Genomic DNA, 114490 nt, shown 5'->3' with positions numbered 1-114490 from the left:
AGGGGGGGGCCCCGGGGGGGGGGGGGGGGCGCTCCGCGGGGGGGTGCCCCCCGGGGGGGCCCCGCCCCCCCCCCCCCCCCCGCCCCCGCCCCCCCCCCCCCCGGGGGGGGGGGGGGGGGGGGGCCCCCCCCCCCCCCCCCCCACGGGCCTGTCGGACGTTACGGCTCAGGAGGCCGGGAGCCGTACGGCGGCCAGGACCGGCAGGTGGTCGGTGGCCGCGCGCAGGTCCGCCGGGTCGAGGCCGTCGAGGTCCTGGGGGACGCCGCAGCCGAGGAACTCGACGCCCTGCGTCGCCAGGATCGCGTCGATGCGCTGATGCGGCTCGTCGGGCGTCGAGGTGTACTCGCCGCCCCAGGGACTGACCGCCCAGCCGTCCTGGAGCTCCTTGGCGAGCCGGGTGAAACTCCGGCCGCCGGGGCGCTCGTTGAGGTCTCCGGCCACGATCGTGTGCGGGGTGTCCATGCCGGCCACCCGGTCGAGGACCATCCCTGCCTGGGCGTACCGCTCCTCGCCCCGCAGGCTGAGGTGGCAGCTGATCAGGCCGACGCGGGCGCCCGCGAACCGTACGACGGCGGTGGCGAGGCCACGCCGGTGGAGGCCGGGGGTGAGCGGCAGGAGCACGTCCTCGGCGCGTTCGACGGTGGCCCGCAGCGAACACATCAGGAGCGGTCCCGCGGCCGTCGCGCCGCCGCTGAGCAGGACGAGTTCGCTCTTCGCGGCGAGCCGGGCCGCGTGTTTGCGCCAGCGGAAGAACCGCGGCGCCTCCTGGACGAAGACGAGATCGGGCGCGCAGGCCCGGATGACGCGGGCGAGGGCGTCCTCGTCGTCCCGCATCGAACGGATGTTGTAGCTCAGGACCCGGACGACGGCCGAACCGTCCGCCTCGGTGCGGGAGTTGGGCAGCGGGGTGATCGCCATACCCGGCAACATACGACACCCGCCCGCCGCTTCCCCCAGGGACGCGACGGGCGGGTGGGCATGCCGTGGAAAGGCGCTAGCCCTGGCGGGCCAGGTCGGCCGCGCCGACGAGACCGGCCTTGCCGCCGAGCTGGGCGGCGAGGACCTGGGCGTGCGGACGCCACTGGCCACCGATCAGCCAGCGGCGGAAGGACTTCCGGATCGGGTCGAGGACCAGCTCGCCCTCGTCGGAGACCCCGCCGCCGACGATGAAGGCGGACGGGTCGAAGAGGGACGCCAGGTCGGCGAGGCCGGCGCCCGCCCAGCGGGCCAGCTCCCGGAAGGAGTCGACGGCCACCGGGTCACCGGCGCGGGCCGCCTGGCTGATGTGCTTGCCCTCGATGGACTCGGGCGTGCCGTCGCCGAGGCCGAGGAGGATCTCCGCGCGCTCGGGCGTGGCGTTGGCGCGCTGCTTGGCGTAGCGGACGAGGGCGCGGCCGGAGGCGTACTGCTCCCAGCAGCCCTGGCTGCCGCAGCCGCACAGCAGGCCGTCCGGGACGACCCGGATGTGCCCGAACTCGGCCGCGACGCCGAAGCGGCCGCGGCGCAGCTTGTTGCCGATGATGATGCCGCCGCCGAGGCCGGTGCCGAGGGTGATGCAGATGACGTCCTCGTGGCCCTTGCCCGCGCCGAACTTGTACTCGCCCCAGGCCGCCGCGTTCGCGTCGTTCTCGACGACGACCGGGAGGCCGACCCGCTGCTCGACCTTGTCCTTCAGCGGCTCGTGCCGCCAGTCGATGTTCGGCGCGAAGAGGACGGTGGCGCGCTTGTCGTCGACGTAGCCCGCGGCACCGATGCCGACAGCCTCGATCTGATGGCCCTTGCCGGCCTCGGAGACAGCGGCGCAGATCGCGTCGACGATGCCTTCGGGGGTCGGCGGGGTGGGCACCTTGTGCGTGTCGAGGATGTTGCCCTCCTCGTCGACCACGCCGGCCGCGATCTTCGTGCCGCCGATGTCGACGCCGATGGTGAGTCCCATGTGTCCCTCAGTATTCGGTCGAGCCCCGCTAGGGCCAACCGTACCCGAGGGGGCCGACCGTACTGATCAGTCCAGGTCGATGGGGCGCCCGGGTCCGGGCCCCTCGCCCTCGGTCCCGGGGTCCTTCGGGGTGTCCGGCGCGCTCCGTTCGCCGCGCGGGTCGTCGGGCTCGTCGCGGGTCCAGCGGGTCTCGTGGCCCTCGACCGCGGAGCGGTAGGCGGCGAGCAGCTCGTTCCCGGCGGCCGCGAGGTGGTCGAAGACCTGCGGGTTGCGCTCGATGATCGGCTCGACGGCGGCCTTCGCCTGGTTGACGAACTGCTGCACGGTGCCCTGGGCGGCCATGCCCGCGAGCGGACCGCGCAGGGTGGAGAACTTGTCGGCGACGGCGTCGAAGAGCTTGCGGAACTCCTCGGCGGCCGAGCCGGGCTCCGCGCCGCCGGCGGCGCGGCGGCGGGCCTTCTCGGCCTCCAGGTCCTCGGCGCACGCCTTGGCCCAGGCGTCAGAATCGCTCATGGCGTACTCCTTACGGCTTATACCGTCGACGGTACACGTCCTCAGGGGGCCTTCGGCCAGAGACCGGCGTCCGGGGCGAACCTGACCCTGAGGTCGCCGTCGACGAGCCCCGCCCCGGCGACCGTGCAGCGGCGCAGGGCGGCCGGGAGCGGCACGCTGCGGCGGAACGGGCCGACGGCGAGGAGGAGTTCGTCGCCGCGCCGGACGAGGGAGAGCTCCTCCTTGACGGCGCCGGGCAGCGGGACGTGCCAGACGAGGATGCCGTCCTCGGCCCGGCGGTCCTCGACCGTCCAGGCGGGCGCGGGCGCGGGTTTCGTGTCGACGGCGAGCAGGGTGAGGTCCTCGGCGCCGCGGGGGTCCCGGCCCAGGTGCGGGAGGGCGTGCACGGCTCCGTCGTGTCCGGTGCGGAGCCGGTCCAGGTGCTCGTGCTGCTGGGCGGTGAGGGCGGCGAACCAGGGGTCCTGGGACTCCGCGGGGAGCAGCTTGTTGGCGACGACCGTGTCGAGGGCGAGGCCGTGCAGGGCGAGGCCGAGGCGGGCGGTGCGCAGGGTCTCGGTCGCGGCGGGTCCCGGCTCGACGACGAGGCGTACGGCGGTGGTGGGGGCGTCGACGACGGCCTGGACGGCGGCGAGCTCGGCCTCCCAGCGGGCGGTCGTCTCGTAGAGCCACTGCGCGGGCATCGGGACGCCGGCGAGCTGGGCCAGCATGGGGCGCAGGGCGCGGGCGGCCTGCCGTTCGGGCGGCAGGAGGCGGCGCAGGTAGCGGCGCAGCTGCTCGGGCAGGGCGAGCAGGGCGAGGGCGTCGAGCAGCGGCGGCAGGTCGACCACGACGAGGTCGACGTCCGGCCGGGCGGCGGCGTCGCGCAGGGCGCGGAGCAGGGCGAAGGGGGCGCTGCCGGGGAGTTCGGTGAGTTCGGCGTCCTCGAAGGGGGCGGCGCCGAGCAGGTCGAGGGCGGTGGCGGAGCGTTCCTGCAGGGCGAGGAACTCCCGGCGGAAGTCGGCTCCGGGGGTGGGGCGCAGGACGTCCACCCCGAGGCCGTGCTCGGCGTCCGCCGAGACGAGCAGGACGCGTCGCCCGGCTCGGGCGTCGGCGAGCGCGGTCGCGGCGGCCACGGTCGTCCGCCCGGCTCCGCCGGCCCCGGTGACTAGCAGGATCCCCATACGGCGGAACGTTACCGGTAGGGCCGGGAGGGGACGGACGGTCGCCGTCCCCGGGCGCCGGTCTACTCGCCCGATTCCACGCGCTTCTTCAGGCCGGCGAGGGCGCGGTCGATGATGACCTTCTCCGCCTTGCGCTTGATCATGCCGAGCATCGGGATCTTGACGTCGACGGTGAGCTGGTACGTCACCTCGGTGCGCGTGCCGTCGCCCGCCGGGGCGAGCTGGTAGGAGCCGTCGAGGGCGCGGAGCATCTGGGACTTGACCAGCGTCCAGGAGACCTCGTTGTCGCCGGTCCAGGTGTAGGCCAGCGTGTGGTCGTCCTTGATCGCGCCCGCGTCGAGCAGCAGGCGGACCTTCTCCGCGCGGCCGGCCTCGTCCTTCTCCAGGACCTCGGCCTCCTTCACCTCGCCCGTCCACTCGGGGTAGCGCGCGAAGTCGGCGATGACGCTCATGACGTCGGCCGGCGCTGCCTCGATGGTGATGCTCGAGCTGGTGTGTTCGGCCATCGTGGTGGCTCCTCCACTGTGCGGTCCGGCGGAAGTCAGGACGGCACGAACGTGCCGACTCGAAGGCTATCGCGCCCTCACCGGCGCCCCGTCACCACTCCAGCGTCCACGGCCGGCCCGTCGCCGCGAAGTGGCCGACGTTCACGCACTCGGTGCCCGCGACCCGCATGCGCCGGGCCAGCGGCTGGTGGACGTGGCCGAAGAGGGCGTACCGGGGCCGGGTCCGCCGGATCGCGTCGAGCAGGGCCCGGCTGCCGCGCTCGAAGCGGCGGGCGACGGTGTCGTACGTGAGTTCCGGGACGTCCGGCGGGATGTGGCTGCACAGCACGTCGACCTCGCCGAGCGCCTCGACCTTCGCCGCGTACTCCTCGTCGGAGATCTCGTAGGGCGTGCGCATCGGGGTGCGCAGTCCGCCGCCCACGAAGCCGAAGACCAGGCCGCCTATCTCGACCCGCTCGCCGTCCAGGACGGTGGTCCCCGGGCGGGCGTACTCGGGCCAGAGCCCGGGAATGTCGACATTGCCGTAGGTCGCGTACGTCGGGGTGGGGAAGGCGGCGAAGAGCTCTTCGTACTGGCGGCGTACCGCGCCCTCGATCGCGGTGTCGCGGTCGACGGCGAGCTCGGACCACAGGCGCCGCCCCAGGTCGCGGGCCTCGTCGAAGCGGCGGGCGGTGCGCAGTTCGACGATGAGGTCCGCGTTCGCCACGCCGAAGAGGTCGGGGAAGATGCCCCGGCTGTGGTCGGCGTAGTCGAGGAAGAGCACCAGGTCACCCAGGCAGACCAGGGCGTCCGCGCCCTGCCCCGCCTTGGCGAGGGCCCCGCTGTTCCCGTGCACGTCGCTGACCACGTTGATCCTCATGCCGTCAGCGTAGGGCGTCGGACCTGCGGTTACTTCCGAGTCCTCAAAGCTGTGGACTACTGTGCGCGAAGCACCGCCACAGCTGTGTGACGCACGGAACATCTGACCAGGACCCCCTATCGGGAACCCAGTACTGATGGGTAACGTCCGGGCAGTCCAGTTGTGCTCACCCCACTGAGCACCTGCGATCTTGGACCGCACCGGTGCATCACACAGAGCCGTGGCGCCGGCGCCCGATGAGGAGCAGCAGTCTTGCGCGAGTTCAGCCTTCCGGCCCTGTACGAGGTCCCCTCGGACGGCAATCTGACGGATCTCATCCGCCGCAACGCCACTCAGCACCCCGATGTCGCCGTGATGGGACGCAAGGTCGCCGGTGTCTGGACGGACGTCACCGCAGCGCAGTTCCTCGCCGAGGTCAGAGGGGCCGCGAAGGGACTGATCGCGGCGGGTGTGGAGCCGGGCGACCGGGTCGCCCTGCTGTCCAGGACGCGGTACGAGTGGGTGCTCCTCGACTTCGCGATCTGGAGTGCGGGCGCGGTGACCGTGCCGGTGTACGAGACCAGCTCGCCGGAGCAGATCCAGTGGATCCTCGGCGACTCGGGCGCCACGCTCGCCCTGGTCGAGTCCGCGGCCCACGCGGAGTCGGTGGAGTCGGTACGGACGGAGCTGCCGGCCCTGAAGGGCGTCCGGCAGATCGAGGCGGACGCGGTCGCGCAGCTCACCGCCGAGGGCGCGGAGATCGCCGACGAGCTGCTCGACGAGCGGATGTCCGCGGCGAACGCGGACGACCCGGCGACAATCGTCTACACCTCGGGCACCACCGGCCGCCCCAAGGGCTGTGTGCTGACGCACCGTGCCTTCTTCGCGGAGTGCGGCAACGTCGTGGAGCGCCTGAAGCCGCTCTTCCGCACCGGCGAGTGCTCGGTGCTGCTCTTCCTGCCGGCCGCGCACGTCTTCGGACGGCTCGTCGAGGTCGCGTCCGTGATGGCGCCGATCAAGCTGGGCTGCGTCCCGGACATCAAGAACCTGACGGACGAGCTGGCCTCCTTCCGGCCGACGCTGATCCTGGGCGTGCCGCGCGTCTTCGAGAAGGTCTACAACTCGGCGCGGGCCAAGGCCCAGGCGGACGGCAAGGGCAAGATCTTCGACAAGGCCGCGCACACGGCGATCGCGTACAGCCGGGCGATCGACTCGCCGCAGGGCCCGTCGTTCGGCCTGCGGCTGAAGCACAGGATCTTCGACAAGCTGGTCTTCTCCAAGCTGCGGGCGGTGCTCGGCGGGCGCGGCGAGTACGCGATCTCGGGCGGCGCGCCGCTGGGTGAGCGGCTGGGCCACTTCTTCCGCGGGATCGGCTTCACGGTCCTGGAGGGCTACGGCCTGACGGAGTCGTGCGCGGCGACCGCGTTCAACCCGTGGGACCGGCAGAAGATCGGCACGGTCGGTCAGCCGCTGCCGGGCTCGGTGGTGCGGATCGCCGACGACGGCGAGGTGCTGCTGCACGGCGAGCACATCTTCTCCGGGTACTGGAAGAACGAGTCGGCGACGGCCGAGGCCCTCGCGGACGGCTGGTTCCACACCGGGGACATCGGCACCCTCGACGAGGACGGCTACCTCGCGATCACCGGCCGCAAGAAGGAGATCCTGGTGACGGCGGGCGGCAAGAACGTCGCCCCGGCGGTCATCGAGGACCGGATCCGGGCGCACGCGCTGGTCGCGGAGTGCATGGTGGTCGGCGACGGGCGGCCGTTCGTCGGCGCGCTCGTCACCCTGGACGAGGAGTTCCTGGGCCGCTGGGCCTCGGAGCACGGCAAGCCGGCCGGCTCGACGGCGGCCTCGCTGCGCGACGACGCGGAGCTACTCGCGGAGGTCCAGCGGGCGGTGGACGACGGCAACGCGGCGGTGTCGAAGGCCGAGTCGGTGCGCAAGTTCCGTGTCCTGCCCGCGCAGTTCACGGAGGAGGCGGGCCACATCACGCCGTCGCTGAAGCTGAAGCGGAACGTGGTGGCGAAGGACTTCGCGGACGAGATCGAGGCGATCTACCGCGCGTAGCGCGGAACCCCTTCAGACATGAGGAGGGCCCGGTGCGGGATGCACCGGGCCCTCCTCACGTCTCTACAGCAGTTCCTTCAGGCGCTCCGCCAGAAGGTCCCAGCGCCAGCGGTCCTCGACCCACTCGCGGCCCCGGGTGCCCATGCGGCGGCGCAGCTCGGCGTCGAGCAGGAGGGTCGCGACGCGCTCGGCCGACTCCTCGGGGGCGTCGCCGCGGACCACCCAGCCGGTCTCGCCGTCCAGGACCGCGTCGGGTGCGCCGCCCGAGTCGCCCGCGACGACGGGGAGCCCGGTGGCCGAGGCCTCCAGGTAGACGATGCCGAGGCCCTCCACGTCCAGGCCGCCCCTGCGGGTGCGGCAGGGCATCGCGAAGACGTCACCGGCGCCGTAGTGGGCCGGGAGCTCCGCCCACGGCACCGCGCCCGTGAAACGTACGGAATCGGCCACGCCGGTCTCGGCGGCGAGTCGGCGCAGGTCCTTCTCGTACGGCCCGCCCCCGACGATCAGCAGCACCGCGTCCGGCACCCGGCGCAGGATCTCCGGCAGGGCCCTGATCAGCGTGTCCTGGCCCTTGCGCGGGACGAGCCGCGAGACGCACACGACGACCGGGCGGTCGGTGAGCCCGAGCCGTTCCCGTACCGCGTCACCGCCCGAGCCTGGGTGGAAGGTCTTCTCGTCGACGCCCGGCGGGAGCTGGACCATCCGCCCCGCGGCGGCCGGGGTCAGCGCCCCGGCGATCCGCGAGCGCGTGTACTCGCCGAGGTAGGTGAGCGTGTCCGTGCCCTCGCCGATGCGGCGAAGGAGCTGCCGCGCGCCCGGCAGCTGGGCCCAGCCCGCCTCGTGGCCGTGCGTCGTCGCGACGAGCCGGCGCGCGCCCGCCCGGCGCAGGGCGGGGCCCATGAGCCCGAGGGGCGCGGCCGCCCCGAACCAGACCGACTCGCAGCCGTGCTCGCGCAGCAGCGCGGTGGCCCGGGCGGTGACCCTGGGTGTGGGCAGCAGCATGGTGGTGCGGTCCCGCACGACCGTGAAAGGCTGTTCGGCGTCGAACGCGGCGGTCGCCTCGATCCCCTCGCGGCTCCGCTTCCAGGTGGAGGCGTAGACCACGACCCGCTCGGGATCCAGGCGCAGCGCCATGTTGTGCAGGAAGGCCTGGATCCCCCCGGGCCGGGGCGGGAAGTCGTTGGTTACGATCAGGGTCTTGTGCATCGTCGCCGAATGTACGTGACGGCACCCCCCGCCCGGCAACACCCCCCCTCCGCCCGCGCGGACCGAACAGACCGACCGACGGATTGGACGAGTCAGGAATGACGGGCGTACTGGGTACGGCTGCCGAGCGCGCGAGAAGGAACCCCGATCTGGTCTGGGCGGTCACCCGCGTCGTCCTGCTGCTGTGCGTCTTCAAGGTGCTCCGGGTCCCGGGACCCGACGTCACGAGCGACATCGACCAGATCTACCGCGGCTGGTTCGAGGTGCTGCGGACCGGCACGTACCCGCTGGACGACGTCACCTGGCAGTACCCGCCGCTCGCGGCCGTGGCGATCCTCTCCCCCGCGCTGCTGCCCTTCCTGGACTACGCCGCCGCCTTCTTCGTGCTCGCCTTCCTCTGCGACGCGCTCGTCTACGGACTGCTGCGGTACACGGGACGGCGGCGCGGCCGCAGCCCGCGCGGGGCGTGGGTCTGGATCGCGGGCGTGCCGCTGCTCGGCCCGACCGCGTACGCCCGCTACGACCTGATGGTGACCGCCGTGGCGGTGGCCGCGCTGCTCGCGGCGGCGCGCCGGCCGGCCGTGCTCGGGGCCCTCGCGGGCCTGGGGGCGATGCTGAAGGTCTGGCCCGCGCTGCTGCTCGCGGGCACCCCGCGCGGCCGCGCGACGCTCCGCTCCTGGCCCGCGGCGGCGGGCTCGGCGGCGGGGCTGCTGCTGCTGTGCGTCCTCGCGGCGCCCGGGGCGCTCGCGTTCCTGAACTTCCAGCGGGACCGCGGCACGGAGGTCGAGTCGCTGGGCGCGCTGGTCTTCCATCTGGCCCGGTACGTCGGCTGGGACGGCGAGGTGCGGATGAACTACGGCTCGATCGAGTTCCTCGGGCCGTACGTCTCCGCCGTCTCCACCGCCGCCATGGCGCTGACCTTCGCCGCCTTCGGCTGGCTCCTGGTGTGGCGGATCAGGGCCCGGGCGTTCACGTCGTCGACGACGGCGGACGCGGCCTTCGTGGCGGTGCTGCTCTTCACCACGACGAGCCGGGTGATAAGCCCCCAGTACATGATCTGGCTGGTGGGCCTCGCCGCGGTGTGCACGGCGTACCGGGCGAGCCGGATGCGCCGGCCCGCGCTGCTGGTGCTGTGGGCGACGGCGGTGACGCAGCTGGAGTTCCCGATCTGGTTCTCGCACGTCACCGACAGCGATCCGCTCGGGGTGACGCTGCTGCTCGTACGGAACGGTCTGCTGGTGGCCGCGTCGGTCTCGGCCTGCCGCGTCCTGTGGCGGCAGACGGTGACCGAGCCGCGTCTGACCCCGCTGTCGATCCCGGCCCAGCGGGAACCGCTGCGGACAGCTACCCCAGCCGCTGCCGCAGGTACGTCCGCCAGTCGTCGGTGAACTCCTCCGGGGTGGTGTCGAGGACCTCGGCGAGCGCCTTCTCGACCGCTCCCTCGCGCTGCGGGTGGGCGCCCACCGCGCGGTAGAAGTCCCGCAGTTCCGGCTCGCCCCAGCGCTCCGCGATCATCGCGCACGCGAGCCAGCCGCCCTCGTACGCGCGGGCCAGGGCGTCCGCGTCGCCGCCGAAGGCGAAGGCCTTGTCGTCCGGCAGCGCGGCAGGCAGGTCGCCCGCGCGGACCGCCCGGCGCAGCTCGGGGGCGGCCTGCGCGGCCGTGCGGCCCGTGTCGCGGTACGCCACCCAGTCGGCGAGGCCCTCCGAGAGCCAGACCGGGGTGGCCGCGGAGGTCGCGGCGCGGGTGGCCACGTGGGTCGTCTCGTGGGTGAGGACCACCTGCTGCCCGAACTCCCCCAGCACGCCGTACGCCTCGGGGTTGACGATCACCCGGTCCGCGGGCGCGTGGGGGCCGCCCCCGACCTCCCCGGTGGTGACGGCCGCTATCCCCCGGTACGAGGCCGGCGGCGCCCCCAGCAGGCCGCCCATGCCGTCGAGGGTGGCCGGGACGAGGACCACCACCCGGCGCGCCCAGTCCCCGGGCCAGGCCGCCGAGACCGCGGGCACGGCCCGGTCGGCGTACGCCGCGACGGCCTTGAGGCGCTCCTCCGACTGCCCGACGCCGAGGACGAGGCTGTGCCTGCCCCGTACGGTCTCCACCTCGCCCTGCTGCCAGAGCTGCTGCGGGGCGCCCTCGGCGGGCCGGTCGGCGGTCACGTACCAGCGGCCGTCCCGCTCGGTCAGGTCCAGGACGCGTTCGGTGGTGACGGGCCCCGCGTCGTAGCCGTCGATCCGGTAGCTCAGCTCGGCGCGGGCGGTGGCCCGGTCCTGCCCGGAGCGGTCGACGTCCTTCAGGCGGTAGCCCCAGGAGGCGAGGGGCACCTCGGCGAGCCGGTCGAACTCCGCGAGGGCGGCGGGCGCGTGGGCGGGGTCGAGGGCCACCGCGTAGGCCGCCTCGTCGCGGGCGAGCAGCGCCCGCGCGTGCCGGTCGAGGAGCGTGCGGATCTCCTGGGGCGCGGGGTCGACCGGCCCGGGGGCCGCGCACCCGGCCAGGCCGAGCAGCGCCGTCAGCAGACAGGCCGCCGTCCTTCGCCTCGCACCACGCCGCTGACCTGCCACGCTCCCGATCGTACGGGCAGCCGGGCGGACAGGTGTCCGGTCAGACCCGCGTCACCGTCACGTGGGACATCATCCCCACGGGGTCGTAGCGCACCCGGGCGCCGGGATAGGGGGCGTGGATGACCTGTCCGTTGCCCGCGTAGATCCCGACATGGCTGGCGTCGCTGCGGTACGTCACGAGGTCGCCGGGCTGCGCCTGGGACAGCGGCACCTGCCGGCCCGCGTGGCGCTGCGCCTGCGAGGTGCGGGGCAGGCTGATCCCGGCCTGCCGGTACGACCAGACCATCAGGCCCGAGCAGTCGAAGCCGGACGGGCCGGTCGCGCCCCAGACGTACGGCTTGCCGATGGCGCCGCGGGCGGCGATCACCGCGGCGGCGGCCCGTGACGAGGCCGGGCCGAGGTCGGCCATCGGCGGCGGCTCCTCGAGTCCCTCGCGGCCCGAGCGGGAGGCGCGGCCCTCGAAGTCGGCGCGCTCCTCGGCCGTCAGCGACTGGAGCAGCCTGCGGGCCTCGGCGAGCTTCCGCTCGACGGCGCGCTTGTGCTGGGCGACCTGGGTGCGGCTGACCTCCAGCTCGGCGAGGAGCCGGGTGGCCTCGGTCCGCTGCTGGTGCAGCCGGCGCTGCTCCTGCTGGAGCCGGCCGAGCGCGAGGCCCTGCCGGGCGGCCACCCGGTCGAGGACGGAGGCGCGTTCGAGGTAGGAGTCGGGGTCGGAGGAGAGCAGCAGGGCGAGGGCCGGGTCGATGCCGCCGGAGCGGTACTGGGCCCCGGCGACCGAACCGAGCGCGTCCCGCATGCGGTTGACCCGCTCCTGGCCGCGCGCCACGCTGTCCCGGGCCTGGGCGACCGTCCTGCGCAGCCCGTCCGCGCGCTCGTCGGCCTTGTTGTAGCCCTCGGTGGCCCGTTCGGCCTCCTCGAAGAGCCGGTCGACCGTGGCGCGCGTCGTCTCCGGGGTGCCGATCGGGTCGGCGCTCGCGGGGACGGCGCCGAAGGCCGTCGCCGCGGTGGCCGCGGCGGCGGTCAGGACGGTGACCCTGGCGGGTCGTCGGTGGGACGCCACGTATCGCGCTCCGTTCGCTGGTGGCCCGGAGGTGGCCCGGACCGGCGCGGCAGACAGTAGCCGGTGATCACTCGCCGTCCAACGAAGCTCTCGGGCACGCAAAGTGACGCCCCGCCGGAGACCACAAGGTCACCGGCGGGGCGTCACGTCAGCGAAGGATGCGACGAACCACCCGATTGGGCGTGGGGTCGCGAGGGTCGTACGCGTCAGATGCGGACACCGAACTGGAAGGTGCCCATGTAGCTCATCGACTCGTAGCGGACCACGGCGCCCGGCTTCGGGGCGTGCAGGATCTGCCCGTTGCCCGCGTACAGACCCACGTGCGAAAGGCCGTTGAAGAAGACCAGGTCGCCGGGCTTGAGCTGGCTGCGGCCGATCTTCACGCCGTCGTTCTGCTGGGTGTAGGTGGTGCGGGTCAGCGTGGCGCCGGCCTGGCGGTAGGCCCACTGCGTCAGACCGGAGCAGTCGTAGGCGTTGGGGCCCTCGGCGCCGGAGACGTACGGCTTGCCGAGCTGGGTGGCCGCGGCGGCGAGCGCGTCCGCGCCGAGGCGGGAGGCCGGGGCCTCGTTGCCGAGGTTGACCCGCTCACCGGCGGCGCGGCTGGCGCGCTGCTCGTCCTGCTGGATCTTGGCGCGCTCGGCGGCGGTGAGGGTGTTGAGCAGCTTGCGGGCCTCGGCCAGCTTGCCCTGGTAGGCCTTCTTCTTCTCACCGAGGGTCTTGCGGACGTCCTCGAGGTCGGCGAGCTTCGTCGTCGCCTCGGCGCGCTGCTGCGCGAGGGTGCGCTGCTTGGCCTGGATCGACTGGAGCACGTCGGCCTGCTTGGCGCCGAGCTGGTCGATCGCGGACGCCTTGTCGAGGTAGGTGTCCGGGTCGGAGGAGAGGAAGAGCTGGAGCGCCGGGTCGATGCCACCGGAGCGGTACTGCGCGGAGGCGACCGAACCGATGCTGTTGCGCAGGGTGTTGAGCTCCTGCTGGCCGCGGGCCACCTTGTCCTGCAGGGTGCTGATCTCGCCCTGGAGCTTGCCGCGCCGCTCTTCGGCCAGGTTGTACTGCTCCGTGGCCTCTTCGGCCTCGTGGTTGAGCTCGTCGACCTTCGACTTGACCTCGTCGATCTTCGGCTTGGGAGCAGCCTGGGCGCCGGTCTGGGCGGTGAGCGCGACGGCGGCGGCGGCGGTGACGCCGAGCACGGTCACACGGGTGCGGCTCGGCTGCTTGGGTCGACGGTGGGACGCCACGAAGGCGAGCTCCTTCTTCCTCGAGCCGCCCAACCGAACTGCGTCAGGCGGTCCCTCCGCCTGACATCCCGGATGGATGATCAACCGCGCGAAGGTTCGAGGCCCGACCCTAGTGACCATCTTGTGATCAGTTCAAATCCTCATGGGCAAAATCTCGCTCACAGGGCACATTATTTACACGCACCACACGGGCGGTAATGGGCACTTGACCCTGCGCCCTCCAGAATTCGGGCATTACGCCCAGGACTTACGATCCCTCACGACATGCGCGAAAGCCGCTTGAGCAACAAGGCGGACGCGACGGGCCGCGCACCGGCCTTGGCGACCCCGTCGGCGACCTCGCGGTCGGTGGAGACGACCACGACCGGACGGCCCGGCGGCTCGGCGCGCACCAGCTGGCGGATCAACTCGTCGGCCGTGACACCCGGCTTGGAGAACAGCACGCGCACCCCACGCGGCGGCGCGAGGAGGACCGGGGCGGCCAGCTCGGCCCCGTCGAAGACACAGGTGACCTCGGCGCCCGAGCGGGCCGCGAGGGCGGAGAGCCCGCCGAGCAGCCGCAGCCGCTGCTTCTCCAGCGGCATGGTCGGGTAGCCGGTCTTGGTGACGTTGTAGCCGTCCACGACCAGATGCGTCTGCGGGAGCGCCAGGAGCTGGTCGAGCAGGGCCGGGTCGGTCTCGGAGAGCGCGCGGGCCGCGATGTCCTTCGGCGACATCCGGCCGGGCTCCACCGCGTCGACGGTGTCGGCGGGGTGCACCGAGACGGGCGGCAGGGCCAGTTCGCGCCGGAGCCCCTGGGCGGCGTCGAGCACGGTGTCGAGCAGCAGCCGCAGCCGCATGTCCTCGACCGAGCGCCCCTCGCGGGCGGCCCTGCGGCTGGCCTCCAGGGCCGCCTCGACCTCACCGAGCCGGGACTTGAGCCGACGGGTCTCGCTCTCGGCGGCCGACACCTGCGCCGCCGCGTCGGCCCTGATCGTGTCGATCTCGGCCTGGGTCCTGCGTAGCGCCGCCTCGCCGCGCTTCACATCGCTCTGGGCGCTGCGCAGCTTGCGGTGAAGCGATTCGGCTTCCTTGCGGGCGGCTTCCAGATCGTGGCGCAGCTGCTCGGTCTCGGCGCGGCCGCGGTCCTTCGCGGTGGCGACCTCCTCGCGCAGCCGCTCCAGCTCGCGCCGGCCCGCCTCGTCGGCCCGCTCGGCGTCGGCCCGCTGGGCCTCCTCACCGGCGGCGGCGACCAGCTTGACCCAGCCGACCGGGCGCAGCACATAGGCGGCCGCGGCGACGTCGACGGGGTCGGCGGCGGCCGGCGGGGCGCCGGTCTCGACGGCCCCGGCCAGCTCGGGCTGCGCCTCCTTGAAGCGCTCACCGATCCGCTGCCGGAAGAGCGGGTCGCTCTCCAGGGCGGCGGCCATGGCGTTGCCGGCGAACTTGGCCCGCCGGCTCGCGGTGAAGCGGGCGTACTGCCGCAGGGGTGCCGGTAGTTCGGCGACCGTCAGCCCGCCGAAGGCGTCCGAGACCAGCGCGACGACCCTGCGCCGCACGCCGTCCGGCAGCGGGCGGTCGAGCGCCTCGGCAGCGTCACCTGCCGCGCCGGCCGGTTCTCCACCGTGCGCGGGCTGCTCCACGATCCGTCACCCCATTGTCATTCGCACCGCTCCGTCAGGAAGCGGTGCCGGGCCTGTCCACCAGTTCGATCTGGTCCACCGCGTTGCACCAGCGGCAGCGGACCGACTCGATGGTCTCACTGACCACCTCGCGCTCCTCGACCTTCGGCTCTCCCGCGAGATCCAGATGGACGTACTCGACGACCTTCGAGGAGCGGGTCACATCGAACCGGGTGAGGTTGCCGCAGAGAGTGCAGCGCCAGCGGGTCTCGGCGGTCGGCAGGGGAACCGTCGTCATCGTGCCGTCCTCTTTCATGTGCGTCATGCGAGTGCGGGTGCCGCGGTGCGCCGTCGAACCGCTGAGGTACAACGCGTAACCCTACGGCCTTGCGCGTACCCCATGTCGCGGCGAGGCACTCTGTCCAGGTCGGCACCGTTACGCCATGATCTGTCCATGATCGATTGGCGGCGGATCGACTGGCGGCGGACGGCCCTCGGCACCTGGCGGAGTTTCCGGACCGGGCCCACGGTGACGTACGCCCTGATCGGCGCCTGCTGCCTGGTGTTCCTGATCGGCCCGGTCTCGGGGCTCGATCCCGCGTACGGGACCGGGGACGCGGTCCTCGCGGCGCAGAGCGCGTACTTCCACCACTGGGGCGTCGTACCGGCCGAGCTGATGGGCGGCGGACCGCCGCGCACCCTGCTCACCCCGCTGACCGCGCTCTTCGTCCACGGCAGCTGGCTGCACCTGCTGGGGAACATGCTCTTCCTCTACGTCTTCGGCGCGATGACCGAGAACCGGATGGGCCCGCTCGCGTTCGGCCTCTTCTACCTGGGCTGCGGCTATCTGGCCCTGCTCGGCTACGCGGCGGCGTACGCGGACAGCGAGCAGACCCTGGTCGGGGCCTCGGGGGCGATCTCGGGGGTGCTCGGCGCGTTCCTCTTCCTCTTCCCCCGCGCCCGGGTGACCAGCCTCTTCCCCTTTCTGCTCTTCCTTCCGCTGCGCTTCCCCGCCTGGATCGTGCTGGTCTTCTGGTTCGTGCTGCAGTGGCTGGCGGCCCGCGGGGCGGGCGCGGGCCCGGGCGTGGCGTACCTGGCCCATGTGGTGGGCTTCGCCGTCGGCTTCCTCTACGCCTGGGGCCGCTACCGGGGTGGGGATACAGTGAAGTCCCCAGCTGCGGCGACCGAGGGAGAAAGCCAGCCGTGATCACCGCGATCGTGCTCATCAAGACCAGCGTGGACCGCATCCCCGAGATCGCGGAGTCGATCGCCGCGCTCGACAGCGTCAGCGAGGTCTTCTCGGTGACCGGTACGTACGACCTGATCGCCATGGTCCGGGTGCCCCGGCACGACGACCTGGCGGACGTCATCCCCGGCCGGATCAGCAAGATCCCGGGCGTCGAGGCGACGGACACGCACGTCGCGTTCCGTACGTACTCCCAGCACGACCTGGAGGCGGCCTTCGCCATCGGTCTGGAGTCCTGACTCCGGGGGCGGGGATCCGCGGCGAAGATGAAGGAATCCTCATCGGGGCCTCATCCTCGCCGGCGCCCGCGCGCGCGAGCCTGATCCCATGTCCTTCACCCATCGCATGGCCACGCTCGCGGCCGTCGTCGCCATCCCGCTCGGGATAGCGGCGACGAGCTACGCCCTGACCGACGAGCCCGAGGCTCCCCGGGTGCCACCGGCCGTGGAACTGAGTACCGCGCCGAGCGGTTCGTCCACGCCGGGCTCCGGCACGACGGGCACGGCGACGCCGACGTCCACGCCTCCTTCCGGCGGGACGGCGTCCTCGACCCCGCCGCCGTCCGACGCGGTCGTGCCCGGGCCCTCGGCCACCGGCGACGACGATGACGACCTCCGTGACGAGGGCTGACCACCGGGTGTCCGCCCGCGTCCGCATCCTGCTCTGGCTGCTGCTCGTGATGGCCGTGGCGCTGGCCGCCGTCGCCGTGGCCACCCGCTCCATCCTGCTGCGGGACGTGGACCACCGGATCAACCAGCTCCTGACCCAGGAGACCGGCGAGTTCGCCAACTTCGTGGCGCAGGGCGTCGACCCCGCGACGGGCGGCCCGTTCACCGACCCGGACGCGTTGCTGCGGGTCTTCCTCCAGCGCCAGTACTCCGACCCGGACGAGGAACTCCTCGGCCTGGTCGGCCCTCCCGGGCAGGGGCTCCGCGTCATCCGGCAGTCCCGTGACCTGCCGGACTCCCTCGCCCTGCACCGCGACCGCCCCTCGCTCGACGCCATCGCCGGCTCCGACGACTCCTCGGGGCGGCTCGACCGCCCGCGCGGCGAGGTCCGCTGGGCGAAGGTGCCCATCAGGAGCGAGGCCGCGCCCGGGGCGGCCTTCGTGGTCGCCTTCCACGCGGACCGCGAGCGGGCCGTCGCCGACGAGGCGTTCCGCGCACTGCTCGCCATATCGGGTCTTGCGCTGCTGATGACGACCGGGATCGGCTGGGCGGTCGCGGGCCGCATCCTTGCACCCGTACGAGTGGTACGCGCGACCGCCGCCGAGCTGACCGAGCGCGATCTGACCCAGCGGATACCCGTCCAGGGCCGGGACGACATCGCCGCGCTCGCCGAGACCTTCAACGCGATGCTGGACCGGCTTGAACAGGCGTTCGCCGGTCAGCGCCAGTTCGTCGACGACGCCGGGCACGAACTGCGCACGCCCATCACCATCGTGCGCGGCCATCTGGAGCTGATGGGCGAGGACCCGGCCGAACAGCGGGAGACCGTCCGTCTGGTGACCGACGAGCTCGACCGGATGAGCCGGATCGTGGAGGACCTGCTCCTCCTCGCCAAGGCCGAACGCCCGGACTTCGTGCGCACCGGGACCGTCCAGCTCGCCGAGCTGACCGCGGACGTCTTCGTGAAGGCACGGGCCCTCGGCGAACGGGACTGGGTCCTGGACGGGGTCGCCGACCGGCCGGCCGTCCTCGACCCCCAGCGGATCACCCAGGCCATGGTGCAGCTCGCGCAGAACGCGGTCCAGCACACCGTCGCCGGCGGGCGGATAGCGATCGGCTCGCGGGCGGTCGAGGACCGGATCGAGCTGTACGTCGCCGACCGCGGACCGGGCGTCCAGGAGCGGGACGCCGACATCATCTTCGAACGGTTCCGGCGCGGCACCGCCCGCCGGGGCGCCAGGACCGGCGGCGCCGGGCTCGGGCTCTCCATCGTCAAGGCCATCGCCGAGGGCCATCGGGGCGGGCGGGTCGAACTGCGTCCGACCGAGGGCGGCGGCGCCACGTTCGTCCTCGTCCTCACCCTCCAGGAGTCGCCGTGAACCGCATTCTGATCGCCGAGGACGAGGACCGGATCGCCTCCTTCGTGGAGAAGGGGCTGCGCGCCAACGGCTTCACCACCACGGTCGCCGCGGACGGCGACACCGCCCTCGCCCGGGCCGTCTCCGGCGGCTTCGACCTGATGCTCCTGGACATCGGACTGCCGGGCCGCGACGGCTTCACCGTGCTGCGAGAGCTGCGCGAGGCCCGGGTGACGCTGCCCGTCATCGTGTTGACGGCCCGTGATTCCGTACGGGACACGGTGGCCGGCCTGGAGGGCGGCGCGGACGACTGGATGACCAAGCCGTTCCGCTTCGAGGAACTGCTGGCCCGGATACGGCTGCGGCTGCGCACCGCCGCCCGCACCCCCGAGGTCACCGTGCTGCGCGGAGGCGAGGACCTGAGCCTCGACCTGCGCACCCGGCGGGCCAGGGCCGGCGAGCGGACGGTCGATCTGACCGCCCGTGAGTTCGTGCTGCTCGAACTCTTCCTGCGCCACCCGGGCCAGGTGCTCTCGCGGGAGCAGATCCTCTCCCACGTCTGGGGCTACGACTTCGACCCGGGCTCGAACATCGTGGACGTGTACGTCCGGGCGCTGCGCAAGAAACTCGGGGCGGAACGCCTGGAGACCGTACGGGGCATGGGGTACCGCATGCCGTAGCGGACCGGCTCCGCGCGCATGAACCCTCCTTCATGACGGGCTCATGACCGGCTCACCCCCGGCCCGGAGAGTGGTTCGGGTGAACCTCTCCCTCCGTCAGGCGGTCTGGCTCTGCCTGGCCCTGAGCCTCTGCGCCCTGCTCGCCGTCCCCGGCACCGCCCCTGGGCTCGGCGGCGAGGCCCGGCTCACCCTGGCCGTCTTCGCCCTCGCGACCTGCGCCTGGATCGCCGCCCCCGTCGAGGACACCTACGTCGCCCTCGGCGCGGGGCTCGCGCTGACCGCGACCGGAGTGATCAGCGCCGACACCCTGTTCGGCACCCTCGGCGACGCGACGATCTGGCTGCTGATCTGCGCGTTCGTCCTCGCCGCCGCCGTGACGCGGACCGGTCTCGCCGGGCGGGCGGCCGCCTTCCTGGTCAGCGGGGCCAGGACCGTACGGCAGCTCGTCCATCTGGCCACCGCCGCCCTGGTGGTGACCGCGTTCGCGGTCCCCGCCACCTCGGGCCGCGCGGCGCTCGCGCTGCCCGTCTTCCTGGCGCTCGCCCAGGTGCTCGCCGAGCGGCGCCGGCTCGTGGTGATGCTGGCGCTGCTCTTCCCGACGGTCGTGCTGCTGTCGGCGGTGGCCACGCTGATCGGCGCGGGCGCGCACCTGATCACGGTGAGTCTGCTCCTGGACCGGACCGGCGAGCCGATCGGCTTCGTGGAGTGGCTGGTCCTGGGGTTGCCCCTCGCGGTGGTCTCCTCCCATCTGGCGGCGGAGACCGTCCTGCTGACGACCACCCGCCGGGCGGAGCGGCGCGAGCCGGTACGGATCACGGTCGCCCGGCTCCAGGAGCACTCCCCCACCCCCGTCTCGGGACCGCTGACCACGGCGGAGACCCGCTGTCTGCTGCTGCTCGGCACGGTGGTCGCGCTCTGGTGCTCGGAGCCGCTGCACGGGGTGTCGCCCGCGGTCGTCGCGCTGATCGGCGCGGTGGTGGCCTCCTCGCCGGCGCTGGGGACGGTACGGCTCAAGGAGGGTCTCGGGTCGGTGCCCTGGCCGATGCTCCTGTTCATGGCGGCGACCACGGCGATGGGCGTGGCGCTCGTCGACTCCGGCGCGGCGGGCTGGCTGGTCGGTGGCCTTCCGGTCGCCGGGCTGCCCGCCTGGGCGTTCCTCGCCGCCGTCGTGGTGATCGGCACCGCCGCGCACCTGGTGCTCCAGTCGCGCTCCGCCCGCTCCTCCGTCCTCGTACCGCTGGTGATCGCGGCGGCGGTCGCCGCCGGGGTCAATCCGGTGGCCGCCGCGCTGGCCTCGACGGCCGCCGCCGGTTTCTGCCAGACCCTGCCGTCCTCGGCGAAACCGGTCGCGCTCTTCGCCGAACCACCGGACGGCGTACCCGGCTTCACTCCGCGTCAGCTGCTGCGGCTCTCCGCGGTGCTCGCCCCGCTCAGCGCCGCGCTGGTGCTGTGCTTCGCCCTGTTCGTCTGGCCGCTGCTCGGCGTGCCCGTCCTTCTGGAGTCCCAGCCATGACAGTCCCGGCCACGACCTTCCGTATCGCCGTCGCCCCCAGCGGTTTCAAGGAATCCCTCTCCGCCCCTCAGGCAGCCCAGGCCATCGCCGAGGGGGTGCGCAGGGCCTGTCCGGACGCCGTGCTCGATCTGATCCCGCTGGTCGACGGCGGTGAGGGCACGGCGCGGGCGCTGGCGGCCGCGACCGGGGGCACGCTGGTCCCCCGGGTCGCGACCGGCCCGCTGGGCGCACCCGTCCGGAGCCACTTCGCGCTCCTCGACCACTCCTCCGCGGTGGTCGAGATGGCGGCCGTCGCGGGCCTCTCCCTGGTGCCGCCCGGCCGGCGCGACCCGGGCGCCACGACGACCTTCGGGGTCGGCGAGCTGATCCGGGCCGCCCTTGACGCCGGGGCGCGCCGCATCCTGGTCGGCTGCGGCGACTCCGGCACCTCGGACGGCGGAGCGGGTGCGCTGCAGGCCCTCGGCGCCCGGCTCCTGGACGTCGGCGGGGTCGAACTCCCCCTCGGCGGAAGTGCGTTGAACCGCCTCCACCGGATCGACGCGGCGGGCCTCGATCCCCGGCTCGCCGGGGCCGAGCTCCTCGTGGCCTGCAATCCGTTCAACGTGCTGTGCGGCGAGCGGGGCGTGGCGCGGGTCTTCGGCCCGCAGAAGGGCGCGGACCCGGAGCAGGTCGAGGAGTTGTCGGCGGCCCTGGAGCGGTGGGCCGCCGTCCTCGGCCGTGACCTGCCGGGCCCGGTCGAGCTGCGGACCGCTCCCGGTACGGGCGCCTCGGGCGGCCTGGGCGCGGGGCTCGCCGCGCTCGGCGGCCGGCTGCTGCCGCGGTTCGAGGTGCTGCTCGACCGGATCGACCTGGACGCCCGACTGGCCCGCGCCGACCTGGTCATCACGGCCGAGGGCGCCCTCGACGGGCAGACCGTGCGGGGCAAGATCCCGGCCGAGGTGGCCCGCAGGGCCAAGGCCCACGGGGTCCCGGTGCTCGCGCTCGCCGGGACCCTCGGCCAGGGCGTCCACCACGTCCGGGCGGTGGGGGTGGACGCCTACGGCTCGATCCTGCCCGCCCCGGTGGCCCTGCCCGAGGCGCTCGACCGGGGCGCGGAGTTCCTCGCCGACGCGGCCGAGCGCGCCCTGCGCATGGTCCTGGTGGGCACCCGGCTCGCCGCCTGAGAGCCAGGTGTCAGCCGCGGTCCGGAACGCAACGGCCATCCTCGGTACGGTACTTCCACTGCGCGCCGTTCCGGACCAGCTCCTTCACGGCCCGTACGAAACGCTCCACGTGCTCGTCGGGCGTACCGGCGCCGAAGCTGACCCGGATGGCGTTGAGGGACTTCTCGCCGGGCGCCGCCTCGGGCGCGCCGCACTCGCCCTGGGTCTGCGGGTCGCTGCCGAGCAGGGTGCGGACGAGCGGGTGGGCGCAGAACAGGCCGTCGCGGACGCCGATGCCGTACTCGGCGGAGAGGGCGGCGGCAAAGTGCGAGCTGTTCCACCCCTCGACGACGAAGGAGATGACGCCGACGCGCGGCGCGTCGTCGCCGAAGAGCGAGAGCACCTTCACCTCGGGCACCTCGGCGAGGCCCGCCCGTACGGTGTCGATGAGGTGCTGCTCGCGGGCGACCAGCTGGTCGAATCCGGCTTCGGTGAGCGCCTTGCAGGCGGAGGCGATGGAGTAGACGCCGATCACGTTCGGCGAACCGGCCTCGTGGCGGGCGGCCGTGGTGTGCCACTCGACGTCCACTCCGCCGTCGGCGCGCCGGGCGACCTTCTTGGAGGCGCCGCCACCGGCGAGGTAGGGCTCGGCGTCCTGGAGCCAGTCGGCACGGCCCGCGAGGACTCCGGAGCCGAAGGGCGCGTACAGCTTGTGCCCGGAGAACGCGACCCAGTCCACGTCCAACTCCTTCACGGAGACGGGGTGGTGGGGCGCGAGCTGGGCGGCGTCGAGGACGATCCGGGCGCCGTGCGCGTGCGCGGCGGCGGCCAGCTCCTTCACCGGCCACAGCTCACCGGTGACGTTCGACGCGCCGGTCACGCAGACCAGGGCGGGGCGTGTGGGGTATCCCCTGCTCGAGCGAAGCCGAGAGCTCGGGGAAGGGTCGCGGTCGGCGAGGGCGCGCTCCAGGGTCTCGACCGCCTGGGCGGGCGTGCGGGGGGCGTTGAGGTACGTCACCCGCGCGCCCTGCCACGGCAGGAGCGAGGCGTGGTGCTCGGTCTCGAAGACGAAGACCTCGCAGCCGGCCGGGAGGACCGCGGCGAGCAGGTTGAGCGAGTCGGTGGTGGAGCGGGTGAAGACGACCTGGTCGCCGGGGCGGCAGTCGAGGAACTCGGCGACGGTGACCCGGCTGTTCTCGAACAGGTCGGTGGAGAGCTGCGAGAGGTACCCGGCGCCCCGGTGGACGCTGCCGTAGTAGGGGGCGTACGCGGCGACGTCGTCCCACACCCGCTGGAGGGCCGGCGCGCTGGCGGCGTAGTCGAGCGCGGCGTACGTGACCTCGCCGCCGGTCACGAGCGGCACGGTGACATCGCGCCCGAGCACCGGGAGCGGGGCGGCACAGCAGGGGTCGGCGGCCTCGGAGTCGGTGGTGACGGCGGTGGCGGTGGCGACGGCGGCGTTCGGGTACGCGGACATGGCGGTATCTCCTGGCAGGACTTGGGCAGCGAAGGGCCCGCAGGGCAGCGCGAAGAGGGTGCCTCGTACGGGTGTTGCCTCGACACACGACAGGGCGTGCGGAGGGTGAGGAGAAGGGGCCGAAGGCCCTAACGCATTCGCTTGCTCACGAGACTGCTCCCTTGAGGACCAGGACCCCAGGGCCGCACACGTTTCACGGTGTGCAGGGGTCCGCGCTTGCCGTAGACCTCGCTGCCTACGGCCTGGTCTTCACCCGGGGCACCCCGCCACGGACGGAGGGTTGCCGGACAGCAAGCCGGGGCTTCGTAGCTGTCACTCATGACCTGGCCAAGAAGCTATGCCAGGTGATCGCTCCGGCGCAACCCGTGTCCGGGATCCGGGACGCGAAAAGGGGCCCGGACGGTCCCGGACCCCTTCGTCACGCTCGCACCCGCTACGCGTTGCTGGCCGCCACCCAGCGTTCCAGCGCCTGCCGCGCGGCCCCCGAGTCGATCGCCTCGGCCGCCTGCGCGATCCCCTGGCGCAGCCGCTCCACCAGGGTGCCCTCCCCCGGGTTCAGCGCCGTGAGCGCCGCCGCCGAGTTCAGCAGGACCGCGTCCCGTACGGGACCGGTCTCGCCCGCGAGCAGCCGGCGCGCCACGTCCGCGTTGTACGAGGCGTCGGCGCCGCGCAGCGCCTCCACGGGGACCAGCTCGATGCCGACGTCCCTCGGGTCGAAGGCTTCCTCGCGCACCTGGCCGTCCCGTACCACCCAGACCCGCGAGGTGGCCGTGGTCGTCAGCTCGTCCAGGCCGTCGTCGCCGCGGAAGACCAGCGCGGAGGAGCCGCGCTCGGCGAGCACACCGGCCATGATCGGGGCCATCCGGGCGTCGGCCACACCGGTCGCCTGGGCCTTGACCCGGGCCGGGTTGGTGAGCGGACCGAGGAAGTTGAAGGTGGTCCGGATGCCGAGTTCCTTGCGGGCCGCGGCCACATGGCGCAACGCCGGGTGGAACTTCACGGCGAAGCAGAAGGTGATGCCGGCCTCCTCGGCGACCTCGGCGACCCGCCTGGGGGTCAGTTCGAGGTTGACGCCCAGCTTCTCCAGGACGTCGGAGGCGCCGCTCGCGCTGGAGGCGGCCCGGTTGCCGTGCTTGACGACCTTCGCCCCGGTACCGGCCACCACGATCGCGGACATGGTGGAGATGTTGACGGTCTTGGCGCCGTCGCCGCCGGTGCCGACGATGTCCACGGACGGGCCGGGGACCTCGATCAGGTTGGCGTGCTCGTACATGGTCCGGACGAGGCCGGTGATCTCCTCGACGGTCTCGCCCTTGGCCCGCAGCGCGACGGCGAAGCCGGCGATCTGCGCGTCGGTGGCCTCACCTCGCAGGATGCGGTCCATGGCCCAGGCGGTGTCCTCCGCGCTCTGGTCGCGGCCGGTCAGCAGTCCGTCCAGGACGGCAGGCCAGGAGCGGCCCGCCGACGTAGGTCCTCCAGCGGGGATGGCAGCGCTCATGGCAGCTCCTGATCAGTGCGTGAAAGTGACGACTCCACCCTATCGAGCAACGGGGACGGCAAAGAGCCCCGTCCATCGAATGGACGGGGCTCCCGCTGTGGCGATCTTCTGGGGGTCCCCTCAGGGCGAAGCCCTGGGGGGAGTGAGGATCAGGCGATCAGTGGTGGCCGTGGCCGCTGGTGATCTCCTTGTACTCCTCGGCGGTGGGCTTGGCGATCTGGTGGTCCTCGCCGTAGTAGCCCTTGCTGAGCTTGACGCGGAGCTTCTCCATGCGACCGACCTTGCGCTCGACGCCGTTCTCGTCGACCAGCGGACCGAGCTCGGCCGGCTTGTTCTGCTCGTGCGCCGTGAGCTTGTACAGCTCGCCCTGGCTGAGCGGCTGGTGGACCTCGACGAACTCACCGTGCGGCAGGCGCTTGATGATGCCGGACTCGCGTCCGTGCAGCACCTTGTCCTTGTCCCGGCGCTGGAGGCCGAGGCAGATCCGCTTGGTGACGACGAACGCGATGACCGGTCCGACGAAGAAGAAGATCCGGACGAACCAGGTGATCGAGTTGATCGACAGGTGGAAGTGCGTGGCCCAGAGGTCGTTTCCACCACCGACGAGCATGACCATGTACGCGGTGATCCAGGCGACACCGAAGGCGGTGCGCGTCGGAGCGTTGCGCGGGCGCTGCGCGATGTGGTGCTCGCGCTTGTCGCCGGTGATCCAGGACTCGATGAACGGGTAGACCGCGATGGCCGCGAGGACCGCGGGGAAGATCGCCAGCGGGATCATCACGCCCAGGACGAGCGTGTGGCCCCAGAGGTTGATCTCCCAGCCCGGCATGACACGGATCAGACCCTCGGCGAAGCCCATGTACCAGTCGGGCTGGGCGCCGGTGGACACCTGGTCCGGGCGGTACGGGCCGAGGGCCCAGATCGGGTTGATCGAGGCGATCGCCGCGATGACCGCGATGACACCGAAGACCAGGAAGAAGAAGCCTCCGGCCTTGGCCATGTAGACCGGCAGCAGCGGCATGCCCACGACGTTCTTGTTCGTACGGCCGGGGCCCTCGAACTGCGTGTGCTTGTGGTAGAAGACCAGGATCAGGTGGGCGACCACCAGGCCGAGCATGATGCCGGGCAGCAGCAGGACGTGGGCCGAGTAGAACCGGGCCACGAAGTCGCCGCCGGGGAACTCCCCGCCGAACAGGAACATCGACAGGTACGTGCCGATGACCGGCACGGACAGGATCGCGCCCTGCATGAAGCGGACACCGGTGCCGGAGAGCAGGTCGTCCGGGAGCGAGTAGCCGGTGAAGCCGGTGAACATGCCCAGGAAGAACAGCAGGAAGCCGAACAGCCAGTTGATCTCACGCGGCTTGCGGAACGCGCCGGTGAAGAAGACGCGCATCATGTGCACGAACATGCCGGCGAGGAAGATCAGCGCCGCCCAGTGGTGGATCTGCCGGATGAGCAGACCACCGCGCACATCGAAGGAGATGTGCATGGTCGAGTTGAACGCCTCGGACATCAGCTGACCCTGCAGCGGGATGTAGCTGCCGTGGTACTCCACCTCGTTCATCGACGGGTGGAAGAACAGCGTCAGGTACACACCCGTGAGGATGATGATCAGGAAGCTGTAGAGGCAGATCTCACCCAGCATGAAGGACCAGTGGTCCGGGAAGATCTTCCGCATGTTGGCCTTGGCCAGGGAGTAGATCCCCAGGCGGCCGTCGGCCCAGTCGGCCACCCGCTCGCCGGCGGGTGCCTTCTTCTTCGTATCGGTCACAGTGCTCATCCGCGCTCCCAGAAGGCAGGGCCGACGGGCTCGTCGAAGTCGCCGAGCGCCTCCAGGTTGCCCTTGTCGTTCACACCGATCCGCAGCTGCGGAAGGGCGTGACCGGCCGGGCCGAAGATGACGCGGGCGCCGTCGGAGAGGTCGAAGGTGGACTGGTGGCACGGGCAGAGCACGTGGTGGGTCTGCTGCTCGTACAGCGAGATCGGGCAACCGACGTGGGTGCAGATCTTCGAGAAGGCGACGATGCCCTCGTGCGACCACTCCAGCTCGCGCTTGTCCTTGATGTCCTCCGGCTGGATCCGGACGATCATCAGGGCGGCCTTGGCGATCTGGACCTGGAAGTCGTGGTCGTGCTCCGTGAGGCCCTCGGGCATCGCGAAGGTCAGCGAACCGACGGCGACGTCCTCGGGACGCAGCGGCTCGTGCGTGTTCATGTTGATGAGCTGCTTGCCGTTGGCCCACAGGGTGGACCGGAGCTTCTTCTCGGGCAGCGGGCCCATGTCACGCAGCAGCACGATGCCGGAGAGCGGTACGAGCGTCAGCGCGCCGAACATCGTGTTGCGGATGAGCTTGCGGCGGCCCATGCCGGACTCGGCGGCACCGGCCGCGAAGTCCGCCATGACCTTCGCCTTGGTCTCCGGCGACGCCTCGATCGGGTGACGCTCGTCGGCGATCTCCACGTCGGACATCAGGGTGCGGGCCCAGTGGACCGCGCCCGCGCCGATGAAGAAGAGCGCAAGGCCGAGCGTCCAGCCCAGGGCGAAGTTGAGCGCGCTCACCCGGCCGAACGGCCAGATGTAGACGATCTTGTCCACCGGGAAGATCACGTACGACGCGATGAAGCCGACCGTGGCCAGCATCGACAGCGTGAACATGAAGGCGACCGCACGCTCGGACCGCCTGGCGGCCCGCTCGTCGATGTCCTGGATGCGCGGCTTGTGGGGCGGGAGGCCCGGGTCCGCGAACGGGTCGTCGAGGACCTTCACCGCGCCGTGCGCGGTGTCCTGCTCAACGGGCAGGTTCTCTTCTGGAATCTCTTGGCTACTCATGACTTCTTGGCCTTAGCGGTGTGGGCCGCGACCCAGACGGCAACTGCGATCAGCGCACCCAGACCGAACACCCACGCGAACAGACCCTCGCTGACGGGGCCGAGGCCGCCGAGGCTGAGCCCGCCGGGGCTGTCGGCCTTCTCGCCGTTCACGGCCTGGACGTACGCGATGATGTCCTTCTTCTCCTTCTCCGGCATGGTCGTGTCGGGGAAGGACGGCATGTTCTGCGGGCCGGTCTGCATGGCCTCGTACAGGTGCTTCGGGCTCACGCCTTCGAGGTTCGGGGCGTACTTGCCGTGCGTCAGCGCGCCGCCCTCACCGGTGAAGTTGTGGCACTGGGCGCAGTTGGAGCGGAACAGGTCGCCACCACGGGCGATGTCGGCGCCGTCGGGGCTGTACTGCTTCTCGGTCGGCGTGATCGGGCCGGCGCCGAGGGAGGCGATGTACGCCGCGAGCTGATCGATCTCAGCCTGCGTGTAGATGACCTTCTTCTTCGGCACCTGGGCGCCCGGCTGCTGGGCCGGCATACGGCCCGTGCCGACCTGGAAGTCCACGGCCGCCGAACCGACGCCGACCAGGGACGGGCCGTCAGTGGTGCCCTGACCGCCGGTTCCGTGGCAGCTGGCGCAGCCGACGGCGTAGAGCTTCTTGCCCTCCTCGATGGCGAGGGACTGGGCGGTTTCGTCGGCCTTCGCCGTGCCCGCGGGCGCGAACGCGGCGTACAGCCCCCCGGTGGCCGCCAGCGCGAGGAGTAGGACGACGACCGCCGCCAGCGGATGGCGTCGTCGTGCGGAGAGCTTTTTCACGGATTACCCCGGTGTCAGGATCTTCTGCGTCGATGCTTGCTGGATGTGCTCGGGTCCCTGGACCCGATTACTTGATCATGTAGATCGTGGCGAAGAGGCCGATCCAGACGACATCGACGAAGTGCCAGTAGTAGGACACGACGATGGCGGCGGTTGCCTGCTCGTGAGTGAACCTCTTGGCGGCGTACGTCCGGCCCAGGACCAGCAGGAAGGCGATGAGACCGCCCGTCACGTGCAGGCCGTGGAAGCCGGTGGTCAGGTAGAACACCGAGCCGTACGGGTCCGACGAGAGCGAGAGACCCTCGTGCTTGACCAGCTCGGTGTACTCGAAGACCTGGCCGCCGATGAAGATCGCACCCATCACGAACGTGATGATGAACCACGTCCGGAGCTTCTTCACATCGCCCCGCTCGGCGGCGAAGACGCCGAGCTGGCAGGTGAGGGAGGAGAGCACCAGGATCGTGGTGTTGGTCGCCGAGAACGGGAAGTTCAAGGCGTCGGCCTTTTCCGTCCAGAACTCGGGACCGGTCACCGATCGCAGGGTGAAGTACATCGCGAAGAGGGCCGCGAAGAACATCAGCTCGGAACTCAGCCAGATGATGGTTCCGACGCTGGTGAGGTTCGGTCGATTGACCGACGGGTGCGCGTGCCCGGTTTCTACTGTCGTTACTGTCGCCACGACCGACATTATGTCGGTCGCTTATCCCGCCCTCACTCCGGGGGGTGCCGTTCGGAGTGTCAGGGGCCTCTGTCCAGCCCGAACGGCCCATCGAAGTGGCCTCCCAACCGGTGTCGTACCGGTGTTGACGGGGTGTGGGACGGAGTAGCATCCCGCGCATCGGTTGATGACCTTCACGGAGGAACGATGCAGTCGAGCGCCACGGTCCTGGTCTACAGCGACGACGCGAACACGCGCCAACAGGTGCGGCTGGCCGCGGGGCGCAGGCCCGCGGCCGACGTTCCCCCGGTCGAGTTCATCGAGTGCGCGACACTCCCGGCCGTGCTCAAGCGGCTCGAGGAGGGCGGGATCGACGCCTGTGTCCTGGACGGCGAGGCCGTGCCCGCGGGCGGCATGGGCGTCTGCCGGCAGATCAAGGACGAGGTCTTCCGCTGCCCGCCGGTGCTGCTGCTGATCGGCCGCCCGCAGGACGCCTGGCTGGCGACCTGGAGCCGGGCGGACGCCGCTGTCACTCTTCCGGTGGAACCGGTCGAGTTCGCGGCGTCCCTGGCGGGCCTGCTGCGCGAGCGGCTCTCCATCGACGCGTAACGCACGCGGCGGAGGCTAGACGGACGGGCTCAGGCGGCTCGGGTCGGGCTGGTGGGCGGCGCTCTTGGCGTCGGCCACCAGGGCGCTGCCCTGGCGCCACTTGTCCCACTCCAGGTTCCAGTCGCCGAAGCCGTTGCCGAACGGGTCCATCGTGTCGCCGGCGCTGTTGACGGTCTTCACGATGTCGCCCGGGCGGACGGTCTCGAAGAACCAGGCCGCGTTCCCGGTCGACATGCCGACACAGCCGTGGCTGACGTTCGCCACGCCCTGCGAGCCCACGGACCAGGGCGCGGCATGGACGTACTCACCGCTCCAGGTGACCCGGGTGGCGTAGTAGACGGGCAGGTCGTACGACTCGGAGCTGCCCTCCGCGATGCCGATGCTGGTACCGCGCATCCGTACGAAGTACTCCTTGCCGAGCACGACCTTGATGCCGTTCCGGGTGGAGAAGCCCGGTTTTCCGGTGGTCACCGGAATGGTATTGATCACTTTTCCGTTGCGCCGCACGGTCATGTAGTGCGAGCCGGCGTCCGCGACGGCCTCGATCCGGTCGCCGATGGTCAGCTTGAGCGGCTTGGCGTCGCCGCCGTAGAGCTTGTCGCCGACCTTGACGCCCGCGAGGTTGCCGGTGACGGTGATCGACGCGCCCGTGGGCCAGTACTCCTTCGGGCGGAAGTGCAGCTTCTTGTCGTCCACCCAGTGCCAGGAGCCCTCGACGGCCGGTGTGGAGCGGACCTTCAGCGCCCGCTCGACGACCGCGCGGGCCTTCTTGTCCTTGACCGGGAGGCTGAGGTCGGCCGTGATGGGCTGGCCGACGCCGTATGTGCCCGCCTCCGGGCCGAACTCGACCGTCAGGGCCCGCTTGGCCGGGGCGGTGTCGAACGTGAACGTACGGGTGCCGGGGGCGCCGTCCTCGTCCTCCACGGACACCTTCACGGTGTAGCGGGCGCCGGCCGTCAGGGAGCCCGTGGAGCGCCAGAGGAGGCCGTCCGCGGTCAGTTCGCCGGCCAGGTGGTGTCCGGTCGCGTCGACGGCCGTGACGTCGGTGATCCGGCCGTCGGAGTCCGTGGCCCTGATCTCCAGCGCCTTGTCCGGGTCGGCCTTCCTGCTGCCCGTGGGGGCGCTGAAGGACACCTGCTCCGCCGCGTCGAAGGGCTTCGCCGAGAGCGGATGCCCGTCCTCGCCCGCGCAGGCGCCCGCGCCCGCGGTGACGATTACGGCCAGAAGAGTGCAGCTCAGAACAGTCCGAATGCGCGGCGTGTCGTTCATGACATCACCGTAAGAACATTCCTCGCGCCCAGCGCGTCGAGTACGGCAAACGAGGGGCCCGGTCACTTCGTGGCGACGAAGTGACCGGGCCCCTCGGGGTGTTACGGGGTGGAGCGGGTGGTGCTACTGGTTCTGGTTCTCACCGCGGTAGAACTCGAACACCCAGCCGAACAGACCGACCAGGATCAGCGGAGCCGAGAAGTACAGGATCCACCAGCCCATCGCGACGGCGAGGAAGGCGAGCGCACCACCGACGGCCAGCGAGAGCGGCTGCCAGCTGTGGGGGGCGAAGAAGCCCACCTCGCCGGCCTCGTCCGCGACGTCGGCCTCCTTGTCGTCCTGCGCCATCGCGTCGACCCGCCGGGCCGTGAAGGCCAGGTAGTAGCCGATCATGATGGCGAGGCCGAAGGCCAGGAAGAGCGCCGTGGTGCCGACCGGCTCCTTCGACCACACGCCATAGAGGATCGCCATGGCGAGGATGAAGACGCTCAGCCAGATGAACATCTTGCCCTGGATCTTCACTTGCCGGCCTCCTTGCTGCTGCCGGCGGTGAGAGCCTCGGCCTCGTGCGGCTTGTTCTCCAGCTGGTCGACCGCCGCGATCTCAGGGTGGTGCAGGTCGAACGCCGGGGATTCGGAACGGATCCGCGGCAGGGTGAGGAAGTTGTGCCGCGGCGGCGGGCAGGAGGTCGCCCACTCCAGCGAACGGCCGTAGCCCCACGGGTCGTCGACCTCGATCTTCTTGCCGTACTTGGCGGTCTTCCAGACGTTGTAGAAGAACGGCAGGATCGACATGCCCAGCAGGAACGAGGAGATCGTCGAGATGGTGTTCAGCGCGGTGAAGCCGTCGGCGTCGAGGTAGTCCGCGTAACGACGCGGCATGCCCTCGGCACCGAGCCAGTGCTGCACCAGGAACGTGCCGTGGAAGCCGATGAACAGCGTCCAGAACGTGATCTTGCCGAGCCGCTCGTCCAGCATCTTGCCGGTGAACTTGGGCCACCAGAAGTGGAAGCCGGCGAACATCGCGAAGACCACGGTGCCGAAGACGACGTAGTGGAAGTGCGCGACGACGAAGTACGAGTCGGAGACGTGGAAGTCCATCGGCGGCGAGGCCAGGATGACACCGGTCAGACCACCGAAGGTGAAGGTGATCAGGAAGCCGATCGTCCAGAGCATCGGTGTCTCGAAGGACAACGAGCCCTTCCACATCGTTCCGATCCAGTTGAAGAACTTCACACCGGTCGGTACGGCGATGAGGAACGTCATGAAGGAGAAGAACGGTAGGAGCACGCCACCGGTGACGTACATGTGGTGGGCCCACACCGTCACGGAGAGACCGGCGATCGCGATGGTCGCGGCCACCAGACCGATGTAGCCGAACATCGGCTTGCGGCTGAAGACCGGGATCACTTCGGAGACGATGCCGAAGAACGGCAGGGCGATGATGTACACCTCTGGGTGTCCGAAGAACCAGAAGAGGTGTTGCCAGAGCAGGGCACCGCCGTTGGCCGCGTCGAAGACGTGGGCACCGAACTTGCGGTCCGCCTCCAGGGCGAACAGCGCGGCCGCCAGGACCGGGAAGGCGAGCAGGACCAGGACACCGGTCAGCAGCACGTTCCAGGTGAAGATCGGCATGCGGAACATCGTCATGCCCGGAGCGCGCATGCAGATGATCGTGGTGATGAAGTTGACCGAGCCGAGGATCGTGCCGAAGCCGGAGAAGGCCAGACCCATGATCCAGAGGTCGGCGCCGACACCCGGCGAGCGGACCGCGTCCGACAGCGGGGAGTAGGCGAACCAGCCGAAGTCGGCGGCGCCCTGCGGGGTGAGGAAGCCACCCACGGCGATGAGCGAGCCGAAGAGGTACAGCCAGTACGCGAACATGTTCAGCCGCGGGAACGCCACGTCGGGCGCGCCGATCTGCAGCGGCATGATCCAGTTCGCGAAGCCGGCGAACAGCGGCGTCGCGAACATCAGCAGCATGATCGTGCCGTGCATCGTGAACGCCTGGTTGAACTGCTCGTTCGACATGATCTGCGTACCCGGACGGGCCAGCTCGGCGCGCATGAAGAGCGCCATCAGGCCGCCGATGCAGAAGAAGACGAACGACGTCACGAGGTACAGCGTGCCGATCGTCTTGTGGTCGGTGGTCGTCAGCCACTTCACCACGACATTGCCGGGCTGCTTGCGGCGAACCGGGAGCTCGTTCTCGTACGAGTCCTCAGCCGCGGCCGCACCCTGGGGTTCGTTGAGGATGCTCACAGTTGGTTCTTCTCCGCATTCCTGGCCGGGTCCGTCTGCTCAATGCCCGACGGGATGTAGCCGGTCTGCCCCTTCTCCGCCAGCTCCTTCAGGTGCTGCTGGTAGCGCTCCGGAGAGACCACCTTGACGTTGAAGAGCATCCGGGAGTGGTCGACACCGCACAGCTCGGCGCACTTGCCGAGGAAGGTGCCTTCCTGGGTCGGCGTGACCTCGAAGACATTGGTGTGACCGGGGATGACGTCCTGCTTGAACAGGAAGGGGACCACCCAGAAGGAGTGGATGACGTCACGGGAGGTCAGGACGAACCGGACCTTCTCACCCTTCGGCAGCCACAGGGTCGGGCCCGGGTTGCCGGTCTGCGGGTTCCGGTCACCGGGGATGCCGGCGTCGTAGACGCCACCGGCGTTGGCCGGGAAGTCGTCCTGGTACTTGTCCGGAATGGCGTCCAGGTTGGGGGCCGTCTGCGCGTCACCCTCCACACCCGGCACGTTCTCGATGTAGTTGAAGCCCCAGCTCCACTGGTAGCCGACCACGTTGATGGTGTGGGCCGGCTTGTCGGCGAGCGACAGGAGCTTCGACTCGTCGCGCGCGGTGAAGTAGAAGAGCACCGAGACGATGATGAGCGGAGTGACCGTGTACAGCGCCTCGATGGGCATGTTGTACCGCGTCTGCGGAGGTACCTCGACCTTGGTGCGGCTGCGCCGGTGGAAGATGACCGACCACAGGATCAGGCCCCACACCAGCACGCCGGTGACGAGGGCGGCCGCCCACGAGCCCTGCCAGAGGGAGAGGATCGTGGGAGCCTCTTCCGTGACCGGCGTGGGCATGCCGAGGCGGGGGAAGTCTTCCCAGTTGTACGAGCAGCCGGTGGCTGTCGCCAGGATCAGGCCCGCAGTCAGCACCTGCGGCAGCTTCCGCCGCATCGGGCGCCGAGACGTGGGGGTACCACCCGCGCCTTGGGTGCGGGGGAGGTCGGAGCCGTTGGGACTCACGTAGCGCCTTCCCGAGAGTCTCGGCCCGCGTTGGTCGGCCACGGCCGTCCGTCTCGCTGGTCGGTCGCCGCCCCGGCCGCGGGCAGGGGTTTGGATGTTTATGCGGACCAAACCCTACTGGACGCTATTTGGGGTCGCGCGGGGAGGGTGCCCAACGCGCCGTCCGACTCCCCGAAGGGGTGGACGCCGGGCTTCCACCGGGGCCCCGGGACCCGCCGGGCGGGGGGCGATCGGTCGTGCGGGCTCGGTATCTGACGGGTGCTTACAAGATGCGGCGCTCTACCGTGGTCCCGTGCCCTACTTCGATGCCGCCTCCTCCGCCCCGCTCCACCCCGTCGCCCGCCAGGCGCTGCTCGCCTCCCTTGACGAGGGCTGGGCCGACCCCGCCCGGCTCTACCGCGAGGGGCGGCGGGCCCGGATGCTCCTCGACGCGGCCCGGGAGGCCGCGGCGGAGGCGGTGGGCTGTCGCCCCGACGAGCTGGTGTTCACTCCTTCGGGGACCCGCGCGGTGCACTCCGGAGTTGCCGGCGCGCTCGCCGGGCGTCGGCGTGTCGGGTCAGGCCTCGTGGTCTCGGCGGTCGAGCACTCCTCCGTCCTGCACGCGGGCGAGGCGCACGCGGCGGCCGGCGGGTCGATGACGGAGGTGCCGGTGGGCCGCTCCGGCGCGGTGGAGACGTCCGCCTTCGCGGCGGCGGTCCGCGCGCCGGGGACGGCGCTGGCCTGTCTGCAGTCCGCCAACCACGAGGTGGGGACGGCCCAGCCGGTGGCGGAGGTCGCCGAGGCGTGCGCGGCGGCGGGCGTGCCGCTGCTGGTCGACGCGGCGCAGTCGCTGGGGTGGGGGCCGGTCGAGGGTTCCTGGTCGCTGCTCGCCGCGAGCGCGCACAAGTGGGGCGGTCCGGCGGGCGTGGGACTGCTCGCGGTCCGCAAGGGTGTCCGGTTCGCCCCTCAAGGTCCGTCCGACGAGCGGGAGTCGGGGCGGGCGGCCGGTTTCGAGAACCTGCCGGCGATCGTGGCCGCGGCGGCCTCGCTGCGGGCGGTGCGGGCGGAGGCGGCGGCCGAGGGGGCCCGGCTGCGGGGCCTGGTGGACCGGATCAGGGCGCGGGTGCCGGAGCTGGTGCCGGACGTGGAGGTGGTGGGCGATCCGGTCTCCCGGCTCCCCCATCTCGTCACCTTCTCCTGTCTCTATGTCGACGGAGAGACTCTGCTGCATGAACTGGACCGGGAGGGTTTCTCCGTTTCGTCCGGTTCGTCCTGTACGAGCTCGACCCTGACGCCCAGCCATGTGCTGCGCGCCATGGGGGTGCTGAGCGAGGGGAACGTCCGGGTGTCGCTGCCGACGGGCACCGCGGAGGAGGACGTGGACCGTTTCCTGACCGTGCTGCCCGGGGTGGTCGCGGCGGTACGGGAGCGGCTCGGGGCGCCGGAGGCGCCGACGGGCGCGGGCGGCTCGGGGTCCCTCGTGGTGGACGCGCTGGGCCGGCGCTGCCCGATCCCGGTGATCGAGCTGGCGAAGGTGATCGGCGACGTGCCGGTGGGCGGCACGGTCACGGTCCTCGCCGACGACGAGGCGGCCCGCCTGGACATCCCGGCCTGGTGCGAGATGCGCGGCCAGGAGTACGTGGGCGAGGAGCCGTCCCCGAGGGGCGGGGTGGCGTACGTGGTGCGCAGGGTGTCGTAGAGGTGACCGGCAGGGGCTCCGCGGTGCGCGGAGCCCCTCGCGGCGTCAGCTGAGGTGCGTCTGGACCTCGGCGGCGGCCTCGTCGCCGTACGCCTTGGTGAAGCGCTCCATGAAGTTGGCGCGGCGCAGCGTGTACTCCTGGGTGCCCAGGGTCTCGATCACCAGCGTCGCGAGCATGCAGCCGACCTGGGCCGCGCGCTCCAGGCTCGCGCCCCAGGACAGGCCGGTCAGGAAGCCGGCGCGGAAGGCGTCGCCGACGCCGGTCGGGTCGACCTTGGCCTCCTCCTCGGCGCAGCCGACCTCGATGCTCGCCTCGCCCACCCGCTCGATCCGGACACCGCGCGAGCCGAGGGTGGTGACCCGGTGACCGACCCGGCCGAGGATCTCCTCGTCGCTCCAGCCCGTCTTGGACTCGATCAGGCCCTTCTCGTACTCGTTGGAGAAGAGGTAGGTGGCGCCGTCGAGGAGCGTGCGGATCTCGTCGCCGTCCATGCGGGCGATCTGCTGGGAGAAGTCCGCGGCGAAGGGGATCTCGCGCGCCTTGCACTCCTCGGTGTGGCGCAGCATCGCCTCGGGGTCGTCGGCGCCGATCAGGACGAGGTCGAGGCCGCCCACGCGGTCGGCGACGGCCTTCAGCTCGATCTGCCGGGCCTCGCTCATGGCACCGGTGTAGAAGGAGCCGATCTGGTTGTGGTCCTTGTCCGTGGTGCAGACGAACCGGGCGGTGTGCAGGACCTCGGAGATCCGCACGGAGCCGGTGTCGACGCCGTGGCGGTCGAGCCAGGCGCGGTACTCGTCGAAGTCGTAGCCCGCCGCACCCACGAGGATCGGGTTGCCGCCGAGCTGTCCCATGCCGAAGCAGATGTTCGGGCCCACGCCTCCCCGCCGGATGTCGAGGTTGTCGACGAGGAAGGAGAGGGAGACCGTGTGCAGCTGGTCCGCTACGAGCTGGTCTGCGAACCGGCCGGGGAAGGTCATGAGGTGGTCGGTGGCGATGGAGCCGGTGACTGCGATACGCACGGCTGGGCGCTCCTGCGGGACGGAAAGCGGTTGACACCTCACGTTACCGGCTTTGCCGCCTCTGCCGAACAGTGGAAACTACCCCAGAGTAGGCCTTTTCCGCAGAGCCGTGGCGTGCGTACGGTGCGGCTATGTCGACGCAACCCGCTCCTCGCGAGCCTCAGGAGTCCGAGTTCAGCCTCGCCCAGCTGCGCGGCGACAGCGCGCGGATGGCGCCGCACTGGGTGGTTCCGGCGGACGCCGCGCCCGCCCGGGTCTCCCCCGCGGCCATCCACGGGGTCGTCGTACCGCCCGCCTCCGCACGGCTGATCGCCGCCACCTCCGAATACGGCGCCTGAGGGACGGAACCGCTCGCGCGCCCGTTCCGTCCCACTGATGTCTTCCGGGAGGCGTCCTCCCGGGCGCGGGACGAAGGAGCGATGCGGTGAGCGGTACGGAGAACCGGCGGACGCGGCCCCGGCCACTCCTCGTGGCGTCGGTCGCGGCGGGCGTGCTGCTCGCCGGGGGCGGCGGGGTGTATCTCGCGAACACCTCGGACGGCACCCCCACGGCGGGCGGCGCCGCCGCGGCACCCCCGCCGCTGAGCCTGGGCGCCACGGGCGACGGCTCGAACCGGGACGGCGGTCCCGGTATCGCGCCGGGCGAGCCCGACCCGAACGGCGGCGGCGCCGTGTACAGGGCCAAGGGCCCCCTCCCCACGGGGCCCTCCTCGGCCGCGGTCCACCGGCCCGAGGGCCGGGTCACCTCGGCGGAGGTGACCCGGCTGGCCAAGGCCCTGGGCATCGCGGGCACGCCGACTCTCGAGGGCGAGGTCTGGAAGATCGCGCCGGAGAAGGACGGCTCGGGGCTGCGCCTGGACGTGTCGGCCGAGGCGCCGGGCAGCTGGACGTTCGCGCGGTACGACGGGGGCCCGGTCGGCGACACCTGTCTCAAGGGCAAGGCCTGCCCGCCGCCCGGAGAGGCGGAGTCGCCGAAGGGCGGACCGGTGAGCGAGGCGGCGGCGCGGGCGGCGGCCGCTCCGGTCCTGAAGGCGGTGGGCCAGGACGACGCGAAGGTGGACGCGAGCCAGTTGATGGGGTCGGTACGGGTGGTCAACGCCGACCCGGTCGTGGGCGGGCTGCCGACGTACGGCTGGTCGACCGGGATCCAGGTCGGCCCGGGCGGCGAACTGGTCTCCGGCAGCGGGCAGTTGAAGGAGCCGGCCAAGGGGGCCGAGTATCCGGTGGTCTCCGCCGGGAAGGCCCTCGAGGAGCTCAACAAGGCGGCGGTGCCGGGTTCGGTCGGCATCGGCGGCTGCGCGACGGCCCCGCCGGCCGGGGACGCGCCCGGGGAGGCACCCGGGGCGCCCGCCGCACACGACGGTTCCGCCGATTCCGCAGGGGACACCGCGACGGCGCCGACAGCTCCCTGCGAGCCCCGGAACGAGCCGCGCGAGCTGACCGTCACCGGCGCGGTCTTCGGGCTCGCGGCGCAGTTCGTGGACGGTGAGCGGGCGCTCGTACCGTCCTGGCTCTTCCAGGTGGAGCCGGAGGCCGGCGCGGAGCCGCACACGGTCGTCCGGACCGCGGTGGCGCCCGAGCACCTGGCACCTCCGGCGAAGCCGGTGCCCACCCCGACGCCGACGCCTGATCAGGGCGAGGGCACGGCGCCCGCGCGGCAGATCCAGTCGTACCGGGTGGACGGCGCCGGCTCGAAGCTGTCGGTGACCTTCTGGGGCGGGGTGTGCAGCACGTACACGGCGACGGCGACGGAGAGCGCCGACCGGGTCTCCGTACGGATCACGGAGAAGCCGATCGACCCGGACCGGGCGTGCATCGCCATCGCCGTGGAGGTGACCCGGACGGTGACCCTGGAGCGGCCGCTGGGCGGCCGCACGGTCGTGGACGCGGCGAGCGGGGAGGCCGTACCGAGGGCCTGAGCCCCACCGGCCCGAAGACGCGCGAAGGCGGCCGCCCGGAGTCCGGGCGGCCGCCTTCGCGCGTGCTGCTGCAGGCTTAGCTGAACGAGTCGCCGCAGGCGCAGGAGCCCGTGGCGTTCGGGTTGTCGATCGTGAAGCCCTGCTTCTCGATGGTGTCGACGAAGTCGATGGAGGCGCCGCCCAGGTACGGGGCGCTCATGCGGTCGGTGACGACCTTGACGCCGTCGAAGTCCTTGACGACGTCGCCGTCGAGCGAACGCTCGTCGAAGAAGAGCTGGTAGCGCAGGCCGGAGCAGCCGCCGGGCTGTACGGCGACGCGCAGCGCCAGGTCGTCGCGGCCTTCCTGGTCGAGCAGGGCCTTGACCTTGGCCGCGGCGGCGTCAGACAGGAGGATGCCGTCGCTGACAGTGGTCTTCTCGTCCGATACGGACATCTGCTTCTCTCCCGGGTTGTACGGAGACGGAGACTGCTTGCCGACGGTTGCAACCGGCGGGGCCTCGGATTCATTCCGGGCGAGGCTCGGCTTCGCGTCTTTATCCCTTTCATGCTCGCACACCCGCTCGCGGACGCGGAACGACCGACCGCGGAGCCGGGCGGGAACGGCCTCCGCGGCGGGCGCGCGCGGGCACGGATCCGTCGACCGCGAATTCGTCACATCGACACTATGGACATCGTCAAACTGACGTGAAGCGGTTATGATAGATAGCGTCATTTAGACGAAAAGCACTTCCCGCAGAGAGCTTCCGCAGAAAGAAAGGGTGCGTGACGTGACCACCGCCCAGCCCCTGGACGTACAGCCGACGCCGCTCGCCCTCCTGCTGCTCGGCCGCGAGGCCGACCCCAAGAGCGAGCGCGGAGTGGAGTGTCCGGGCGACCTTCCCTCGCCCTCCGACCCGGACCTGGTGGAGCGTGCCCGCGCAGCCAAGGAGAAGCTGGGGGACAAGGTCTTCGTCCTCGGCCACCACTACCAGCGCGACGAGGTCATCCAGTTCGCGGACGTGACCGGCGACTCCTTCAAGCTCGCCCGTGACGCGGCGGCGCGCCCGGAGGCCGAGTACATCGTCTTCTGCGGTGTGCACTTCATGGCCGAGTCGGCCGACATCCTCACCACGGACGACCAGAAGGTCGTGCTCCCCGACCTCGCGGCCGGCTGCTCGATGGCCGACATGGCCACCGCCGAGCAGGTCGCCGAGTGCTGGGACGTGCTGACCGAGGCCGGCGTCGCCGAGCAGGTCGTGCCCGTCTCGTACATGAACTCCTCGGCCGACATCAAGGCCTTCACCGGCAAGCACGGGGGCACGATCTGCACCTCGTCCAACGCCAAGCGGGCCCTGGACTGGGCCTTCGAGCAGGGCGAGAAGGTCCTCTTCCTGCCCGACCAGCACCTGGGCCGTAACACGGCGGTGCGCGAGATGGGCATGTCGCTGGACGACTGCGTCCTGTACAACCCGCACAAGCCGAACGGCGGCCTGACCGTCGAGGAGCTGCGGAACGCCAAGATGATCCTGTGGCGCGGGCACTGCTCGGTGCACGGGCGCTTCTCGCTGGACTCGGTCAACGACGTGCGGGAGCGGATCCCGGGCGTCAACGTGCTCGTCCACCCGGAGTGCAAGCACGAGGTCGTCGCGGCGGCGGACTACGTCGGCTCGACGGAGTACATCATCAAGACCCTGGAGGCGGCCCCGGCCGGCTCGAAGTGGGCCATCGGCACGGAGCTGAACCTGGTCCGCCGCGTCGCCAACGCGCACCCGGACAAGGAGGTCGTCTTCCTCGACAAGACGGTCTGCTTCTGCTCGACGATGAACCGGATCGACCTGCCGCACCTGGTGTGGGCGCTGGAGTCGCTCGCCGAGGGCAAGCTGGTCAACCGGATCCAGGTCGACCAGGAGACCGAGAGCTTCGCCAAGCTGGCGCTGGAGCGGATGCTCGCTCTGCCGTAACGGTTCTCCCCAGACGCGCCGAAGGGCGCCCCGCACGGTGCGGGGCGCCCTTCGGCGTTCGGCGCGTCAGATGTCGAGCGCGTCCAGCTTGTCCAGCAGGGTCGCGTCCGCGGGGGTCACGTCCGGCTGCTCGGGGTTGTCCAGCGTGCCGTCCCGCTTCTTCGCCTTCTTGGCCGCCTTCTTCTTCGCGCGGCGCTCCTTGCGGAGCTCCACCATCGCGTAGAGCGTCGGGACCAGGAGCAGCGTGAGCAGCGTCGAGGTGATCAGACCGCCGATCACGACCACGGCCAGCGGCTGTGCGATGAAGCCGCCCTCGCCGGTGATGCCCAGCGCCATCGGGAGCAGCGCGAAGATCGTCGCCAGGGCCGTCATCAGGATCGGGCGCAGTCGGTGCCGGCCGCCCTCGACGACCGCCTCGACGACGCCCAGGCCCTGGGCGCGGTACTGGTTGATCAGGTCGATCAGGACGATCGCGTTGGTCACGACGATGCCGATGAGCATCAGCATGCCGATCATCGCCGGCACGCCCATCGCCGTGCCCGTGACCACGAGCAGACCGATCGCGCCGGTCGCCGCGAACGGGATCGACACCAGCAGGATCAGCGGCTGGATGAGCGACTTGAAGGTCGCGACCAGGAGCATGAAGACGATCGCGATCGCCGCGAGCATCGCCAGGCCCAGGTTGAGGAAGGCCTCGGACTGGTCCTCGGAGACACCGCCGATGGAGGCGGTCGCGCCCTCCGGCAGGTCGAGCGCGCTGATCTTCGACTGGAGCTCGGTGCTCACCGCGCCGGTGTTGTCACCGGTCGGCTTGGCGCTGATCGTGGCGGCCCGCGAGCCGTCGATCCGGGTCATCGAGACCGGGCCGGGAACGAGCTCGACCGTGGCGATGTCGCCGAGCTTGACCGGACCGAACGGCAGCGCCTTGAGGCTCGCCATCGTGGTGGCCGGGTTCGCCGAGGTCAGGACGATGTCCCGCTCGGTGTCGTTCAGGATCGCCTTGCCGGCCGGGGTGCCCCGGACCGCCTGGGCGACGGCCATGCCGAGCGTCGTGTCGTCGAAGCCGAGGTCCGCCGCCTTGGCGTTCGCCTTGACGGAGATCCGCGGCACGGACTGGGAGAGGTCGCTCTGGACGTCGGTGACGTCCTTGAGCTTCGCGACCTCGGCCTTGACCTGCTCGGACGCCTTCTTCAGGGTGTCCGCGTCGGAGGCCTTGACCACCACGCTCAGGTCCTGGCTGCCGAAGCCGTCGCCGGCCGCGATCGTGGTGTCGCCGATGCCGTCGAGCTTGCCGAGCGCCGCGTCGATGGCGTCCCGGGTCTTCTCGTACGACGCCGAGTCCTCCAGGGTCAGCTGGTACGAGGCCTGGTTGGCGCCGGTGCCGCCGCCGAAGGCGGCCATGAAGCCCGAGGAGCCGACGGTGACCTGGTAGTCCTTCACGCCGTCGGTGGCGGCGATGACCTGCTCGACCTTCTTCGCGGCCTCGTCGGCCGCCGCGAGGCTGGTGCCCGGAGCCAGCTCCTGCTTGATGCTCATGACCTCCTGCTCGCCCTGGTCGAAGAAGTTCGTCTTCAGGAGCGGGGCCATGCCGAAGGTGCCGACCAGGACGACGACCGCGATCGCCACGCTGGTGAGCCGGCGCCGGGTCGCGAACCGCAGGACCGGCACGTACAGGCGCTGCAGCCTGCTCCTGTTCTCCTTCTCCTCCGCGACGCGCCGGGCCTCGTCCGGGTCCGCCGACGTGCCCTTGGGGGCGCGCAGGAACCAGTACGAGAGGACCGGGACGACGGTGAGCGAGACCAGGAGCGAGGCGAGCAGCGCGGCGGTGACCGTCAGGCTGAACGAGCCGAACAGCTCGCCGACCATGCCGCCGACCAGACCGATCGGCAGGAAGACCGCGACCGTGGTGAGCGTGGAGGAGGTGACGGCGCCCGCGACCTCGCGGACGGCGGTGAGGATCGCCGACTGGCGCTCCTCGCCGTAGCCGAGGTGCCGCTTGATGTTCTCCAGGACCACGATCGAGTCGTCGACGACCCGGCCGATGGCGATGGTGAGGGCGCCCAGGGTCAGCATGTTGAGCGAGAGGTCACGGGTCCACAGCACGATCAGGGCCAGCACGACCGAGAGCGGGATCGAGACCGCGGTGACCAGCGTGGAGCGGATCGAGGTCAGGAAGACCAGGATGACCAGGACGGCCATGACGAGGCCGAGCGCGCCCTCCGTGGTCAGACCGGAGATCGACTTGGAGACGGCGGGGCCCTGGTCGGAGACGACGGTCAGCTCGGCGCCCGCGCCGAGGTCCTTGCGGAGCTCGGGCAGCTTCTCCTTGACCGCGTCGGAGATGGCGACGGCGCTGCCGTCGTTGTCCATGGTGGCCATCACGGCGAGGCTCGGCTTGCCGTTGGTCCGGGTGATGGAGACCCGGGAGGCCTCCTCCTGCTGCACCTTCGCCACGTCGGCGAGGCGGACCGCCTTGCCCTGCTCGGGCTTGATCCGCAGGTCCTGGATCTGCTGCAGCGAGGTGAAGCCGCCGCCGACCTGGACCGTGCGGCTCTTGCCGTCCTCGGAGAACGAGCCGGCCGGCACCGTGCCGCCGCCGGAGCGGATGGCCTCGGCGAGCCTGCCCACGTTCAGGCCGGCCGCCGCGAGCTTGGCGTCGTCGGGGGTGACGGAGACCTGGAGGTCCTGGACGCCGTCGATGGAGACCTGGCCGACCCCGTCGATGTCCTCGAGGGCGGGGACGACGGTGCGCTCCAGCTGGTCGGCGAGGGCCTGCTGGTCCTTGCCGGAGGTGACGGCGAGGACGACGGTCGGGATGTCGTCGGTGGAACCGGCGACGACCTGCGGGTCGACCCCGTCGGGCAGCGCGACGCGCGCCCGGTTCACGGCCTGCTGGACGTCGGCGACGAGCTGCTTGGTGCCCTCGTCCCCGTAGTCGAAGGTCGCCATGATGACGGCGTTGCCCTCGGAGGCGGTGGACGTGACGCCCTTGATGCCGTCGACGGCCTTGATGGTGGACTCGAGCGGTTCGACGACCTGCTTCTCGACCACGTCGGGGGACGCGCCCTGGTAGGGGGCGAGGACCGAGACCATCGGGAGCTCGATCGAGGGCAGCAGTTGCTGCTTCAGCTGCGGGATGGCTATCGCCCCGAAGACGATGGCGACGATGGACATCAGCCCGATCAGGGCCCGTTGCGCGAGGCTGAATCTTGACAGCCAGGACATGGGGTCTCTCTTCTGTGGCGTGCTCGGCAGGCGGGCGGTGATGGGTGCCCGCATACACGATCAGCCATGAGAGGCAACGGATCCTCGGCCCCGGGGCTCAATTCCTTATGCGGCGCATACCGCGTCTGGAGTACGCCGGGGTACTCCCTCACTCCACCCTTGGACGTACCAGCCCCGACTCGTACGCCGTGACCACCAGCTGGGCGCGGTCCCGGGCGCCGAGCTTCGCCATGGTCCGGTTCACATGGGTCTTCACCGTGAGGGGGCTCACGTCCAGGCGTTCGGCGATCTCGTCGTTGGAGTGGCCGCCTGCGACGAGGACGAGGACCTCGCGCTCCCGGGTGGTGAGCGCGGCGAGCCGCTGCGAGTACGCCGGGGCATCGTCGCCTTCGGGGTCCGAACTACCGCCCTGGGCGAGGAACTTGGCAATCAGCCCTTTGGTCGCCACGGGCGAGAGCAGGGCCTCCCCCGCGGCGGCGATCCGGATGGCGTTGAGCAGTTCGTCCGGTTCCGCGCCCTTGCCGAGGAAGCCGGAGGCGCCGGCGCGCAGCGACTGCACGACGTACTCGTCCACCTCGAAGGTGGTCAGCATGACGATCCGTACGCCGGTCAGCTCCGGGTCGGCCGTGATCATCCGGGTGGCGGCGAGCCCGTCCGTACCGGGCATCCGGATGTCCATCAGGACGACGTCGGCGCGGGTGGAGCGGGCGAGGGCGACGGCCTCCGCGCCGTCCGCGGCCTCGGCGACCACCTCCATGTCCGGTTCGGAGTTCACGAGCACCTTGAAGGCGCTGCGGAGCAGGGCCTGGTCGTCGGCGAGCAGCACCCGGATGGTCATGTGTCCTCCCCCGTACGGGCTGTGGCGGGCAGTATCGCCTGGACCCGGAAGCCGCCACCGTAGCGGGGTGCCGCGGTCAGCGTGCCGCCGAGGGCGGTGACCCGCTCGCGCATGCCGAGCAGCCCGTGGCCGCCGGTGTCGGCGGACGGCGTCTGCTGCGGCACGCCGTCGTCGAGGACGGTGATCTCGACCGTGCGGCCGACCCGGATGACGCTCACCTCGGCCTTGGCGCCCGGGCCCGCGTGCTTGCGCACATTGGTCAGCGCCTCCTGGATGATCCGGTACGCGGCGAGGTCGACGGCCGCCGGCAGCCCCGGCGCCGTCGGGCCTCCCTCCTGCCGTTCGCCCAGGGGGCCGGTGTCGTCGCCGGCCCAGGCCAGCTCGACGGGGAGGCCCGCGTTCCGGAACGTGCCGAGGAGCTGGTCGAGGACGGTGAGGCCGGGCGCCGGTTCGGTGGGGGCCTCGGGGTCGCCGGACTGGCGGAGCAGGCCGACGGTGGCCCGCAGCTCGTCGAGGGCCGAGCGGCTGGCGGCCCGGACGTGGCCGAGGGCCTCCTTGGCCTGGTCGGGGCGCTTGTCCATGACATGGGCGGCGACCCCGGCCTGGACGTTGACCAGGGCGATGTGGTGGGCGACGACGTCGTGCAGGTCGCGGGCGATCCGCAGCCGCTCCTCGGCGACCCGGCGGCGGGCCTCCTCCTCCCGGGTCCGCTCGGCGCGCTCGGCCCGTTCCCGTATGGCGTCGACGAAGGCGCGGCGGCTGCGCACGGCGTCACCGGCGGCCGCGGCCATGCCGGTCCAGGCGAAGACGCCCAGGTTCTCCTGCGCGTACCAGGGCGTCGGCCCGAAGAGCATCGAGGCGCCGGTGAGCACGCCCATGGTGATGAGGCCGACCCGCCAGGTGGTGGGCCGGTCGGTGCGGGCGGCGACCGTGAAGACCGCGATCACGGCGCTCATCACGACCGGGGCGGGCCGGTCGTCGACGATCAGCTCGACGAGGGTGACCGCGCCGGTGAAGGCCAGGACGGCGAGGGGGTCGCGGCGCCGCAGGACGAGGGCGGCGGCGCCGAGCACCATGAGGCCCACGCTGCCCATGTCGGGGCTGCGGTCGCCGAAGGTGGGGCCGTTCGGGCTGCCGTGCGGGTCGGCGAAAGACGCGGTGATCATGCAGACGAGCGCGCCGAGCGCGAGCGCCGCGTCGAAGGCGAGGGGGTGCGCCCGCAGCCACTGCCGGCCCCGCGGGAAGCCGCTGTCGAGGGTGGTCACGACATGCAACGGTACGGGGTGGAACGCGCCGGTGCCCCGCTCCTCCGGCGGGGAGGGGCGGGGCACCGGTCCGTGCGTTGGAGAGTGCGGCTCGGGGTGTCAGCCCGGGATCAGGCCGTCGTCCGAGAGCATCGCGCGGACCTCCTCGAGGGTCGCGTCCGGCGCCGGCAGGATCAGCTCGGAGGGTTCCAGGGCGTCGTCGGGGAGCGGTTTGCCGATCCGGCGGACCGCGTCGAGGAGCGCGGACAGGGTCCGGCGGAAGCCCTCGTCGTCCCCCGACTCCATCTCCGCGAGCAGCTCGTCGTCGAGCGTGTTCAGCTCGACGAAGTGGCTGTCGGCCAGCTCCCACTGGCCCTCCCCCATGATCCGTACGATCATGACGCGTCCTTCGGGCTCGGTGTCGCTCGGACTACTGCTTGTCGAAGCGGGGCTGGGACTGCTGCTGGTCCTGCGGCGCGGCCGTGCCGTTGCCGCCCTCGATGGCCTGCTTCGAGGCCGACGGCCCTCCGGCGAGCTCCGCCTTCATCCGCTGGAGCTCCAGCTCGACGTCCGTACCGCCGGACAGCCGGTCGAGCTCCGCCTGGATGTCGTCCTTGGCCAGGCCCGACTGGTCGTCGAGCGCGCCCGAGGCGAGCAGCTCGTCGATCGCGCCGGCCCGCGCCTGGAGCTGGGCCGTCTTGTCCTCGGCGCGCTGGATGGCCACGCCGACGTCGCTCATCTCCTCGGAGATGCCGGAGAAGGACTCGGCGATCCGGGTCTGCGCCTGGGCCGCCGTGTAGGTCGCCTTGATGGTCTCCTTCTTCGTGCGGAAGGCGTCGACCTTGGCCTGCAGCCGCTGGGCGGCCAGCGTGAGCTTCTCCTCCTCGCCCTGCAGCGTCTGGTGCTGCACTTCGAGGTCGCTCACCTGCTGCTGGAGGGCGGCGCGTCGGGAGAGCGCCTCACGGGCCAGGTCCTCACGGCCGAGCGCCAGCGCCTTGCGGCCCTGGTCCTCCAGCTTCGCGGACTGGCCCTGGAGCTGGTTCAGCTGCAGTTCGAGCCGCTTGCGCGAGGTCGCCACGTCGGCGACACCCCGCCGGACCTTCTGCAGGAGCTCCAGCTGCTTCTGGTAGGAGTAATCGAGGGTCTCGCGCGGATCCTCGGCCCGGTCAAGGGCCTTGTTTGCCTTCGCGCGGAAGATCATCCCCATACGCTTCATGACACCGCTCATGGGCTTCGCGCGCCCCCTTCTGACGGACTCGGCTTCAGCTCTCCAACAGGATCCACAGTACGGTCCCTGTCTCCATTACCGCACTGTTCGGGGGCGGATGTGCTCCTCCCCAAGGACGACTGCGGGCGAGCTCTCTCCGGCCCAGGGAGTAGGTGGACCTCGGGGAAACCGTGCGTGTCGTCCGTGCGTACCCCCACAGACGCGGTCCGATACCAGATCGTTCCCGCCCGCACTGGGGTCCACACCCCCCACCACGTACTCTGGGTTCTGTGTTCCGTAGCCGTTCCAAGGAAGAGAAGGCCGCCACCGACAAGGTGAGCGTGGACTTCTCCAAGCAGCCCCGCGACCCCGAGGCCCCCAAGGGCCGCCCGACGCCGAAGCGGAGCGAGGCGCAGACCCAGCGCCGTCGCGCGGCGACGGTGCCGACCGACCGCAAGGAGGCCGCCAAGCGCCAGCGCGAGGCGCGCCGCTCCGACCTGGCTCGCCAGCGCGAGGCGCTGGCGAGCGGCGACGAGCGTTATCTGCCGGCCCGCGACAAGGGTCCGGTCCGCCGCTTCGTGCGCGACTTCGTCGACTCGCGCTTCGCCATCGCGGAGTTCTTCCTTCCGATGGCCGTGGTGATCCTCGTGCTGTCGATGGTCCGCGTCCCGGTGCTGCAGAACGTCTCGCTGCTGCTCTGGCTCGGTGTGATCGTGATGATCGTCATCGACTCGATCGGCATCTGGCTCCGTCTGAAGAAGCAGCTCAACGAGCGCTTCCCGAACGAGCCGAAGCGCGGAGCCGTGGCCTACGGCCTGATGCGTACGCTCCAGATGCGCCGACTGCGACTGCCGAAGCCGCAGGTCAAGCGCGGAGAGCGGCCCTGAGCGCGGACAGCTCCGAGTCCGGTACGGCGGCCGGCGGTGCGTTGGCCGCCGCCTCCTCCCCGTGGCCGAGCGGGTACGGCGGGCTGCGCGAGACCGTCCGCCAGGAACTCGTGGCGCGCCAGCTCGACGAGCAGATAGCCGGGCGCTACCCGGTGGGACAGCGGCTGCGGATCCTGGACGCGGGCATGGGGCAGGGCACTCAGGCCCTGCGGCTCGCCAGGGCCGGTCACACGGTGACCGGCCTCGAGTCCGATCCCGAGCTGCTCAAGGCGGCGCGCGAGGCGCTGGCCACCGAACCGGCCGGGATCCGCGAGCGGGTCCGGCTGATCGAGGGCGACGGCCGCGAGACGGGCGTCCACTTCCTTCCGGGCAGCTTCGACGTCGTGCTCTGCCACGGCGTCCTGATGTACGCGGACGAGCCGGACGCGCTCCTCGCCGGGCTCGCCCGGATGCTGGCACCCGGCGGTCTGCTCTCCCTGGTGGTACGGAACGCCGACGCGCTGGCCATGCGGCCGGGGCTCGCCGGGGCCTGGTCGGACGCGCTGACCGGCTTCGACACGGACACGTACACCGATCGCAACGGCGCGAAGGTACGGGCCGACCGGCTCGACGCGCTGACCTCGACGCTCGCCGGGATCGCGGCTCCGCTGCACACCTGGTACGGCGTACGGGTCTTCACCGACGGCGTACCGGCAGAGGTCGGCCTGCCGGCCGCCGAGGAGCTGGACCGTCTGCTCACCGCCGAGGACCGCGCGGGACGGACGGAGCCGTACCGCAGGGTGGCGGCGCTGCTGCACCTGTGCGGGGTCCGGGGCGGCTGAGGGGAACCACAGGCGGAAGCCTGAGGCGGAACTCCGAGGGGGAACGGGGCTCGGGGCTTGGCGGGGCGGGGCTCTCGGGGACCCCTGATCGGACCTCTTCGCCGAGCCCGGTGGATCGGTCGGAGCCGATACTCCGGACATGGACGTATCCCGCGCGCGACGCCTGCTCCTCCCCCTGACGGCCGGCGCCTGCGCGGCCCTGCTCGGCGGGTGCTCCTCCGGCGCCGGTCCTGAGGCGGAGCGTTCCACGCAGGCGGCCGCGCCGCTCGCGGCCAACGAGCTCCAGGACGACTACCAGACCGTGATCAAGGACGTCCTGCCGTCGGTCGTCCAGATCGACGCCACCGCCGCGCTCGGCTCGGGCGTCGTCTACGACGGCAACGGCCACATCGTCACCAACGCGCACGTGGTCGGCGACGAGCGGACCTTCCGGGTCACGCTGGCCACCGGCAAGGAGCCGATGGCGGCACGCCTCGTCGCGACGTACCCCGAGCAGGACCTCGCCGTCATCAAGCTGGACTCCGCGCCGGCGGGGCTCAAGCCGGCGCGGTTCGGCGACTCGGCCGAGGTCGACATGGGCCACATCGTGCTCGCGATGGGTTCCCCGCTCGGTCTGTCCGGCAGCGTCACCCAGGGCATCGTCTCGGCGACCGGCCGCACGGTCAGCGAGGGCCGGGAGGGCGGCGGCACGGGGGCGACCATCGCGAACATGGTCCAGACGTCGGCGGCGATCAACCCGGGCAACAGCGGCGGCGCGCTGGTCAACCTGGACGGCGAGGTCGTCGGCATCCCGACGCTCGCGGCCACCGATCCCGACCTGGGCGGGGGCGCGGCGGCGGGGATCGGTTTCGCGATCCCGGTCTCGATGGTGCGGACCGTGGCCGACCAGATCATCAAGGACGGCAAGGTCACCGACTCGGGCCGGGCCGCCCTGGACATCACCGGCCGGACGGTCCTCGACGACGCCTACGAACCGGCGGGCGTCGCCGTCGTGGACGCCCCCGCGAGCGGGGCCGCGGGCCGGGCGGGGATCGAGCCCGGCGACGTGATCACGCGGATCGGCGACGCGGAGGTCACGACGATCACCTCGCTGCAGGAGGCGCTGGCCGCGATGAAGCCGGGGGACGAGGTGACGGTGGTGTACGAGCGGGGCGGGACGGAGGCGAAGGCACAGGTCACGCTCGGGGAGGTGTAGCGCAGGGCAAGGCATGGCACGGCGACGGCCCCGGTTTCGGGGCCGTCGCCGGACACGACCTAGCTCTCCGCCGCCTCGCGGAGGGACATCGTGTAGATCTTGGTGTCGTCCTCGAAGAGCGAGGCCTGTTCCGTGCCGCCCTCCAGGAGGTCCTTCCAGACCTCACCGATCCAGGACTCCGCGTCGCCCTGGGTCGTCCAGTCCTCCGGTTCCACCGAGGGAGCGGTCTCCGTGCCGTCGGCCTTCTCGAACCGCCACGTCCATGCCATGTCCGCCTCCTGAGGCTCACCGGATGATCGGTTTCCTGCCCGCAGCGTAGCCGGGCGCGCACCCCTCGCGGTGTCGCGGGAGGATCATTGGGTGGAACTGACTCTGCTCGGCACCGGCGCCCCCCTCGGGCTCCCCCGCCCCGAATGCCCCTGCGCCGTCTGCGCGACCTCCCGCGGCCCGCAGGCGCGGGCCGCCACCGCGCTGCTCGTGGACGAGGCGCTGCTGCTCGACCTGACGCCGGGGGCCGCGCTGGCCGCCGCCCGGGCCGGGCGCTCGCTGGTCGGCGTACGGCAGGTGCTGCTCACGCACCCGCACGACGGGCCGGCGGTGGAGGTGCCGGCCGGGCTTCCGACGTCCGGGCGGGTGCCGGACGGCCGGGAGTTGACGCTGATCAGCGGCCACCGGGTAAGGGCGGTGCCGATGGACTCGCCCGGCACGGGGTACGAGGTGACCTCGGCGGAGGGCGAGCGGCTCCTGTACCTGCCTCCGGGGGGCTCCCCCGCCGGTCTGCCGGACGATCACCGGCCGCCGTACGACATGGTCGTCATGGACGTCACGGGCCGTCCGGACGCGCTGGCGCGACTGCGGGCCGTCGGGGCGGTCGGGGCGAGCACCGACGTGATCGCGGTCCACCTCGACCACGACGTGCCGAACGGCCGCGAGCTGGACCGGCGGCTCGCGGCGGCCGGGGCGCGGGCGGTGCCGGACGGCACGACGCTGTACGTCGGCGAGTACCACGCGGTGCCGGACGTACCGCGCCGCACGCTGGTGACCGGCGGGGCGCGGTCGGGCAAGTCGGTGGAGGCCGAGCGGCGCCTGGAGACCGTCCCCGAGGTGCTGTACGTGGCGACGGGCGGGACCCGGGAGGAGGACCCGGAGTGGGCCCAGCGGGTGGCCCTGCACCGGGACCGGCGGCCGGGCTCCTGGCGTACGGCCGAGACCTGCGACCTTGTACCGCTGCTCGCGACCGGGGGTCCCGCGCTGCTGATCGACTGTCTGTCGCTGTGGCTGACGGACGCCATGGACCGGGTGGGGGCCTGGGAGGACGAGCGGTGGGCGAGCGGGGGGCAGGAGGCGCTGCGCAGGCGGGTCGAGGAGCTGGTGGCGGCGGTGCGGGCGACGCCCCGCACGGTCGTGGCCGTGACCAACGAGGTGGGGTCGGGGGTGGTGCCCGCGACGGCGGCCGGGCGACGGTTCCGGGACGAGCTGGGGCGGCTGAACGCGGCCTTCGGGGACGAGTGCGAGCAGGTGCTCCTGGTCGTCTCGGGGCAGGCGCTGGTGCTGCGCGGGTAGGGTTCGATCACCCATTGGCCACAGCTTGGCCAGCAGCCGACGTCGACGTCACGAGGACGAGCCTTGAACCTGGACGACTTCTCCGATCTGATCGAGCGCCCCGACGGCGGGGTGCGGCGTGACGCCGAGGAACGCCGGGAGCGGTTGGTCGTTCCGCCGGGCGCGCTCGGTCGGCTCGACGAGCTCGGCGAGTGGCTCTCGGCGGCGCAGGGTTCGGTCAAGGTGCGGGCGGTCGAGCAGCCGAAGGTGGTGCTCTTCGCGGGCGACCACGGGGTGGCCTCGCTCGGGGTGTCGGGCCGCCCGGCCGGGACGACGCACGAGCTGGTCCGCGCGGTGCTCGACGGGGCGAGCCCGCTCGCGGTCCTCGCGCGCAGCGCGCGCGTGCCGGTGCGGGTGGTGGACGCCGGTGTCGACTGCGAGCCGGAGCTGCTGCCGGCCGAGGTGGTCCGGCACCGGGTGCGGCGCGGCAGCGGCCGGATCGACATCGAGGACGCGATGAGCGCCGAGGAGACCGAGGCGGCGATCCGGCTCGGGGTGGCGATCGCCGACGAGGAGGCCGACTCCGGTACGGATCTGGTGGTGCTCGGCGATCTGAGCGTGGGCGGTACGACACCGGCCGCGACGCTGATCGCGGCGCTGTGCGGGACGGACGCCTCGGTGGTGACCGGCCGGGGCGGCGCGGGCATCGACGACCTGGCGTGGATGCGCAAGTGCGCGGCGGTCCGGGACTCGCTGCGGCGGGCCCGGCCGGTCCTGGGCGACCAGCTGGCGCTCCTCGGCGCGGTCGGCGGGGCGGACCTGGCGGCGATGACGGGCTTCCTGCTGCAGAGCGCGGTGCGCCGGATGCCGGTGATCCTGGACGGCGTGGTGGGCGCGGCGTGTGCGCTGGTGGCGCAGCGGGCGGCGTTCCGGGCGCCGGACTGGTGGCTGGCGGGTCAGGTGAGCGGTGAGCCGGCGCAGGCGAAGGCGCTGGACCGGATGGCACTCAACCCGCTGCTCGACCACGGCGTCACTGTGGGCGAGGGAACCGGGGCTTTGCTCGCTCTTCCCCTCGTCCAGGCCGCCGCCGCACTGGCGGCGGAGCTGCCCGAGCGTCCGGAGCCGACCACTCCGGACGAGGCGCAGGACGGCGCGTCGGTCGGCGCGTCGGACAGCCGGTCGGACAGCGGGTCGGACGAGGAGAGCTAGTCGGATCACGCGCCGGAAGCGGTGCCGCAACTCGCGGACGGCCGCTTCCGACGCCCCGCCATGGCGAGCGATGCCCCATATGATCGCTTTTCATGGGAGAGGTCCGTTTGTCCACCGAAGGAACGCCCAGGGGCACCGCCCGTTCGCGGCGCAGCGCCGCGTTCGCCGTCTGGTACCTGCGCGCCGTCACGTTCATCAACTTCCTGAGCGCCGTGTGGGTCTCCCTCGGCCAGGACCTCCGTCGGCACAACACGGACAACTACTTCACTCCGTACCTGCTGACGGCCGGCTTCGCCTCGGGTGTCTTCACGCTCTTCCTGGCGATCACCATGCGCCGCCGCAAACGCGCCGCGTGGATCCTCAACATGGTCCTCAGCGGGCTCTTCCTGCTGCTCTTCGCCTTCGCCATGTTCTTCCCCGAGATCCGCCAGCACGCCCAGAACTGGATCTCGCTCGTCCTGACCGCCGCGTTCGTCCTCGCGCTGATCCTCGGCCGCAAGGAGTTCTACGCGAAGGGCGACCGCTCCAACCCGTGGCTGGCCGCCGTCGTGGCGGTCGGCGGCCTGCTGGTCACCTCGCTGCTCGCCGCGGTCCTCGTCACCGTCACCAACACCTCCACCGGCACCTCCACCTTCCTGGAGCGCTGGCGGTACGGCGTGATGCGGCTGGTCACCCTGGCCGCCGACGACTCGCGCTTCGACGGGATCGCCACCCCCGGCTGGGTCAACGTCACCATCAACGTGCTCTCCACGCTGCTGATCATCGCCGTGCTGTACGCCGCGTTCCGCTCCCGCCGGGCCGTCGACCCGCTCACCGAGGCCGACGAGGAGAAGCTGCGGGCGCTGCTCGACAAGAACGGCGACCGGGACTCGCTCGGCTACTTCGCGCTGCGCCGCGAGAAGAGCGTGGTGTGGTCCCCCAGCGAGAAGGCCGCCGTCGCCTACCGGGTCGTCGGCGGGGTCTCGCTCGCCTCCGGCGACCCGATCGGCGACCCCGAGGCCTGGCCCGGCGCGATCGAGCCGTGGCTCGCCGAGGCCCGTGAGCACGGCTGGATCCCGGCCGTGATGGGCGCGAGCGAGGAGGCCGGCACCATCTACGCCCGGCACGGCCTCGACGCCCTGGAGCTGGGCGACGAGGCGATCGTGGAGACCGACGAGTTCACCCTCGACGGCCGGGCCATGCGGACCGTCCGGCAGGCCTTCAACCGGGTCAAGCGGGCCGGCTACGAGGTACGGATCCGGCGCCACGAGGACATCCCCGCCGACGAGATGGACGCGCTGCTGCGCAAGGCCGACGACTGGCGCGACGGCGCCACCGAGCGCGGCTTCTCCATGGCGCTCGGCCGCCTCGGCGACCCGCACGACGGGCGGTGCGTGATGCTGGAGTGCACCGACGGGGAGGGTGAGCTGCGGGCCGTGCTCTCCTTCGTGCCGTGGGGGCCGAAGGGGCTCTCGCTGGACCTGATGCGGCGCGACCGGGACTCCGAGAACGGTCTGATGGAGTTCATGGTCATCGAACTCCTGCAGCGCGCCAAGGAGATCGGGATCACCCAGGTCTCGCTCAACTTCGCCATGTTCCGGTCCGTCTTCGAACGTGGCTCGAAGCTCGGGGCGGGACCGGTGCTGAGGATGTGGCGTTCGCTGCTCAGCTTCTTCTCCCGCTGGTGGCAGATCGAGTCGCTCTACCGAGCCAACGCCAAGTACCGACCGATCTGGGAGCCCCGCTTCATGCTCTTCGAGAAGAGCGCCGACCTGCTCCGCATCGGCCTCGCCGCCGGTCGCGCCGAGGGCTTCCTGGAGGCCCCGGGCCTGCTGGGGGCACCCCCTGGACGAAGTCCTTGGGGGAGGATGCACCGCAAGCACCTGGAGGGCCGGCGGTGAAGTCCGCGCTGAAGGCCTTCGCCCGTCGCGAGTGGGGGCCGCTGTACACCGCCGTACGAACGGCGCTCGTCACGAAGAAGTGGCGCGCGATACCGATGACGCTGGCGGCCGTCTGCCTCACCGGCCTCTTCCAGCTGGTGCAGAACCAGGACTGGGGCTACCAGCCGGTCCAGAACATCGGCTCCGTGCGGGCGGAGGACCCGGTCTGGCTCGCGCTGCTGCGCACCCCGCTCTCGCTCTTCGTCCCCGCGCTCGACCTGCCGGTGTGGGGCGCGCTCGCGCAGATCCTGCTGGTCTTCGGCATCGCCGAGATCTGTCTGGGCCGGTGGCGGACGCTCGCCATCGCCTACCTCGCGACGCTGGCGGGGACGCTGTACGCCCGGGTGGGCATCGCGCTCGGCCCGGACAGCCCGCTGGGGCTGCCGGCCTCCGACGCCCGGGTGGTCGACACCGGGCCTTCGGCGGCGGTGGTCGGCCTCGCGGTGTACGTCTGCTGGCGCTACCGCGCCCGGTGGACCGCGGGGCTCGTGGTGCTCGCCATGGTGGTGGAGGTGCTGATCAAGCCCAACCTCGCGGGCAAGGAGCACCTCGCGGCGATCCTCGGCGTGCTCCTGCTGATCGGGGTCGTCGCCTGGCGCGAGCGCCGTCAGCCCCCGCCGCCGCCGGGATCCGACGGCGGGGAGGACCCCGAGCCGGGGGTGCGCCCCGGCACCCGCTCCTGGAAGCCGCCGATCACGTCCTGAGCGCGCCTGCGCACCTTGTCCCAGCGCCGGTCGTGCCGGTAGGTGCGCAGCCGGGACTTGGCGCGGGCGCGGTGGCGGCGGCGGTAGAAGTGACGGGACCACCAGGAGCCGGGCCGGGCGAGCCGGACGGCGCCGACGACCGCGACGAACGGCAGGAGCGTTCCGATGACGGCGAGCCGGAACTTCCCCTTGACGAGGGTGATCAGGACGAAGAGGAAGTTCACGAGGAGGGTCAGGACGAAGGTGGCCCGGTTCTGCCGCTCGTCCGCGGTCAGCTCGTTGACACCCAGCGGCGAGAAGCCGCCGAGGACCAGCATGACCAGGGCGGCGGTCAGCACGACGACCTCGACGCTCTTGCGGCCCTGGTCGCTCCAGTAGACGTCGTCGAGGTGCAGGATCAGCGCGAACTCGTCCAGGACCAGGCCCGCGCCGATCCCGAAGACCGCCGCGAAGACGCAGGGCGCGACCCCTTCCCGGCCGCTGGCGACCGCGCCGAAGCCACCGACGACGGTGAGGACGACGCCCGGCACGACATGGTGGATGTGCAGCCCGCCGGCCGACTTCACATTGCCGAACGGCCCCTTCCCGGCCCTGATCATCCGCACGATGGTCCGGGTGACGAGGAAGGTGATCAGGAAGGAGGCAAGGGCGATGAGCAGCGGGAGCTTCCCCGGCTCGACAAAGTTGCGGTAGAACCAGTGACCCATGCCACCTGCTTCCGGTCTGCGGCTTATGCGCAATTTACAGCGTGCGAGGCTGCCATACCCTGCCCGGATGGACGGCCTGCGTTTCGCCTTCGGCACCCTCACCGTGCTCCCCGCCCGCATCACCCGCTGGGACCGGGACGCGGCGCGCGCCGGCATGCTGTGGGCCCCGGTCGCGGGCCTGGTCCTCGGCCTGTTCGCCGCCGCGCTCGGCGGGGTGCTCCTGCTGCTCGGCTCCGGACCGCTGCTCGCGGCGGTCGCCACGGCGGCCGTCCCGGCGCTGCTGACCCGCGGCCTCCACCTGGACGGGCTCGCGGACACCGCGGACGGGCTCGGCAGCGCTAAGCCCGCCGAGGACGCGCTGCGGATCATGAAGCAGTCGGACATCGGCCCGTTCGGCGTGATCACACTCCTCTTCGTCCTGCTCGCCCAGGTGGCCGCGCTGTTCCGGCTGTACGAGGAGGGCTGGGCGTACGGCACGGTCGGCGCCGTCCTCGCCGCGACCGTCGCCCGCCTCGCCCTGACCCACGCCTCCCGCGAGGGCATCCCGGCGGCCCGCCCGGAGGGCCTGGGCGCGATGGTCGCCGGCACCGTCCCGGTCCGCGCCGCCGCCCTGGTCACGGCGGCCGTCCTGGCGACCTGCGCCGCGACGGCCGCACTGTTCTCCCCGTCCGACGCCCTCCGCCACGTCCTCGCGGCGGGCGCGGGCCTCGCAGCGGCGGCCCTGCTGCTCCGCCGCTGCGTCCGCCGCTTCGGCGGGGTGACGGGCGACGTCTTCGGCGCGGTCGAGGAGACGGCGGCCACGGCGGTGCTGGTGGCGCTGACGGTGGGTCTCTAGGAGGTCCGCTCGGGCGCGCGGTCCAGGCCGTGCGGGAGGGTGCCCCAGGGGTGGGCGCCCGTGCCGGGGACCGTGCAGTGGACGCGGGTGGTCGGGACGGCGTCGCGGGGGGCCGCGTAGACCAGGTGGCAGTAGTGGTCGGCGACCGGCAGGTCGAGGCCTCGGTAGGAGTCCCAGGGGCCCTCGTAGGTGACCAGCAGGTCGGCGAGGTCGGCGTAGCCGGGGTCGGGGTGGGCGCCGTGGTTGAGGACCAGGGTGCGGGCGCCCGCCGCCCGGGCGGCGACGCCGATGCGGCGTACGTGGTCGAGCGCCTCGGGCGCGGTCGGCACCTGGTCGAGGAAGGCCCCGTCGGCCCCGTACCAGTCCCGGTGACGCAGCAGTTCGGCCACGACCTCGGCGTGCGGGCGGCGCCCGTAGGCGGTGTCGGTGTAGCCGAGCACGCGGACGCCCGCCGCGCGGAGCCGGTCCGCGAGGGCGGCGAACGCGGGGTCGGGCGCCGGGCCCGGGCCGCTCGCCGGGTTGAGGACGACGCCGTACAGCGACGGCGCCGCCTCGACCAGGGCCTCCCACGCCTCGGGGCGGTCGGCCGGGTGCTCGTAGAAGGGCACGAGAAGGGAGGGGGTCACGGGCCTTCCTCAGACGCGGTGGGCGGTCGGTCGGACGAGCAGGGCGCAGGTCAGCACAGCCAGGGCGGCCGCGGCCGCACCGGCGACCAGCGCGCCCGAGGCGGGGGCGAAGGTCTGCGCCGCCGCCGCGAGCGTGCAGACGACGGCCGCGCCGCGGACCGCGCCGAAGGCCTGGAGCAGCAGCCCGAGCCAGAGCACCACCCCGACGAGGAGCAGCCCGAGCAGTCCGAGGCCGCCGGGCGCCGGCGTCCCGGGCCAGAGCAGGGAGCCGAGGGCGGCCAGGGCGAGGAGCACGGCGAGGTAGCCGCCCAGGCAGTGCGCGAGGGTGCCCGCCGCCGCCCGCCGGAACGCCCTCGCGCTGGTCAGGGTCCGAAGGCCGGCGAGGCTCTCGCGGCGGAAGCGGTGCAGCAGCCACTCGGCGGGCCCCATGGAGAGCGTGAGCGCGAGCACAGGACCCGCGCCCGTCACGAGGGCGTCGTCACCGCCCGCGTACAGCACGAGCAGTCCGGTGCCGAGCCCGAAGAGCCCGTACGGGACGGAGGCGACGAGCGGCGGACCCGAGCGGCGCCCCCGGTCCGCGAGCCACCGTGCTCCGGGCCACCCCGCGCCCGCGCCGCGCAGCACCGTCGCCGCGAAGGCGATCGCCGCCGCCAGGGAGAGCGCCGGCAGCCCGGCCCTCAGCGCGTCGGGGACGTCGTACCGGAACGCGGGCACCGCCCCGGCGAGCGGGACCAGCGCGCAGAGCAGGGCGCGTTCGCGGCCGAGGACGAGGAGCACGGTCGCGGCCGCCAGGTAGAGCGACTGGCCCGCGGCGAACACGACCACCGGCCACTCGCCGGGGCCCGAGGCCGCGAGGGCGACCGCCGTGCCGGCGAGCGCACCTGCCGGGGCGCCGACGAGCAGGCTGCGGGCGGCTGCGCCCCGGTCGCCGAGCCCGAGCCAGGTGTGCGCGCGGTGGGACAGGGCCTGGTTCCACACCCAGCCGGCCACCGCCCCGGCCAGCAGGGGAACCGTTCCGGCACCGCCGAGGAGCGGGGCCCCCAGGACGTACGCGAGGCCGGGCAGGGCGAAGACGAGACCCCGGAGGAGGCAGCCGGCCAGCCCGTGGTGCCAGGGCCCGGCGGCCGGGGCCTCCGGTTCGGGGTGGTGGCGCTCCACGCGCGCGTAGAGGTCCTCGGCGAGGGCGAAGGAGTCGGCGCGGCCGTAGGTGAGCCGGATGTGGTCGTCCGTCATGCCGTCGGACTCCAGGATCGCGGCGATCTCGTCCGGATGGACCGCGACGGCCGCGAGACCGGCGAGCCGGCCGGCGAGTTCGTCGACCGGGTCGGCGGCGTACGGTCCTGCCGCGGGTCCCGGGGACACCCGCTGACGCGGGATCACCGGCAGGGTGTCCCGCATCGTGCCGTTCTTCAGCCAGAGGGAGCCGCTCATGACAGGGACCCTCCGCCGACGAGTGCGGGCCGCCAGGGATCGGTGAGGAGCACCGTCCAGTCCTCCGGTTCCTGCGCGGCGGGCACGGGCGCGGGGGCGCCCCCCAGTTCGCGGTAGATCCGGCGGAAGCCGTCCACCGAGCGGTGCAGGGTGAACCGGTCGACGACCCGCTGGCGGGCCCTGCGCCCCAGTTCGGCCCGTCGCTCCCCGTCCCGCAGCAGCTCCGTGACGGCCGCGGCCATCACGGCGGGCTCGCGGGGCGGCACGACGAGCCCGGTGTCGCCGACGGCCTCCCGTACCCCGCCGACGTCGGTGGAGACCGTGGCCCGGCCGCAGGACATCGCCTCGATCAGCGAGAAGGGGAACCCCTCGCTGATCGAGGAGAGCATCACCACGCTCCCCGCCGCGTAGGCCCCGGCCACGTCGGAGACCCGGCCCTCGAAGGTGATGCCGTCGCACACGCCCAGCTCGGCGGCGAGCTTCTCCAGCCGGGTGCGGTAGTCCTCGTTGCCCGCCGGGACCGGGCCGAACAACCGCAGCCGCAGCTCCGGGAGTTCGGCGCGGCAGATGGCGTACGCGCGGATCAGCGTCTCCAGGTCCTTGATCGGGTCGACGCGCCCGCACCAGCTGAGGGTGGGGACCTCCGGCTCGGGACCGGCGTAGGGGAACGCGTGCGGGTCGACGCCGTTGTAGACGGTCCTGATCCGGGCGGCGGGGGCGCCGCCGCGCTCCTCCCAGCGCCGGTTGTACTGGTTGCAGGGGGTGATGAGGTCGGCCTTGCGGTAGCCGAGGGTGTTGAGCTCCCGGTAGAAGCCGAGCATCAGGGCCTTGACGGGCCAGCGCTGGGCCTCGGTGCGGTAGCCGAGGTAGCGCTCGCGGAGATAGATGCCGTGTTCGGTGAGCAGGAAGGGCACCCCTTCGAAGTGCTGGGCGGCGAGCGCCGGCAGCGTCGCGAGGCCGCTGGAGACCGCGTGCGCGACGCAGTCGTCGGGTATCCGGGCGGCGAGCGGCCGCAGCGCGTGTTCGAGCAGGTCGGTCGCGGTGAGGGCGTCGTGGACGGTGGGCTGGGCGGCGGCCGCCGGCAGATGCGGCATGGTCCAGATCCACATCAGGGAGCGCAGCACGCGCTCCGAGCGCAGGGCGGCGGTCAGCGCACCGCGCCGGGCGAGCCCGGCGAGGGCGTAGAGGCCCTCGCCGAAGTCGCAGCCGGACTCGGGGTCGAGGATGGAGAGCAGGAAGCGCTCGTAGGTGTCGGTGAAGCGGCGCCGGTCACGGCCCCGCAGGGCCCGCCCCCGCTCCGGGGCCGGGCCCCAGAGCGGGAAGGCGGTGTGCCGGGCGATGTTCGACGGCAGCTCCCAGGTCACGGGTTCGCGGCCGTTGCCGGTGAGGGCGAGGATCTCGAAGTCGACCTCGGGCATCCCCCGGACGAGCTGGTCGCACCAGGTGCTGACTCCCCCGTGGACGTGCGGATAGGTGCCTTCGGTGAGCATGGTGACGTGACGGCCACTGCTCGGCATGTGCGGTTCCCCCCAGAACGTACGGTGGTCGGGTCGTACGGTCCTCGGTCAGGCCGTCGGGAGCTTGAGCGTGGTCGTGGACTGGAGCGCCTCGGGGGCGGTCCAGGCCGAGCGCGCCCCCGCGTAGGCCGTGCCGAACACCGCGGTGCCGAGCAGGAGTTGCTTGCGGGTGCCTTCGGGGACGGTGACCGGGGCGGTCACTCCGGAGGGCGCTTTGAGCGTGACGGCGGTGCCGATGCGGTACGCGGTGACCTGGCCGGCCGCGAGCGCCTTGTCCCAGGCGGCGCGGCGGTCCAGCTCGGTGCCGACATCGCGCTGACGGGGGTTCACCAGCGGGGTGTTGTCGGCGTACAGGCCCCGGTAGTCGGCGAGGATCCGGTCGAGGACCGGGTAGAGGATGCGCTCCTCGGCGAGGTTGGACTGGTGGACGTAGTGCGGGCGCGGGTCGTTGGCCACCACGTGCGAGAGGGCGATGCGCGCCTCCTGCGGGACGATGTGCGTCGCGTAGCCGGTGGCGGGGTCGAGCGGGGCGGGCAGGCAGGTGGAGGCCGGGTTGGACTCGCAGATCCCGCTGCCGCCGTCGGCGCGCGAGGTGTAGACCCAGTTGTACTCGTCGGCCATCTCGGCGGCCGTGCCCACGTTGTAGTACACGTTCATCGGGTGTCGCGGGACGGTCTTCGCCGGGCCCACCACGCGCTGCTGCGGCTCGCGGGAGTTGTCGCTGGCGATCCACCTGACGCCGGTGTCGGAGAGCGCGCCCGCCAGGTTCGGGTTGTCGACCGGCTGCTGCGGCGCGGTCTTCAACCCCGAGTGCTCGCCGGTGACGAGTTCGGTGCGGTCCACGGAGATGCCCTTGGCCACGGCCCAGTTGTGGTTGTCGCGGATCTGGGCGGCGATGGTGGCGCGGCTCGTCCACCGGGTGGCGCCGGCCGTGTTCTTGGCGCACTGCCAGGGGACGGTGGAATTGTCCTGGACGCAGCCGAGGAAGGGGTGCGTGTAGGTGTGGTTGATCCAGCGGTACTGGGCGCGGTCGGCGATCAGCCGGGCGGCGGCCGGGTCGGCGCCGCCGTGCTCGGTCTTCCACTGCTCGCCCTGGCCGCCGTTGTAGACCATGTCGAGGGTGAAGCCCGCGGACTTCTGCCAGGCGGCCGCGTACACGGCGTCGTCGACGGTCATCCGGATCGGGTTCTCGCCGGCCTCGCCGTCGCCGCCGGGGCAGTCGAAGTCGCCCGGGGTGCAGTTGCGCGCGGTGTCCCAGCGGGCGTCGGGGGCGAAGACGTCGTCGACGTGGACGGAGAAGTAGTTCCGGCTCTGCCCGAGGTGGACGCCCTCGGTGAGCCACTCGACGATGCCGCGCGCGAGGACCCGGAACTGCCGCTGGTACTGGTTGTAGGCGAAGGAGACGACGAGTTCGCGGCGCCCGTCGTGAGCGTACTCGCCGATCAGGCTGGCCCGGCCGCCGCCGGAGACGGGCACGTCGAGGAGGCTGGTGAAGCCCTCGCGCGGGCGGCCCGCGTAGCCGTAGCTCTCGGTGATCGCGGGGTCGTTGTCCTCGAAGGTCAGGACCCCGTCGAGGTAGCGGAAGGGCCCGGCCTCGGCGGCCGGGGTGAGGGCGGCGGTGACCCCGTCGAGGGGGCCGGAGTACCCGCCCTCGCTGGTGTAGTCGAGGCCGACGCCGGGGTAGGCCCAGGTGTACGCGTCGACCTGCGGGATCCTGAAGGTCGTCTCGTACGCCGCGAGCGCGGCCTGCTCGGCGGAGTCGGGCCCGAACGCCGACTCGTGGGGCAGCACGACACCCTGGTACTTGGCCCGGGGGCGCCCGGAGACGGTGTCGCTGAGGAAGGCGGCGTTGATGACCGGGCGACCGGAATCGGCCAGATCGACACGGCGGTACGGGACGCCCGTGGAGCGCAGCTCGGCGATGATCGCCTGTACGGCGCTGCCGCCGTCGTCGACGACGAGGACGGTGAGGTCGACCCGCGGGACCGGCGGCGCGGCGGCGCTCGCTCCCGCCGACGGGACGACGGTGGCGAGGAGCGCGGCGGCCACGAGCGCGGCGGTCCTGGGGGCGCCCCCCAGGCCGAAGGCCTTGGGGGAAGTTCTGGGCATGCGGGATCCGGCAGAGTCCATCGGAGTGGTGTCCCCCCTCGACAGGCCCGCCGGACGCGGAGGACCTGTGGAGATGATGCGGATGGTGCAAAGGGGCGAGCGCCGCCCTTGCGCGAATGAGGCGAGTGTGGAGGAGCTCGCGGGCCTCGTGCGGTAAACGTGAAAGAGACACCACGGATGAGTGAATCACCGCCGCCGTGAGCGAACAGGATGAGCGAGCGTAGGCTCGTTCTCGGCGCTCTCCGGGCCGAAATACGATGCGGCGGGCATGGTCGGCCCATCCCTCGACCGCCACAGAACTCAATGGAAGCGAGATTTCACCACCGTGACTGCTCTCACTCTCAGCACAGCCGGCGCCGCGACGCTGCGCGCCGACGCCCTGGTCGTAGGTGTCGCCAAGTCCGGCAAGGGCCTGGTCGTCGCCCCCGGCGCCGAGGCCGTGGACAAGGCGTTCGACGGGAGGCTGGCCGCCGTCCTGGAGACCCTGGGCGCTGCGGGTGCCGAGGGTGAGGCCACCAAGCTGCCCTCCCCCGCCGGTCTGAAGACCCCCGTCGTGCTCGCCGTCGGCCTGGGCTCCGCGCCCGAGGACGGCGAGTCGTACCGCGCCGAGACGCTCCGCCGCGCCGCCGGTACCGCCGCCCGCACCCTGCACGGGTCCAAGAAGGCGGCGTTCGCGCTGCCCGTCGCCTCCACCGAGGACGCCGAGGCGATCGCCGAGGGCGCGCTGCTCGGCGCGTACGCCTACACCGCGTACCAGGAGTCCAAGAACGGCAAGGACGCAAAGAAGCCGCTGGCCGAGGTGGCCCTGCTCGGCGGCAAGCCGCGCGACAAGGCCTTCAAGGCCGCCGCCGAGCGCGCGCTGGCGCTCTCCGAGGAGATCAACCGCGCCCGCGACCTGATCAACATGCCGCCGAACGACCTCTACCCCGAGACGTTCGCGGCCATCGTCACCGCCGCCGGCAAGGAGCACGGCCTCAAGGTCCAGGTGCTCGACGAGAAGGCGCTCGACAAGGGCGGCTACGGCGGCATCCTCGGCGTCGGCAAGGGCGCGGTCCGCGGCCCGCGCCTGGTCCGGGTCGCCTACACGCACCCGAAGGCGGAGAAGACCCTCGCCCTGGTCGGCAAGGGCATCACCTACGACTCGGGCGGCATCTCCCTGAAGCCGGCCGGCCACAACGAGACGATGAAGTGCGACATGAGCGGCGCGGCCGCCGTGTTCGCCGCCGTCGTCGCCGCCGCCCGGATCGGCCTGGCCGTCAACGTCACCGGCTGGCTGGCGCTCGCCGAGAACATGCCGTCCGGCAACGCCACCCGCCCCGGCGACGTGCTGCGGATGTACAGCGGCAAGACCGTCGAGGTCCTCAACACCGACGCCGAGGGCCGGCTGGTCCTGGCCGACGCGCTGACCCGGGCCTCGGAGGAGAACCCGGACGCGATCGTCGACGTGGCGACCCTGACCGGCGCGATGGTGCTGGCCCTGGGCAACCGCACCTTCGGCATCATGGCCAACGACGACGACTACCGCACGGCGATCCACGAGACCGCCGAGGAGGTCGGCGAGCAGTCCTGGCCGATGCCGCTCCCGGCCGACCTGCGCAAGGGCATGGACTCCCCGACCGCCGACATCGCCAACATGGGCGAGCGGATGGGCGGCGGCCTGGTCGCCGGTCTCTTCCTGCAGGAGTTCGTCGGCGAGGGCATCACCTGGGCCCACCTCGACATCGCGGGCCCGGCCTTCCACGAGGGCGCCCCGTACGGCTACACCCCCAAGGGCGGCACCGGCTCCTCGGTCCGCACCCTGGTGAAGCTCGCGGAGAAGACCGCCGCCGGCGAGCTCTGACCTGCCGGTGAAACGCCCGCGCGGCCCCTGGACCCGTCCCGGGGCCGCGCGCGTGTTCACCCTCAACGAAATCCGTACGTTCGTACGTGCCGGTTACCTGTCCGTACGGGCGATCGGCCGGTCTCACACACCGGCCCCGCGTCCCGCCGCCCGGCAACAAGTGCGAAGATGGGTTCTCGGCAGGACAGGGCCCCCACCACAGGGCCGACAGAAAAGCGGCCGGACACCAGCCGCCGCCCGGTCACAGACGACCGGCGACGAGCGCACATGCATGGAGGACGTGACGTGGCGAACGACGCCAGCACCGTTTTCGACCTAGTGATCCTCGGCGGCGGTAGCGGCGGTTACGCCGCGGCGCTGCGCGGAGCGCAGCTGGGCCTGGACGTCGCACTGATCGAGAAGAACAAGCTCGGCGGCACCTGCCTGCACAACGGCTGCATCCCGACGAAGGCCCTGCTCCACGCCGGCGAGGTCGCCGACCAGGCGCGCGAGGCGGAGCAGTTCGGTGTCAAGGCCACCTTCGAGGGCATCGACATCAAGGCCGTGCACAAGTACAAGGACGACGTGATCTCGGGCCTGTACAAGGGCCTGCAGGGTCTCGTCGCCTCCCGCAAGGTGACGTACATCGAGGGCCACGGCCGGCTCTCCTCCCCGACCTCCGTCGACGTGGACGGCCGTCGCGTCGAGGGCCGTCACGTCCTCCTCGCCACGGGTTCCGTGCCGAAGTCCCTGCCGGGTCTGGAGATCGACGGCAACCGGATCATCTCCTCCGACCACGCCCTGACCCTGGACCGCGTCCCGGAGTCGGCGATCATCCTCGGCGGCGGTGTCATCGGCGTCGAGTTCGCCTCCGCGTGGAAGTCCTTCGGCACCGACGTGACGGTCGTCGAGGGCCTGAAGCACCTGGTCCCGGTCGAGGACGAGAACAGCTCCAAGCTTCTTGAGCGCGCGTTCCGCAAGCGCGGCATCAAGTTCAACCTCGGCACGTTCTTCCAGTCCGCCGAGTACACCGAGAACGGTGTCAAGGTCACCCTGGCCGACGGCAAGACCTTCGAGGCCGAGGTCCTGCTGGTCGCCATCGGCCGCGGCCCGGTCTCGGCCGGCCTCGGCTACGAGGAGCAGGGCGTCGCGATGGACCGCGGCTACGTCCTGGTCGACGAGTACATGCGGACGAACGTGCCGACGATCTCGGCGGTCGGCGACCTCGTCCCGACGCTCCAGCTCGCCCACGTCGGCTTCGCCGAGGGCATCCTCGTCGCGGAGCGGCTGGCCGGTCTGAAGACCGTTCCGATCGACTACGACGGTGTGCCCCGGGTGACGTACTGCCACCCCGAGGTCGCCTCCGTCGGCATCACCGAGGCCAAGGCCAAGGAGATCTACGGCGCGGACAAGGTCGTCGCCCTCAAGTACAACCTCGCGGGCAACGGCAAGAGCAAGATCCTGAAGACCGCGGGCGAGATCAAGCTCGTCCAGGTCAAGGACGGTGCCGTGGTCGGCGTCCACATGGTCGGTGACCGCATGGGCGAGCAGGTCGGCGAAGCGCAGCTGATCTACAACTGGGAGGCGCTGCCGGCCGAGGTCGCGCAGCTCATCCACGCCCACCCGACGCAGAACGAGGCTCTCGGCGAGGCGCACCTGGCGCTGGCCGGCAAGCCTCTGCACTCCCACGACTGACGCTCACGTCATCAACGGGCGCGACGACCACTTTCCGCAATTCGTTAGGAGCAACTGAAACCATGTCGGTTTCCGTAACCCTGCCGGCGCTCGGCGAGAGCGTCACCGAGGGCACCGTCACCCGCTGGCTCAAGGCCGAGGGTGAGCGTGTCGAGGCCGACGAGCCGCTGCTCGAGGTCTCGACCGACAAGGTCGACACCGAGATCCCGGCGCCCGCGTCGGGCATCCTGGCCTCCATCAAGGTCGCCGAGGACGAGACCGTCGAGGTCGGCGCCGAGCTCGCCATCATCGACGACGGCACCGGTGCGCCGGCCGCCGCTCCGGCCCCGGCCGCCGTCGAGGCCCCCGCCGCCCCGGCCCCGGTGGCCGAGGCTCCGGCCGCTCCGGCCCCCGTGGCCGAGGCTCCCGCCGCCGCTCCGGCCGGTGGCGCCACCGGCACGGACGTCGTCCTGCCGGCGCTCGGCGAGTCCGTCACCGAGGGCACCGTGACCCGCTGGCTGAAGTCGGTCGGCGAGACCGTCGAGGCCGACGAGCCGCTGCTCGAGGTCTCCACGGACAAGGTCGACACCGAGATCCCGGCCCCGGCTTCGGGTGTCCTCCTGGAGATCGTCGTCGCCGAGGACGAGACCGCCGAGGTCGGCGCCAAGCTGGCCGTCATCGGTGCCGCGGGTGCCGCCCCGGCCGCCGCTCCGGCTCCGGCCGCGCCGGCTCCGGCCGCCGCCGCTCCCGCCCCGGTGGCCCCGGCTGCGGCCCCCGCGCCGGTGGCTCCGGCCGCCCCGGTCGCCGCCCCGGCCCCGGTCGCGCCCGCCGCCCCGGTGGCCGCTCCGGCTCCGGTCGCCCCGGCCGCGCCGGCCCCCGTGGCCGCCCAGCCGGTGGACGACGGCGCCTACGTGACGCCGCTGGTCCGCAAGCTGGCCTCGGAGAACGGCATCGACCTGGCGTCCGTCAAGGGCACCGGCGTCGGCGGCCGTATCCGCAAGCAGGACGTCCTCGCGGCCGCCGAGGCCAAGAAGGCCGCCCCGGCCCCCGTCGCCGCTGCCGCCGCTCCGGCCGCCGCCGCGCCGAAGGCCCCGGCCCTCGAGGTCTCCCCGCTGCGCGGTCAGACCGTCAAGATGACCCGCATGCGCAAGGTCATCGGCGACAACATGATGAAGGCGCTGCACGGCCAGGCCCAGCTGTCCTCGGTCGTCGAGGTCGACATCACCAAGCTGATGAAGCTGCGCGCCCGTGCCAAGGACGCGTTCGCCGCCCGTGAGGGCGTCAAGCTGTCCCCGATGCCGTTCTTCGTCAAGGCGGCGGCCCAGGCGCTGAAGGCCCACCCGGTCATCAACGCCCGGATCAACGAGGACGAGGGCACCATCACGTACTTCGACTCGGAGAACATCGGCATCGCCGTGGACTCCGAGAAGGGTCTGATGACGCCGGTCATCAAGGGTGCGGGCGACCTGAACATCGCCGGCATCTCCAAGGCCACGGCCGAGCTGGCCGGCAAGGTCCGCGGCAACAAGATCACCCCGGACGAGCTGGCGGGCGCGACCTTCACGATCTCCAACACGGGTTCGCGCGGCGCGCTCTTCGACACGATCATCGTGCCCCCGAACCAGGTCGCCATCCTGGGCATCGGTGCCACGGTCAAGCGTCCGGCGGTCATCGAGACCCCCGAGGGCACCGTCATCGGCGTCCGCGACATGACGTACCTGACGCTCTCCTACGACCACCGTCTGGTGGACGGCGCCGACGCGGCCCGCTACCTGACGGCCGTCAAGGCGATCCTGGAGGCCGGCGAGTTCGAGGTCGACCTCGGGCTGTAGTTCTCCCCGGGGCTTGGCAACGTAACAAGCCTCACCTGCGGCGCCCCCGCCCGGAAGTGTTTCCGGGCGGGGGCGCCGCCGTATTGTCTTGAGTGTCAACGCGTCCCTTAAGGAGGGGCTTCATGAGCGTCCCCGTCGTCCACTCGCTGCGCGAACAGATCCGCGAGCACATCGTGGAGGGCATCGTCAGCGGACGCTGGAAGCCGGGTGAGCGGATCGTGGAGCGGCGGATCGCGACCGAGCTGGAGGTCAGTCAGACCCCGGTGCGCGAGGCGCTGCGCGAGCTGGAGTCGCTGCGGCTGATCGAGTCCTCCCCCAACAAGGGCGTACGGGTCAGGAACCTGACGGCGGCCGACCTGGAGGAGAGCTACCCGGTCAGGGCCGGTCTGGAGCAGATCGCGGCGGAGCTGGCGGCACGGCGCCTCCAGGCCGACTGCTCGGCCCTGGAGCCGCACGTGGCGGCCCTGTACGAGGCGGACCGCGCCGCGGACGGCACGGCGCAGGTACGGCACACGGTGGGCTTCCACCGCGAGCTGGTGAAGGCGGCCGGGAACAGCGTGCTGCTGCACACCTGGGAGGGCCTGGGCATCGAGGTCTTCACGGCGCTGTCGATCCGCTGGCTCGGCACGGTCCAGAAGTCGTACGCGGAGGAGCACCAGGACCTGGTGGAGGCGTTCCGCCGGGGCGACCCGAACATCGGCGCCCTGGTGAAGGCCCACGTCCTGGGCTGCGCGCCGAGGGCGTAGCGCTCAGGGGGCGGCCAAGCGGGACCTCCCCCACCTCGCCCCTGCCCGAGACCCTGCCGGGGGCGGGGGTGGGGATGTTCGTTCTCGGGGGCAAGCCCCCGAACCCCCCCCACGCGGCAGCTCCGCGCCGCACAACACCCCGGGGGCGGCTCCAGCCCTGCCGCGACGCCCTCCTGCGGCAGGCCCCCGCCGCACAACGCGCAGGGGCAGCCCCGGCCCTGCCGCCGCGCCCTCCCGCGGCAGCTTCGCGTAGCGCGTGCGCTCCGGGAGGGTGTTCCAAGCCCCCGGCGGGCGCCCGTGCCGCTCTCGCTCATTCGTGCGACGGCGCTCTCATTCGCTCCCCCACCTGCGAAAACAAGGCACCCGGTGCCCGTTTTCGCGGCACCCTGTGCCGACTTTCGCGTTCGAGGGAAGTTTTTCCCTTCAACACTTTGATCGATCATCGATCGGCGGCTTACAGTCTTCGGCGGGCCGCTACCCGGCCCTTCGCCCTGTCCTGCCAGACAAGGCACCCCTTCTCCACCCCCATCTGTCCGGAAGGCGGCGATCATGACCGATCCCGTAGGCAAGATTCCGAGCGAGCTCGACCAGCTCCCGGACCGTGACACCGAGGAGACCGCCGAGTGGGCGGCCTCCCTGGACGCCGTCACCAAGGCCGCCGGCCCCCACCGGGCCGCCTACCTGATGCGCCGCACGCTCCAGCACGCCGAGGGCGCGGGCCTCGCCCTGCCCAAGCTGCTGGAGACGGACTACGTCAACACCATCCCCACCTCCGCGGAGCCCGTCATCGACGGCGACGAGGAGATGGAGCGCAGGATCACCGCCTGGAACCGCTGGAACGCCGCCGCCATGGTGACCCGCGGTGCCAAGCACGGCGTCGGCGGCCACATCGCCACCTTCGCCTCGGCCGCGTGGCTCTACGAGACCGGCTTCAACCACTTCTTCAAGGGCAAGGAGTCCGGCGACGCCGCCGGCTCCGGCGACCAGCTCTACATCCAGGGCCACGCCTCCCCCGGCATCTACGCCCGCGCCTTCCTCGACGGCCGCCTCACCGAGGCGCACCTCGACAACTTCCGGCAGGAGTCCGGCGGCAACGGCCTGCCCTCCTACCCCCACCCGCGCCGGCTGCCCTGGCTGTGGGAGTTCCCGACCGTCTCCATGGGTCTGGGCCCGCTCTCCGCCATCTACCAGGCGCGCTTCAACCGGTACCTCACCAACCGCGGCATCAAGGACGTCTCGTCCTCGCACGTGTGGGCGTTCCTCGGCGACGGCGAGATGGACGAGCCCGAGTCGACGGCGGCACTCGCACTCGCCGCCCGCGAGGGTCTGGACAACCTGACCTTCGTCATCAACTGCAACCTGCAGCGCCTCGACGGCCCGGTCCGCGCCAACTTCAAGATCGTGCAGGAGCTGGAGGCCCAGTTCCGCGGCGCCGGCTGGAACGTCGTGAAGTCGCTCTGGGGCAACGCCTGGGACGAGCTGTTCGCGCTCGACACCAACGGCGCCCTGGTCCGCCGCCTCCGTGAGGTCCCGGACGCGCAGGTCCAGACGTACCAGACCCGCGACGCCGCCTACATCCGCCAGGACTTCTTCGGCTCCGACCCCGCGCTCGTCGCGATGGGCCGGCTGCTGAGCGACGACAAGATCCTGGAGTGCTTCCACCTCTCCCGCGGTGGCCACGAGCCGCGCAAGGTCTACGCCGCCTACAAGGCCGCCCTGGAGTTCAAGGGCGCGCCGACGGTGATCCTCGCGCAGACCGTGAAGGGCTTCACCCTCGGTGAGGGCTTCGCGTCGAAGAACGCGAACCACCAGATGAAGAAGCTCAGCACGGACGAGTTCAAGGCCATGCGTGACCTGCTCGACCTGCCGATCTCCGACGCGCAGTTCGTCGACGGCGTGGTCCCCTACGGCCACCCCGGCGCCGACTCCGCCGAGGTCCGCTACCTCCAGGAGCGCCGCGCGGCGCTCGGCGGCCCGGCCCCGGCCCGCCGCGTCCAGCCGCTGGCCCCGCTGCCGGCCCCGGCCGAGAAGACCTTCGCCGCCTTCGACAAGGGCTCCGGCTCGCAGTCGGTCGCGACGACGATGGCCTTCGTCCGCCTGGTGAAGGACCTGGTCCGCGACAAGGAGACCGGCAAGCGCTGGGTCCCGATCGTCCCGGACGAGGCCCGTACCTTCGGCATGGAATCGCTGTTCCCGTCGCTCGGCATCTACTCGCCGAAGGGCCAGACGTACGAGCCGGTCGACCGCGACCAGCTGATGTACTACAAGGAGGCCGTCAACGGCCAGATCCTCAACGAGGGGATCACCGAGGCCGGGTCCATGGCCGACTTCATCGCCGCCTCCAGCGCGTACTCCACGCACGGCGAGGCGATGATCCCCTTCTACATCTTCTACTCGATGTTCGGCTGGCAGCGCACCGCCGACCAGATGTGGCAGCTCGGCGACCAGCTCGGCCGCGGCTTCCTCGTCGGCGCGACCGCCGGCCGCACCACCCTGACCGGTGAGGGTCTGCAGCACGCCGACGGGCACTCCCCCGTGATCGCGGCCACCAACCCGGCCGCCCTGACGTACGACCCGGCGTTCGCCTACGAGGTCGCGGCGATCGTCAAGGAGGGCCTGCGCCGGATGTACGGCGAGGCCGCCGAGGGCGAGGACCAGGACGTCTTCTACTACCTCACGGTCTACAACGAGCCGATGCCGCAGCCGGCCAAGCCGGCCGGGGTCGACGAGGGCATCATCAAGGGCCTGTACCGCTTCAACACGGCGGAGTCGGCCGGTCTCGACCTGCCCGCGAACGCCGCGCGGATCCAGCTGCTCTCCTCCGGCACGGCCATCCACTGGGCCCTTGAGGCGCAGAAGCTGCTCGCCGCCGAGTGGGGCGTGGGCGCCGACGTGTGGTCCGCCACCTCCTGGACCGAGCTGCGGCGCGACGCGCTGGCGGCCGACGCGGCGCTGCTGCGCGGCGAGGAGCAGGTGCCGTACATCCGCAAGGCGCTGGAGGGCGTGGACTCCCCGGTCCTGGCCGTCTCCGACTACATGCGTCAGGTCCCGGACCAGATCGCGCAGTGGGTCGAGCAGGACTGGTCCTCGCTCGGTGCGGACGGCTTCGGTCTGTCGGACACCCGTGACGCGGCCCGCCGCCACTTCGGTGTCGACGCGCAGTCGATCGTCGTCGCGGCCCTGGCCCAGCTCGCCCGCCGCGGCGAGGTCCCGGCCTCGGCCGTGAAGGAGGCGCGCGAGCGCTACGGCCTGTAAGAGGCCCGGGGTTCGTCCTCCGGCTTGTCAGTGGCGGCACGCATGATGGGTTCATGCGTGCCGCTCGGCTTATCAAGATGGTGCTGCTCCTCCAGTCCCGGCCCTCGATGACGGCGGCCGAGTTGGCGGAGGAGCTGGAGGTGTCCGAGAGGACGATCACCCGCGATGCCCTCGCCCTCTCGGAGGCGGGGGTTCCGGTGTATGCGGACCGGGGCAGGGCGGGTGGGTACCGGCTGATCGGGGGGTATCGCACGCGGCTCACGGGGCTCGCGCGCGGTGAGGCCGAGGCGCTGTTCCTGTCCGGGCTTCCGGGCGCGCTGCGGGACATGGGCCTGGAGGACGCCGCCTCGGCGGCCCGGCTGAAGGTGTCGGCGGCGCTGCTGCCCTCGCTGCGCGACGCCCCGGAGTCGGCGGCGCAGCGCTTCCTGCTCGACGCTCCCGGCTGGTATCAGGAGCCGGAGACCCCGGAGTTGCTGCCGCCGATCGCGGAGGCCGTCTGGGACGACCGGATGCTCTCCGCGCGCTACCGCCGCGGCGACGGCGAGGTGGACCGCGAGCTGGCTCCGTACGGCCTCGTGCTCAAGGCGGGCGTCTGGTACCTGTGCGCGCGTGCGGGCAGGGCGTTCCGTACCTACCGGGTGGACAGGTTCACGGCGGTCGCGCTCGGCGAGGAACGGTTCGTACGGGACGAGGAGTTCGACCTGCCCGCGTTCTGGGCGGAGCGCGCGGCGGAGTTCGCCCGCTCGATCCTGCGCGCCGAGGTCGTGCTGCGGCTCTCGGAGGCGGGCGCGCGCCGTCTCCCGTACGTGACGGACCGCGCGGCGGCCGAGGAGGCCTTGGCGGGCGGTACGGAGGACGGGGCGGGCCGGCTGACGGCGACGCTCCTCGTGGAGAACGAGGAGGTCGCCTTCAGCCAGCTGCTCGCGCTCGGCCCGGAGGCGGAGGTGCTTGGCCCGGAGTCGCTCCGGGCCCGTTTCGCGGCGGCGGCGAGGGGGCTCGCGGAGCTGTACGGCCAGGACGGCTACGGCGGCGGTTACCGGTAGTCGGCCACGTCCGGCTTGCCGCCCGTCTCGCCCGCGAGCATGTAGCCCCAGGCATCCGGCTGGGAGCCGTCCGCGTCCGTGAAGCCGTACACCTTGGCCAGCTGCCCGCTGGAGAGCGACTGGCCGGTCCAGCGGGCCCGGTCGGGGTCGGCGGCCAGGGCGGCGACGGCACGGCCGACGTAGACCGGGGACTCGGCGATCTCGAAGCCGGGGACCTTCTCGATCGCCTCCCGCCAGTTCTCCTCGGTCACGCCGAAGGCCGCCAGCATCTGCTCGGAGCGCAGCCAGCCGGGCGTGAGGCAGACCGCGGTGGCGTCCACGTCCTTCAGGTCGTGGGCGAGCGCGAAGGCCATCCGGATCGGGGCGTTCTTGGTGAGGTCGTAGAAGAAGTTCTCCCGGAACCGCGTGTTCCATTCGGCGGTGCCGTCGGTCATCTCGACGACGAGTCCGCCCGGGTGGCGGATCAGCAGCGGCAGCGCGAGGCGGGAGGTGATGGCGTGCGTCCGCACGCCGAGCTCCATCATCCGCAGCCCGTCGGTCAGATCGGTCTCCCAGATCTTCAGGCCGAACTTCAGCAGGTGCTCCCCGCCCCACACGTCGTTGACGAGGACGTCGAGCCGGCCCCGCTCCGCGTCGATCCGCGCGACCAGCGCCTCCACCTGGTCGATCTCCAGATGGTCCGTCGGCACCGCGATGCCCTCGCCGCCGGCCGCCGTCACCAGCTCGGCCGTCTCCTCGATGGTCTCCGTCGCACGGCCGACCTCGCTGACCCTCTCCCGGGTGGTGCGACCGGTCACGTACACGGTGGCACCGGCGGCGCCCAGCTGTACGGCGATGGCCCGTCCGGCGCCCCGTGTGGCGCCCGCGACCAGGGCGATCCTGCCGCTCAGCGGCTTGGTCTCGGTCTCCTTGGATGTCTCCATGGAGGGAGCGTGACAGGAAAGTACGACATCTCCTGTCCGATTTGATTTTGGCTGTTTCCGGGTGCGCCGCCCTCCCCCACGGTCGATGCTGGATGCCGTGATGGACGAAACGGAGTTCTGGGAGATCGTCGACTCGACCCGCGAGGCCGCCGAGGGCGACCCGGAGGAACACGCCGACCTGCTCGTCGAGCGGCTGCTGCAGCTCGACCCCGACTCCGTGCTCGACTTCGCCCGCCATTTCGAGGCCCGCTACAACCGCGCCTACCGCTGGGATCTGTGGGGCGCGGCGGCGGTGCTGCTCGACGGGGCGGGCGACGACGCCTTCGACTACTTCCGCTGCTGGCTCATCGGCCAGGGCCGGGAGGTCTTCGAGGGCGCGGTGCACGATCCGGACGCCCTCGCCGAGCTGCTGGACGACTTCGACGAGGAGATCGACGGGGACGGCGAGGAGCTGGGCTTCGCCGCCGACGAGGCGTACGAGCAGCTGACCGGGATCGAGGCGCCCGACCTGGGGATTCCGCCGCAGCCCGCGGAGCCGGAGGGCGTGGCCTTCGACCTGGCGGACGACGCGGCGCTCGCGGCCCGCTACCCGCGCCTGTGGGAGCGCTTCGGCGCGGTACAGCTCGGCTGAGCGACCCGCTGAAAAGGTACGGACCCGGGGGCCGTCCCACCCCGGGTCCGTACCGGCCTGTCTGCCGCGTGGCTCAGAAGTGCGTGCCGCCGTCGATGCGGACCTCGGTACCGGTGATGAACTTCCCGTCCTCGCTCGCGAGCATCGCGACGACGCCCGCGACCGTCTCCGGTCCGGCGAAGCCCTGGCCGACGGCGGGGGCGAGCTTCATGAAGAGGGACAGGTCGGCGTCCTCGGGCAGGCCGGGGCCGACGCTCTGCCGGCTGGCGCCGGTGCCGTCGGTCATGCCGGAGGAGATGGAGCCGGGCTGGACGGCGGTGAAGCGGATGCCCTGCTTGGCGTACTCGGCGGCGAGCGCGTGGGTCATGGACTGGATGCCGCCCTTGCTGGCCGCGTAGGCGGCCATGTACGGGTGGGCGAACTGCGCCGAGGTGGAGGAGAAGTTCACGACGGCGGAGCCCTCGCCGGCCAGGAGGGCCGGGATCGCCTCGCGGATCACCAGGAACGTGCCGGTCAGGTTGATCCGGACGACCTGCTCGAAGGAGTCGAGCGTGGTCTCGTGGGTGTGCGACGAGCGCAGGATGCCGGCCGCGTTGACCAGCACGTCCAGGCCGCCGAGGGTGGTGACGGCGGCGACGACGCCCTCGCGCACGGAGGTCTCGTCGGCGACGTTCACGACGACCGTGGTGAGGCGGTCGGCGGCGGCGCCGGCCTTGGCGACGGTGTCCTTGAGGCCGTCCTCGCTGATGTCGGCGGCGACGACACGGCCGCCCTCGGCGAGCATGCGCAGCACGGTGGCCTGGCCGATGCCCGAGCCGCCACCGGTGACCAGTGCGCGGCGTCCTTCGTAGCGGTTCATGTCCTGTCCGACCTCTCGACGACGAGTTTCCTGATGCCCTGATGCTTGATGCCTTGATGCCTTGATGCCTTGATGCAGAGCACACCGTACGCCTAGGTGGCACGTTTTGCCACAGTTGCATGAAATGCAAGGTCGGCAAGGGTGGGGCGTACCCTCGTACGGTGAGCACCCAGCCCGCCGCCAGGCCCACCTCCCTGACCGAGCGCCGCAAGGCGGCCACCCAGCTCGACATCGCGCGTGCCGCCGCCGAGCTCTTCACCGAGCGCGGACCCGACGGCACCACGGCCGAGGACATCGCACTGCGCGCCGGGGTCGCGCTGCGCACCTTCTACCGCTACTTCCGCTCCAAGCAGGACGCCGTCGCCCCGCTCCTCGCGGGCGGCGCGGACCGCTGGCGGGAGTCGCTCGCGGCGGCGGAGCCCGGCGCGACCGTGCCGGCCGCCCTCGAGCGGTCGATCGCGGAGGCGCTCGCGGGGGCGGACGAGGAGGCGGCCGAGGGGCTGCGCTGGACGCGCGGGCTGCTGCGGGCGGCGGCCGAGGACCCTGCCCTGCGGGCGGTCTGGTACCGGGTCAACCAGGAGTCGGAGGAGAAGCTGCTGGCCGTGGTGGCCGGGCTCGCGGGCCCCGACGCGGACCCGCTGGAGGTACGGCTCGCGGCGGCGGCGGCCACGGACGCGATCCGGGTGGCCCTGGAGGCCTGGGCGGAGACGGACGCGCCGGTGCGCGGCGAGGGCGCCCCGGCCGAGCTGGCGGTGCGCTGCCTGCGCGAACTGATGGGCGGCATGGGGCCGCTGACGCCCCCGACCCACACCCCCTAGGACCGGACAGGCCCTGAAGACCCTAGTCCGTGAGCGAGCGGCCCATCAGGACGTCGTCCACGTACGCGCCGTCCAGGAAGAACTCGCCGGGCAGGACGCCCTCGACGGCGAAGCCCTCGGACGCGTAGAGCGCGCGGGCCGGGGCGTTGTGGCCGAGGACCCGCAGGGTGATGCGGCGGGCGCCCTGGCGGCGGGCCTCCGCACACGCGGCGCGCAGCAGCGCCCGGGCCACACCCCGGCCCCGCGCGCTCTCGGCCACGGCGAGGCCCTGGATCTGGCGGACGTGCCGGTTGCAGGCGAGCGGGGTGGCCGGGACGAGCCGCAGATAACCGATGACGGCGCCGGCGCCTGCCGAACGGCCCGGAGCGTCCCCCACCTCCTCCGCCACGAGGTAGTCCTCCGGCAGATGGCGCTCGTCGAAGAACGGCCGGTACGGGGGTTCCGGCGCGGGCTGCACCGCGTGCAGGGGCGACCAGGTGGCCCGGTCCAGCTCCCCGAGGGCGGCCTCGTCGGCGGGAACGGCCATGCGTATGCGCGTCTCCGGCATGATCATGGCGGCCACTGTGCCACGCGGGGCCCCGGAAGGGCAGGATGGGCGCATGGAACGCTCCCGCATCGCCGTCACCGGCGCCTCCGGACTCATCGGCTCCGCCCTGGTGCGCTCCCTGCGCGCCGACGGCCACCAGGTCTCCCGTCTCGTGCGCCGTCCGGCCCGGACCGCCGACGAGGTCGAGTGGGACCCCGCGCGGCTGTACGTGGACGCGGCGGGCCTCGTCGGTGTCGACGCGGTCGTGCACCTGGCGGGCGCGGGCGTCGGCGAGCGCCGCTGGAGCGAGGCGTACAAGAAGGAGATCCGCGACAGCCGCGTGCTCGGTACGCGGACGATCGCGCAGGCCCTCGCCTCCCTCGCCGAGCCGCCGAAGGTCCTGGTGTGCGGTACGGCCCTGGGCTACTACGGGGACACCGGCTCGCGCGCCGTCGACGAGAGCGCGCCCGCGGGCGAGGGCTTTCTGCCCTCGGTGTGCGTGGAGTGGGAGGCGGCCGCGGCCCCGGCCGAGGAGGCGGGGATCCGGGTCGCGTACGCCCGCACGGGCCTCGTGGTGGCCGCCGAGGGCGGCGCGTGGGGGCGGCTCTTCCCGGTGTTCCGCGCCGGGGTGGGCGGGCGGATGGGCGACGGCCGGCAGTACTGGAGCTTCATCTCGCTGCACGACGAGGTCGCGGCCCTGCGGCACCTGATCGACACCGAGTCCCTCGCGGGGCCGGTGAACCTGACGGCCCCTGAACCGGTCACCAACCGGGAGGTGACGGCCGCGATGGGACGGGTCCTGCGCCGCCCGGCGGTCCTCGCCGTGCCCGCGCCCGCGCTGCGCCTGGCGCTCGGCGAGTTCGCGGTGGACGTGCTGGGCAGTCAGCGGGTGCTGCCGAGCCGCCTGTTGGAGTCGGGCTTCGCCTTCGCCTTCCCGACGATCGACGAGTCGATCCGGGCGGCGGCCTGACGCTGCCCGGTGCGGCCGGGCCGCGGCCTGACGGCCGTCGCTGCGGCCCGCGCGGCGTCCCGACGGCCGTCGGTGCGACCCCGTGCTCCGTGCACCCCCGCGCGCGCCGCTGGCGCGGCCGGGCGGGGCTGTCCGAGGCTGGCAGGCCCTGAATGCGAACGTGGGCATTCCGGGGGCCGGTTGGGGGCATAGGCCTCCCACCAAGCCGCGCCGACCTGGGGAGGGGCACGTGCTCAGTACCGCACGCCATACGGATGTCGTCACGGACGTCGTCATCGTCGGGGCCGGGATCGCGGGGCTCGCGGCCGCGCACCGGCTGACCAGCGCCGGACTCGGCGTCACGGTCCTGGAGGCCGGGCCCCGGGTGGGCGGCCGGCTGATCACCGACGACGTGGACGGCTTCCGGCTCGACCGGGTGGGGCCGCTGCTGACGACCTCGTACGCGGAGCTGCTCCGGACCCGGGGGCTCGCCGGGGTGACGCTGCGTCCGTTCGCACCGGGGGCACTGGTGCACAGCGACGGCCGGTACCTGCGGATCGGCGAACCGTTCCCGCATCCGCGCCGACGCGGGCCGCACGGCCGGGGCCGGGGCGCCCCGCACGCGCCCTGGCGGGCAGGGTGGGGGTCCTCCCACGCTCCCTGGCGCGTAGGGGGCGCGTACACCGTGGCGCGCGCCCTCGCGAGCGCCCCCCGCAATCCGGCGGCCTCGCTGGACCAGGCACGCCTCGGCGCGTCCCTGGCACGGCTCGCGGCGACGCCGGTGCAGCGTCTGCTGACGCGTCAGGAGCGGACCGCGCGCGAGGCCCTGACGGCCCGGCTGCCCGGCCGTACGGTCCAGGGGGTGCTGCGGCCGCTCGTCGCGGCCCTGCTCTCCGATCCCGACCTCGGCACGTCCAGCCGCTACGCCGACCTGGCCCTGCGCGCGTTCGCCCGGGGCCGGCTCTCCGTGCCGGAGGGCGGCTCGGGGATCCTGCCCGAACTGCTCGCGGCGGCGCTCCCCGAAGGCACGGTACGGACCGGGGTGCGGGTCACGGAGGTCGGGATCGACCGGGTCGAGACGGCGGAGCACGGGGTGTTCGGCTGCCGTTCGGTGCTCCTCGCGACGGGTGCCAGGTCGGCGGCCGAGCTGCTGCCCGGGCTGCGGCTGCCCGCCTTCCACGCGGTGACCGTGCTGCACCACACGGCCCCCGAGCCGCCCGCGCAGGAGCCGGTGCTGCTCCTGGAGTCCGACCCCGGCGGCCCGGTCGCGCACTCGGCGGTCATGAGCGCCGTCGACCCCACACGGGCGCCCGACGGCCGGGTCCTGGTCACCTCGACGGTCCTGGGCGCCCCGCCCGACGACGTGGAGCGCCGGGTGCGCAAGCACCTCGCGACGCTGTACGGGACGTCGACGGACGAGTGGGAGCTGCTCGCGCTCCACCACAAGCCCGAGGCGGTCCCGGCGATGCCCCCGCCGCACGACCCGCGCCGCCCGGTGCGGCTCCTCGCCGGTCTCTACGTCTGCGGCGACCACCGCGACACGTCCACCCCGCAGGGCGCCCTCTCCTCCGCCCACCGCGCGGCGCACGCGCTTCTGACCGACCTGGGCATCCCGGTCCCGCAGGGCGCCCCGGCGGAGGCGGTCGCCTGACGGGCCGAGCGGCGGGGGCGGCGGGGCGGCCTGGCGGCGTGGCGGCGGGGCGGCGCGGCGGCGGGGCGGCGGGGCGGCGGCTCAGCCGATCGCCGCCACGCGGTCGCGGTAGGTACGGACCGCGGCCGCGTCGCGGTACGGCTCCAGGCGGCGCTCGAAGTCGCGGACGTACTCCAGGGCGCGTGCCGAGCGCATCTCGGAGGCCTGCTGGGCCGCCTCCGCGCCGAGCGCGCAGGCCTGGTCCAGTTCGCCGAGGCCGAGGCGGGCGGAGGCGAGGACCACCCGGCAGAACAGCCGGCTGCGGGCGAAGCCGGGGGCGCGGAGCTGGAGGGAGCGCTCGGCGTGCTGGGCGGCCGCGCGGTACTGCTGGAGGTCGCGGTGGCAGTGCCCGAACTCGTCGGCGAGCTGGGCCTCGTCGAAGGGCCGCGCCCAGTACGGCACGTCGTCCCCCGGCCTGGCCGCCTCAAGGGCCCGCTCGGCGCGGGCGAGGGCGGCGCCGGTCGCGCGCGCCTCGCCGAGGACGCTGTGCCCGCGCGCCTCCACGGAGTGCAGCAGGGCCTGGACGACGGGCGGCGCGGCCGAGCCGACGCCCTGCTGGGCGACCCGGGCGAGCTGCACGGCCTCGCGGCCGTGGCCGAGATAGACGGCCTGACGGCTCATGGTGATGAGGACGTACGAGCCGTACGCCCGGTCCCCCGCCGCCTGCGCGAGCCGTAGCGCCTGCACGAAGTACCGCTGGGCGAGTCCGTGCGCGGCGATGTCGTACGAGGTCCAGCCGGCCAGCCGGGTCAGGTCGGCGGCCGCGGCGAACAGGCGGCGCCCGACGGACTCCCCGTACGTGCCGCGCAGCATCGGCTCGGCCTCGTGCTCCAGGTAGCGCACGAGGGCCTGGCGGGCGTGGCCGCCGCCGTAGGCGTGGTCGAGGGTGCGGAACAGCTCGCCGACGGAGCGGAGGGCGGAGATGTCGCCGCTGGAGACCCGCTGCCCGGGGCCCCGGTCCGTGCCGCGCTGCCGGGGGACGGAGAGCCGGCTCTGCGGCGGGACGCGCGGATCGGGCGCGAGCCGGCCGTCCGGGCCGAGCCTGCCGTTCGGCGCCGCCGGCTCGCCCCGGGCCACCCGCTCGTCGGCGCGGCCGATGAGCCAGTCCCGGCTGGGTACGACCAGGCCCGCCGGGGTGAACGCGATCTTGCGGAGTTCGGCGTGGCTGCCGGAGTCCTTGCGCCACAGGCCGCTGACGATGTCGACCGCCTCCTCGGGCGAGGCCGCGAACTCCAGGCCCGCGTACACGGGCGCGCAGGCGTCGAGACCGAGGTCCTGCGCGGAGAGGCGGCGGCCCAGGCGGCGGGTGAAGACCTCGGCGATGAGGGCCGGAGTGGTGCCGCGGGGCTGCTGGCCGCGCAGCCAGCGGGTCACGGAGGTCTTGTCGTACCGCAGGTCGAGTCCGTGTTCCAGGCCGAGCTGGTCGACCCGTCTGGCCAGGCCCGCGTTGGAGAACCCGGCTTCCGCGATGAGCGCGGCGAGCTGGCGGTTCGGGATGCGCTGCGGAGGTCGTTCCGTCATCAGCTGTGCGGTCTCCTGCCTTCCGGGCCCGGGTGGAACCTCGTGTGGACCCTCCTGGAACGGCGCGAATTTAGCGGCCCTCACCGCCTTTACCGTCACCTTCGCCCCACATTCATCCGATCGTGTGAGGAACGGGAGGGAGGGTTGCCGCCGGCCGCTGCCGGGCGGCGACCCGGCGGGGCGGGTCGCACGACGCCACGTTCCGTAGCCGGCCGGAAGGAGCCGATCACGGAACGTCGCCGCTTCGCCGCCCGTCCCCACCGGCCCGCCGGGGACGCGCGGCGCCGCCGTACAGTGGCATGGGCGCGAATGACGCATGGAGCCGATCCGGCCCCGGGACGATCCCCGGTACCCGGCCGGCCCCGGCATCCACGAGGAGGCACTGCCGTGAGTGAGCTGCGATTCGTCCGCTTGGGCTTCGGCGAGGACGCCGTCGAGTACCAGGTGGCCTGGGACAAGCAGCGCGAGGTGCACGCCGCCCGGTTCGCCGACGAGATACCGGACACGTGCCTGCTCCTGGAGCACCCGCCCGTGTACACGGCGGGTCGGCGTACCGCGGAGAGCGAGCGCCCCCTCGACGGGACGCCCGTCGTGGACGTGGACCGGGGCGGCAAGATCACCTGGCACGGCCCGGGCCAGCTCGTCGGCTACCCGATCATGAAGCTGCCCCGCCCGGTCGACGTCGTCGCGCACGTCCGCCGCCTGGAGGAGGCGCTCATCCGCACGGCCGCCGAGTTCGGTCTGGAGACCACCCGGATCGAGGGCCGCAGCGGCGTGTGGGTGCTCGGCGACCCGGTCGAGCAGCGCCCCGCGCTCGGCGGGCTCTCCCTGGACTTCGACCCCCGGCTGACCGACGAGGAGTTCGACCCGCGCCTCAACGGTCCCGAGTACGCCCCGTCCAACGCCGGCCAGCGCCGCGAGGACCGGAAGCTGGCGGCGATCGGCATCCGGGTCGCCAAGGGCGTCACCATGCACGGCTTCGCGCTGAACGTGAACCCGGACAACACCTGGTTCGACCGGATCATCCCGTGCGGCATCCGCGACGCGGGCGTCGCCTCCCTCGCGAACGAGCTGGGCCGGGACATCACGATCGAGGACGTCCTGCCGGTGGTCGAGAGGCATCTGGCGGAGATCCTGGAGAACGCGGAGCTGAAGGCGCGCGAGATCTCCGAGCCCGCCCCGGCGGCTGCCCCGGCGCCTGCCCCGCAGTCCGCCTCGGCACCCGTCTCGACACCCGTCTCGGCGCCCGTCTCCGCCTAGGGAATGCCGGGTCCTGGCCAGAGGTTGGCCAGGCGTAAACAAAACCGCATGAACAACGGGCGTACCCTGGTGTGCGCCGAAGAATCGAAGCTACAGGGAGCCGGTCGTGTCCGCAGTCGCACCCGACGGACGCAAGATGCTGCGCCTGGAGGTCCGTAACGCCCAGACCCCCATCGAGCGCAAGCCCGAGTGGATCAAGACCCGGGCGAAGATGGGACCCGAGTACACGAAGATGCAGGGCCTCGTGAAGAAGGAGGGCCTGCACACGGTCTGCCAGGAGGCGGGCTGTCCCAACATCTTCGAGTGCTGGGAGGACCGAGAGGCCACCTTCCTCATCGGCGGTGACCAGTGCACGCGGCGCTGCGACTTCTGCCAGATCGACACGGGCAAGCCCGAGGCGCTGGACCGTGACGAGCCCCGCCGTGTCGGTGAGTCGGTCGTCACGATGGACCTGAACTACGCCACCATCACCGGCGTCGCGCGCGACGACCTGGAGGACGGCGGCGCCTGGCTGTACGCGGAGACCGTGCGCCAGATCCACGAGCAGACGGCGGGCCGCGCCGACGGCCGCACCAAGGTCGAGCTGCTCGCCCCCGACTTCAACGCCGTGCCGGAGCTCCTCGCCGAGGTCTTCGCCTCGCGCCCCGAGGTCTTCGCGCACAACGTCGAGACGGTGCCGCGGATCTTCAAGCGGATCCGCCCCGGCTTCCGCTACGAGCGCTCCCTCGACGTCATCACGCAGGCCCGTGACTACGGTCTGGTCACGAAGTCGAACCTGATCCTCGGCATGGGCGAGACCCGCGAGGAGATCAGCGAGGCGCTCAAGCAGCTGCACGAGGCCGGCTGCGAGCTGATCACGATCACCCAGTACCTGCGTCCGACGGTCCGGCACCACCCCGTGGAGCGCTGGGTGAAGCCGCAGGAGTTCGTGGAACTGAAGGAGGAGGCCGACGAGATCGGCTTCTCCGGTGTGATGTCGGGCCCGCTGGTGCGGTCCTCGTACCGCGCGGGCCGGCTGTACCAGCAGGCGATCGAGAAGCGCGGCGCGGTCGACAACGCGACGCAGGCGGTCTGATCCCCCGGCGGATCCGCCGGGATCCACCCCTCCGCGCACTGTGTGAATTCGCGCACAAGTAGTTACCGGCAGGTAGTGGCCGGATCCGACGCGGCCCGTACGACCCCGCAGCTCAGGGGGTGCGTACGGGCCGCGTCAGCGTTTCCGGAGGTGCGCGGATGGCCGCATCAACGTTTCATCAGTGTTTGACCGTCGGGTCACGCACTGGTAACACCAGTCTGTGAGCCTGGCTTCACTCACCGCCACAGCGGGAGGCCACACTCCGCTCCACCCCCCACCTCATCTCATCCATGCTTGAGGGAGGACCCCGTCATGCAGGCCGCGACCCACGTCCGTGCCACCGCCATCCCGTCCGTCACCGACGCCCTGAAGGCCGTCGAGGCGCTGCTGCTCGCCGGCGGCCAGCGGACCGCCCGCCGCAACGCCTGGACGTCGGTCCTGGAGGACCGCCGCCGGGCGAAGGACCGGGTCGAGGCCCAGGATGTGATGGAGGCCGTGGCTGGCCGCGCTTCCCGGGCCACGTAAACTTCAGGACATGGCGAGGAAGGCAAACACGGGCAGCGGTGACGCTGCGAACCAGGGGCGACTGAAGCAGATCGCCCTCACGTACAAGATGACCCGAAAGGCCGATCCGAAGGTCGGGCTTGTCGTCGCGGGCGTGGGCATCGTCGTACTCGGTGTCCTCCTCGCGATCGGCTTCCTGATCGGTCACCCGGTCTACCTGGGCATTCTGGGCTTCATCCTGGCGCTGCTGGCGATGGCGATCGTCTTCGGACGGCGCGCCGAGCGGGCGGCCTTCGGCCAGATGGAGGGCCAGCCGGGCGCGGCCGCGGCGGTGCTGCAGAACGTCGGGCGCGGCTGGACGACGACCCCGGCCATCGCGATGAACAAGAGCCAGGACGTCGTGCACCGCGCGGTCGGCCGGGCGGGCATCGTGCTGGTGGCCGAGGGCAACCCGAACCGGCTGAAGCCGCTGCTCGCGGCCGAGAAGAAGAAGATGGCCCGGATCGTCGTGGACGTTCCGGTCACGGACATCATCGTGGGCAACGGCGAGGGCCAGGTGCCCCTCAAGAAGGTCCGTACGACCATGCTGAAGCTCCCGCGCGTCCTCTCGGGCCCGCAGGTGACCACGACCAACGACCGGCTGCGCGCGATGGGCGACCTGATGAGCAACATGCCGCTGCCGAAGGGTCCGATGCCCAAGGGCATGCGGATGCCGCGCGGCGGAAAGATGCGCTGACCCCACGGACGAACGAAGGGGCCCCGGAACCGATCGGTTCCGGGGCCCCTTCGTCGTACGGCCACGGCCGTCGTCGCGGCCACGGGAGATTTCGCGGCTGCGGGCGATGCCGTACGGGTGTCAGATCCGGACCTGGACGGCGCCGGAGAGGCGGTCGTGGAGGCCGCGGCCGTCGCGGTCCCAGATGAGGGCCGGGATGGCGAGGCAGACCAGGACGCTGCGCAGGACGACGCGCAGGACGCCGAGCCGGCCGCCGTTCACCGAGGCGACCCGGAGGCCGAAGATCCGCTTGCCCGGGGTCGAGCCGATGGTGCCGACCGTCAGCACGCTCAGGACGAGCAGGATGAGGAGCGCCCAGTTGCCGGTCGCCTGGCTGTAGCCGTCCGTGACGAGCCCGTATGCGATCACCATGCACAGGGCCCAGTCGACGGCGAGGGCGCCGATCCGGCGGCCGGGGCGGGCGATCGAACCGGGCCCCTCCTCGGGGAGCCCGAGCTGCTGACCCCGGTAACCGAAGTCGACGCCTGCGTTCTCGGCCGCCGCGCGGGGGCCGGACAGCCATGATCCGAGTGCTTCCCTGTTGTCCACGGGACAACGGTACTGCGCCCGTTTTCGATCACTTCGGCCCGGGTAGCCGCGCAGCATCGAAGAGCGGAGCCGCACCCAGCCCGGTTAACTTGGGCGAAACAAATGGGTCACGCTTGAGAAATCCCGTCTGCCTATGGTCGGGTCCAGCGTGTGCCCCCGCACTGGTCGCACGACAACGAGCTGCAACCCCGCCCCTCCCCGGGCCGGGAGTAGGAGGAGTTGGATGTTCCAGAACGCCGACGAGGCCAAGAAGTTCATCAAGGACAACGACGTCAAGATGGTCGACGTCCGTTTCTGTGACCTTCCGGGAGTGATGCAGCACTTCACGATCCCGGCGACGGCGTTCGACCCGTCCGAGGAGCTCGCCTTCGACGGCTCGTCGATCCGCGGCTTCCAGGCCATCCACGAGTCCGACATGGCGCTCCGCGCCGACCTGTCGACGGCCCGCCTGGACCCGTTCCGCCGCGACAAGACGCTGAACATCAACTTCTTCATCCACGACCCGATCACGGGCGAGCAGTACAGCCGTGACCCGCGCAACATCGCGAAGAAGGCCGAGGCGTACCTCGCCTCCACCGGCATCGCCGACACCGCGTACTTCGGCCCCGAGGCGGAGTTCTACGTCTTCGACTCGGTCCGCTTCGAGACCTCGGCGAACCAGGGCTTCTACCACATCGACTCCGAGGCGGGCGCCTGGAACACCGGTGCGACCGAGGACAACCGCGGCTACAAGGTCCGCTACAAGGGCGGCTACTTCCCGGCCCCGCCGGTCGACCACTTCGCCGACCTGCGCGCGGAGATCTCCCTGGAGCTGGAGAACGTCGGCCTCCAGGTCGAGCGCCAGCACCACGAGGTCGGCACCGCCGGCCAGGCCGAGATCAACTACAAGTTCAACACGCTGCTGGCCGCGGCCGACGACCTGATGCTCTTCAAGTACATCGTGAAGAACGTCGCCTGGCGCAACGGCAAGACCGCGACCTTCATGCCGAAGCCGATCTTCGGCGACAACGGCTCGGGCATGCACGTCCACCAGTCGCTCTGGGCCAACGGCGACCCGCTGTTCTACGACGAGACCGGCTACGCGGGCCTCTCGGACACCGCCCGCTACTACATCGGCGGCATCCTGAAGCACGCCCCGTCGCTGCTGGCCTTCACCAACCCGACGGTGAACTCCTACCACCGCCTGGTCCCCGGCTTCGAGGCCCCGGTCAACATGGTGTACTCGCAGCGCAACCGCTCCGCCGCCATGCGCATCCCGATCACGGGCTCGAACCCGAAGGCCAAGCGCGTCGAGTTCCGCGCGCCGGACCCGTCCTCGAACCCGTACCTCGCCTTCTCGGCGCTGCTGCTCGCGGGCCTCGACGGCGTGAAGAACAAGATCGAGCCGGCGGAGCCGATCGACAAGGACCTGTACGAGCTGGCTCCCGAGGAGCACGCGAACGTCCAGCAGGTCCCGACCTCGCTCCCGGCGGTCCTCGACGCCCTGGAGGCGGACAACGAGTACCTGCAGGCCGGCGGTGTCTTCACCTCCGACCTGATCGAGACCTGGATCGACTACAAGCGCACGAACGAGATCGCCCCGATCCAGCTGCGCCCGCACCCGCACGAGTTCGAGCTCTACTTCGACCTCTAGGACGCCCGCGCCACGGCGCCGTACGAGGCCCCGCCACTCTCCGGGAGAGCGGCGGGGCCTCCGCGTTTCCCGGGGCCGTGCGTCTCAATCTGCGCAAGACCTGTGCGGCGCTCTTCACTTGGTGTTTACGATTCCTCCGCATCTCGCCGCCACTCGTCGAGTGGCCCTGCGCCAGGAGCCGCCGTGTACCCGAACCAACCCCCGCAGCCGTACCCGAACGCCTACGGACCCCAGCCGACCCCGCCCGCGCGGAGGCGCTGGTGGCAGCATCCGGCGCTGGTCATCACCGCGCTGGTCGTGCTGCCGCCGGCCGGTATCGCGCTGGCCTGGCTGAGCCCGTGGAACGGGACCAGGAAGATCCTGGCCACCGTGCTCTCGGGCATCTGGTTCGTGGTCCCGTTCTTCGGCGACGCGCCGGCGGAGAAGAAGGACGACGCCAAGGCGAAGACGGCGGCCTCGGCGAGCCCCACGCCGACGGCGACCACCGCCACGCCGACTCCTACCCCGACGCCGACTCCGAGCGCGGACATCGTGATGCCCGATGTCGTCTCCAAGGCGTTCTCGGAGGCCGAGGCCGCCGTGGAGGCGCTGATCGACGGGGAGTTGCGGGCGGACAGCGCGTACGCCGACGTCAGCCTGCCCGCGAACCACACGACCTGGATCGTCTGTTTCCAGGGTCCGGCGGCGGGCGCGCGACTCGTGCCGGAGTCCGCGAACCCGAACGTCCACCTGGTGGCGCCCGGCACGAAGTGCCCCGCGACGACCGGGACCGAACTGCGGCCCGAGCCCTCGCAGTCGCCGAAGCCGACGGCGTCGCCGACCCCGAGGCCCAAGCCGAAGCCCCGGCCGACCACCGCTGCTCCGGAGCCGACGCGGGACGAGCCGGACAACGTGTACTACAAGAACTGCACGGCCGTGCGCGCCGCCAATGCAGCCCCCATCCACGCGGGCGACCCGGGGTACGGGCGCCACCTCGACCGCGACGGAGACGGCGTCGGCTGCGAGAGCTGAACGGGGAGGCCCCGGAGAGCGTGTGCGCTCCGGGGCCTTCTGGTGTCGGGTCTCGGGGTCAGCGGCCGTAGCGGATCAGGGCGCGCACCATGCGGCACGTGGTGTCGGAGGGCGGGTGGATGCCGGTGAGTTCCGCCGTCGTGCGTATCTTGTCGTTGCTCGCCCGCGCCGGGTCGTGGACGCCCGCGTCGAGCAGGACGATCGCGAGGCGCATGGCCTTCAGGCGGCGGTTGTGGCTGACGTACCACTCGCGGGGGCGGCCCGCGGGGAGCGGCTGCTTCTGGAGCGGCTTCCAGGGTTCGAGGGACGGTGTCCGGATCACGGCGAGTGCCATGGGCGACCTCCTGGCGAAAAGCGGGGTGCGGGCCCTCCCCGGGACCCTCACCTTCACCCCCTATTTTAGGCGCCCCCACTGACAATCGCCCCTGTTCAGACCGGGTTTGAGGGGTACTGGACGGGCGCGCACCGGGTACCGTTGGGGACATGGAGATCTGGATCAATCCGGCCTGTTCCAAGTGCCGTGGCGCGCTGCATCTGCTGGACGAGGAGGGCGCCGAGTACACCGTGCGGCGCTATCTGGAGGACGTGCCGAGCCCGGCCGAGATCAGGGACGTCCTGGGGCGGCTCGGGCTCGAACCCTGGGACATCACGCGGACGCAGGAGGCGGTCGCGAAGGAGCTCGGAGTGAAGGACTGGGCGCGCGACGAGACGAGCCGGGAACGGTGGATCGAGGCGCTGTCCGCGCACCCCAAGCTCATCCAGCGGCCGATCATCACCGCCGACGACGGCTCGGCCGTGGTGGGGCGGACCGACGAGGCGGTTCGGGACGCGCTCTCGCGCTGAGGCTACGTGTGGTCCTCGAAGAAGCGCCTCACGTGCTCGTACGTCTCGGGCGGGGCGCCGGCTGGCAGGGTGTGGTGGGTGGCACCGGCGAGTGTCGCCATCTCCAGGTGCGGGACCGTGCTCCTCACCCTGACGGCGACCCGAGCGCTGTCGTGGGCCCGGCTGTGCTCGGCGAGGAGGAGCAGCGTCGGCGGCTTCAGGCCGACGAGGTCCGCGCGCCTGGGGCGCGGGCCCGTGACGGGGCGGGCGCCGGGGAACTCGGCGGCCAGCGCGAGCAGTCGGAGCCAGCGCGGGTCGAGTTCCGCGCCGCCCGTCTCCCAGAGCAGGAACGCGGCGGTTCGGGCGGGGGTGGACCGCAGCAGCGTGGGCAGGGCCCGGAGGAGGTAGCCGGGGCGGAAGCCGGTGAAGCAGTTCGTCGGGTCGAGGAGGACGAGTCGGTCGACGCGCTCGGGGGCTCGCAGGGCGTGGTGGAGAGCGATCCAGGCGCCGTAGGAGTGGCCGACGAGGGCGGCGGAGTCGAGGCGCAGCCCGTCGAGGAGGGCGTGCAGCCAGGCGGTGAGGTCGTCGACGGTACGGATCGGCCGGCCGGGCGCCGGAGTGCTTCGGCCCGGCTCGCCGACGAGGTCGACGGCGTGGACCCGGTGGCTCCGGCCGAGCGCGGCCGCCATGGCGTACCAGCCGGTGGCGGTGGCGCCGCCGCCCGGCAGCAGGAGGACCGGCGGGGCGTCCTCGGGGCCGTGACTGAGGAGTCGGGTCGGGCCGTAATCCGTCACCACGTCGGAGGTGGTGGTTCCGGCGGGCCAGAGGTCGAGGACTGCGTCGTAGGCGGCGAGGAAGGCGGGGGAAGCGGCGGCGGTGGGCATGGCGCGAACCTCTCGCTGGGCGATAATCTCGCTGAACGAGATAATAGAGCGGAGGGCCGTCGATTGACAGAGCCACCTGAGCTGGACGTCTTCCATCTGCTGCGCGCGGTCTCGGTCGAATTCGGCCTGCTCCAGGGCGAGTTCGCCACCCTCAACGGAATCCACCCCACGGACGTCAGGGCCCTGATCTGCCTGCTCGACGCCGAGCGCGCCGGGACGGGCCTGACCGCCGGGCTGCTCGGCGCACGACTCGGCCTCAACTCTGCGGGCACGACCGCCGTCATCGACCGCCTCGAACGCCTCGGGCACCTCACCCGTGTCCGTGACGAGGGCGACCGCCGCCGTGTCCTCCTCCGGGTCGAGGAGAGCGCCAAGGACCTGGGCCGGGCCTCCTTCGGGCCGCTCATCGACGCGACGGTGGACCTGCTGCGGGAGTTCACCCCGGCCGAGACCGATGCCGTACGGCGCTTCCTGACGGGCGCACGGGACATCATGGCGGCGGCCGGGGCCGCGCCGGACGCGCGCTGACGCCCCCTGCCGGTCAGCTCCCCGACGCGGCCCCCGTCGCCTGCTCCGCCTGCGTCAGGATTTCCGTGAGCCGGGCGCCGAAGTGGGCGTCGCAGGGGTGGGGGGTGCCGGTGCGGGCGGCGGCCAGGAGGGCGTCCACGGCCCTGGTGTAGGCGTCCGTCGCGCCGTCCCAGGCCGGGAGCACGGCCTTGCCCCGCTCGCCGTACAGCCTGAGGGCGGCCTCGGCGGCCTCCGGGGGCGCCGAGAGCGTGAGGGTCGCCGTGCTGCTCGCGCCCGAGGTGTGGCGCAGGGTCAGGTGGTGGACGTCCGCCGCGCCCCGGACCGCGGTCACCTCGGTGACGTCGCCGAGGATCGGCAGAAGGACCGAGAGGACGTGCGGGCCGACGTCCCACAGGCCGCCCTTCTCGCGCCGCCATGGCGAGGCGGCGTACGCGCTCGCCGAGCCGGGCCCGAAGAGCGAGCCGAGCCAGTGCGCCTCGCCGAGGAACCAGCCGCCCGCCGCCGCCTGTTCGTCGATCCAGCGGGCCGTCGGCTCCGCGAAGCGGAGCGTGCAGAAGACCACGGAGGCGACCCCGCCCAGGTCGGCGAAGTCGGCGACCTGGGACGCCGCCTCGACCGTCGTCGCGACCGGCTTGTCCAGGAGGAGGTGGCAGCCGAGCGCCGCCGCCCGGAGCGCGAGCGTGGACTGGACGTCCGGGGGCAGGGCGAAGGCGATCGCGTCGCAGGATTCGAAGAGCGCCTCCTCGTCCTCGTACGCCGTCGTGCCGAAGGCGGCGGCCAGTTCGGCCGCGGCCTCGGGGCGCCTGCCCCAGACCCCGGCGAACTCCACGCCGGGGTGCGCGGCCAGCGCGGGCGCGTGGGTCCGTGCGGCCCAGGGGCCCGTGCCGAGGAGTCCGATGCGCATCGTCATGCCACCCAGTCTGCCGTGTCCCACGGCATGCGAAGACACAGGCATCCTGCCTCCGTACCCCGCCCCCCCGGTAGTCCGTACGGCTCCGCCTCTCGCCCGTGTCGCTTTCCCTGGTCTCGGCCTCCGGGACCTGCCTGTCGACTACCCAGGATCGAAATCCCAGGTTTGCTGCTCGGGTCATCGATGGCTTCGACGAGGCCCGGCTGCGTCCAGCCGTCACGCAGTGAGCGTGAGGGCAGGGGCTTGTGACTCAGCCCCGCAGACCCACAACCACCAGCCGCGGGCGGCGATGTTGTGGGACGAGTTCAGGTCTGCGTGCTCAACAAAGCCGCAGGACCTGCATACGAACACGGCCTGGGAAGGCCGGTTGCGACGGTCGATGTGATGGCACCGGGAGCATTCCTGACTGGTGTAGGCAGGGTCGACGTACACGACCGGAACTCCGGCTCGTCTCGCCTTGTAGGCGATGAACGTGCCGAGTTGCCGGAACGACCAGGAGTGCAGGGTGACGCGTTGGGGCTTGCGGAGCCGTACCCGCTCACGGATGCCGCCCAGATCCTCCAAGGCGATCCCGCGACCGGTGCGTTGAGCCTCCGTCACGATGCGCTTACTGATCTTGTGATTGATGTCCCGGGCCCGGCGGGCTTCTTTCCCCGCGTGCTTCCTCGCCCGACGCTTGGCGGACTTCGTGTTCTTCTTCTGGAGCTTTGAACGGAGCTTCCGATCGGCCTGGCGGCGCCGATTCAGTAGGCGGCCGCTGCACCGGATGCCGGTGGAGACGGTGGCGATGTTCACGATCCCCAGATCCACGCCCACAAACCCATCAGGTGCCGTGATCGCCTCGTTCTCGGGGATCTCGCAGGTTGCAATCAAGTACCAGGCCCCGTCCCTGTACAGCAGATCCGACTCACCCTTGCGACACTCGGCCAGGACCGCCAGCTGCTCGTCCTGCCCGCTGAAAGCAAGGCGCTTCATCCGCCCGGCAACGGTCCAGATCGAAACCGTGCGCTCCTTCATCTGCCAGGACAGACATCGGTCATCGAACGGCTGCGCCGCGTGGGGGCGGAAGGCGACCGGCCTGCCGGTGGCCATCCGGTGCCGCTTCGATCCCGGCTTGCCAAGGGTTTCCGGCCTGCAGGTTCGCCGAAAGAGCGGTGTAGGCGTCGGCAACCTTCCGCAGTACGTGCAGCGCCGGCTGCGCCGACAGCCCCCGCGCCTTCAAGGCGGCATACCCAAGGACCTGAAGCGAGGCCCGAGACGCCCGCACCGTCTCATGGGATCGAGCCGACAGCCAGTTCGCTGCCTGATTGCAAACGCGCAGTGTCGCCTCGAGCGCCGACGCCTGCACGGGCGTCGGCAGCAGCTTCACTCGCACCACCAGCTTCATGGCGCTGACGCCAAGCCCCTGTCGGCCGCGCGAGCGTGAGATTCTCACCTGTCAGCAGAATGTGCGAACAGCCGTGCAGACGTTCGTCGCCAACGGGTGCCCACCACCGAGCATCACCCGGGCCTCGTCGGCGATGCGCCGCGCGTCTGGCGGAACCGGCTCGACCCGGAGCGCCGTCCATGTGAACCCCGTATACGACGCGGACGGATTCGACGTGCGCCGGCTCGCGCCGAGCGTGCCGGCGGCCGGAATCCGGGACGCCGAGGACCTGGCGGCACTCATGGAGATCACCCGGTTCAAAGAGGGGCGGACGGGGCTCGCGGAGGCGCTGCGGGTCTTCGAGATCCACCCGGGGCAGTGCGGACTCATGCTGTACGTCGCCGACGCCCTGGCCGCCGCGTTCGTCGTACCCCACCCCGGGGACTACCGCGCGCTCCACCCGAGCCTCATCGAGGACCTGTACGGGGAGCTGATCCACCAGTACGCGTTCTACGGCGCCGCTGTGCCGGAGTTCACGGCCCGCGTCCGGGACGGCGCGGGCTCCGTGCGCACGCTCGCGGACCTGCGGGCGGCGGCGCGGGCGCAGGAGCGCTCGTGGGCGGAGGCGCACGACGGGCTGATGGCGCGCGATCTGTTCGAGACCTCGTACGCGTTCGAGCGGGTGTACCGGATAGGTTCGTACGATCTGTACCGTTTCTTCCGCGGGACGGCCGAGGCGCTGGACACGTCGTACGCGGAGCTCGTGCGGCGGGTGGAGAACGCCGGATTCGGGTCGCCGATCAACGCGCACGTCACCGCACGACGGGTCCGGGAAACACAGGAAAGCTGAGTAACACGGGGTTCACATTCGGGCAACGACCGGGAAATCCCTTGTTGCCAAGCTGCGCGCAGACAGACACACACCGCAGCTCTCGCAGCGTCGCGAGCCGCAGCATCGCTCCCGCAGCAGCAGCACGCCAAAGGATGAGGCCCCGTGACCTTCAAGGCTGAGTACATCTGGATCGACGGCACCGAGCCGACCGCGAAGCTTCGCTCGAAGACGAAGATCCTTCCGGGCGAGGGCGCCTCCCTGGCCGAGCTGCCCATCTGGGGCTTCGACGGTTCCAGCACGAACCAGGCCAAGGGCCACGCCTCGGACCGCGTCCTCAAGCCGGTCTTCGTCTGCCCCGACCCGATCCGCGGCGGCGCCGACATCCTGGTGATGTGCGAGGTCCTCAACACGGACATGACGCCGCACGAGTCCAACACGCGTGCCGCGCTGGCCGAGGTCTACGCGAAGTACGCCGCGCAGGAGCCGATCTTCGGCATCGAGCAGGAGTACACCTTCTTCGACGGCGAGCGTCCGCTCGGCTTCCCGGTCGGCGGCTTCCCGGCCCCGCAGGGCGGCTACTACTGCGGTGTCGGCGCCGACGAGATCTTCGGCCGTGACATCGTCGAGGCGCACCTGGAGAACTGCCTGAAGGCGGGCCTGGGCATCTCCGGCATCAACGCCGAGGTCATGCCGGGCCAGTGGGAGTTCCAGGTCGGCCCGCTGGCGCCGCTGGAGGTCGCGGACCAGCTGTGGGTGGCCCGCTGGCTGCTCTACCGCACGGCCGAGGACTTCAAGGTCTCGGCGACGCTCGACCCGAAGCCGGTGAAGGGCGACTGGAACGGCGCGGGCGCGCACACCAACTTCTCCACGAAGGCGATGCGCGAGGGCTACGACGCGATCATCACCGCGTGCGAGTCGCTGGGCGAGGGCTCGAAGCCGCTCGACCACGTCAAGAACTACGGCGCCGGCATCGACGACCGTCTGACCGGTCTGCACGAGACCGCTCCGTGGGACAAGTACTCCTACGGCGTCTCCGACCGCGGCGCCTCGGTCCGCATCCCGTGGCAGGTCGAGCAGGACCAGAAGGGCTACATCGAGGACCGCCGCCCGAACGCGAACGTGGACCCGTACACGGTGACCCGCCTGCTGGTGGACACCTGCTGCGAGGCCCTGGCGAAGGCCGGCCAGGTCTGATCCGCACCCGCTGTCCCGAAGGGGCGCCCCACCGTCGAACGGTGGGGCGCCCCTTCGGCGTTGCCACTGCCCAGGGGGTCGTCGCGGGTATTCCCGAGTAGTAGACTAGGGATATGGCCCTCACCCAGAACGACACCGCGACAGGTCGCTTCGACCTCGAGCCGTTCTGGCCTTCCCGCCAGCACCACGACTTCGACCGGTGCTGTCGGCGCGTGCGGAACGCGTCGGCCCTCTAACGCCCCGACCGGTGTGTGAACCGGTCCCACGGCCTTCGGCCGACGCGCGAAACGACGTCGTACGTCTGCGTCTTCTTCTCCGTCTCGCGCGAAAAGAGCTGAGCTGCCATGGCCCACACCCGGACCGCCGCCCTCCCCGTCTCCCGCACCGCCCCGGCCCCCGCCGCGCTCCGGCCCGGCCGGCACCGGCTGCGGGCCGTCGATCCCAACGAGGTCGTCGACCTCTCCCAGGTCGCCGAGTTCCTGCCGCCCGGCGCCACCCTGCTGCCCGCACCGCCGCACGCTCTGCCGACGCTGCCCGGACGGCCGCCGATGGTCGGGTACCTCGTGCTGCTGCCCGCCGACCAGCAGGCGCCCGTGACGCCGGAGGCCCCCGCCGTCCCTGAGGACGAGCAGGGGCCCGTGACGATCGACTCCGCCCGGCGCGTGGCCCATGTGGACGGCGCCGAGATGGACCTGACGTACCTGGAGTTCGAGCTGCTCTCCCACCTCGTCGCCCACCCCCACCGGGTGCACACCCGCGACCAGCTGGTCACGACGGTGTGGGGGTACGGACACGTGGGCGACGGGCGGACCGTCGACGTCCATGTGGCGCGGCTGCGCCGCAAGCTGGGCGCCGAGCACCGCCACACGATCCAGACCGTGCGGCGGGTCGGCTACAAGTACGCGCCCTGATCAGGCAGCGCGGGACTTCTGGGACCTCGCCCTCACCCTGGCCACCAGGGCGAGGGCGAGGTCCACGGCCAGGAACGCCACCAGGCTGAGCCCGAGCATCGGGACGAACCAGCCCACCAGGGCCGTCGTCGCGAGCAGCGGCAGCAGCATGGTCGGCGGAACCTTGCGCCACGCGCCGCGCGCGACCGGGCGGCCGGGGCGGCGGAGCCACCACATGCGGTAGCCCCAGAGGATCAGCAGGATGAGCGCGAGGGCGAGGGCCGCCAGGGCCAGCTGGTTGACCAGACCGAAGGTCACGCCCATGTGCATGTCGATGCCGAAGCGGGTGAGCTGGGCGAGCACCGGGTAGTCGGTGAACCGCAGCTCGTCCATGACCGTGCCGTCGGCCGGGTTCACCGCCACCGAGTCCAGGTGCACCGGGAACTGGGTGTCGGTCTCCTTGACGACGTACCCCTTGCCCTCGGAGGGCAGGACGACGGACATCTTCCCCTCGATGCCCTTCGCGCGGGCGGCCTCGACGACCTTGTCGATGCCGACGTCCGGGCCCTTGGGGGCGGCCGTGTGACCGCCCATGTCGTGGCCCTCGTGCTCCGAGCCGCCGTCGCCCGCGCCGGCCAGCGTCGCGGAGACGGTCGGGGTCGCGCCGCCCAGCTGGTCCTGGACCGCGCCGATGTTCTCACCCGCGTACCGCGACCAGGTCAGACCGGTCGCGGAGAGGACCACGAGACCGGCGACGGCCCACAGGCCGACCGTGCCGTGCCAGGAGAGCGTGCGGCGGCGGGACTTGGGGCCGCGCTCCGGCACGAAGAGCTCTCGGCGGTTCTTGCGGCGCCGGCCGATCCAGAGCGCGAGGCCGCCGAGGGCTATCACCCACAGCCAGCTGGCGGCCAGCTCGCTGTAGTTGCGGCCGAGGTCGCCCAGGTGCAGATCGCGGTGGAGCTCGTCGATCCAGGTGCGCAGCGGGAGCGCGCCGGAGCTGCCGTAGCTGGGGAGCTGGCCGCGGATCTCGCCGGTGTACGGGTCGACGAAGACGGCGAGGGACGTGCCCTCGGGTACGTCGGGGTCGGCCATGAGGACGCGGGTGGTGGCGCCGTCCTCGGCGGAGGGCCAGACGGCGGTGACGGTGCCGTCGGGGTTCACCTTGGTGGCGGCGTGGACCTGCTGCGAGAGCGGCAGGACCTCCTTCCCGACGGGGACCTCCAGCTCGTGCGCGTAGATCACCTTCTCGGCCTGGAAGGAGAGCGCGTAGAGCAGGCCGCTGGCGGCGGCGACGAGCAGGAAGGGGGCGATGAGCACGCCCGCGTAGAAGTGCAGGCGCAGGACGAGGGGGCGCAGGGCGCTCCAGGTCCCGGGCCGGGTGGAGGCGGATCTGTCGGTGGGCGCGTCGGCGGATTCCGGGCGCGCGAGATCGTCGATGGTCATGGCTGTCCTGGGAGTCGGTGTCGACAGGGGGAATCGCCCCCGGGTCAGACGTGTGCTCCGAGGGCGGTGGCGCGGGGTACGGGCAGCCGAGGCGGGCCGCGCCGGGAGAGGCTGTGCGCGAGGACGACGCCGCGCGCACGGCGCGGGGTACGCGGCCGGGGGCGTACGGACCGGGGAGGTTCGGGCACGCGGACGACGGCGAGCAGCAGGCGCAGCGGGGTGAAGGCGAGCGCGGCGACCGTGCGGGCGAGCGCGAAGAGCGCGGCCTCGCCCCTGGCCAGCCAGAGGCCGCAGAAGAGGGCGGCGAGGAGGTGGGCGGCGAGCATGCCGAGGGAGGACTGGCTCCCGGCGGCGGCCACGACCGTCTCCATGACCGAGCCGACGGTCATCTCCGTGGCCGAGCCCACGGTCGTCTCCATGACCGAGGTCATCGCCTGGTCCACGGCCGTGTGGGCCGTCGCCGGGTCCATGGCCGCGTGCGCGGTGGCGGGGTCCGCCTGCGCGGTCGCGTGGTCCATCGCCGTGTGCCCGGCCGTACCGCCGCCGTGCGACTGGCCGGCCGAGAAGATCAGGTGAAGCGCGGTCTGGACGGCCGCGAGGCCGCCCGCGATGGCTGCGGCGCCGCGCCGCCGGCCGCCCGCGCACCACGCGAGGGAGCCGGTGACGACGAAGGCCGCGGAGAGCGACCCCGCCGGTATCTCGTGCGCAGACATGGACGAATGCCCCACGGCTGCCAATACGACACACACCGCCGCGAAGAGTGCGGCTCTCAGGGCGCGTATCGGCGACCGGGTGTCCGTCATGATTCGGCCATGGTGACATCCCGCCGCCGGAAGCGGGAGACCGCCTCCCTGATCAGAGGGTCGAACGAACGTCCGCATCGCTGAGGCTGAACGCATGGGGCGTGGCGTGCGTATGGAGTCCCATGCGACGCACACGAAAACGTTCGACACGCGCGAAACGAGTAGTGGCCGCCTCCGTCGCCCTGATCCTGGGGACGGGCGGGCTGGTCGCCGTCAATGTCTACGCCTCGGCAGACGAGGGCTCGGGCGACCGGCCGCCGCCGCCCGATGTCCGGAACGCGGTCTCCACGATCGACTGCCCCGACGCGGCCGAGGAGCTGACCGACGTACCGGAGGCGGCGCGGGACGCCGTGGACCGCGAACTCGCCGCCCTCGACAGTCAGATCACCGCCGCCTACCAGCGGCTCGCCGACGACCGGGAGCAGGTGGAGAGCGACCCTGCCTTCGCCGAGCGGGAGATCCTGGACCCGCTGAAGGAGGAGCGGCTCCCGGTGCTCCAGCGGATCGGGCAGTCGGTGGGCGAGCCGCTCGACGGGCTCGCGCCGTGCACCCTGCGCGCCGACGACGAGCCGAGCGGGGGTGGCCGCGGGGGCGCGGAGCAGGGACAGTCGGGGAACGGCCCCGAGCCCGCCGACTTCGTCGACATCCGGTCCGTGCGGCCCAACGTGAACCTCCCGCAGCAGCGCAGGGGCGGCTCACGCGGCTCATTCGTCACCGACTGCGGGCGGAACCAGAACGGAAAGTTCAACCCGGACAACGTCATCGTCGCGCCGGGCGTGAGCAACGGCGCCCACCACATGCACGACTACGTCGGCAACCAGGCCAACGACGCCTTCGCGAGCGACCGGGACCTCGCCAGGGGCCGGACCACGTGCCGCAACCAGGGCGACCGGTCCACCTACTACTGGCCGGTGCTGCGGCTCCAGAACGGCCGGGCCGAGGACGACGCGAACGCGGACGGCGGCGGCAAGGACCAGAACGTGGGCGAGATCCAGACACCCGCGCAGGTCACGCTGAACTTCGTCGGCAGCCCGGTCTCCAAGGTCACGGCGATGCCCCGCTTCCTGCGGATCATCACGGGCGACGCCAAGGCCTTCACCAACGGCGACGCGAACGCCAACGCCTCCTGGTCCTGTACCGGGTTCGAGAACCGCCAGCTGAAGGACAAGTACCCGATCTGCCCGCAGGGCAGCAAGGTGGTGCGGACCTTCCGCTTCCAGAGCTGCTGGGACGGCCGGAACACCGACAGCGCCAACCACCGCACCCACGTGGCCTTCGCCGACCCGGCGAGCGGGCGGTGCGGCAAGGGCTTCCGCGCCATCCCGCAGCTCGTCCAGCGGATCGTCTACGACGTGCCTCCCGGGCCGGGCTTCGCCGTCGACTCGTTCCCCGAGCAGCTGCACAAGCCGATCACGGACCACGGCGACTTCATCAACGTCTTCGACCAGCGGCTGATGCGAAGGGTGGTGGACTGCGTCAACAGCGGCCGCCGGTGCTCGTAGCGCCACCGGTGCTCGTAGCTCCGCCGGCACTCCCGGCGCCGCCGGTGCTCGTAGCTCCGCCGGTGCTCGTCGGCGCCGCTGCCGCTCGCCGCGCGCGTGTCTCCTCGGTCGCGCTCACCGAGGAGACAGCGTTCAGCGCTCCTTCGGGTTGCTCTCCAGCTTGCGCCGCTCCCGGCGGTTGGGGTGACGGACGACGACTCCCGCCATGCCGCCGGAGCCGGTGAGCCGGATCAGCGGCGTTCCCGGAAGCCGGTCGCCCGTGGTCCCGTCCTTGAGGCCGCCGATGCCGGGATCCATCCCGCCGGTGTCCACCGCCCAGCCGTCGGGGACGACCACGGTCACCCCGGCCGCCTCGCCGTACGCCTCCACCTCGACCTCCGGGAGGCGGCACTCCACCCGACTGAAGTCGATCTTCACGCCGCCCAGACCCCCGCGGGCGATCACGCGCGCCGGAACCTCCCAGCGCCCGGGGCCCCGGGACGCGCCGTTCAGCCCGCCCTTGAGCAGCAGCGGCGGGAGGCTCCCCGCGGACGCCGACGCGGAGGCGGACGCGGGCGCCGGCAGGTCCGCGGTCAGGACGTCCAACTCGGCGTGGGTCTTCGCCGTCAGCGCCAGCCCCAGCCGCTCGTCCAGCTCGTCGAAGTCGAGGCGCCCCTCGGCCGCCGCGTCGCGCAGCCGCTCCACCACGGCTTCCCTGTCGTCGTGCGAGGCACGGAGCTGTCCCGGGTGAACGGCGGGCCGAATCGGCTCCGGAGGCTGGGCAGTCATGATCCCGAGCATAGGTGGCGGGGGCGCGGCCCGAAGTGAAACGGGGGCCTAGTGGTGCCCCGTAGCCGAACCCGGAGACGTACCCGAACCCGGAGACGTACCCGAGGCCGAACCCGAACTCGTCCCCGGAGACGCGCCCGTGGCCGTACCCGAGGGATGCGCCCCGTGCGGCTCGGTGGTCTCGACGCGGCCGCCGAGCCGCAGCCGTACCCGCTCCACCGTCCTCGCCTCGCCCGAGACCGTCCACTTGCGGCCGACCAGGTAGGAACCGCCGTAGTCCTTGGCCTCGTTGAGCCACTCGCGCTGCCCGCGGTCGGTCGCGAAGGTGGTCAGGACGTACGTCCCGTCGTCCGTGGCGCACTTCGCCTGGCGCAGCTCGGCCGCGTCCGTCTGGACCTCCGGGGCGCAGACCGCGCGCTCGGCGATCTGCTCCAGGGTGCCGCTCGCCTCCTCGGGCGCAGCTCCGGGCGCGGGCCCGGACGCCGGATCGGGCGCCGACTCGCAGGCCGCCAGGGCGAGCAGGATCGCGGCCACCGCTGCTGTTCGTCGCGTACGCATCAGCATCCGCCCATCCTGCCCGCCCGGTCGCGTCCGGGTGAGCGGAATCCGATCGGTTACGGTTTGTTGGGTTATGCCCGTATATCGCACCGCCCGCCCTGAGGGACCGATCCGGAGGACGACGCCATGCCCGCCATCCCCGCCGCCACCGTCGCCAACCTCCGCGACCTGGGCACCCTCCCCCTCGGCCGGGGCCGCAGCGTGCGCTCGGGCCGGCTCTTCCGCTCCGCGCAGCTCGACCGGCTCGACCCCGACGAGCCTGCCGTGGCCGCGCTCGGCATCCGCACCGTCGTCGACTTCCGTACCGCGCACGAGCGGGCGGACCGCCCCGACAACCTGCCGCCGGGCGGCCGGCTGCTCCTCGCCGACGTGCTCGCCGACCATCTGGCCGCCAGCGGTCTGCCGCCCGCCGCCCAGCTGAAGTCCCTCCTGACCAACCCGATGCTGGCCGAGCAGGCCCTCGGCGGGGGCCGGGCCCAGAAGGCCTTCGTCGGCACGTACCGGGCCTTCGTGTCGACCGACTCCGCCCGCCTCGCCTACCGGGCGTTCCTCACCGAGCTGGGCGATCCGCGCGGCGGGCCGCTGCTCTTCCACTGCACGGCCGGCAAGGACCGCACCGGCTGGGCGGCGACGATGGTCCTGACGCTGCTCGGCGCGGACGAGAAGACGGTCATGGCGGAGTACCTGTCGGTCAATCCGGCGGTACGGCAGGCCTTCGCGCCGATGATCGAGGGGTTCACGGCGCAGGGCGGCGACCCCGAGCTGGCGCTCGCCCTGATCGGGGTCGTACCGGAGTACCTGGAGGCGGCGCTCGACGAGGTCGCGGTCCGGCACGGCTCGATGGAGGCGTACGTACGGGACGGGCTCGGCGTCCCCGACGCGGTGACGGACGTGATCCGCGAGCGGCTCACGGTGTACGACGCCTGAGCCGTCCGGGGCACCCCGCCGAGGTGACCATCCCACCATTCGCTCGTTCTGCTGAATGTGAGCACCCAGGAACTCGACGCCTCCCCCCTCGGCTCGCCCCTCGACCCGGTCGATGTCGAACAGGCCGAGGCGGCGCTCGTCGAGCACTACCAGCGGCTGGTCCGGATCGCGTACCTCGTGCTGCCGCCCTCGCTGGGGCGCAACCGGCGGGTGGTGACCGGGCACGCGCTCGTCCAGGGCGCGCTGCCGCGCCGCCGGACGTCCGGCGGCCGGGTCCCCGGCGCACGCCGGGCCGAGGACGCGGTGGATCCCGGGTACGCGTACGTGCGGGGCGAGGTGCTGCGGCAGGCGCTGATCGCGGGGCTGCCACTGTGGCGCCGGGCGCTGCCCCGGCGGGCGCAGTTCCCGCCGCTGCTCCCGCAGGTGTGGGGACTGCGGCTGTTCCCGCGCTCGGGCGGCGCCGACGAACTGGCCCTGGACCAGCGGCTCTCCGCCCTCTCGGGTCCGGCCCGCGCGGTGTACGTGCTGCGGGGCCTTGAGCGGCAGGGCGACGCGGAGGTGCTGCGGGTGCTCGGGGCCGCCGGGGTGGCACGGGAGGACGCGCGGGCGGCCCTCGCGGACGCGGACGAGGTGCCCGCGCTGTACGCCCTCCTCGACTCGCCCGAGTTCGATCCCTGCTCGCTCCAGGCCAGGCCGCCCGATCTGATGCGCCGTCGGCAGCACGGCCGGGCGGCGCTCGCCGCCCTTGCGGCCGCCCTGGTGTGCGGGACGCTGCTCGGGCTGCCCGGCGACGGCTGGGGGCGCGGCGGCGCGGCCGCTCCCTCGTACGCGCGCAATCCGGCGGCCGAAGCGGCGCTCGACCCGGCGAAGCTGCGACGCGTCCCCGCCGGGTACTGGCAGAGCTCGACGCGCACGGACTTCTCGGTCTGGCCGGTCAGGGGCGCCCTCGCGGACGACCGGGCGCTGCTGCGCCGGGCGCTCGCGGTGTGGGCGAGGCCGGGCCCGTCGGTGCGGTCGTCGGCGACGCCGGGGACGCCGGTGGGTCCCCCGATGGGCTCGCCCCAGCTGCTCTACGCGGGCGAGGTCGACGGCTCGCGGATCGTGCTGCTCCACGACGGGCTGCGGGCCGTCCGGTACGCGGAGCCGCGGGCGGGGACGGCCGGGGCGGCCCTGGACTTCGCGCGCACCGACGGGGCGGACGCGGTCGGTTCGGCGGCGCTCGTCCTCTCCCGCACGACGGCCAACGTCCGCTATCTGACGGCGCCCTGGGTGCGGGAGACGGCGGTACGGGACCTGCTGGCGCCGGCCAAGGAGCCCTGGCGGCTCGGCCGCGACGCGGACGGGGTGACCGAGCCCCTGCTCAGCCCGGCGCAGGCGCAGGGGTGCACGGCGTGGAACACCCTCCAGGTGCGGGACGCGACCGGAGTGCGGCTCCTTGCCGACCTCGGCGAACTGGCGCCGGCCCGGCTGACCTCGGGGCCGCCCTCCGCGCCGAAGGACGTCACCGGGAAGGACGCGTCCGGCGGATCCGCGCGGGAGCTGTGGGCCCGGGCGGCGTGCCGGCTGACGGCGGTCCGCTCGCACGGCGTGCGGTCGGTGAACGCCTGGGCGTTCGCGCAGCAGCGGCTGCCGGAGGGCGAGGGCCGGGCGGCCTGGGTGTGCGCGCGGGCGGAGACCTGGCGGGGCTCGGGGAGCCGGGTGCTCGCCCAGTTCCAGGTCCCGGCGCCGGGGGTGGCGGCGGCCGTCGTGGCGCGGGCCGAGGAGTCACCGGCGTGCGGGGTGCGCGAGCCGCGGGTCCTCGCGGGGGTGCTCTGGCAGGCGAAGAGCGGGCACTGGTACGTCCTGGCGGCGGGCAGCGGGGAGTTCACCTCGCTGCGGACCACGGGCGGCGTGAAGGGCGAGGCGGAGGGCCGGCTGCTCGCGGTACGGGCGAAGGCGGGCGCCCGCGCCGACCTCGACGGCACGCTGCGGAACGGGACGCGGGTGGGGGCGCTGCGGTAGGCCTTTCGCCGGAGGGTGCTCGGGGCCTTCGGGCGGGCGGGAAATCTCGTGCACGACCCTGTTGCCAACTGCTTACCCCTCAGTACATTGACGGCATGTCTAATACGCAGCCTGCACCGGTGGCGTCGGAGCACATCGAACTCAAGGCCCGCAAGGTCTCCTTCGACTGGGAGGAGACCCCGCTCCACTGGGTTCCCGGCGACCCCTTCGCGACCCACACCATGAACGTGCTGCACCTGCTGCTCCCGGCCGGCGAGCGCTGGTTCGTGCACGTGTACAAGCAGGTGCTTCCGTTCATCACCGACGACCGGCTGCGTACCGACGTCATCGGGTTCATCGGCCAGGAGGCCGTCCACTCCCAGGCCCACGACGACGTGCTCCCGCACCTCAAGAAGCTGGGCCTGGACCCCACGCCGTACACCGCCCAGGTCGACTGGTTCTTCGAGAAGCTGCTCGGCGACCGGACCCTGCCGCCCGGCCGGCCGCGCCGCTGGTGGCTGATGGAGCGGGTCGCGCTCATCGCCGCCATCGAGCACTACACCGCCTTCCTCGGCAACTGGGTGCTGAACGCCGAGGAGTTGGACCGGCGGGGCGCCGACCCGACCATGCTGGACCTGCTGCGCTGGCACGGCGCGGAGGAGGTCGAGCACCGCTCGGTGGCCTTCGAGCTGTTCATGCACCTCGACGGGGGCTACCGGCGCCGCGCCCGCACCTGGGCCACCGCCTTCACCGCGATGATCTTCCTCTGGCAGCGCGGCACCCGCTTCTTCATGGAGAACGACCCGACGCTCGTCAACGGCCGCGCCTCCGTGGGCCAGTTGGTCCGCAAGGGCCGGGAGGGCGTGCTGCCGTCCACGCCCGACCTGCTGCGGGCCGTGCCGCGCTACCTCAGCCGCGACTACCACCCCTCCCAGGAGGGGAACACGGCCCAGGCCGTCGCGTACCTGGCCAACTCCCCCGGCGCCAACGGAGGCCGCTGACATGCCCCGTCTGCGTACCGTCGTCCTGATCGCCGGGGCGGCGGTCCTCGCCAAGCGCGCCATGCGCCGCCGGATCGAGGCCGCCCCGCTCTGGCCGATGCCCACCCTGGACGAGCCGATCTCGGGTCGCGGCAGGCTCGCGACCGTCACCCGCAGGGTCCTGGTCACCGAGCGCACCGAGCCCGCCGACGGGGTGGTCAGGCTCCGCCTCGAAGGCACCGGCCTCCCGGCCTGGCAGCCGGGCGCCCACATCGACCTGGTGCTGCCCTCCGGGCTCGTCCGGCAGTACTCGCTGTGCGGCGACCCGGCCGAGACCGACACGTACACCGTGGCGACCCGCCTCATCGAGGACGGCCGGGGCGGCTCGCGCGAGGTCCACGAACAGCTCCATGTGGGCACGGAGATCGAGATCCGCGGGCCGCGCAACCGCTTCCCGCTCGTCGACGCCCCGGCGTACGTCTTCGTGGCGGGCGGCATCGGGATCACGCCCGTGCTGCCGATGCTGCGCGCGGCGGAGGCGGCGGGCGCCGACTGGCGGCTGCTGTACTGCGGGCGCAGCCGCGCGACCCTGCTGTACGTCGACGAGATCGAGAAGCTCGGCGGCGGGACCCGGGTCACGGTGGTCCCCGAGGACGAGGCGGGCCGCCCGGAACTGGACTTCCTCGCCGGGCTCCCCGAGGAGACCGCGGTCTACTGCTGCGGCCCGGAGGGGCTGATGGCGGCCGTGGCCGCCGCGCTGCCCGAGGGCCTGGCCCCGCACCTGGAGCGCTTCTCCCCCGCCGCGACGGCCGGGGGCGGCCCGTTCGAGGTCGAACTGCGCCGCTCCGGGCGTACGGTGACGGTGGCCGCCGACCAGTCGGTCCTCGCGGCCGTCAGGGGCGCGGTGCCGGGGGTCGCGTACTCCTGCGAGCAGGGCTTCTGCGGCACCTGCCAACAGCGGGTCCTGGAGGGCGAGGTCGACCACCGGGACGAGCTGCTCAGCGATGCCGAGCGGCCCGGCTCGATGCTGATCTGCGTCTCGCGGTGCGCCGGGGAGCGGCTGGTCCTCGACCTGTAGGCCCTAGGGAGTGTCCGGAAAGTATGGGCGTCCGCCCGAAGGGCGGGGCCGGCGGCGTCCGGTGCGTGCGATCGCAAGGCGCCGGGATGTCCTAGTAGCGGAGCTACTCGGGCATTTCGGCAACGCGGCGAGCGTGCGTGCCGGACATCGTCGGCCAGGCCAGACTTTCCGGACACGACCTAGGGCAGGATCAGCCAGTCGAAGGCGAGGGCGGCGGCGAGGCCGCCCACCAGGAGCCAGGTGCCGAGGCGGGTACGGCCGTTGCGCGAGAGTTCGATCACGACGCCGCAGAGGATCATCGCGAGCCCGTACACGCCGACGACGAGGACGGATGTCCTGCTGGCGAGCCGGATCGCCAGGACCACGGCCATGGTGACCAGCAGAACGGAGGCGGCGGCTATCCGCAGTTGGCGTGCCTGCTTCGGGCTCAGACCGGATGTGCTCATGTCGAGGGAGCGTATAGGACGCCCGTTAGGCTGTTCGCATGACGACCGGAGTGCGCCGCAGGATGGGCGTCGAGGAGCGCAAGCAACAGCTGATCGGGGTGGCTCTGGAGCTGTTCGGCCACCGCTCTCCCGACGAGGTCTCCATCGACGAGATCGCCGCGGCCGCGGGGATCTCGCGGCCGCTGGTCTACCACTACTTCCCCGGCAAGCAGAGCCTGTACGAGGCGGCGCTGCGGCGGGCGGCGGACGAGCTGGCCGCCCGCTTCATGGAACCGCCGCAGGGGCCGCTCGGGGCGCGGCTGCTACGGGTGATGGGCCGGTTCTTCGACTTCGTCGACGACCATGGCCCGGGTTTCGCGGCGCTGATGCGGGGCGGCCCGGCGGTGGGCTCCTCCACGACGAACGCGATGATCGACGAGGTGCGGCAGGCGGCCTACGAGCAGATCCTGGCCCATCTGGAGGTGGAGACCCCCTCGGCCCGCCTCGAACTGGTCGTTCGCTCCTGGGTGTCGCTCGCCGAGTCGACGGCCCTGATCTGGCTCGACGGCCGCCGGGTGCCGCGCGCGGAGCTGGAGCTCCAGCTGGTGCACGACTTCGCGGCGCTCGCGGCGGTGAGCGCCGCGTACGACCCGGAGATGGCGGACATCCTGATCCGCATGCTCGCCGACGAGCCGTCGGACGGCCCGTTCGGCGAGCTGGTCGCCCGGCTGATGACCCTGGTGCCACGGGTGCCTGCGCAGGGCGGTCAGGCGGAGCACTAGAGCCTGTCGGTGGTCCGGGTGGGCACCGCCCTGCGGGGCCCACCCGGATCCTTGCTCAGCCCGCCTTGAAGACGGCGACCGTGCGGGACGGGACCGTGAAGGTGCCGGAGGACGCCTCGTAGGTCGCCGACCTGGTCGTGGTGTCCGCGCCCGTGGCCTGGAGCGGGTGCAGGGCGTAGGCCGTGCCCGCCAGGGCGGCGATCTTCTGGGGCTGCCGCTGCGGGGTCGCGTTGAAGACCACGACCAGGTCGCCCAGGCGCATGGTGATCACGCCCGGGGTCTCGTCGGTGCCGGAGAGCGGGAAGGACAGGGCGTCCTGGACCTGTCCGGCGGTCGCGAGGGAGAAGGCGGGCTCGGTCGTACGGATCCTCTGGAGGTCCCGGTAGGCGGCCGAGGCGCCGTCGATCTGCTCGCAGCCGACCGTCAGCGTCGGGGACGTAAGGAGCGGCTTCCCGAAGCCCCACTTGGGCTTGTTGTCCGCCGCCGGCGGCAGGCCCCGGCCGAAGCCGTTGCCGTCCCGGCAGTCCCAGTGGATCGCGTTGAACCAGTCGCCGCTGTCGTACGAGTTGCGGTCGAGCGACTTGGAACGCAGCAGGTCCGAGCCCGCCTGGGAGAGCGCGGGGCCCTGGGAGAGCGTGGCCGTCGCCATGGCGAGGACCTGCATCCTGGCCCGGTCGGCGGCCGAGGTGGTCGCCGGGAGCTTGAAGGCAAGGGCGTCGTACAGCGTCTCGTTGTCGTGGGCGTCGGCGTAGGCGAGGGCGTCGCCGGGGACGGCCGCGTATCCGGCCGGGGAGCCGTTGTAGTCGACCTGGCTGCCCTTGACCGTACGCCCGGAGGTGTCGGTGAAGGTGTAGTCGGCGAGGTTGCCGGAGAGACCGACCTTGATCAGGTCCTGGTAGTGGAGCAGGCGGGCCTTCTGCTGCTCCGGGGTGCCGTTGGCGGCCGAGGAGTTGGGGTCGGTGAACAGGCCCGAGGCGAAGCCCTGGACGCCCGGGTCCTCGTCGAAGGGGCCGCCGCCGCGCACGGCGTCGCGGGCCCGGTCGGAGAAGGTGGCGACGCCGGTGCCGGCCATGTTCTTCTGGGTGGCCTGGACGAAGCGGGCGTCGTCGGCGATCTCGCCGAAGTTCCAACCCTCGCCGTAGAGGACGATCGCCTTGCCGTCGACACCGTCCTTCGCGACGGTCAGCGCGTCCAGGGCCTTGCGGACCGCGAGGATGTTCTCCTTCGGGTGGTGGCCCATCAGGTCGAAGCGGAAGCCGTCCACCTTGTACTGCTTCGCCCAGGTGACGACCGAGTCCACGACGAGCTTGCCCATCATGGCGTTCTCGGGCGCGGTGTTGGCGCAGCAGGTGGAGGTGGCGACGGAGCCGTCGGCCTGGAGGCGCTGGTAGTAGCCCGGTACGACCTTGTCGAGAACGGACTTGTCCGACTGTCCTGCGGCGACGGTGTGGTTGTAGACCACGTCCATGACCGTGCGCAGCCCCGCGCCGTTGAGGGACTGGACCATCTGCCGGAACTCGACCGTGCGGCGGGTGCCGTTCGGGTCGGTGGCGTAGGAGCCCTCGGGGACGGTGTAGTGCAGCGGGTCGTAGCCCCAGTTGTAGGCGTCCTTGGCGGCCGCCGCGGCCACGCAGGCCTGCTGCTCCTCGGAGTCGGGGGCGTAGACCGACAGGTCGCAGGCGGGGGTGGTCTGGTCGGACTTCTTCTCGGGGATGGTGCCGATGTCGAAGGCCGGCAGCAGGTGGACGTAGGAGGTGCCGGAGTCGGCGAGGGCCTTCAGGTGGCGCGAGCCCTTGCTGCCCGCGTCGGTGAAGGCGAGGTACGTGCCCTTGTGGGCGGGGACGGCCGTGCTGTCCGCGATCGAGAAGTCGCGGACGTGGAGTTCCTGGATCTGGGCGTCACGCAGCGGGACGGCGGCCGGCTTCTTCAGGCCGGTCCAGCCCTTCGGCGCGAGCTTCGGGTCGGCGAGGTCGACGACGAGGCTGTGGGTGGAGTCGGCGGTCAGGGCGGTGGAGTAGGGGTCGGTGACCTTGTTGGTGACGATCTGCTGGACGCTCGGCGCCCACACCTTCACCACGTACCGGTACGGCTTGCCCGTCCACGCGCGCGTGCCGGTGGCCGACCAGACGCCGGAGGCGTCGTCGCGGCGCATGGGCACGGTCCTGCCGTCGAGTTCGAGGGCGACGGACTGGGCGGTGGGGGCCCAGAGGGAGAGCGTGGGACGGCCGTCGCGGAAGACCGGGCCGAGTGCCTTGCCGGTCGCCTTCGGCGCGTAGAGGGAGTCCAGGGCGCCGGCGATCTGGACGCCCGTCGCGGTCAGGACGGCGCCGTTCGCGGCGTACTGGGCGGCGACCAGCTGGCCCTTGAGGGCCTCGCGGATCCGGTCGCGGTCACGCGGGTCGACGGTGAAGGCGCCGTAGGACTTGAGGTGCGGGAAGGCGGCCTTCTGCGCGTCGGTGAGCTGCGTCCGGTTCAGGCGCAGCACCTGACGGTCGCCGGTGAGCGTCCCGTTCTCGACCTTGACCGAGCCGTCGCGGGAGGCGAGCAGCATGCTGGAGGCGGCGGCGTCGCCGCCGTTCCAGGCGAGGGTGGTCCCGTCGATCCAGACAGCCTGGGCCTTGGTCAGGTCCAGGGCCGCGCCGCTGCCCTTGGGCTGCGGGAGCAGGTACTTCTCCTGGCCTCCGAGCAGCCAGACCTCGTGGCCGTCGGCCTTCAGGTCGAGGGACTGGTCGCTGGGCAGGTCCTTCTCGTCGCCCTTGTGCAGGATGTAGCTCAAGGACGTGGCACCGGCCGCGAGCGGGACCTCGTAGACGGCCCCGTAGGCGTCGACGCGGACCGGCTCCAGGGGCTTGCTCCAGTCGGTGGGGTTCGCGGCGCCGGTCCAGGTGTGCAGGCCCCAGCCCGCGTGGTTCCCGTCGGCCCGCTTGTAGTGCAGGACGGCCTTCGTCGTGTCCTGCGGCGGGTAGGCACCCTCGGGCGCGGCGTTGAGCACCTCGCCCTTGCCCTGCTCGATCCACACCTCGCCGGTCTTCGACAGGTCGACGGTCCGGTCGGCGTCGGTGTCCTTCACGCCGTCCTTGTTCACGGCGATGAAGCCGACCGAGGAGGCGCCGGGCTTGAGCTTGACGTAGGCGAAGGCGCCGTACGCGTCACGGCCGGTGAACGGCTTTCCGGCGGGCCAGGTGGTGCCTTCGCCGTCGGCGATGTCGCCCCAGGTGTACAGGCCCCAGTCGTCGTAGTCCCCGGCGGGGCGCTTGTAGTGGACGATCGCGTAGTCGCGCTGGGTGGCGGTCGGCGGCTGCTCGACGGCCGGGGCGCCGCTGGTGGTCGCGGCGGTCGCGCTCGCGGTGCGGCCGGCGCTGTCGACGACGACGGCCTTGTAGCGCAGGGCCGTTCCGGCGGGGGCGGTGACCTTCTGGGTGACCTTGTACGGGGCGTGGTCGGCGGAGCCGAGGACCTGCCACCTGCCCGTGCCGGTCTGGGCGGCGAAGACGACGCGGTTGAGCTGTCCGCCCGTGACGTCGGCGGAGAGTTCGACGGTGCCGGTGGCCCCGGCGGCGGGCGCCTTGAGCGTGATCGTGGGCGTCGCCGCGGGCGCGCCGAGCGGCTTGTCGGCCTTCAGCACGAGGGAGCCGAGCGCCGGGACGGTGACCTTGATCCTGGTGTCGCCGGAGCTGGTGACCCGGGCGTCGCCGCCGTGGATCGCGGTGAACGCCGTGCCGGCCGCACCGGTGGGGATCTCGACGGTCTTCGCCTCGGTGGAGCTGTTCACGGCGACGACGTAGGCGGCCTTGGCGCGGGCGTCGGTACGGGAGAAGGCGTAGACGGAGCCCTCGGCGTACCGCTGCTCCTGGACGCCGTCGCGGAGCGCGGGGTGCTCGCGGGTGAGCTTCGACAGGGCGGCGATCTGCCGGTAGAGGGGGTGGTTCGGGTCGTACGCGTCGGTGGCGTGGGTGCGCTCGGTGCCGAGCTGGTCGTCGTCCAGGTAGTCGGCGGTCTGCGACGCGAAGAGGGTCTGGCGGGCGTCCTTGTCGCCGCCGGCGCCGGTGTAGCCCTGCTCGTCGCCGTAGTAGACGACGGGGTTGCCGCGGGTGAGGAACATCAGCTCGTTGGCGAGCCGGTAGCGGGCGAGGAGTTCGGCGTCGCCGGCCTTCGGGTTGTCCTGCTTGAGGAAGGTGCCGAAGCGGCCCATGTCGTGGTTGCCGAGGAACGGCACCGACTCGTAGGCGTTGGCGTGGCGAGCGGTGTACTTGTAGTCCTGGCCGAAGAGGTTCGCCAGCTTGTCCGCGGACCCGCCCTGAGAGGCGAAGGCGCGGGCGGCGTCCTGGAAGGGGAAGTCGAGGGTGGCGTCGAGGCGGCCCTCGGTGACGTACGGGGCGGTGATCGCCGGGTCGGCGGAGTACACCTCGCCGAACATGAAGAAGTCGTCGCGGCCGCGCTCGGCCGCGTACTCGTCGAGTGCGGTGGCCCACTGGGTCCAGAACGCGGTGTCGACGTGCTTGACGGTGTCGATGCGGAATCCGTCGATGTCGAAGTCGCGCACCCAGCGCTGGTAGATCTTCTCCATGCCCTCGACGACCTCGGGGCGCTCGGTCCACAGGTCGTCGAGGCCGACGAAGTCCCCGTACTGGGAGGACTCGCCGGCGAAGGTCGAGTCGCCCCGGTTGTGGTACATCGTCGGGTCGTTGAGCCAGGCCGGGACCTTGAGGTTCTTCTTCTCCGCCGGGACCACGGGGGTGCGGGGGAAGGAGTCCTTGTCCACGCGCGGGAAGGAGCCGCCGCCCGCGGTGGCGGTGCGGTCGTCGAAGGGGACGCCGTCCTTCGTCAGATAGGGGAAGGCGCCCTTGGAGAGGTAGTCGTAGGTCTTCTCCTGGTAGTCGACGACGTCGGCGGTGTGGTTGGTGATGACGTCGAAGAAGACCTTCATGCCCTTGGCGTGGGCCTGGTCGATCAGCTTCTCCAGGTCGGCGTTGGTGCCGAAGTGCGGGTCGACCTGGGTGAAGTCGGTTATCCAGTAGCCGTGGTAGCCGGCGCTCGCGTCCTTGCCGGTGCCCTGGACCGGCTGGTTCTTGAAGATCGGCGCCAGCCAGATCGCGGTGGTGCCGAGGCCCTTGATGTAGTCGAGCTTCTTCGTCAGGCCCTTGAGGTCGCCGCCCTGGTAGAAGCCCTTGTCGGCGGGGTCGAAGCCGGTCTGGAGCCGCGTGCCGGTGAGCCCGCCGCGGTCGTTGGCGGTGTCGCCGTTGGCGAACCGGTCCGGGAGCACGAAGTAGAACTGCTCGCGGGTGAGGTCGTGGCGGGCGGGCTGGGCGGCGAGCGCCCGGTCGGAGGGGGGTGGCGGCGGCGGGGGTGCGGCGGATGCGGGGAGGACGGGCACGAGGGCCGCGCACAGGGCGGTGGCCAGCACGGCCGCCGTTCTCTTGCGTATCACGGAGGTCTCCCTGGAGGTACGGGAAGGAGGGCCGCCCCCGGTGGGGCGGCCCTGAGAGAGGGGGGCGTCAGCTGCGGAAGGTGTCGGCGAGGACGACCTGCCCGGACGCGGGCACGGTCGCCGTGCGGTTCGCGCCGGACTCCCAGGTCACGTTGCCCGCGCCGTCCTTGCGCAGGTACTTGTACTCGAAGGCCGTGGAGCCCGGCAGGGTGACGTCCAGCTTCCAGACCGGGTACGACGCGGGGTCCAGCTTCAGGGCCGCCGCCGGGGACCAGTTGCCCAGCTCGGCGCGGTTGCCCGTCACGTAGATGTTCTGGCCGACCGCGGTCGTGGCCGTCACTCCGAACGACGCTCCGGTGGCCGACGACGACGTCCCGCACGCGCGGGCGTTCACCTGCAGGGCGAGCGCCGTGTGCGCGCCGAGCGTCGCCGTGAACTGACCCGAGCCGTTCACCGTCACCGGCGTGTTCGACTGCACGTCGCAGTAGGTGCCGGCCGCCAGGCCCGTCTGGTACGTCCGGCTCAGCGCCGCGTTCTCGTGGTTGATGGCGACGAACCCCTTGTCGCCGCGCCCGAACGCGATCGCGTTGTTGCCGTTGTCCCACCAGTTGCCGACGGCCGTGCCGCGCGTCGCGTTGCGGAAGCCCACCATCGAGGCGATCTCGCGCCAGGCGTGCTGGCACTTCCAGCCGTCGCTGTAACAGGCGTTGACCTGGCCGCCGTTCGGCGCGCCCGCGTCCTTGTCGGACCACTCGTAGCCGGAGTGGACGTCCGGGGAGCCGTACGGCCAGGCCAGCATGAAGACGCTCGCCAGCGTGTAGGTGGCGCCGTTCTTGTAGTTGAGCGTGTCGCCGCCGCGCTCGGTGTCGTGGTTGTCGACGAAGACCCCGGACTGCCCGGAGGGCATGTAGCCCCAGGACTCGCCGAAGTTGTTCAGGTACGCCAGCTTCTCCGAGCCGAAGACCCGCTTGAGGTCCCGCGCGTAGCGGAACTCCTGCACGTCGCCGTTGCCCAGGTACTCGCTCGGGGAGACGGCCTCACCGGCCCCGAATATCGCCTCCTGCTTCCAGTAGACGCCCGGGTTGGTCAGCCGCGACTTGATGTTCGCGAGGTCGGCGGCCGGCATGTGCTTGGCGGCGTCGACCCGGAAGCCGTCCACGCCGAGCGAGAGCAGGTCGTTCATGTACGCGGCGATCCGGCCGCGCACCCAGTCCTCGCCGGTGTCGAGGTCCGGGAGGCCGACCAGCTCGCAGTTCTGGACGTTGGCCCGGTCCTGGTAGTTCGAGATGGTGGCCCGGCAGTCGTCCATGTCGGCGCCCGAGTACAGGCCCGGGTAGTCGTACTTGGAGAACGAGGTCCCGCCCGTCCCCGTGCCCGAGGCGTTAGCCATATGGTTGATGACGGTGTCCGCGACGACCTTCACGCCCGCCGCGTGACAGGTGTCGACCATGGCCTTGAAGGCGGTGCGGTCGCCGAGCGGTCCGGCGATCTTGTAGCTGACGGGCTGGTAGGCGGTCCACCAGGTCGAGCCCTGGATGCGTTCCTGGGGCGGCGAGACCTGTACGTAGCCGTAGCCGGCCGGACCGAGCTGGTCCGTACAGGCCTTGGCCACCGAGGCGAACTTCCACTCGAACATCACCGCGGTGACGTCCTTCGGCCCGGGTGCCGCCGCCCGTGCGGGGGCGGGCGGCGCCGTGACGGCCACAGCGGCTCCCGCCACCAAGGCGAGTGCAGCGGCCACGGTCTTTCTGGCCATGATTCCTCCTGACGACGTCCCTGTCGCAAGAAGTTGCCGAAAATGACAGCAACTGTTTTCAGCCGTGACCGTACGAGCGCCCCGGGGCCGGGTCAACCCTTTGGACCCCTCAACGCAAGGGATTACGCAAGCAGTTGCAGCGACGGACCGGCCGGCGCCTGGGCCGTCGAGCCGCGCACCACAAGCTCCGGCTGGAAGACGAACTCCGTGCGCTGCACGGGGTTGCCCTCCACCTCCTCCAGGAGCGCGCCGACCGCCGCCGTCGCCATCGCCTGCACGGGCTGGCGGACGGTGGTGAGCGGCGGGTCGGTGAAGGCGATGAGGGGTGAGTCGTCGAAGCCGACCACCGACACGTCACGGGGCACGTCGAGGCCACGCGCGCGCACCGCGCGGATCGCGCCGAGCGCCATCAGGTCGGAGCCGCACACGATGCCGGTGCAGCCCTGGTCGAGCAGGATGTCGGCCGCCGCGTGCCCGCCCTCGACGCCGAACAGCGTGGGGCGGACGTACCGTTCGGCCTCCGCGCGCTCCATCCCGAGGAGCCGGTGCAGCTCGGCGGCGAAGCCCTCGGCCTTGCGGCGCGAGGGGACGTAGCGGGTCGGCCCGATCGCCAGGCCGATCCGTTCGTGGCCCAGCTCCACCAGGTGCCGTACGGCCATCCGCGCGGCGGCCCGGTCGTCGGGCGAGACGAAGTTGGCGTCGACCCGCTCGTTGAAGCCGTTGATGAGGACGAACGGGACGCCCCGCGCGGCCAGCCGGACATACCTCTCCGGGTCGGCGGTGGCATCCGCGTGCAGCCCGGACAGGAAGATGATGCCGGTGACGCCACGCTCCTCCAGCTGCTCGACCAACTCGTCCTCGGTGGCCCCGCCGGGCATCTGGGTGCAGAGCACCGGCGTGTAGCCGTGCCCGGCCAGGACCTGCTCGATGACCTGGGCGAACGCGGGGAAGATCGGGTTGGTCAACTCGGGCACGACCAGACCGACCAGGCCCGCGCTGCGGCGTTTCAGCCGTACGGGACGCTCGTAGCCGAGCACGTCGAGCGCGGCCAGGACCCGGTGCCGGGTCCCGCCGGCCACGCCCGCCTTGCCGTTGAGGACGCGGCTGACCGTGGCCTCGCTGACCCCCGACTGGGCCGCGATGTCCGCGAGCCGCGGGGGGGCGGGGCCCGCGCCCCCCCGGCGGGGGGCGGGGGCCCCCCCCCCCCCACCGGGGGGGGGGGGGGGCGCGCCCCGCACCCCCCCCCCGGGGGACCCGCGGGGGGGGGGGGGGGGACCGC

General features: G+C 72.1%; 99 protein-coding genes, 3 pseudogenes and 1 riboswitch. Of the genes and pseudogenes, 50 read left to right on the top strand and 52 right to left on the bottom strand.

Annotated elements, in window-relative coordinates:
• Positions 1-165: 165 nt before the first annotated feature.
• From ACF09C_RS13680 to ACF09C_RS13655, 6 genes are all read right to left on the bottom strand, one after another.
• Complete coding sequence (locus tag ACF09C_RS13680; RefSeq protein WP_392091669.1) at positions 166-918, bottom strand: endonuclease/exonuclease/phosphatase family protein; 753 nt, start codon at positions 916-918, stop codon at positions 166-168.
• 76 nt (positions 919-994) lie between these two features.
• Entirely contained in the window at positions 995-1936 is a 942-nt protein-coding gene (locus tag ACF09C_RS13675; RefSeq protein ID WP_392091668.1) for an ROK family glucokinase, read from the bottom strand.
• A 66-nt stretch (positions 1937-2002) separates the two neighbouring features.
• Positions 2003-2449 (bottom strand): DUF5304 domain-containing protein, encoded by a 447-nt coding sequence (locus ACF09C_RS13670; protein WP_392091667.1) that lies wholly within the window; start codon positions 2447-2449, stop codon positions 2003-2005.
• A 41-nt stretch (positions 2450-2490) separates the two neighbouring features.
• A complete protein-coding gene (locus tag ACF09C_RS13665; protein ID WP_392091666.1) occupies positions 2491-3609 on the bottom strand; it encodes an ArsA-related P-loop ATPase in 1119 nt (372 codons plus the stop codon).
• 62 nt (positions 3610-3671) lie between these two features.
• Entirely contained in the window at positions 3672-4115 is a 444-nt protein-coding gene (locus ACF09C_RS13660) for an SRPBCC family protein (RefSeq protein ID WP_362419647.1), read from the bottom strand.
• Between the two features lie 91 nt (positions 4116-4206).
• A complete protein-coding gene (locus tag ACF09C_RS13655; RefSeq protein WP_392091665.1) occupies positions 4207-4974 on the bottom strand; it encodes a metallophosphoesterase in 768 nt (255 codons plus the stop codon).
• 252 nt (positions 4975-5226) lie between these two features.
• Between ACF09C_RS13655 and ACF09C_RS13650 the strand changes: the two genes are divergently transcribed.
• On the top strand, positions 5227-7023 hold the full coding sequence (locus tag ACF09C_RS13650; RefSeq protein ID WP_392091664.1) for an AMP-dependent synthetase/ligase: 1797 nt from the start codon (positions 5227-5229) through the stop codon (positions 7021-7023).
• Between the two features lie 63 nt (positions 7024-7086).
• On the opposite strand, the gene ACF09C_RS13645 is transcribed toward ACF09C_RS13650, so the two are convergent.
• Complete coding sequence (locus tag ACF09C_RS13645; protein WP_392091663.1) at positions 7087-8229, bottom strand: glycosyltransferase family 4 protein; 1143 nt, start codon at positions 8227-8229, stop codon at positions 7087-7089.
• Positions 8230-8327: 98 nt separating this feature from the next.
• On the opposite strand from ACF09C_RS13645, the gene ACF09C_RS13640 reads away from it, so the two are divergent.
• Positions 8328-9617, top strand: coding sequence for a glycosyltransferase 87 family protein (locus ACF09C_RS13640; RefSeq protein ID WP_392091662.1), 1290 nt, complete (start codon positions 8328-8330; stop codon positions 9615-9617).
• Here the strand turns inward: ACF09C_RS13640 and ACF09C_RS13635 are convergent.
• The 5 genes from ACF09C_RS13635 to ACF09C_RS13615 form a co-directional block, all read right to left on the bottom strand.
• Positions 9574-10788, bottom strand: coding sequence for a hypothetical protein (locus ACF09C_RS13635; protein ID WP_392091661.1), 1215 nt, complete (start codon positions 10786-10788; stop codon positions 9574-9576). The two genes, ACF09C_RS13640 and ACF09C_RS13635, sit on opposite strands and share 44 nt — an antisense overlap.
• Before the next feature lie 40 nt (positions 10789-10828).
• The gene (locus ACF09C_RS13630; RefSeq protein ID WP_392091660.1) at positions 10829-11845 is read right to left on the bottom strand and encodes an NlpC/P60 family protein; all 1017 of its coding nucleotides are present in this window, start codon (positions 11843-11845) and stop codon (positions 10829-10831) included.
• 206 nt (positions 11846-12051) lie between these two features.
• Positions 12052-13080, bottom strand: a complete 1029-nt coding sequence (locus ACF09C_RS13625) for an NlpC/P60 family protein (RefSeq protein ID WP_392091659.1) — start codon at positions 13078-13080, stop codon at positions 12052-12054.
• Positions 13081-13337: 257 nt separating this feature from the next.
• Positions 13338-14702, bottom strand: a complete 1365-nt coding sequence (locus ACF09C_RS13620; protein WP_392091658.1) for an NYN domain-containing protein — start codon at positions 14700-14702, stop codon at positions 13338-13340.
• 34 nt (positions 14703-14736) lie between these two features.
• Positions 14737-14979: a hypothetical protein gene (locus ACF09C_RS13615; protein WP_260228851.1), complete on the bottom strand. Its 243-nt coding sequence runs from the start codon at positions 14977-14979 to the stop codon at positions 14737-14739.
• A gap of 156 nt (positions 14980-15135) precedes the next feature.
• Here ACF09C_RS13615 and ACF09C_RS13610 point away from each other — a divergent pair, with 156 nt between their 5' ends.
• The 7 genes from ACF09C_RS13610 (at position 15136) to ACF09C_RS13580 (ending at position 21309) form a co-directional block, all read left to right on the top strand.
• Entirely contained in the window at positions 15136-15888 is a 753-nt protein-coding gene (locus tag ACF09C_RS13610) for a rhomboid family intramembrane serine protease (protein WP_392091657.1), read from the top strand.
• Positions 15885-16166, top strand: a complete 282-nt coding sequence (locus tag ACF09C_RS13605; protein WP_017238849.1) for an Lrp/AsnC family transcriptional regulator — start codon at positions 15885-15887, stop codon at positions 16164-16166. The genes ACF09C_RS13610 and ACF09C_RS13605 overlap by 4 nt, the downstream gene beginning before the upstream one ends.
• Positions 16167-16254: 88 nt before the next feature.
• Positions 16255-16557 carry a small hydrophilic protein gene (locus ACF09C_RS13600; RefSeq protein WP_392091656.1) on the top strand — a complete coding sequence of 101 codons (303 nt, stop codon included), beginning with the start codon at positions 16255-16257 and terminating at the stop codon, positions 16555-16557.
• A complete protein-coding gene (locus ACF09C_RS13595; protein ID WP_392091655.1) occupies positions 16532-17974 on the top strand; it encodes a sensor histidine kinase in 1443 nt (480 codons plus the stop codon). Before ACF09C_RS13600 ends, ACF09C_RS13595 begins: the two co-directional genes overlap by 26 nt.
• On the top strand, positions 17971-18633 hold the full coding sequence (locus tag ACF09C_RS13590; RefSeq protein WP_362419611.1) for a response regulator transcription factor: 663 nt from the start codon (positions 17971-17973) through the stop codon (positions 18631-18633). Before ACF09C_RS13595 ends, ACF09C_RS13590 begins: the two co-directional genes overlap by 4 nt.
• A gap of 79 nt (positions 18634-18712) precedes the next feature.
• Positions 18713-20146 (top strand): SLC13 family permease, encoded by a 1434-nt coding sequence (locus ACF09C_RS13585; RefSeq protein WP_392091654.1) that lies wholly within the window; start codon positions 18713-18715, stop codon positions 20144-20146.
• Entirely contained in the window at positions 20143-21309 is a 1167-nt protein-coding gene (locus ACF09C_RS13580; protein ID WP_392091653.1) for a glycerate kinase, read from the top strand. Before ACF09C_RS13585 ends, ACF09C_RS13580 begins: the two co-directional genes overlap by 4 nt.
• Before the next feature lie 10 nt (positions 21310-21319).
• Here the strand turns inward: ACF09C_RS13580 and ACF09C_RS13575 are convergent, their stop codons facing one another.
• The 6 genes from ACF09C_RS13575 to ACF09C_RS13550 all read right to left on the bottom strand — a co-directional run bounded on the left by ACF09C_RS13575 (position 21320) and on the right by ACF09C_RS13550 (position 28589).
• Positions 21320-22765, bottom strand: a complete 1446-nt coding sequence (locus ACF09C_RS13575) for an aminotransferase class V-fold PLP-dependent enzyme (protein ID WP_392091652.1) — start codon at positions 22763-22765, stop codon at positions 21320-21322.
• Positions 22766-22972: 207 nt separating this feature from the next.
• Positions 22973-23089, bottom strand: a riboswitch (SAM riboswitch).
• A 109-nt stretch (positions 23090-23198) separates the two neighbouring features.
• Positions 23199-24263 (bottom strand): anthranilate phosphoribosyltransferase, encoded by a 1065-nt coding sequence (gene trpD, locus ACF09C_RS13570; protein WP_392091651.1) that lies wholly within the window; start codon positions 24261-24263, stop codon positions 23199-23201.
• A 157-nt stretch (positions 24264-24420) separates the two neighbouring features.
• Complete coding sequence (locus ACF09C_RS13565; RefSeq protein WP_392091650.1) at positions 24421-26046, bottom strand: cytochrome bc complex cytochrome b subunit; 1626 nt, start codon at positions 26044-26046, stop codon at positions 24421-24423.
• Complete coding sequence (locus ACF09C_RS13560; protein WP_392091649.1) at positions 26043-27095, bottom strand: Rieske 2Fe-2S domain-containing protein; 1053 nt, start codon at positions 27093-27095, stop codon at positions 26043-26045. The genes ACF09C_RS13565 and ACF09C_RS13560 overlap by 4 nt, the downstream gene beginning before the upstream one ends.
• On the bottom strand, positions 27092-27901 hold the full coding sequence (locus ACF09C_RS13555) for a c-type cytochrome (RefSeq protein ID WP_362419589.1): 810 nt from the start codon (positions 27899-27901) through the stop codon (positions 27092-27094). The genes ACF09C_RS13560 and ACF09C_RS13555 overlap by 4 nt, the downstream gene beginning before the upstream one ends.
• Positions 27902-27968: 67 nt before the next feature.
• Positions 27969-28589 (bottom strand): heme-copper oxidase subunit III, encoded by a 621-nt coding sequence (locus ACF09C_RS13550; RefSeq protein WP_352189322.1) that lies wholly within the window; start codon positions 28587-28589, stop codon positions 27969-27971.
• A gap of 177 nt (positions 28590-28766) precedes the next feature.
• On the opposite strand from ACF09C_RS13550, the gene ACF09C_RS13545 reads away from it, so the two are divergent.
• Positions 28767-29168 carry a hypothetical protein gene (locus ACF09C_RS13545; RefSeq protein WP_362419586.1) on the top strand — a complete coding sequence of 134 codons (402 nt, stop codon included), beginning with the start codon at positions 28767-28769 and terminating at the stop codon, positions 29166-29168.
• Positions 29169-29183: 15 nt separating this feature from the next.
• On the opposite strand, the gene ACF09C_RS13540 is transcribed toward ACF09C_RS13545, so the two are convergent.
• The 4 genes from ACF09C_RS13540 to coxB all read right to left on the bottom strand — a co-directional run bounded on the left by ACF09C_RS13540 (position 29184) and on the right by coxB (position 33690).
• On the bottom strand, positions 29184-30437 hold the full coding sequence (locus tag ACF09C_RS13540) for an Ig-like domain-containing protein (RefSeq protein WP_392091648.1): 1254 nt from the start codon (positions 30435-30437) through the stop codon (positions 29184-29186).
• Positions 30438-30560: 123 nt separating this feature from the next.
• Positions 30561-30959: a cytochrome c oxidase subunit 4 gene (locus ACF09C_RS13535; RefSeq protein WP_361669642.1), complete on the bottom strand. Its 399-nt coding sequence runs from the start codon at positions 30957-30959 to the stop codon at positions 30561-30563.
• The gene (gene ctaD / locus ACF09C_RS13530; protein ID WP_362419579.1) at positions 30956-32698 is read right to left on the bottom strand and encodes a cytochrome c oxidase subunit I; all 1743 of its coding nucleotides are present in this window, start codon (positions 32696-32698) and stop codon (positions 30956-30958) included. The genes ACF09C_RS13535 and ctaD overlap by 4 nt, the downstream gene beginning before the upstream one ends.
• A complete protein-coding gene (gene coxB / locus ACF09C_RS13525) occupies positions 32695-33690 on the bottom strand; it encodes a cytochrome c oxidase subunit II (protein WP_392091647.1) in 996 nt (331 codons plus the stop codon). Before coxB ends, ctaD begins: the two co-directional genes overlap by 4 nt.
• A 292-nt stretch (positions 33691-33982) precedes the next feature.
• Here coxB and ACF09C_RS13520 point away from each other — a divergent pair, with 292 nt between their 5' ends.
• Positions 33983-35368 (top strand): cysteine desulfurase/sulfurtransferase TusA family protein, encoded by a 1386-nt coding sequence (locus ACF09C_RS13520; RefSeq protein WP_392091646.1) that lies wholly within the window; start codon positions 33983-33985, stop codon positions 35366-35368.
• Between the two features lie 45 nt (positions 35369-35413).
• On the opposite strand, the gene ACF09C_RS13515 is transcribed toward ACF09C_RS13520, so the two are convergent.
• Complete coding sequence (locus ACF09C_RS13515) at positions 35414-36388, bottom strand: carbohydrate kinase family protein (RefSeq protein ID WP_392091645.1); 975 nt, start codon at positions 36386-36388, stop codon at positions 35414-35416.
• 131 nt (positions 36389-36519) lie between these two features.
• Between ACF09C_RS13515 and ACF09C_RS13510 the strand changes: the two genes are divergently transcribed.
• On the top strand, positions 36520-36726 hold the full coding sequence (locus ACF09C_RS13510) for a hypothetical protein (protein WP_362419567.1): 207 nt from the start codon (positions 36520-36522) through the stop codon (positions 36724-36726).
• An 86-nt stretch (positions 36727-36812) separates the two neighbouring features.
• The gene (locus ACF09C_RS13505) at positions 36813-38306 is read left to right on the top strand and encodes a hypothetical protein (protein WP_392091644.1); all 1494 of its coding nucleotides are present in this window, start codon (positions 36813-36815) and stop codon (positions 38304-38306) included.
• A gap of 76 nt (positions 38307-38382) precedes the next feature.
• On the opposite strand, the gene ACF09C_RS13500 is transcribed toward ACF09C_RS13505, so the two are convergent.
• Entirely contained in the window at positions 38383-38739 is a 357-nt protein-coding gene (locus ACF09C_RS13500) for an iron-sulfur cluster assembly accessory protein (protein WP_018848827.1), read from the bottom strand.
• Between the two features lie 325 nt (positions 38740-39064).
• Between ACF09C_RS13500 and nadA the strand changes: the two genes are divergently transcribed.
• Entirely contained in the window at positions 39065-40246 is a 1182-nt protein-coding gene (nadA, locus tag ACF09C_RS13495) for a quinolinate synthase NadA (protein WP_392091643.1), read from the top strand.
• Positions 40247-40312: 66 nt separating this feature from the next.
• Here the strand turns inward: nadA and ACF09C_RS13490 are convergent, their stop codons facing one another.
• From ACF09C_RS13490 to ACF09C_RS13470, 5 genes are all read right to left on the bottom strand, one after another.
• The gene (locus tag ACF09C_RS13490) at positions 40313-43471 is read right to left on the bottom strand and encodes an efflux RND transporter permease subunit (RefSeq protein ID WP_392091642.1); all 3159 of its coding nucleotides are present in this window, start codon (positions 43469-43471) and stop codon (positions 40313-40315) included.
• Between the two features lie 148 nt (positions 43472-43619).
• A complete protein-coding gene (locus ACF09C_RS13485) occupies positions 43620-44309 on the bottom strand; it encodes a response regulator (protein ID WP_392091641.1) in 690 nt (229 codons plus the stop codon).
• Positions 44306-45574, bottom strand: a complete 1269-nt coding sequence (locus ACF09C_RS13480) for a sensor histidine kinase (protein ID WP_392091640.1) — start codon at positions 45572-45574, stop codon at positions 44306-44308. Before ACF09C_RS13480 ends, ACF09C_RS13485 begins: the two co-directional genes overlap by 4 nt.
• Positions 45575-45673: 99 nt before the next feature.
• A complete protein-coding gene (locus tag ACF09C_RS13475) occupies positions 45674-45952 on the bottom strand; it encodes a hypothetical protein (RefSeq protein ID WP_392091639.1) in 279 nt (92 codons plus the stop codon).
• 31 nt (positions 45953-45983) lie between these two features.
• Positions 45984-46781, bottom strand: coding sequence for a PspA/IM30 family protein (locus ACF09C_RS13470; protein WP_362419547.1), 798 nt, complete (start codon positions 46779-46781; stop codon positions 45984-45986).
• 269 nt (positions 46782-47050) lie between these two features.
• On the opposite strand from ACF09C_RS13470, the gene ACF09C_RS13465 reads away from it, so the two are divergent.
• From ACF09C_RS13465 to ACF09C_RS13455, 3 genes are all read left to right on the top strand, one after another.
• Positions 47051-47647: a DUF3043 domain-containing protein gene (locus ACF09C_RS13465; protein ID WP_362419544.1), complete on the top strand. Its 597-nt coding sequence runs from the start codon at positions 47051-47053 to the stop codon at positions 47645-47647.
• Positions 47648-47688: 41 nt separating this feature from the next.
• Complete coding sequence (locus tag ACF09C_RS13460) at positions 47689-48468, top strand: class I SAM-dependent methyltransferase (RefSeq protein ID WP_392091638.1); 780 nt, start codon at positions 47689-47691, stop codon at positions 48466-48468.
• Positions 48469-48607: 139 nt separating this feature from the next.
• Positions 48608-49663, top strand: a complete 1056-nt coding sequence (locus ACF09C_RS13455; protein ID WP_392091637.1) for a S1C family serine protease — start codon at positions 48608-48610, stop codon at positions 49661-49663.
• 59 nt (positions 49664-49722) lie between these two features.
• Here the strand turns inward: ACF09C_RS13455 and ACF09C_RS13450 are convergent, their stop codons facing one another.
• Positions 49723-49932: a hypothetical protein gene (locus ACF09C_RS13450; RefSeq protein ID WP_362013438.1), complete on the bottom strand. Its 210-nt coding sequence runs from the start codon at positions 49930-49932 to the stop codon at positions 49723-49725.
• A 91-nt stretch (positions 49933-50023) separates the two neighbouring features.
• On the opposite strand from ACF09C_RS13450, the gene ACF09C_RS13445 reads away from it, so the two are divergent.
• The 4 genes from ACF09C_RS13445 (at position 50024) to ACF09C_RS13430 (ending at position 55037) form a co-directional block, all read left to right on the top strand.
• Positions 50024-51226: a bifunctional adenosylcobinamide kinase/adenosylcobinamide-phosphate guanylyltransferase gene (locus ACF09C_RS13445; RefSeq protein WP_392091636.1), complete on the top strand. Its 1203-nt coding sequence runs from the start codon at positions 50024-50026 to the stop codon at positions 51224-51226.
• A gap of 63 nt (positions 51227-51289) precedes the next feature.
• Positions 51290-52414, top strand: a complete 1125-nt coding sequence (cobT, locus tag ACF09C_RS13440) for a nicotinate-nucleotide--dimethylbenzimidazole phosphoribosyltransferase (RefSeq protein ID WP_392091635.1) — start codon at positions 51290-51292, stop codon at positions 52412-52414.
• A gap of 92 nt (positions 52415-52506) precedes the next feature.
• Complete coding sequence (locus ACF09C_RS13435; RefSeq protein WP_392091634.1) at positions 52507-54294, top strand: phosphatidylglycerol lysyltransferase domain-containing protein; 1788 nt, start codon at positions 52507-52509, stop codon at positions 54292-54294.
• Complete coding sequence (locus ACF09C_RS13430; protein ID WP_392091633.1) at positions 54291-55037, top strand: hypothetical protein; 747 nt, start codon at positions 54291-54293, stop codon at positions 55035-55037. The genes ACF09C_RS13435 and ACF09C_RS13430 overlap by 4 nt, the downstream gene beginning before the upstream one ends.
• Here ACF09C_RS13430 and ACF09C_RS13425 read toward each other — a convergent pair.
• Positions 54941-55744: a hypothetical protein gene (locus tag ACF09C_RS13425; protein ID WP_392091632.1), complete on the bottom strand. Its 804-nt coding sequence runs from the start codon at positions 55742-55744 to the stop codon at positions 54941-54943. The genes ACF09C_RS13430 and ACF09C_RS13425 overlap by 97 nt on opposite strands.
• 67 nt (positions 55745-55811) lie before the next feature.
• On the opposite strand from ACF09C_RS13425, the gene ACF09C_RS13420 reads away from it, so the two are divergent.
• Positions 55812-56579, top strand: coding sequence for an adenosylcobinamide-GDP ribazoletransferase (locus tag ACF09C_RS13420; protein ID WP_392091631.1), 768 nt, complete (start codon positions 55812-55814; stop codon positions 56577-56579).
• Here the strand turns inward: ACF09C_RS13420 and ACF09C_RS13415 are convergent.
• Genes ACF09C_RS13415 through ACF09C_RS13400 form a run of 4 tightly spaced genes read right to left on the bottom strand, consistent with a single transcriptional unit; the run spans position 56576 to position 62262 of the window.
• Positions 56576-57205 carry a spherulation-specific family 4 protein gene (locus ACF09C_RS13415; RefSeq protein ID WP_392091630.1) on the bottom strand — a complete coding sequence of 210 codons (630 nt, stop codon included), beginning with the start codon at positions 57203-57205 and terminating at the stop codon, positions 56576-56578. The genes ACF09C_RS13420 and ACF09C_RS13415 overlap by 4 nt on opposite strands.
• A gap of 9 nt (positions 57206-57214) precedes the next feature.
• Positions 57215-58636, bottom strand: a complete 1422-nt coding sequence (locus ACF09C_RS13410) for a hypothetical protein (protein ID WP_392091629.1) — start codon at positions 58634-58636, stop codon at positions 57215-57217.
• Entirely contained in the window at positions 58633-60153 is a 1521-nt protein-coding gene (gene pelF / locus ACF09C_RS13405) for a GT4 family glycosyltransferase PelF (RefSeq protein ID WP_392091628.1), read from the bottom strand. The genes ACF09C_RS13410 and pelF overlap by 4 nt, the downstream gene beginning before the upstream one ends.
• 48 nt (positions 60154-60201) lie before the next feature.
• Positions 60202-62262, bottom strand: a complete 2061-nt coding sequence (locus tag ACF09C_RS13400; protein ID WP_392091627.1) for a hypothetical protein — start codon at positions 62260-62262, stop codon at positions 60202-60204.
• A gap of 325 nt (positions 62263-62587) precedes the next feature.
• On the opposite strand from ACF09C_RS13400, the gene ACF09C_RS13395 reads away from it, so the two are divergent.
• The 6 genes from ACF09C_RS13395 (at position 62588) to ACF09C_RS13370 (ending at position 72631) form a co-directional block, all read left to right on the top strand.
• Entirely contained in the window at positions 62588-64102 is a 1515-nt protein-coding gene (locus tag ACF09C_RS13395) for a leucyl aminopeptidase (protein WP_392091626.1), read from the top strand.
• Positions 64103-64387: 285 nt separating this feature from the next.
• Entirely contained in the window at positions 64388-65776 is a 1389-nt protein-coding gene (gene lpdA / locus ACF09C_RS13390) for a dihydrolipoyl dehydrogenase (protein WP_392091625.1), read from the top strand.
• 62 nt (positions 65777-65838) lie between these two features.
• The gene (gene sucB / locus ACF09C_RS13385; RefSeq protein WP_392091624.1) at positions 65839-67587 is read left to right on the top strand and encodes a 2-oxoglutarate dehydrogenase, E2 component, dihydrolipoamide succinyltransferase; all 1749 of its coding nucleotides are present in this window, start codon (positions 65839-65841) and stop codon (positions 67585-67587) included.
• A 122-nt stretch (positions 67588-67709) separates the two neighbouring features.
• Positions 67710-68333 (top strand): GntR family transcriptional regulator, encoded by a 624-nt coding sequence (locus ACF09C_RS13380; RefSeq protein ID WP_392091623.1) that lies wholly within the window; start codon positions 67710-67712, stop codon positions 68331-68333.
• A 549-nt stretch (positions 68334-68882) separates the two neighbouring features.
• The gene (gene aceE, locus ACF09C_RS13375) at positions 68883-71588 is read left to right on the top strand and encodes a pyruvate dehydrogenase (acetyl-transferring), homodimeric type (RefSeq protein WP_392091622.1); all 2706 of its coding nucleotides are present in this window, start codon (positions 68883-68885) and stop codon (positions 71586-71588) included.
• A 53-nt stretch (positions 71589-71641) separates the two neighbouring features.
• Entirely contained in the window at positions 71642-72631 is a 990-nt protein-coding gene (locus ACF09C_RS13370) for a helix-turn-helix transcriptional regulator (protein WP_392091621.1), read from the top strand.
• Here ACF09C_RS13370 and ACF09C_RS13365 read toward each other — a convergent pair.
• Positions 72622-73554 carry an SDR family oxidoreductase gene (locus ACF09C_RS13365; RefSeq protein WP_392091620.1) on the bottom strand — a complete coding sequence of 311 codons (933 nt, stop codon included), beginning with the start codon at positions 73552-73554 and terminating at the stop codon, positions 72622-72624. The genes ACF09C_RS13370 and ACF09C_RS13365 overlap by 10 nt on opposite strands.
• 100 nt (positions 73555-73654) lie before the next feature.
• Here ACF09C_RS13365 and ACF09C_RS13360 point away from each other — a divergent pair, with 100 nt between their 5' ends.
• A complete protein-coding gene (locus tag ACF09C_RS13360) occupies positions 73655-74185 on the top strand; it encodes a DUF4240 domain-containing protein (RefSeq protein ID WP_362424390.1) in 531 nt (176 codons plus the stop codon).
• Positions 74186-74258: 73 nt separating this feature from the next.
• Here ACF09C_RS13360 and ACF09C_RS13355 read toward each other — a convergent pair whose 3' ends face one another.
• Complete coding sequence (locus ACF09C_RS13355; RefSeq protein ID WP_392091619.1) at positions 74259-75044, bottom strand: SDR family NAD(P)-dependent oxidoreductase; 786 nt, start codon at positions 75042-75044, stop codon at positions 74259-74261.
• Between the two features lie 161 nt (positions 75045-75205).
• Here ACF09C_RS13355 and ACF09C_RS13350 point away from each other — a divergent pair, with 161 nt between their 5' ends.
• Positions 75206-75862 carry a TetR family transcriptional regulator gene (locus ACF09C_RS13350; protein WP_392091618.1) on the top strand — a complete coding sequence of 219 codons (657 nt, stop codon included), beginning with the start codon at positions 75206-75208 and terminating at the stop codon, positions 75860-75862.
• Positions 75863-75884: 22 nt separating this feature from the next.
• Here the strand turns inward: ACF09C_RS13350 and ACF09C_RS13345 are convergent, their stop codons facing one another.
• Positions 75885-76409: a GNAT family N-acetyltransferase gene (locus ACF09C_RS13345; RefSeq protein WP_392091999.1), complete on the bottom strand. Its 525-nt coding sequence runs from the start codon at positions 76407-76409 to the stop codon at positions 75885-75887.
• Positions 76410-76461: 52 nt separating this feature from the next.
• Between ACF09C_RS13345 and ACF09C_RS13340 the strand changes: the two genes are divergently transcribed.
• Together ACF09C_RS13340 and ACF09C_RS13335 are read left to right on the top strand one after the other, a co-directional pair.
• Entirely contained in the window at positions 76462-77358 is an 897-nt protein-coding gene (locus tag ACF09C_RS13340; protein ID WP_392091617.1) for a TIGR01777 family oxidoreductase, read from the top strand.
• A gap of 229 nt (positions 77359-77587) precedes the next feature.
• Positions 77588-78988 carry an NAD(P)/FAD-dependent oxidoreductase gene (locus ACF09C_RS13335; RefSeq protein WP_392091616.1) on the top strand — a complete coding sequence of 467 codons (1401 nt, stop codon included), beginning with the start codon at positions 77588-77590 and terminating at the stop codon, positions 78986-78988.
• Positions 78989-79069: 81 nt separating this feature from the next.
• Here the strand turns inward: ACF09C_RS13335 and ACF09C_RS13330 are convergent, their stop codons facing one another.
• On the bottom strand, positions 79070-80548 hold the full coding sequence (locus ACF09C_RS13330; RefSeq protein ID WP_392091615.1) for a regulator: 1479 nt from the start codon (positions 80546-80548) through the stop codon (positions 79070-79072).
• Positions 80549-80935: 387 nt separating this feature from the next.
• On the opposite strand from ACF09C_RS13330, the gene lipB reads away from it, so the two are divergent.
• The 4 genes from lipB to ACF09C_RS13310 all read left to right on the top strand — a co-directional run bounded on the left by lipB (position 80936) and on the right by ACF09C_RS13310 (position 84123).
• Entirely contained in the window at positions 80936-81808 is an 873-nt protein-coding gene (lipB, locus tag ACF09C_RS13325; RefSeq protein ID WP_392091614.1) for a lipoyl(octanoyl) transferase LipB, read from the top strand.
• Positions 81809-81914: 106 nt separating this feature from the next.
• Entirely contained in the window at positions 81915-82883 is a 969-nt protein-coding gene (lipA, locus tag ACF09C_RS13320; protein ID WP_392091613.1) for a lipoyl synthase, read from the top strand.
• Between the two features lie 312 nt (positions 82884-83195).
• Positions 83196-83408 (top strand): hypothetical protein, encoded by a 213-nt coding sequence (locus ACF09C_RS13315; protein WP_362013484.1) that lies wholly within the window; start codon positions 83196-83198, stop codon positions 83406-83408.
• 10 nt (positions 83409-83418) lie between these two features.
• Positions 83419-84123: a DUF4191 domain-containing protein gene (locus tag ACF09C_RS13310; protein ID WP_392091612.1), complete on the top strand. Its 705-nt coding sequence runs from the start codon at positions 83419-83421 to the stop codon at positions 84121-84123.
• Positions 84124-84243: 120 nt separating this feature from the next.
• Here ACF09C_RS13310 and ACF09C_RS13305 read toward each other — a convergent pair whose 3' ends face one another.
• On the bottom strand, positions 84244-84711 hold the full coding sequence (locus ACF09C_RS13305) for an RDD family protein (RefSeq protein ID WP_392091611.1): 468 nt from the start codon (positions 84709-84711) through the stop codon (positions 84244-84246).
• Positions 84712-84934: 223 nt separating this feature from the next.
• Between ACF09C_RS13305 and glnA the strand changes: the two genes are divergently transcribed.
• A complete protein-coding gene (glnA, locus tag ACF09C_RS13300) occupies positions 84935-86344 on the top strand; it encodes a type I glutamate--ammonia ligase (protein ID WP_392091610.1) in 1410 nt (469 codons plus the stop codon).
• Between the two features lie 183 nt (positions 86345-86527).
• Positions 86528-87355: an excalibur calcium-binding domain-containing protein gene (locus ACF09C_RS13295; RefSeq protein ID WP_392091609.1), complete on the top strand. Its 828-nt coding sequence runs from the start codon at positions 86528-86530 to the stop codon at positions 87353-87355.
• A 58-nt stretch (positions 87356-87413) separates the two neighbouring features.
• On the opposite strand, the gene ACF09C_RS13290 is transcribed toward ACF09C_RS13295, so the two are convergent.
• The gene (locus ACF09C_RS13290) at positions 87414-87689 is read right to left on the bottom strand and encodes a hypothetical protein (RefSeq protein ID WP_362424332.1); all 276 of its coding nucleotides are present in this window, start codon (positions 87687-87689) and stop codon (positions 87414-87416) included.
• Positions 87690-87838: 149 nt separating this feature from the next.
• Between ACF09C_RS13290 and ACF09C_RS13285 the strand changes: the two genes are divergently transcribed.
• Positions 87839-88198, top strand: coding sequence for an arsenate reductase family protein (locus ACF09C_RS13285; RefSeq protein ID WP_392091608.1), 360 nt, complete (start codon positions 87839-87841; stop codon positions 88196-88198).
• Positions 88199-88200: 2 nt separating this feature from the next.
• Here ACF09C_RS13285 and ACF09C_RS13280 read toward each other — a convergent pair whose 3' ends face one another.
• The gene (locus tag ACF09C_RS13280) at positions 88201-89061 is read right to left on the bottom strand and encodes an alpha/beta fold hydrolase (RefSeq protein ID WP_392091607.1); all 861 of its coding nucleotides are present in this window, start codon (positions 89059-89061) and stop codon (positions 88201-88203) included.
• Between the two features lie 63 nt (positions 89062-89124).
• On the opposite strand from ACF09C_RS13280, the gene ACF09C_RS13275 reads away from it, so the two are divergent.
• Positions 89125-89589 (top strand): MarR family winged helix-turn-helix transcriptional regulator, encoded by a 465-nt coding sequence (locus ACF09C_RS13275; RefSeq protein WP_392091606.1) that lies wholly within the window; start codon positions 89125-89127, stop codon positions 89587-89589.
• 13 nt (positions 89590-89602) lie between these two features.
• Here the strand turns inward: ACF09C_RS13275 and ACF09C_RS13270 are convergent, their stop codons facing one another.
• Both ACF09C_RS13270 and ACF09C_RS13265 read right to left on the bottom strand, forming a co-directional pair.
• Positions 89603-90499 (bottom strand): Gfo/Idh/MocA family protein, encoded by an 897-nt coding sequence (locus ACF09C_RS13270; RefSeq protein ID WP_392091605.1) that lies wholly within the window; start codon positions 90497-90499, stop codon positions 89603-89605.
• 216 nt (positions 90500-90715) lie between these two features.
• Positions 90716-91886: pseudogene (locus ACF09C_RS13265) on the bottom strand (RNA-guided endonuclease InsQ/TnpB family protein).
• A gap of 117 nt (positions 91887-92003) precedes the next feature.
• Here ACF09C_RS13265 and ACF09C_RS13260 point away from each other — a divergent pair.
• The 4 genes and pseudogenes from ACF09C_RS13260 to ACF09C_RS13245 all read left to right on the top strand — a co-directional run.
• Positions 92004-92211, top strand: a pseudogene (locus ACF09C_RS13260) (hypothetical protein); the annotation flags it as partial.
• Positions 92200-92715 (top strand): annotated as a pseudogene (locus tag ACF09C_RS13255) (hypothetical protein); the annotation flags it as partial. The pseudogenes ACF09C_RS13260 and ACF09C_RS13255, both read left to right, overlap by 12 nt.
• A 144-nt stretch (positions 92716-92859) precedes the next feature.
• Complete coding sequence (glnII, locus tag ACF09C_RS13250; RefSeq protein ID WP_392091604.1) at positions 92860-93891, top strand: glutamine synthetase; 1032 nt, start codon at positions 92860-92862, stop codon at positions 93889-93891.
• 344 nt (positions 93892-94235) lie between these two features.
• Positions 94236-94802 (top strand): winged helix-turn-helix domain-containing protein, encoded by a 567-nt coding sequence (locus tag ACF09C_RS13245; protein ID WP_392091603.1) that lies wholly within the window; start codon positions 94236-94238, stop codon positions 94800-94802.
• On the opposite strand, the gene ACF09C_RS13240 is transcribed toward ACF09C_RS13245, so the two are convergent.
• Both ACF09C_RS13240 and ACF09C_RS13235 read right to left on the bottom strand, forming a co-directional pair.
• Positions 94803-96224, bottom strand: coding sequence for a PepSY-associated TM helix domain-containing protein (locus tag ACF09C_RS13240; RefSeq protein ID WP_392091602.1), 1422 nt, complete (start codon positions 96222-96224; stop codon positions 94803-94805).
• A 44-nt stretch (positions 96225-96268) separates the two neighbouring features.
• Positions 96269-96937 (bottom strand): hypothetical protein, encoded by a 669-nt coding sequence (locus tag ACF09C_RS13235; RefSeq protein WP_392091601.1) that lies wholly within the window; start codon positions 96935-96937, stop codon positions 96269-96271.
• 212 nt (positions 96938-97149) lie between these two features.
• Between ACF09C_RS13235 and ACF09C_RS13230 the strand changes: the two genes are divergently transcribed.
• On the top strand, positions 97150-98529 hold the full coding sequence (locus ACF09C_RS13230; protein ID WP_392091600.1) for a DUF1996 domain-containing protein: 1380 nt from the start codon (positions 97150-97152) through the stop codon (positions 98527-98529).
• 132 nt (positions 98530-98661) lie between these two features.
• Here ACF09C_RS13230 and ACF09C_RS13225 read toward each other — a convergent pair whose 3' ends face one another.
• The gene (locus ACF09C_RS13225; RefSeq protein WP_392091599.1) at positions 98662-99297 is read right to left on the bottom strand and encodes a DUF1707 domain-containing protein; all 636 of its coding nucleotides are present in this window, start codon (positions 99295-99297) and stop codon (positions 98662-98664) included.
• Between the two features lie 48 nt (positions 99298-99345).
• Positions 99346-99855 carry a hypothetical protein gene (locus ACF09C_RS13220; RefSeq protein ID WP_392091998.1) on the bottom strand — a complete coding sequence of 170 codons (510 nt, stop codon included), beginning with the start codon at positions 99853-99855 and terminating at the stop codon, positions 99346-99348.
• Between the two features lie 126 nt (positions 99856-99981).
• On the opposite strand from ACF09C_RS13220, the gene ACF09C_RS13215 reads away from it, so the two are divergent.
• From ACF09C_RS13215 to ACF09C_RS13200, 4 genes are all read left to right on the top strand, one after another.
• A complete protein-coding gene (locus ACF09C_RS13215; protein WP_392091598.1) occupies positions 99982-100782 on the top strand; it encodes a tyrosine-protein phosphatase in 801 nt (266 codons plus the stop codon).
• Between the two features lie 57 nt (positions 100783-100839).
• Positions 100840-102783, top strand: a complete 1944-nt coding sequence (locus ACF09C_RS13210) for a hypothetical protein (protein ID WP_392091597.1) — start codon at positions 100840-100842, stop codon at positions 102781-102783.
• 95 nt (positions 102784-102878) lie between these two features.
• Positions 102879-103763, top strand: a complete 885-nt coding sequence (locus ACF09C_RS13205) for a metal-dependent hydrolase (RefSeq protein WP_392091596.1) — start codon at positions 102879-102881, stop codon at positions 103761-103763.
• Between the two features lies 1 nt (position 103764).
• Positions 103765-104820: a PDR/VanB family oxidoreductase gene (locus ACF09C_RS13200; RefSeq protein ID WP_392091595.1), complete on the top strand. Its 1056-nt coding sequence runs from the start codon at positions 103765-103767 to the stop codon at positions 104818-104820.
• A gap of 179 nt (positions 104821-104999) precedes the next feature.
• On the opposite strand, the gene ACF09C_RS13195 is transcribed toward ACF09C_RS13200, so the two are convergent.
• Entirely contained in the window at positions 105000-105266 is a 267-nt protein-coding gene (locus ACF09C_RS13195) for a hypothetical protein (protein ID WP_362424282.1), read from the bottom strand.
• Between the two features lie 38 nt (positions 105267-105304).
• Here ACF09C_RS13195 and ACF09C_RS13190 point away from each other — a divergent pair, with 38 nt between their 5' ends.
• Complete coding sequence (locus ACF09C_RS13190; protein ID WP_392091594.1) at positions 105305-106027, top strand: TetR/AcrR family transcriptional regulator; 723 nt, start codon at positions 105305-105307, stop codon at positions 106025-106027.
• A gap of 55 nt (positions 106028-106082) precedes the next feature.
• Here ACF09C_RS13190 and pulA read toward each other — a convergent pair whose 3' ends face one another.
• The 3 genes from pulA to ACF09C_RS13175 form a co-directional block, all read right to left on the bottom strand.
• Entirely contained in the window at positions 106083-111455 is a 5373-nt protein-coding gene (gene pulA / locus ACF09C_RS13185; RefSeq protein WP_392091593.1) for a pullulanase-type alpha-1,6-glucosidase, read from the bottom strand.
• Positions 111456-111522: 67 nt separating this feature from the next.
• A complete protein-coding gene (locus ACF09C_RS13180) occupies positions 111523-113211 on the bottom strand; it encodes a carbohydrate-binding module family 20 domain-containing protein (protein ID WP_392091592.1) in 1689 nt (562 codons plus the stop codon).
• Between the two features lie 122 nt (positions 113212-113333).
• Positions 113334-114353, bottom strand: a complete 1020-nt coding sequence (locus tag ACF09C_RS13175; protein ID WP_392091997.1) for a LacI family DNA-binding transcriptional regulator — start codon at positions 114351-114353, stop codon at positions 113334-113336.
• Positions 114354-114490: the final 137 nt, after the last annotated feature.

It is taken from the genome of Streptomyces sp. NPDC014870 (assembly GCF_043081505.1).
In the GTDB taxonomy this organism is placed as follows: Bacteria; Actinomycetota; Actinomycetes; order Streptomycetales; family Streptomycetaceae; genus Streptomyces.
This window is presented reverse-complemented; position numbering and strand designations above follow the sequence as displayed.

Bases quoted from the DNA above. Each gene is read 5' to 3' on its own strand.
- ACF09C_RS13680 (WP_392091669.1), bottom strand. From the start codon at position 918: ATGGCGATCACCCCGCTGCCCAACTCCCGCACCGAGGCGGACGGTTCG.
- ACF09C_RS13675 (WP_392091668.1), bottom strand. From the start codon at position 1,936: ATGGGACTCACCATCGGCGTCGACATCGGCGGCACGAAGATCGCGGCC.
- ACF09C_RS13670 (WP_392091667.1), bottom strand. From the start codon at position 2,449: ATGAGCGATTCTGACGCCTGGGCCAAGGCGTGCGCCGAGGACCTGGAG.
- ACF09C_RS13665 (WP_392091666.1), bottom strand. From the start codon at position 3,609: ATGGGGATCCTGCTAGTCACCGGGGCCGGCGGAGCCGGGCGGACGACC.
- ACF09C_RS13660 (WP_362419647.1), bottom strand. From the start codon at position 4,115: ATGGCCGAACACACCAGCTCGAGCATCACCATCGAGGCAGCGCCGGCC.
- ACF09C_RS13655 (WP_392091665.1), bottom strand. From the start codon at position 4,974: ATGAGGATCAACGTGGTCAGCGACGTGCACGGGAACAGCGGGGCCCTC.
- ACF09C_RS13645 (WP_392091663.1), bottom strand. From the start codon at position 8,229: ATGCACAAGACCCTGATCGTAACCAACGACTTCCCGCCCCGGCCCGGG.
- ACF09C_RS13640 (WP_392091662.1), top strand. From the start codon at position 8,328: ATGACGGGCGTACTGGGTACGGCTGCCGAGCGCGCGAGAAGGAACCCC.
- ACF09C_RS13615 (WP_260228851.1), bottom strand. From the start codon at position 14,979: ATGACGACGGTTCCCCTGCCGACCGCCGAGACCCGCTGGCGCTGCACT.
- ACF09C_RS13610 (WP_392091657.1), top strand. From the start codon at position 15,136: ATGATCGATTGGCGGCGGATCGACTGGCGGCGGACGGCCCTCGGCACC.
- ACF09C_RS13600 (WP_392091656.1), top strand. From the start codon at position 16,255: ATGTCCTTCACCCATCGCATGGCCACGCTCGCGGCCGTCGTCGCCATC.
- ACF09C_RS13595 (WP_392091655.1), top strand. From the start codon at position 16,532: ATGACGACCTCCGTGACGAGGGCTGACCACCGGGTGTCCGCCCGCGTC.
- ACF09C_RS13580 (WP_392091653.1), top strand. From the start codon at position 20,143: ATGACAGTCCCGGCCACGACCTTCCGTATCGCCGTCGCCCCCAGCGGT.
- ACF09C_RS13575 (WP_392091652.1), bottom strand. From the start codon at position 22,765: ATGTCCGCGTACCCGAACGCCGCCGTCGCCACCGCCACCGCCGTCACC.
- trpD (WP_392091651.1), bottom strand. From the start codon at position 24,263: ATGAGCGCTGCCATCCCCGCTGGAGGACCTACGTCGGCGGGCCGCTCC.
- ACF09C_RS13565 (WP_392091650.1), bottom strand. From the start codon at position 26,046: ATGAGCACTGTGACCGATACGAAGAAGAAGGCACCCGCCGGCGAGCGG.
- ACF09C_RS13560 (WP_392091649.1), bottom strand. From the start codon at position 27,095: ATGAGTAGCCAAGAGATTCCAGAAGAGAACCTGCCCGTTGAGCAGGAC.
- ACF09C_RS13550 (WP_352189322.1), bottom strand. From the start codon at position 28,589: ATGTCGGTCGTGGCGACAGTAACGACAGTAGAAACCGGGCACGCGCAC.
- ACF09C_RS13545 (WP_362419586.1), top strand. From the start codon at position 28,767: ATGCAGTCGAGCGCCACGGTCCTGGTCTACAGCGACGACGCGAACACG.
- ACF09C_RS13540 (WP_392091648.1), bottom strand. From the start codon at position 30,437: ATGAACGACACGCCGCGCATTCGGACTGTTCTGAGCTGCACTCTTCTG.
- ACF09C_RS13510 (WP_362419567.1), top strand. From the start codon at position 36,520: ATGTCGACGCAACCCGCTCCTCGCGAGCCTCAGGAGTCCGAGTTCAGC.
- ACF09C_RS13500 (WP_018848827.1), bottom strand. From the start codon at position 38,739: ATGTCCGTATCGGACGAGAAGACCACTGTCAGCGACGGCATCCTCCTG.
- ACF09C_RS13490 (WP_392091642.1), bottom strand. From the start codon at position 43,471: ATGTCCTGGCTGTCAAGATTCAGCCTCGCGCAACGGGCCCTGATCGGG.
- ACF09C_RS13485 (WP_392091641.1), bottom strand. From the start codon at position 44,309: ATGACCATCCGGGTGCTGCTCGCCGACGACCAGGCCCTGCTCCGCAGC.
- ACF09C_RS13475 (WP_392091639.1), bottom strand. From the start codon at position 45,952: ATGATCGTACGGATCATGGGGGAGGGCCAGTGGGAGCTGGCCGACAGC.
- ACF09C_RS13470 (WP_362419547.1), bottom strand. From the start codon at position 46,781: ATGAGCGGTGTCATGAAGCGTATGGGGATGATCTTCCGCGCGAAGGCA.
- ACF09C_RS13455 (WP_392091637.1), top strand. From the start codon at position 48,608: ATGGACGTATCCCGCGCGCGACGCCTGCTCCTCCCCCTGACGGCCGGC.
- ACF09C_RS13450 (WP_362013438.1), bottom strand. From the start codon at position 49,932: ATGGCATGGACGTGGCGGTTCGAGAAGGCCGACGGCACGGAGACCGCT.
- ACF09C_RS13435 (WP_392091634.1), top strand. From the start codon at position 52,507: ATGGGAGAGGTCCGTTTGTCCACCGAAGGAACGCCCAGGGGCACCGCC.
- ACF09C_RS13425 (WP_392091632.1), bottom strand. From the start codon at position 55,744: ATGGGTCACTGGTTCTACCGCAACTTTGTCGAGCCGGGGAAGCTCCCG.
- ACF09C_RS13420 (WP_392091631.1), top strand. From the start codon at position 55,812: ATGGACGGCCTGCGTTTCGCCTTCGGCACCCTCACCGTGCTCCCCGCC.
- ACF09C_RS13410 (WP_392091629.1), bottom strand. From the start codon at position 58,636: ATGAGCGGCTCCCTCTGGCTGAAGAACGGCACGATGCGGGACACCCTG.
- pelF (WP_392091628.1), bottom strand. From the start codon at position 60,153: ATGCCGAGCAGTGGCCGTCACGTCACCATGCTCACCGAAGGCACCTAT.
- ACF09C_RS13400 (WP_392091627.1), bottom strand. From the start codon at position 62,262: ATGCCCAGAACTTCCCCCAAGGCCTTCGGCCTGGGGGGCGCCCCCAGG.
- sucB (WP_392091624.1), top strand. From the start codon at position 65,839: ATGTCGGTTTCCGTAACCCTGCCGGCGCTCGGCGAGAGCGTCACCGAG.
- ACF09C_RS13380 (WP_392091623.1), top strand. From the start codon at position 67,710: ATGAGCGTCCCCGTCGTCCACTCGCTGCGCGAACAGATCCGCGAGCAC.
- aceE (WP_392091622.1), top strand. From the start codon at position 68,883: ATGACCGATCCCGTAGGCAAGATTCCGAGCGAGCTCGACCAGCTCCCG.
- ACF09C_RS13370 (WP_392091621.1), top strand. From the start codon at position 71,642: ATGCGTGCCGCTCGGCTTATCAAGATGGTGCTGCTCCTCCAGTCCCGG.
- ACF09C_RS13365 (WP_392091620.1), bottom strand. From the start codon at position 73,554: ATGGAGACATCCAAGGAGACCGAGACCAAGCCGCTGAGCGGCAGGATC.
- ACF09C_RS13360 (WP_362424390.1), top strand. From the start codon at position 73,655: ATGGACGAAACGGAGTTCTGGGAGATCGTCGACTCGACCCGCGAGGCC.
- ACF09C_RS13355 (WP_392091619.1), bottom strand. From the start codon at position 75,044: ATGAACCGCTACGAAGGACGCCGCGCACTGGTCACCGGTGGCGGCTCG.
- ACF09C_RS13345 (WP_392091999.1), bottom strand. From the start codon at position 76,409: ATGCCGGAGACGCGCATACGCATGGCCGTTCCCGCCGACGAGGCCGCC.
- ACF09C_RS13340 (WP_392091617.1), top strand. From the start codon at position 76,462: ATGGAACGCTCCCGCATCGCCGTCACCGGCGCCTCCGGACTCATCGGC.
- ACF09C_RS13330 (WP_392091615.1), bottom strand. From the start codon at position 80,548: ATGACGGAACGACCTCCGCAGCGCATCCCGAACCGCCAGCTCGCCGCG.
- ACF09C_RS13315 (WP_362013484.1), top strand. From the start codon at position 83,196: ATGCAGGCCGCGACCCACGTCCGTGCCACCGCCATCCCGTCCGTCACC.
- ACF09C_RS13310 (WP_392091612.1), top strand. From the start codon at position 83,419: ATGGCGAGGAAGGCAAACACGGGCAGCGGTGACGCTGCGAACCAGGGG.
- glnA (WP_392091610.1), top strand. From the start codon at position 84,935: ATGTTCCAGAACGCCGACGAGGCCAAGAAGTTCATCAAGGACAACGAC.
- ACF09C_RS13290 (WP_362424332.1), bottom strand. From the start codon at position 87,689: ATGGCACTCGCCGTGATCCGGACACCGTCCCTCGAACCCTGGAAGCCG.
- ACF09C_RS13285 (WP_392091608.1), top strand. From the start codon at position 87,839: ATGGAGATCTGGATCAATCCGGCCTGTTCCAAGTGCCGTGGCGCGCTG.
- ACF09C_RS13280 (WP_392091607.1), bottom strand. From the start codon at position 89,061: ATGCCCACCGCCGCCGCTTCCCCCGCCTTCCTCGCCGCCTACGACGCA.
- ACF09C_RS13270 (WP_392091605.1), bottom strand. From the start codon at position 90,499: ATGACGATGCGCATCGGACTCCTCGGCACGGGCCCCTGGGCCGCACGG.
- ACF09C_RS13245 (WP_392091603.1), top strand. From the start codon at position 94,236: ATGGCCCACACCCGGACCGCCGCCCTCCCCGTCTCCCGCACCGCCCCG.
- ACF09C_RS13240 (WP_392091602.1), bottom strand. From the start codon at position 96,224: ATGACCATCGACGATCTCGCGCGCCCGGAATCCGCCGACGCGCCCACC.
- ACF09C_RS13235 (WP_392091601.1), bottom strand. From the start codon at position 96,937: ATGTCTGCGCACGAGATACCGGCGGGGTCGCTCTCCGCGGCCTTCGTC.
- ACF09C_RS13230 (WP_392091600.1), top strand. From the start codon at position 97,150: ATGCGACGCACACGAAAACGTTCGACACGCGCGAAACGAGTAGTGGCC.
- ACF09C_RS13225 (WP_392091599.1), bottom strand. From the start codon at position 99,297: ATGACTGCCCAGCCTCCGGAGCCGATTCGGCCCGCCGTTCACCCGGGA.
- ACF09C_RS13220 (WP_392091998.1), bottom strand. From the start codon at position 99,855: ATGCGTACGCGACGAACAGCAGCGGTGGCCGCGATCCTGCTCGCCCTG.
- ACF09C_RS13215 (WP_392091598.1), top strand. From the start codon at position 99,982: ATGCCCGCCATCCCCGCCGCCACCGTCGCCAACCTCCGCGACCTGGGC.
- ACF09C_RS13205 (WP_392091596.1), top strand. From the start codon at position 102,879: ATGTCTAATACGCAGCCTGCACCGGTGGCGTCGGAGCACATCGAACTC.
- ACF09C_RS13200 (WP_392091595.1), top strand. From the start codon at position 103,765: ATGCCCCGTCTGCGTACCGTCGTCCTGATCGCCGGGGCGGCGGTCCTC.
- ACF09C_RS13195 (WP_362424282.1), bottom strand. From the start codon at position 105,266: ATGAGCACATCCGGTCTGAGCCCGAAGCAGGCACGCCAACTGCGGATA.
- ACF09C_RS13190 (WP_392091594.1), top strand. From the start codon at position 105,305: ATGACGACCGGAGTGCGCCGCAGGATGGGCGTCGAGGAGCGCAAGCAA.
- ACF09C_RS13180 (WP_392091592.1), bottom strand. From the start codon at position 113,211: ATGGCCAGAAAGACCGTGGCCGCTGCACTCGCCTTGGTGGCGGGAGCC.